The organism is Glycomyces sp. NPDC021274 (assembly GCF_040641195.1).
Taxonomy (GTDB): domain Bacteria; phylum Actinomycetota; class Actinomycetes; order Mycobacteriales; family Micromonosporaceae; genus Glycomyces.
Map to the genome: position 1 here is coordinate 443,231 of NZ_JBFADC010000003.1, position 109,937 is coordinate 553,167.

Here is a 109,937-nt window from a genome sequence, read left to right on the forward strand (position 1 = left end):
GGGTCGGGTCGGGTCGGGTCGGGTCGGGTCGGGTCGGGTCGGGTCGGGTCGGGTCGGGTCGGGTCGGGTCGGGTCGGGTCGGGTCGGGTCGGGTCGGGTCGGCGGCCACCATAAGCCGCAGTCCTCGCGCAAGCCCCGCGCCTGGCACCGCGTTACCGTGATCCGTGCCACTCGTCGGGCTTCGCTGTCACGTTCTCCCCGCGACGCGGTTCAACCGGATGTAAGCGTCCCCACGAACCGAACCGGAGCAGTCCCATGACCATCGCCCACATCATCGTCACCATCGCCGCCGCGCTCTGGGTGGGCTTCTCGGCCTACTCGATCTTCACCAAGGCCGCCTTCGTGGTCGAGCCCCTGCAGAGCTACGGCGTGCCGCAGTCGTGGTGGCCCTGGCTCGGCCTTGCCAAGGCGGCCGGAGCGATCGGCCTGATCGTCGGCCTCTTCATCCCGTTCATCGGCGTGGCCGCCGCCATCGGCATCATCCTCTACTTCCTCGGCGCGATCGTCACCGTGCTGCGGGCCCGCTCGTACGCCACGGTGCTCTACCCGGTCTTGTACCTGGTCCCGGCCGCCGCGGCGCTCATCCTCGGTGCCCTCGCCTGAACTCCAGGCCGAGTCGGGAACGAACCCCGGCCTGCTGCTTCCTCCTCCTCTCTCCCGTGGCCGATCCGGCCCTCGACACGGCCGGAGCCGCCGAGCTCAGGGCGCAGCAGCTGCCCCTCGAAGTTCTCGCCGCGGCTGCGCCGCGAATGCTCCGGCGGCAGCGGCGCGAACGCTCCACCCTGCGGCGGCAGTGCCGCGATCCACCGGCCGATCGGGCCCGCGCTAGGCGCGGGCCCGATCGCATTCGGGCTACTTCTGCCACTGCTCAGCGAAGGAGACGCCGACCTTCGGGTTTCCGATGAGCGCCAGCGGGATGAAGTACCCGATCTGGCCGAGCACGGCCGTGAGGACGGTGAGCTCCTTGTCGCTGAAGTGCTTCGCGGCCTCGTCGAACAGCTCGTCGCTGACGCGCTCGCCGGTCGGGTTCGGCGTGTGCACGGCCTCGGCGATGGCGAGCGCGGCCCGCTCGGCCTCAGTGAAGTACGGCGAGGTGCGCCAGGTGGCCACGGCTCCGAGCCGCTCGGGGGTGTCCTCTGCGTCGCCGAGCTGGCGGGCGGTGAAGTAGGAGCTGCCCACGAGCTGGCCGACGCGCAGGCCGACCAGGTTGACGAGGGTCTTCGGCAGCACGCCTTCCTCGTTCACGCGGTTGACGGCAGCGGCGATCTCGCCGATGACGGGCAGGTGCTGGACGGGGTTCTCGATGCGGGGGTAGGTGCTCATTGCGGTGTTCCTTTCGGGTCGGTCGATACACCACAAGGACGAATGCGGGACCGGGAGTGTGACCGCCGGGTCCCACGAAGGAGATGAGTCGCGCGTCACATCGAGGTGAGTTCGCGGACGACCTCGACGAAGCCGCGCACGAGCGGCGACTCATCGGTACTGCGCCAGGCAATGACGACCTGCAGGGGCTCCGCGTCGGTGAGCGGCACCCACACCAGGTCCGGCCGGGCGTAGTAGGCGGCCATGCTCTGCGGCGCGAAGCAGATCGCGGCACCCTCGGCGACCTGCTCGAGCATCTCCTCGACGTTGTCGTTCTGCGGTCCCCACCGCGGCTCCGAGCCGTCGGGCCGCGGGTTCACGGCCCACCAGTCGACCCACGCGCGAGGCGCCTTGTCCGTCCACATGAGCGGTTCGCCGTTGGTCTCGACCACGCTCACGCCCTCGCGTGCGGCGAGCCGGTGCCCCACCGGGAGGCCGACGACGCGCGGCTCGGTGTGGACCACGACGCTCCGGCAGCCGGTGAGATCCGCCGGGAGCCAGACGAAGGCGACGTCCACCTGACCCTCCCGCAGTGCCGCTGCCTCACCGCCCCAGTCGAACCGCTTGGGCGCCACGCGAACGTCCGGGTGGCGCCGCGCGAACTCGGCGCGGGCCCGCGTGGTCAGCTCGCCGGCGCCGCTCGCCTCGAAGCCGACCCGGAGCATCTGCCCGAGACGGTGCCGGTCCGCCACCGCCGCCACCCGATCGGCTGCCGCGACCGCTTCGGCGACCGCGTCCAGGACCTCGCGTCCGGCGTCGGTCGGGACGACACCCGCCGGGCCGCGGTCGAAGATCCGCAGGCCCAGTTCGGTCTCGAACCGCTTGAGCGCGTATGAGAGCGCAGGCTGGCTCACGTACAGCGCCTTCGCCGCCCGCCCGAGGTTCCCGTGCTCGGCGATGGCGGTCACGTACCGCAGCTGCCGCAACTCCATCCAGCGATCATAAACGCCGCTTATGACGTCTTCCGATTCCGGTATTGGACGCGCCCTCTCCTCCAGGGGGATAAAGGAACCGCACACGGCAACGGAAGGAACCCCCATGAGCGACAACCCCACCCGCACCGCCGAGGGCCGCGTCTGGCTCATCACCGGCACCTCGTCCGGCTTCGGCCGCGCTCTCGCCGAGGCGGCCCTCGCGGCCGGCGACACCGTGATCGCCACGGCCCGCAAGCCCGAGACCCTGGACGACCTGGCCGCCGCCTACCCCGGCCGGGCGATCCCCGTGGCGCTCGACGTCACCGACCCCGGCCGGATCAAGGCGGTCGTGGCCGAGGCCGTGCTCTGGTACGGCCGCATCGACGTCCTGGTCAACAATGCCGGGCGCGGGCACATCGGCGCGGTCGAGGAGACCACCGACGCCGAGCTCCGCTCCCTCATGGACCTGCACTTCTTCGGCCCGGCCGAACTGGTCCGGGCCGTCCTGCCGCACATGCGGACGCGAGGCAGCGGCGCGATCGTGCAGTTCAGCAGCATGGGCGGACGCATGTCCTTCCCCGGCGTGGGCGCGTATTCGGCCACCAAGCACGCGCTGGAAGGTTTGAGCGAAGCGCTCGTCGCGGAGGTCGCGCCGCACGGCATCGACGTGCTCGTGGTCGAACCGGGCGCGTTCCGGACCGGCCTGACCGGCGGCTCCCAGTCGACCTCGGCGCCGATCGAAGCGTACGACGCGACCGTGGGGCCCTTCAGGACCGCGTTCCCGGGCTCGAACGGCAAGGAGCCGGGCGACCCGGCGAAAGCCGCCGCCGCCGTCATCGAAGCCCTTGCGGCCGAACAGGTGCCACTGCGGCTGGTACTGGGCAACGACGCGGCCGACGCGATCCGCGCGGAGCTCAGGTCGCAGACCGAGGAGCTCGCGGCGTGGGAGCACGTCTCCCGCGGCACCGACTTCGACTAGTGGTCAGAGGACGGTCGTGATGCCGGCATCTTGGCAGTGAGCAACCAGCGCCAGCGCGGGAGCTCCGCGACGAGGCTCGCAGCGGTCAAGGCGCTCAAGGCAAGAGCGCCCCACCAGGGCCAGGCGATCCAGGCGGCGACGACGCCGCCGGCCATGGTCGCGGCGAGGATCGCGAGGGTCACCCAGCCGGGCACGGGGATGAGGGGCTGCGGTTTGTCGCCGGGGGTGGCGTACACGGTGGGGATGGCGACGGAGGCGAGCACGACGGCGATCGCGAGCGGCATGGAGATCTGGGCGAGGGCGATGCCGATGGCGGCCCAGTCGCCGACTTCGGTGGCGAAGCGCAGCAGGGCCGCGCGCCGCCGGGTCGGCGACGCCGCGCCGAGATCGTGAACGGGGGTCATGCGCCCATCTTGGCGCAGTGCACCGTGGACGCTCCGACCGGTGGCAGGCGAGGGGCCCGGCCGCTTTGCAGCGGCCGGGCCCGATCAGTGCACGGCTACCCGACGAGGGCGCCCACGCCGAGGATCGCCTTGAGGTCGGCCGAGAGCTCGACGGAGGGCCGCACCCGCCACTGGTCGCCCAGTGCGAGCAGGGTCGTCTTGGGCCCGTTCGCGAGCTGGACGCGCACCTGGGCTTCGCCGCGGTGGGTCTTGAACGTGTCGGAGAGCTTCTCGATGAGGTCCTGGTTCACCGCTGCGGCCCTGAGCGCCAAGGTGATCGGCGCCGAGTTGGCTTCGGGGCCGGTCGAGGTGTCGAGGACGGCGAGGTCCTGGGCGATGAGCTGGGCGGTGCCGTCGCGGCGGTCGAGCTTGCCCTTGACGCAGCACACGAGGTCGTCCGCGAGCGAATCCGAGACGAGCTCGTACGTGTTGGGGAAGAACCGGACCTCGATCGAACCGGCCAGGTCCTCCAGGGTGGCCGAGGCCCACAGCTTGCCCTGCTTGGTGACGCGCTTGGCGACGTTCTGGAGGATGCCCGCGACGCGCACGTTCGCGCCGTCGGCGATCTCCTCGCCGTGCAGCGCCGCGATCGGGCGGTCCGCATTGGACGAGAGCAGCCGCTCGAAGCCGTTGAGCGGGTGGTCGGAGACGTACAGGCCGAGCATCTCGCGCTCGAAGGCGAGCTTGTCGCGGCGATCCCATTCGTCGTCGGAGATGGTGAGGTCGACGCCGAGGGTCTCGGTCGTGTCCTCCATCATGCCGCCGAACAGGTCGAACTGGCCGCGCGCCTCCTCCTTCTTGATGGAGACCATCGCGTCGATCGCCTTCTCGTGCACCTCGGCGAGGCCGCGGCGGGCGTGGCCGAGCGAGTCGAACGCGCCCGCTTTGATGAGCGACTCGACGGTGCGCTTGTTGCAGACCGGTGCGGGCACCTTCTGCAGGAAGTCCTTGAAGTCGGCGTAGGCGCCCTTCTCCTCGCGGGCCTCGATGATCCCGGCGACGACGTTCGCACCGACGTTGCGGACCGCGCCCATGCCGTAGCGGATGTCCTTGCCGACCGGGTGGAACATGTGGCGCGACTCGTTGACGTCCGGCGGCATGACGGTGATGCCCATGCGGCGGCACTCGGAGAGGTAGACCGCGGCCTTGTCCTTGGAGTCGCCCACGGAGGTGAGCAGCGCGGACATGTACTCGGCCGGGTAGTTGGCCTTGAGGTAGGCGGTCCAGTACCCGACGAGGGCGTAGCCGGCGGCGTGCGACTTGTTGAACGCGTACCCGGCGAAGGGCAGCATGATGTCCCACAGGGTCTTGATCGAGTCCTTGGAGTAGCCGTTGCCGAGCATGCCGGCCTCGTAGTCGGCGTACATCTTCTCCAGGACGTCGATCTTCTTCTTGCCCATGGCCTTGCGGAGCATGTCCGCCTGGCCCATCGTGAAGCCCGCCAGCTTCTGGGCGATGCGCATGATCTGCTCCTGGTAGACGATCAGGCCGTACGTCTCCGAGAGGATGTCCTCCAGGGCCTCGCCGAGCTCGGGGTGGAGCGGGACGACCTCCTGGCGCTTGTTCTTGCGGTCGGCGTAGTTGTTGTGCGAGTTCGCGGCCATCGGGCCGGGGCGGTACAGGGCGTTGACGGCGATGATGTCGTTGAACTCGGTGGGCTGCATGCGCTTGAGGAGCTCGCGCATGGCCCCGCCGTCGAGCTGGAACACGCCGAGGCTGTCGCCGCGCGCGAGCAGTTCGTAGGCCTTCGGGTCGTCGGTGGCGAGCGTGTCCAGGTCGATCTCGACGCCCCGGTTGAGCTTGATCGCCTCGATCGCGTCGCCGATGACGGTGAGGTTCCGCAGGCCCAGGAAGTCCATCTTCAGGAGGCCGATGTCCTCGCAGGACGGGTAGTCCCAGCCGGTGATGATCGAACCGTCCGGCCTGGCCCACATGGGGATGCAGTCGATGAGCGGCTGCGAGGAGAGGATGACCGCGCAGGCGTGGACGCCGGCGTTGCGGATCAGGCCCTCGAGGCCGAGCGCGGTGTCGAAGATCTGCCGGACGTCGTTGTCGTTCTCGATGAGGGCCCGGACCTCGCCGGCCTCCTTGTACCGCGGGTGGCTCGAGTCGACGATGCCCGAGAGCGGGATGTCCTGGGCCGCGACGGGCGGCGGGAGGGCCTTGGTGATGCGCTCGGCGATGGAGAAGCCGGGCTGGCCGTGGTGGACGCGGGCGGCGTCCTTGATCGCGGCCTTGGTCTTGATGGTGCCGAAGGTGATGACCTGGGCGACGAACTCCTTGCCGTACTTTTCGGTGGCGTAGGTGATCATCTCGCCGCGGCGGCGGTCGTCGAAGTCGATGTCGATGTCGGGCATCGAGACGCGCTCGGGGTTGAGGAACCGCTCGAACAGGAGGCCGTGCTCGATCGGGTCGATGTTGGTGATCTTCATGGCGTACGCGACAAGGGAGCCGGCGGCCGAGCCGCGGCCGGGGCCGACGTAGATGCCGATGGAGCGGGCGTGGCTGATGAGGTCGGCGACGACGAGGAAGTACGAGGGGTACCCGGCGTTGATGATGACGTTCAGTTCGAGGTCGGCGCGCTCGAGGTAGTCGGCGGGGACCTCCTGGCCGGGGAAGCGCTCCTTGAGGCCTTCCATGACGAGCTGCCGCAGCCAGGAGCCCTGGTCGTGGCCTTCGGGGACCTCGATGACGGGCATCCGGTCCTGGACGGCGAAGATCTCGTCGTAGGACTCGACCATCTCGGCCACGAGGAGGGTGTTCGCGCAGCCCTCCTGCCACATCTCGTCGCTGCGGACGCCGTACATCTGCTCGGCGGAGCGCAGGAAGTAGCCCTGGCCGTCGAACTTGAAGCGCTTCGGGTCGTCCAGGGTGGTGCCGGACTGGACGCACAGGAGCGCGGCGTGCGTGTCCTTCTGGGCTTCGGTCACGAAGTGGGAGTCGTTCGTGACGAGCGGCGGGATGCCCATCTTCTTGCCGAGCTCGTACAGCTCGTTCTTGACGCGCTGCTCGATGTCGTTGCCGTGGTCCATGATCTCGAGGAAGAAGTTCTCGGCCCCGAAGATGTCCCGGTAGTCGGAGGCGGCCTGGTAGGCCTCGTCCATCTGGCCCAGGCGCATGCGCGTCTGCACCTCGCCCGAGGGGCAGCCGGTGGTGGCGACGATGCCCTGCGAGTGCTGCGCGATGAGTTCGCGGTCCATGCGCGGCTTGTAGTAGTAGCCCTCGAAGGAGGCGAGGCTGGACATGCGGAAGAGGTTGCGCAGGCCCGTGGAGTCCTTGGCGACCATGGTCATGTGGGTATAGGAGCCGGCGCCGGAGAGGTCGTCGCCGCGCTGGGAGGGCTGGCCCCACCAGACGGGCTTCTTGTGGAAGCGGTCGTGCGGCGCGAGGTAGGCCTCGATGCCGATGATCGGCTTCACGCCGGTCTTCTTCGCCTGCTGATAGAAGGCGTAGCCGCCGTACATGTTCCCGTGGTCGGTCATCGCGATCGCGGGCTGGCCCAGCCGCTCCGCCTCTGCGAACAGGGGTTTGAGTTTCGCAGCCCCGTCCAGCATCGAGTACTCGGTGTGCACATGCAGGTGGACGTACTGGTTCGACACGCTTCGCTCCCGCTTTGACCTGTGGTTTCGCCCGCTGCGGGCCCCTGCGCGGCTTGCCGTGGGCACCGGCGCGGGCGGCCCGGTTCAGACCTTCCACCCTATCGCCTCGCGCCGGACGGCCGCGCGGACTCCGGCCCCCGATGCCCTCCCTCTCAGCCCCTTGCGACCCCCTCCGGGAGCGCCCCGACACGCCGTTACCACGCCTCGCGAAAAGGACCAAACAATCCACAGGGCTGTTTCGGTTATCCACAGGAGAAAAAATAATTCTGGCCAGTACTGGGCAGAACACGGACAGTTGACGTATGCATACGACACAAGCGAGTATCCGGCTCAACGGCCCCACTGATCTCCTCACCACGGTTCCGCTCCTGCTCGGATTCCATCCCGACCACAGCCTTGTGGTCGTGGGGCTCCTCAACGGCGAACTCCAGTGCACCTTCCGCGTGGACCTGCCGGGTTCGGCCGACCATATGGAGCACCTGCGCGACCTCACCGGCCAGTTGAGCCTCAACGAGTGCGACGGCTCCGTGGTCATCGTCTACGGCGAGGCCGAGATCGCTGAAGCGGCCGCCAAATGGTCGGCGACGCGCCTCCACGCCGCCGGATTCGCACCGATCGACCTGCTGCGGGTGGCCGAGGGCCGCTGGTTCAGCCTCACCTGCGGCGGTGCCTGCTGCCCGCCTGAGGGCCTGCCGCTGCCGGAGACCTCGGCGGCCTCCTGCGAGGTGGCGGTCGCGGGCGGCTACGCGGAGGCCGACCGGAGCGCCATCGCCGCCCTGCTCGCCCCGGCCCCGGTGGGCCGGCGCGCGGCGGTGGCGCGGGCGGTAACGGCGGCGCTCGTCGAGGACGCCGAACTCGACTGGGCCGCGCAGCGCAACCTCGATCTCCAGGCGATCGACCAGTGGATGGACGCGAAATCCCTCCCCGAACCGGAGGCGATCGCCGCGGTGGGTCTGGCCCTCGGCGACCTGGACATCCGCGACTACGCGCTGCGGCGAATCAACTCGGGGCGGTTCGAAGGCAACCGGCTGGACCTGTGGATCTGGGTGACCAGGCATCTGGAGGACGACCTGGTGGCCCCGGCCGCAACGGTGGCCGGCTTCGCCGCCTACCGCTTCGGCAACGGCGTACTCGCCTTGGAGGCCTTCGAACTCGCATTGAAGGCGAGCCCGCACTACCGGCTCGCGCAGATGCTCATGGCCGCCCTCCAGGCGGGCATCCCGCCCGGCGCGCTGTCGAGGATCGGCAGCGGCGACCGGGAGGAAGCAGAGGTCAACGACTGAACAGCCCGACCGAAGCCGCGCAGCCCGCCGACCGCGAATGTACCGAGGAGGCCTACCCAGCGACGCACTTTCCGACCCGCCGGACCCACTGAACCCAAAGAGGGAGAACAAGAGTCCATGACCAACAGAGTCCGCAAGAAACCCAAGACGGGCGACCGCACTGCAGCACCCCGCCACCGCGGAGTCATCGCTACGCTGAGGGCATGGTTGAGCAGCTGGGCGGCTTTGCCGCGATCATCCTCATCGGCGGCAAGGCGCGGCGATTCGCCGGGTGCGCGAAGAGCGAGCTGGTCGTCGGCGGTACGACGATCCTGGAACGGATGCTCTCGGCCACCGAGGACGCGGTGTCCCGGGTCGTCGTGGGCACGCGGCCCCCCGATGCCGAGCCCCTCCCGGAGGGGGTGCTCCAGGTTCTGGAGGACCCGCCGAGTTCGGGCCCGGCGCGGGCGGTGCAGGCCGGCCTGGCGGCAGTGCCGGACGACTGCGACCGGGTGGCGATCCTCGGCGGGGACCTGCCGTTCCTGACCTCCGAGGCACTGGACCTGCTTCGCCGGCACGCGAGCGGGCCCGGGCCGGACGGTGACGCCCTGAAGCGGGGAGCGCTGTTCTGCGACAACGCGGGGCGAAGGCAGTGGCTGTGCGGCCTCTGGCCCATCGACCCGGTCCGCCGCAACGCGGCCGAGGTCGAACCGGGCGCCCCGGCGAGGCTCTTGTTCTCCGGCATCGAAGTCGAGACCGTCACCTGGGAGCACGCGAGTCCGCCCCCTTGGTTCGACTGCGACACGCCGGACGACCTCGCCCAGGCGCGAACCTGGGCCACCGAACTCAAATAGCGGCAGCACGCAAGCATCAGCACCGCGAGGACGGTCAACGACGACCGTCGGCCAGTCGCCCAAAGCGACGGCCCTCAACACCGTGCAGTCAACAACAACCGGGCGGGTGGGCGAGGGGGGTGGGGTGGGGGGGGAGGGGCCCCCAAAGGCCAATGCGAACGATCGCAGGGACGCACCGGGCACTCACCGGCCGGGCCGGAACTCGATCCGCTCGGCCAGTACGAGAAGTCCCGATCCGGAAACCCAAGAGCCCGAGCGCTGGGCGCTCGGGCGGCGACAACGCCGAGGCGGAGTCTTGGTTCGATGCTCGACCCCGCTTCGGACCGCCGCAAGCGGCGATCCGGGTCGGACGGTGTCGGACCGGTTGTCGACCACGCCCGTCTGGAAGAACATCGCGAAACCGGATCAGCTGATGTCGAACTGGCTGTCAGGCGCCCACCTGGAAGAGGGTGACCGCTGCAACCGGGTCAGACGACGTCGAACCGGTTGTCGAGCACGCCCGTCTGGAAGAACGTGATCGCGGCAAGCACCACCAGAAACAGCGCAAAGCCGACCCAGTGCAGGGCCCGCCGCTCGCGCGGCGTGAACGTCAGGATCGCGCCGCAGATCAGGCCGCCGACGAGACCACCCACATGCCCCGCGAAGCTGAAGCCCAGCATGAGCGTCAGCACCAGGTTGAGGCCCAGCAGCACGTAGATGCCCTGGTTGTCGCGACGAAGCTTGCGGTTGACCATGATCATCAGCCCGAACAGGCCGTACACGGCGCCAGAGGCCCCGGCGGTCAGCGCCCCGTAGGAGAACAGATAGACCAGGACCGATCCGGCAAGACCGGACAGCATGTAGGCCGTGAAGTACCGTGCAGGTCCGAGGTCGCGCTCGAGGACCCGCCCGAGCATCCACAGCACCACCATGTTGAACAGCAGGTGGATGACGCCGAAGTGGAGGAACATGGCGGTGACCATGCGGTAGTAGCCGCCGGCGGAAACCGTCGGCGAGACGAACTCGACGCCGAAGAGCTCGACCGGGATCTCGGGGACGGGCACGCCGAGTCTGCTGAAGCCGAGGCCGAGTTCAGCGAATGCCCGATGCATCTCCGTCGAACCCGAAGAGATGATCGCCCAGACGCCCGCCGAGAGCACGGTCACGATGAACACCGCGACGTTGGCGCCGATGAGCGCCTTGGTGACGGTGCCGGCGGCGCCCGCGCGGGCGCCGCCGCCGAACGAGTTGCGCGGTTGGCGCATCGTCCGGCGGCCGGCGGCCACGCAGTCAGGGCATTGGAACCCGACGGGAGCGTCGATCCGGCAGTCGGCGCAGATCGGCTTGTCGCAGCGCACGCACCGCAGGTACGTCTGGCGGTTCCGGTGGCGATAGCAGGTGGGGGCCGACTGCTCGTCGCTCATTGAGTGTCGTTACTTCTCGATGACGACGGACTCGATGACGACGTCGTTCACCGGGCGGTCCATGGCGCCGGTCGCGACCTTGCCGAGGCGGTCGACGACGGACTTGGACTCCTGGTCGGCGACCTTGCCGAAGATGGTGTGCTTGAAGTTCAGGTGCGGGGTCGGGCCCAGCGTGATGAAGAACTGCGAGCCGTTGGTGCCGGGCCCGGCGTTCGCCATGGCGAGCAGGTAGGGCTCGCCGAAGTGCAGGTCGGGGTGGAACTCGTCCGCAAACTGGTAGCCGGGTCCGCCGCGGCCGGTGCCGGTCGGGTCGCCGCCCTGGATCATGAAGCCGTCGATGATGCGGTGGAAGATCACACCGTCGTAGTACGGGCCCGAGCCCGGCTGGCCCGTCTCCGGGTCCTTGTACTCCTTGGTGCCCTCCGCGAGGCCCACGAAGTTCGCCACAGTCTTGGGCGCGTGGTTGTCGAGCAGCTCGATCGTGATGTCGCCTGCGTTGGTCTTGAGCGTCGCCTTCGTCATGGCGTCTATGGTGCCAGACCGCCGAGGTTCGTCCAACTTTCTCCCCCGTTTCCCTCGACGGGTGTCACACGCCGGGGCACGATGAGACCTACAGGCACCTAGAGGAGGCATTCACTATGGGCTTCAGCCGACACGCCACGACTCCTACCAAGGAGGCCGTGGACCATTTCACGCAAGGCGTGAACTCGCTGAAGGAAGCGAGTTTCGCTGCGGCCAGGGGAACGAAGGAGGCGGCAGCGCCGAAGGTCAACGTCGTCCTGACGAAGGTCGGGCTCAGGAAGCCGCCGGCCCCGAAGTGGCCGTGGGTCGTGGGGGCGATCGGCGCGGGGCTCGCGCTCGGGGGGGCCGCCGCGTACCTGTGGTACCGGCAGCGGACCGAGTCGATCGGGGAGGCGCTCCTCGCGGACGAGCTCCTGGACGACACCGAGCTCGACGACCGGGCGCTCACGGAGGAGCTCGTCGACAGCGTCACGCGCTGACGACCGCGCCATCGGGGGCATGAGGAATCGGGGGTTCGCGGCGACGCGGACCCCCGAAATCGTGTGTGAAAAAACGCCGGACCGGTGTCTCGCCTCGGGGGGAGTGGGCGAGTCCACCGATCCGGCGTCAATGGGGGCGGGATAACGACCGCTCCGCGGCGAACCGCGGTCACGCACCGATCTTCGCTCCCCGCATCCGTTCTGGGAAGGGCGTCGCGGTGGCGGTTATACGCCATGGCGCATAACCGCCATCCATTGTCGACGTAACGTCCGCGATCAATCACGGAGTGTGCGACTAGAGGCCCTTCGAGGCCGCGACGGCCTTCGCGAGGCGGCGCACGCCTTCGTCGATCCGGTCGGCCTTCACGGCCGAGTACGCCAGGCGGAGGCAGGTCTGGCCGCCTTCGAGCACGAAGTCGGTGCCCTTGACGACCTGGACGCCCTCGTCGGCGGCAGCGGCCGCGACCTTCGCGCAGTCCACGCCCTCGCCGAGGTCCACCCACAGGAAGTAGCCGCCGTCGGGGACGATGAACTCGGCGCCCGGCAGGTGCGCGCGCAGCGAGGCGGAGAGCTGGTCGACGCGCTCCTCGAGCGCGGCCTTGACCGTCGCGATCGAGCGGTCCAGCGCCCCGGAGGCCGCGAACTGGTAGATCGTGGCCTGCGCGAACATGTTCGGCGCGATGTAGGTGTTGGTCGCGGCGCCGGCGATCGTGGCGATGAGGTCGGCCGGGCCGACCAGGTAGCCGGTGCGCAGGCCCGGGCAGACGGTCTTGGAGAACGAGCACGCGTACACGACGCGGCCGGTCGCGTCCTGCTCGAGCATCGTCGGGAACTGCTCGCCGCGGAAGCGGATGTCGTAGTACGGGTCGTCCTCGAAGATCGTGAACTCGTACTCGTTCGCGAGCTGGAGCAGCCGCGTGCGCTTCTCGCCCGAGAGCGTCACGCCCGCCGGGTTCTGGAAGTTCGGGATGATGTGCGCGAGCGTCGGGCGGACGCCGCCCTTGAGGAGGCCCTCGAGCTCGTCGACGTCGAGGCCGTCGGCCTGGAGGCGCACCGGGTGCAGCTCGCCGCGGCGGTTGCGCAGGCCCAGGAGGGTCCGGTCGTACGTGGGGCGCTCGACGATCACCGGCGAGTCGGGCTTGACGAGCTCGTCGAAGAGGAACGCGTCGGCCTGCATGGAGCCGTTGGTGACCAGCACGTTCGCGGGAGTGACGCCGTGCTTGGCGGCGATCCACTCGCGCAGCGGGCCGTAGCCCACGGACGTGCCGTAGCCGGTGACCCCGGCCGGATCGGCTTCGAGCGCGGCCACGGCGGCGGCCTTGAGGCCCTCGGTGTCGACGATGTCGAGCGACGGGGCGCCCCGGGAGAAAGAGATGACGTCGGTGTTCGGCATGACACCAGCGTAAGCGGCCCGCAGGGTGGACGTCGAGCGGCATATGAGCCGCCGCGCCGCAGCTCACCGGCTGGCACGGCCGGTCAGGTTCGGGCACACCGGCGCACGTGGCGGCAGTCCGAGGCGTCACGGCGTCCACGATGCGGACGCCGCGTCCGGAGGACCGGACGGCGGGGCGGGGGCAGCGCGGGTTGCGCGAGTCGTGCGAGTCGTGCAGGTTGCGCGGGTCGCGCCGACCACCCAGGGCGCTCGTGCGGGTGGCATCCCGCTCTCCCGGCCCCGCTCGCGCACGCCCAGTGCGCAGTGCGCTCGTGCGGGCGTCCTGATCGCGATACGGTGCAGAGGCGGGGCCCGGCGCCCCGCGAGACCATCGACCATGTCGTTGCAACCGTGCTGTTGAAACCGTGGCCCCGCAAGCGAAAGCGGCTCCACCGCCCCGTGCGGGCGGGAAGGGCCGGCACCGCCGGCCGGGCCGAGAATCGAGGAGAACGATGACGTCGCTCGACCGCACCCGGGCCCCCTGGCCCTACGACTACCTGCCACCGCTCCCGTCCTTCACCGTCGTCTCGGACGACGTCGCCGACAAGTCCACGCTCGACGCCGCGCAGGTCGCCGGGAGCGACGTCTCCCCGCACCTGGCCTGGTCGGGCTTCCCGGCCGAGACGGCCGCGTTCGCCGTCACCTGCTTCGACCCGGACGCGCCCACCGGTTCGGGCTGGTGGCACTGGATGCTCCTCGGCCTCGACGCGTCCGTCACCGAACTGGCGTCCGGCGCGGCCGCCGCGCCGCCCGCGGGCACGGTGCAGCTGCGCAACGACTCCGGGACCATCGGCTATGCGGGCGCCGCGCCGCCGCACGGCGACCCCGAGCACCGCTACCTGTTCGCCGTGCACGCCCTGAAGGCGCCGGTCGAGGTCGACCCGGGCGCCTCGATGGCGGTGGGGGCCTTCCACCTGACGTTCAACGCGATCGCGCGGGCCGTCATCGCGCCGGTGTACCGCAATGCCTGAGGCCGTGATCCTCGCCGTCGCCCGCACGCCGCTGGGCCGGCGCGGCGGAGCGCTCGCTGACGTGCACGCCGTCGACCTCGCCGCCCACGCGATGAACGCCGCGCTCGAGCGCTCGGGCCTCGGCCCGGACGCGGTCGACGACGTGGTGCTCGGCTGCGTCTCGCAGGTGGGCGAGCAGTCCTGGAACGTCGCCCGCAACGCGGTCCTCGCCGCGGGCTGGCCCGACCGGATCCCGGGCACGACCGTTGACCGCCAGTGCGGTTCGAGCCAGCAGGCGGTCGCGTTCGCGGCTGCCGCGGTGCTCGCCGGGCACGCCGACGTGGTCGTGGCGGGCGGGGTCGAGTCGATGACCCGCGTCCCGATGGGGTCGAGCGTCGGCTCCGGCGCGGGCCTGCCGTACGGGCCGGTGGTGCGCGAACGGTATGCGGCGCACGTGGACCGGGAGGCGCCGGTGCTGTTCAACCAGGGTCTGGCCGCGGAGCTGGTGGCCGAGCGGTACGGGATCGGGCGGGAGGCGATGGACGCGTTCGCGCTCGCCAGCCACGAGAAGGCCGCGGCCGCGAGCGACGGCGGGCTGTTCGCCGACGAGATCGCGCCGGTGGCGGGCGTGGCGGTGGACGAGGGCATCCGGCGGGACACGAGTATGGCGAAGCTCGCCGGGTTGAAGCCGGTGTTCACCGTGGACGGTTCGGTGACGGCGGGGTCGGCCTCGCAGATCACGGACGGGGCGGCGGCGCTGGTGATCACGACGGACGAGCATGCGCGGCGGCTCGGCGTGCGGCCGCTGGCGCGGATCGCGGCGGCGTGCGCGGTCGGCTCGGACCCGGTGCTCATGCTGGACGGGCCGATTCCGGCGACGGCGAAGATCCTGGCGCGCGCGGGCCTGGACCTGGACGAGATCGACGTGTTCGAGGTGAACGAGGCGTTCGCCGCGATCCCCCTCGCCTGGCTGGCGGAGACGGGCGCGGACGAGGAGCGGCTCAACCCGCGGGGCGGCGCGATCGCGCTGGGGCACCCGCTGGGGGCGTCGGGGGCGCGGCTGGCCGCGACGATGCTGCACTACATGCGCGACACCGGTTCCCGGCGCGGGCTCCAGGTGATGTGCGAGGGCGGCGGCATGGCGAACGCGACCGTGTTCGAGCTGCTGTGAGCGGATGAATCAGGGCGTATCCGGAAATATCCTGATAAATCAGCCCTTAGGGACCCCTGGCACAAAAGTACGCCGGGGGTCCGACACGGTCCGGTTCGAACAGGAGACGAGGGGGCCTCGCCTTCAGCGATGCTGCGGGTCAGCGCCACTTCGAGAGGACGAGGAGGGCGGCCACCATGCAGGAGAAGCCGACCGCGAGGTTCCAGTAGCCCCAGGCCGCGACCGGGAACTGCATGCCGGAGAGGTAGAACAGGGTCAGCCAGCCGATGCCGATGACGATGAGGGCGACAGCGGTGATCGGCACCCACATCGGGCTCGGCTCGTAGCTCTCGCCCGAGGTCGAACTCGTACCCGCGCCGGAGCTCGAGTAGACCTTCTTCTTGCGCACACGTGACTTCGGCATCGACGACTCTCCAACTGAGGGACATGTCCGGCGTCCAGGGTACCGTCCGCCGGTGACGCGCCGTCCGCGCGGGATCGCGTAGCTCACACCCTGGGGCCCGGAGCCCGGGTCGAGGGGCCGAAGCGCTTGGAGCGCACCGCACCCGGACCACGACACGCGCGCGACTCGCCCGGTTCGGCGCCCGTTCCCGCAGGCCCGGCAGAGACCTGCCCGTTCGGTTGATATTCGGGTTCGTGACACAACCCTAGGATTGCCTCGCGCGTTATGGTTACGAGATCCCCTACGAAGAGAACACCGGCACTATGGAGGCGAAGTTCCAGGTGAGCGATCAGGACTGGTCCCCCTTCGCGAACGAGTCTCCGCCGACCCGGCGGCCCTCGCCGGGACCGCTGACGGGCACTCCTACGAGCCCCGGGCGCGCCAGCGTCCCGTCGCCTCCTCCCGCCCCGACCGCCGCCGACCCCGACCGGACCACCGCGCTCCGCCCGCCCGGCCTCGCGAAGCGGACCCAGCACGCGCCCCTCGTGCCCGAACCCGACGGCACCGCGATCCTGCCCGTGATCCCGCCCGACGAGACGCCCGCCCCGCCCGGCGCCGACAGCGAGGCCCGCAAGAAGCGCTCGGTCAAGCGCCACCGCAGCGACGGCGGCCTGCGCACCACCGTGCGCGGCCTGGGCGAAACGCTCGTCACGCTCGGCGCGATCGTCCTGCTGTACGCCGCCTACGAGGTCTTCGGCGTCTCGCAGGAGATCAACAACGAGCAGGAGACGCTCTCGGGCGACCTCGAGAACATCTGGGAGGCCGAGCCCGAAGGCGAAGGCGTCGACGGCGCGCCCGTGCCCGAACTGGGCGACGCGTTCGCGCGCATGTGGGCGCCCGACGTGCGGGCCGAGTCCTGGACGCTCGTCGAAGGCACCGAGCCGGCCGACATCGAGTACGCGCCCGGCCGCTACATGGACGGCGCCTACCCGGGCGAGCAGGGCAACTTCACGCTCGCCGGCCACAACGTGCCCGCGATCTTCTCCGAGATCCGCTCCCTCAAACCCGGGGACAAGGTCGTCATCGAGACGAAGGAGAACTTCTACGTCTACGAGGTCCAGGGGGACGAGGTCGTCAACGAGACCGAAATCGACATCACCGCGCCGGTCCCGGGCGAGCCCGGCGTCGAGCCCGGCGACGAGGACTACTGGCTGACCCTGTTCACCTGCCACCCGCGGTGGGACAACTACGAGCGCTACGTCGTCTACAGCCAGCTGGTGGAGACCATCCCGCGTGACGCCGAGGGCGACCTTCCCGACGCGGCGATCGACCCGGAGGCCTGACATGTACTCGTGGATCTGGGGGAAGCTCCCCGGCGGGCTACCGGGTAAACTGATCGGCTCGGTGGCTTTGAGCGTCGGCATGGTCGCGCTCCTGTGGTTCGTGGTGTTCCCCGCGGTGCGCCCGATGATGCCGTGGAGCAACGTCGACCCGGCCGGCGGCGTGAACGTCGAGAACGGCGACGAGACCGGCGCGCCCGCCGAGGACGCGACCTGCACGCCCGGGGTCGACTGCCCGGCGACCGGGTTCGACCCCGAGGACTGGCAGACCGCGGAGTCCCCCGAAGACGGGGAGTAGAGCAAGGACCGAACGCACTGGTGGGGGCGGTGATGCATGACCGTGACGGGTAGCGTGCTGGTCGTCGACTTCCGCGACTCGTTCGTCCACACCATCGTCTCCTACCTGCGGGCGCTGGGCGCCCGGGTGGAGGTGCGCCGCTCCGACCGGACCGATGTGGGCGAGGCCGTGAAGCTGCGCCCTGCCGGGCTCCTCCTCTCGCCCGGGCCGGGGCGTCCCGACGAGGCCCGGCTCGGCCACGAACTCCTCGACCGCTTCGCCGGCGAGGTGCCGGTCCTCGGCGTCTGCCTGGGCCATCAGGTGATCGCCGAGCACTGGGGCGCCGAGGTGACGCGCGCGGCCGAACTGCGGCACGGCGAGACCTCGCCGATCCGCCACGACGGCGAGGGCGTGTTCGCCGGCCTCGCGAATCCCTTCACCGCCACGAGGTACCACTCGCTCGCGGTCGAGCCCTCGAGCGTGCGCGACCCGCTCGCGGTGACCGCCAACAGCGACGACGGGACGGTCATGGGCCTGCGCCACCGCAGCCTCGACGTCGAGGGCGTCCAGTTCCACCCCGAGTCGATCCTCACCGAGGACGGCAGCGCGCTGCTCGGCAACTGGCTGCGCCGCTTGGAAAGGCCGGACGGCGACTAGGCGGAGCGGTCCCGGCGGGTCCGAGTCGGTGTCCGCGTCCGTTCGTCCGCGAGCTTCGCCGCAACCGCGACGGAGCCGCCGCATGCCGATGCCGCCTCCGGAGGTTTCCGCCGACGCGGCGAGCGGGCGAACGGGTCCGGCAGCGGCCGGCGGGGCTGCTCGAATGCCCCTTCAATACTCCAGAACGGACGCACGATCGCGGCTTGGCCGCAGTGCGGCCTGCGGCGAGCGTGGAAGCCGCGATCGGGACGCCGCGTCGCCTAAGCTGTGTGCGCAAGCGGCGTCCACGGCGCCGACCGCCGCCCCAGGGGATCCCGTATGACTCGAGAGGACTGGCTGCCTCGCCGCAGCGCTGGCGGCTCCGCGCTCGCCGGGGTCCTGCTGCTGCTCATGGGCGCCTGGCAGGTGGTCATCGGGTATGCGGTCGCGGGCGGCGACGTGTTCGTCTTCACCGGCGGCGGCTACTGGTACAGGGGCGACAACACCGGCTGGGGCTGGGTCAATCTCGCGATCGGCTTGGCGGCCATCGTGTTCGGGCTCGGCCAGCTCGGCATCTGGCGGCGCTTCGCGCGCTGGGGCGCGCACCCGGTGCCCGCGATGGTCGTCGCGGCGGTCTCGGCGGTCAACCAGGTCCTGCTCGCCCCGCAGTATCCACTCTGGACTTCGATCGTGATCGCACTGGACGTGTTCGTCATCTGGGGGCTGGCAACGCGCACGCGCGGCAGTTCTTGAAGTAGCAGCGCTTGAGATAGCAGCGCTTGAGACGGCCGAACCTGAGCACGCGTGCCGAGTTCGCGCGAACCGGCCCGTCCCCCGGCGAAGCCTGGCACGGTGGAGTCATGGGCGCCAGATCATTGGTCAAGGCCGCCAAGCAGTACGCCGGCGGCAGCCGCGGCGACACCGCCGCGGCCCTCACCTATTACTCCGTGATGTCGCTGTTCCCCGCGATCCTCGTGGGCGCCTCCATCATCGGCATGCTCGACGAGGACGCCACGACCGCGCTCCTCGACGGCATCAGACCACTCGTACCGGGCGATGGTTTCCAGATCATCGAGGACGCCGTGGCGCGCCTCCAGATGAACCCGTCCGCCGCGGGACTCCTGGCCCTGGTCGGCCTGGTCGCCGCCCTCTGGGCGGCATCGAACTACGTGGCCGCGTTCTCGCGGGCCCTCAACGCGGTCAACGGGACCGGCGAGACCCGCAAATGGTGGACGGTCCTCATCGTGCGCCTCGTCCTCACCCTGGTCGTGGGCGCGCTGACGGCGGTGTGCGGACTGGTGGCGGCCACGGGCGGGTCGGTGGCGCGCGCGATCGGCGAGGCCGTCAACGCGGACTCGGCCGCGGTCACCGTGTGGACCTGGGTGAAATGGCCCGCGGTGATCGTGCTCGTGATGGTCATCGTGGCGCTGCTGTACTGGCTCGCCCCCGCGAAGCGCTCGACCTTCCGGCGGCGCGCGCCGGGCGCGGCGCTGGCGGTGGTGCTGTGGATCGCGGCCTCGGTGGCGTTCGGGCTGTACGCGGCGAACTTCGGGAGCTACGACAAGACGTACGGGGCACTGGGCGGCGTGATCGTGTTCCTGGTGTGGCTGTGGATCACGAACGCGGCGTTGCTGTTCGGGGCGGAGTTCAACGCGACGGCGGAGCCGGAGACGGACACTGCGGGAACGGCCGCGGGGGAGGCGGGCGAGCCGAGCGCCGCCGAAGGCGATGCCGAGGGCGGCGCTGAAAGCGATGCCGATGCCAGGACCGAGGCCGATGTGCCTTCCGATGCGGATACCGACCGGTCTTGAGGCCGGCTCCGGCGCGTTATGGTGCGGCGGTGGAAGAACGATGGACCGCGTTCGTGGACGGGCGGCGGCTCGAGCGGGTGGTCGAGGTGGTGACCGTGGCCGCGTTCCTGGAGCCGACCTGCGCCTGCGGGAGCTTGTGCATGGGCCGGTACCGGTTCTGGTACGAGCGCGCGGGGTCGCTGTTCATGGTCGAGGTGGACCGGATCCGGTTGGGCTGGGCGCTCGACGAGCTGCTGGAGGCCGTGCCGCCGGGCGGGTACGCGGCACTGCCGCGGCTGGCCCGGGACTGGAACGAGGACACCGGCTGGTGCGGCCTCGGCGCGCACTTCGGGTCGGCCGTGACCGCTGACGAGGTCACCGCGTTCGCCGCCGCGCTCGAGCCGCACCTCGACGGTCCACATCAGAACGATCCACCTCACGACAGGCCACATCGCGGTGTTGGGTTCACCGCGGCGCTGCAGGACCTCGCCCGCGCCGCGGTGGCTGCGGGCGCGCCGATGTGGGCGATGGAGGACTGACCCCCGCCCAGGGACACCGAAATCCTATAGGATATATCCTATCGGGTTTTGCGCGTGGCGGCCGGTCAGACGGTGCCCTTGGGCTGCACCAGGCCCGACTCGTAAGCGAAGACCACGAGGCCCGCGCGGTCGCGTACGGCGAGTTTCATCATGGCGCGGTGCACGTGGGTCTTCGCGGTGGCCGGGCTGATGAAGAGGCGTTCGGCGATCTCGCCGTTGGTGAGCCCGCGCGCGACGAGCGCCACGATCTCGGTCTCACGCGAGGTGAGGCCCTCGACCTGCCCGGCGAGCCGCGACGGCGGGTGCGCGACGTACTCGGCGACGAGCTTCGCGGCGATCTGCGGGGACAGGAGCGTCTCCCCCGCTGCGGCGGCCCGCACGCAGCGCAGGAGCTCTTCGGGTTCGGTGTCCTTGACGAGGTAGCCGGCGGCGCCGGCGCGGAGGGCGTCGAAGACGTACGCGTCGAAGGAGTAGTTGGTGAGCATGACGACCCGCAGCGAGGCCAGCGATGCGTCGGCCGCGATCGCGCGGACGGCGCTGATGCCGTCGCCGCCGGGCATCTCGACGTCGAGCAGGGCCACGTCGGGCCGGTACTCGCCCGCGAGCCGCACGGCGGTGGGGCCGTCGGCGGCCTCGGCGACGACCGTCATGTCGTCCTCGGCGTCGATGAGGGCGCGGAAGCCGCCGCGCATGAGCGGCTGGTCGTCGGCGAGCAGGACCCGGATCATCGCGGACTCCCCGTCTCGGCGGCGGCCTGGACCGGGATGAGCGGTTCCGTGCTGGGCATCGGCAGGCGGGCGGTGACGTGGAAACCGTACTCGCCGGGTCCGACATCGAGGGTGCCGCCGAGGGCGTCCGCGCGTTCGCGCATGCCGGTGAGGCCGCGGCCGGGGGTGACGTCGCGGGCGCGGCCGTTGTCGGCGACCTCGACGACGAGGGCGTCGTCGCCGCGGTGCACGCGGACCCTGACGCGGTCGCCGTCGGAGTGGCGCACGGCGTTCGTCAAAGCCTCCTGGACGATCCGGTAGGCGGCGTGGTCGACCTCCTCGTCGAGCACGGCCGCCTCGTCGACCTCGCACTCGACGTCGATGGCGAAGCCGAGGCCCCGGTAGCGGTCGGCGAGGGGCTTGACGCGCGAGAGCCGGTGGCCTTCGTCGTCCCGGAGCATCGTGAGGGTCTCGCGCAGCTCCCGGGTGGCGTCCTTCGCGGCCTCCTCAACAGCGACGAGCGCCGGCGCCGGCTCCTCACCGCGCTTGCGCGCCAAGTGGAGCGCCACCCCGGCCTGGACGCGGATGACCGAGATGGAGTGGGTGAGCGAGTCGTGCAGTTCGCGGGCGATGCGGACGCGCTCGTCGGCGGCCTTGCGCTTGACCGCCTCCTCGCGGGTGTGCTCGGCCTCGGCCATGTAGGCGTCGCGCTGGCGGCGCGACTCGCCGGAGATGAGGGCGACGTGCAGCCAGCCGATGACGAGCATGGACTGCTCCATGACCGCGCCGGTGAACTGGAAGTCGGCGGCGCTCCAGTTCCCGAGCATCGTGACGGCCGAGACGACGCCGACGAGGCTGACGGTGAGCTTGCGGTGCCCCCGGTACATCGAGACGGCGATCGCCACCAGCGCCGGGACGGCCGCGAGCGGGCCGACGTGCAGGTGCCCGACCGCGACCAGGGCCCCGACCGTGACGAGCATGACCGCGCGCGGGTAGCGGCGCCACAGCGGGAACAGCAAGGGCCCCACGGCGAGCAGCGGCCAGCCGTACCAGGGCAGGCCGCCGTCGACGGCGACGGCCGCGCCCGAGATGAGCGTGTCGCCGAGGAGGACCACGGCCACGCACAGGTCGAGCCGCAGCCCGGAGAGGCGGCTTCCGGGGGGAGTGGACATGGTCCCCATCCTAGGGCGGGGCCCTCACCTCGGCATCGGCCCGCGGTGGAGGCGCCGCGTACGGCGCAGGGTGTACGCGGGGGCCGCGAATGCGGCGCTCGGCGCGGGGCGGAAAGCCAGCGCAGGGACGACGCGGCGGGGGCGTGCGGCGGGGAGGCTGGAGGCATGACGCGCCGGTGGTGAGAACCGTTCGGCGCGAAGCGAATCGAGGAGGACCCCATGCCCCAGATCAGATACGTGGACCCGGTCGACGCCAGACAGGCGGACGGCTTGGTCGCCGAGGTGTACGAGCAGGCGAAGCGCGAGCTCGGCGCGATCGGCGCGCCGTTCCAGATGCTCTCGCCCGCACCGGAGCTGCTCGCGGCGATGTGGTCGCTGCTGCGGGAGTCGCTGATGGTCGGCGGCCCGGAGGAGCGGCTCGCGAAGGAGGTCGTGGCGACCTCGATCGCGGTGCGCAACGGCTGCCGGTTCTGCACGGACGCGCACACGGTGCTGCTGCACGCGCTGGGCGAGTCGGTGCTGGCCGAGGGCCTGCGCGCCGGGAATCCGCCGAAGGCGTGGGCGCCGCTGGCCGAGTGGGCGCTCGACCCGGGCCCGGAGGGGCCTTTCAAGGCGTCGGCCGCGCCGCGGTTCATCGGGACGGTGCTGGTGTTCGAGTTCATCACGCGGCTGGTGCAGGTGCTGGCGCACAACGAGTCGCCGCACCCGGTGACGGCGACGAGGCTGGGCCGGTCGGTGGCGTCGCGGACGCTGCGGGCGGCCGTCATGGCCGACCTGGAGCCGGGCGCGAGCCTGGCGCTGCTGGAGGAGCGGCCGGGCTGGGCGCGGGGTCTGCGGGTGCGCGAGCCGGAGTGGGCGGCGGGCTCGCCCGTGGGGCTCGCGTACGGGACGCTGCGGGCGTACGCCTCGTCGGGTCCGGGCCTGCTCGGCGGTGATGCGGCCGAGGCCGTGGCGCGCACGGTCGGGGTGCGCGGCGATGCGGTCGGCGAGGGCCTGCCGGAGCTGGTGGGCGGTGAGGGGCTGGAGCCAGGGCCGGCGCTCGGGGCCCGGCTCGCGGTGGCGGCGGCGCTCGCGCCGGCCGCGGTGGACGAGACCCGGGTGGGGGCGTGGCGGGGCGAGAAGCACTCGGATCACTGCGTGGTCCACCTGCTGGCGTACGGCACGATGACGGGCGTCGACGCCCTCCAGGACGAGATCGAGAAGAGGAGTGTCAATGCTTAGGTTCTACCGGGTGTGGGTGATGCTCCTGCACATACTGATCGGCATCCAGTTCTTCCTGGCCGGGTACGGGTCGATCGGGACCGGTTCGCCGGACGAGTCGTTCTCGCTGCACATCATGAACGGCCGGGTCATCGCGGTGGTCGCGCTGCTGGGGATCCTGTTCGCGGCGCTGACGCGGTCGGGCGGCAAGCTGGTCGGCCTGGCGGCGGGCGTGTTCGGCCTGGTGGTGCTGCAGTCGCTGATCGCGCTGGTGAGTGTGGCGGGGACGACGCCGGGGCAGGTCATCTTCGGCTTCCACGCGATCAATGCGCTGATGATCATGGGTCTGGCGGAGGCTTCGGGGCGGTTGGCGAAGCAGCTGCTCGAGGACCGCAGGCCGGTCGAGACCGGGGCGGCGCCGGCCACCGCTTGAGCTAAAAAACCAGGAAACCGGGCCCGCGGCGACACCCCGCCGCGGGCCGTTCCGTGGCCGGCGGGGTGACACCGAGCGCTTCCCGTTGGCCGATGCGGGACCGACGCCGGATACTCGGACCATGACCACCCCAGAGGCCGAGGCGATCCGGCGCCGGTGCGCGCGGGTGCTGCTCGTGGACGAGGACGACCGGGTGCTGCTGTTCTACAGCCGCGACTACATGGGTCCGGGCGTCGAGTACTACGTGACGCCCGGCGGCGGGCTCGAGCCGGGCGAGACGCTCGCCGAGGGCGCGGCCCGGGAGGTGTTCGAGGAGACCGGGCTGCGGATCGACCCGGGCGTGCTCGGGCCGGTCGTCGCCGAGACCGAAGGGGACTGGTCGGACAGCCCGGAGCTGGTGATCCACTCCCGCGACTCGTACTTCTTCCTGCGGGTGCCGCATTTCGCGCCGGTGCGCGACGGGCTCGAGGACGTCGAGCGGGCCGAGTTCACGGCCGCGCGGTGGCTCGCCCCCGCCGAACTGGCGGCGGCCGACCCGCTGGTGTTCCCCGCTAGGCTCGCGGACCTGCTCAAGGGACTCCTGGCCGGCGCGACTCCCGTTGCGCCCGTGCAGATTCCATGGGGCGCTTGGACGTGGGACCCCGATAGAGGGTGGACGGCTACGGAGCGTGCCCCCATACTTGACCGGTGAGCGCGACGAACGAACCCATCCGAATCGACCGCTACGGCGCACGGTGCATCGTGATCGACGAACAGGACGCGGTCCTGTTCATCGGCCGGTCCGCGACCCCCGAACGCGCCGCCCGCTGGTTCCTGCCCGGCGGCGGCATCGACCCCGGCGAGACCCCGCTGGACGCGGCCGTGCGCGAGCTGTTCGAGGAGACCGGCCTGCACGCCGCCCCCGGCGACCTCGTGGGCCCGGTGGCGCGCCGGTCCTTCAGCCGCGCCCGCGACGGCGTGGTGTTCACCCAGGACAACTACCTGTTCTTCACCCGCGTCGAGCGCTTTACGCCGCGCGTCACCGGCGGCGACGCCTACGAGCAGGACCTCGAGTTCCGGTGGTTCACCGTCGACGACCTCGCCGGGGCGGGCTTCGACCAGCCGTTCGAGCCGCTGCTCCACCTCATCAAGCGCCTCCTCGGCGGCGATCTCCCCGCCTCCCCGGTCCGGCTCGAGGCCGCGGGCAGCCGCACCGCGGACACGTCGGTCCAGTGAGCATCGAAGCGGCGACCGGCGCCGCGTTCCGCACCTCCGCCCGCGTCGTCCTGCTCGCCCCCGACGACACCGTGCTCCACATGGGCGGCAACCGCTGCCGCGACGGCGTCGTGCGCTGGTACACGCCGGGCGGCGGCGTCGAAGCCGGCGAAGACCTCGCCGCGGCCGCGATCCGGGAGGTCTACGAGGAGACCGGGTACACGATCGACCGCACGGCCCTCCACGGCCCTGTCGCCTTCGGCGTGTACGTCTCCTTCCCGCACGACCGGCTGCTGGTGCAGCAGAACTGGTACTTCTTCCACCGCGTCGAGCGTTTCGCACCGCGCATGACCGCCGGTGCCGGGTACGAGCTGACCCTGGGCTTCGACTGGCTGCCGATCGACCGGTGCGGGTCCACCGACGGGATGCTCGAACCCGACCGGCTCGTGGCGCTGGTCAAGCGCCTGCGCGACGGCGACGTCCTGGCCGGGCCGGTCGACCTCGGCGGCTCCCAGGGCCCGGTGTTCCTCGACCCGGAGTGACCCGGCTCGGTCACCGGAAATGTACGGCTGCAGGAACATCCGCTCGTCTTCAGCGGTCGTCTCGACCAGTTCCCGCTCGCCGAACGGCAGCGAGTGCCGCAATCGAAACGGCGCCGCCCCCGCTCGCTTCGAGCGGGGGCGGCGCCGTCGAGCAACGAGCCTAGAGCTGGATCTCCGAACGGTCGCCCGACCAGTCGGTGTGGAACGTGCCCTCGCGGTCCACCCGCTTGTACGTGTGCGCCCCGAAGAAGTCCCGCTGGCCCTGGATCAGCGCCGCCGGCAGGCGGCGCGAACGCAGCCCGTCGTAGTACGCCAGCGCCGACGAGAAGCCCGGCGTCGGGATGCCCGCGAGCGCCGCCGTCGAGACGACCCGCCGCCATGCGTCCTGCGCGTCCGTCACGATCTTCGTGAACTCCGGCGCCGCCAGCAGCGTCGGCAGCTCCGGGTTCGAGCGCCAGGCCTCGGTGATGCGGTCGAGGAAGCGCGCCCGGATGATGCAGCCCGCGCGCCACAGGGCCGAGCACGAGCCGAGGTCGATGCCCCAGTCGTATTCGGCGCTGGCGGCGGCGATCTGGTCGAAGCCCTGCGCGTACGCGACGATCTTGGAGGCGTAGAGCGCCTGGCGGACGTCCTCGACGAAGTCCGCCGGGAAGTCCACTTTGGAGGTCGGGCCGGTGAGCACGTCGACGGCGCCTTCGCGCTGCTTGGTGCCGCTGGAGAGCGCGCGGGCGAAGGTGGCTTCGGCGATGCCGGTGACCGGGACGCCCAGGTCGAGGGCGATCTGGACGGTCCAGCGGCCGGTGCCCTTCTGGCCGGCCTGGTCGACGATGACGTCGACCAGGGGCTTGCCGGTGGCGGCGTCGACGTGGCCGAGGACTTCGGCGGTGACCTCGATGAGGTAGGAGTCGAGTTCGCCGGCGTTCCACTCGGAGAAGGTCTTGGCGAGGTCGGCCGGTTCGATGCCGACGCCGCGGCGGAGCAGGTCGTAGGCCTCGCCGATGAGCTGCATGTCGGAGTACTCGATGCCGTTGTGCACCATCTTGACGAAGTGGCCGGCGCCGTCGGGGCCGAGGCGGGAGCAGCACGGGGTGCCGTCGGGGGCCTTGGCGCTGATGGCCTCGAGGATCGGGCCGAGGGACTCGTAGGACTCCTCGGAGCCGCCCGGCATGATCGCCGGGCCCAGGAGTGCGCCCTCTTCGCCGCCGGAGACGCCGGTGCCGACGAAGTGGAGGCCCTTCTCGCGCAGGGCCGCCTCGCGGCGGCGGGTGTTCTCGAAGTGGGCGTTGCCGCCGTCGATGATCATGTCGCCGGGCTCCATGAGGGCGGCGAGCTGGTCGATGACGGCGTCGGTCGCGTTGCCGGCCTGGACCATGATCATGGCCTTGCGGGGGCGCTTGAGGGAGGCCACGAAGTCGGCGAGCGCTTCGGAGGGGACGAAGTCGCCTTCATCGCCGTGGGCCTCGATCAGCTCAGTGGTCTTGGCGTGCGTGCGGTTGTAGACGGCGACGGTGAATCCGTGGCGGGCAAAATTGCGTGCCAGGTTGGAACCCATAACGGCCAGCCCGACCACGCCGATGTCGGCGGTGCTCATGCCTTGTGTCTCCATTCAAATGCTGCGATACGACTCGGCCACAGTATCTGAGCCCGCCGTCACCGGCGAACAGTTCTCACCAGGTGCGATAGCACCCCGCGAGATTGACGATTCATCGACCTCGGCCCGCGCGAGCGCGGGTCTTGCGAGGTCTCCACGTCCGTTCGCTTCGCGTTGCGCGAAGCCAGTTTCCGAGCCATTCCCGGTACTGTGCGCTCGCCGATCGGCGAGTTTGGCGAGGTTGACCGCTGCGTTGCGGTCGCGGTCGATCTCTAGACAACATGCCTCACAATGGAAGACCCTGGCCCGCAGAGGAAGCTTGGCTTTCACCGCTCCGCAGGCGCTGCAGGTCTTCGACGAGGGGAACCATCGGTCGGCCACGACCAGTTCGGCCCCCGACCATCCGGTCTTGTAGGTGAGCATGCGCCGGAATGTTCCGAACGACGCGTCGCCGATGGCCTTGGCGAAGCTCCGGCGTTTCATCATGCCCGCGACGTTGAGGTCCTCGATCACCAAGGTGCCGTATTCCGTGGACAGACGCCGGGTGAGCTGGTGCAGTGCCGTCTCACGGGTGTTCGTCACCTTGTGCAGCGCGCGGTTCCTGGACTCGTTGGCCCGCCTCCAGCGGTTGGACGGGGGCTGACCCGTGCGCCGGTCAGGACCGCGACGGCGAGACGCCCGTCGAGAACGGAGTCTGAGCCGCCGCTCCGATTTCTTGAGGTGCTTCGGGTTCGGCACCGACTCGCCGGTGGAGAGGACCGCGAGCGCCTTGAGCCCCAGGTCCACACCGACGACCGCTGCGGGGTTCCGGACAGGTCGGAGTGCCCGTCTGATCTCGCATGAGAATGCGACCCTCCAACGGCCTCGGTGGTACGAGACCGTCGCCTCCAGGATCCTGCCGGTGCCCCGGTCGAGGTGCCGCGCGAGTTTGCGGGCGTTCTCGTGCAGCCGGATCGTGCCGAGCCGAGGCAAGGTGACATGTCGGCGGTCGGACTCGATCCGGATGACGCCGGTGGTGAATCGACATGAGAGACGACGTCGCTTCGAGTGGAGGCGAGGAAAGCGAACCTTCGGTCCGGCTCGCCTGACATCGCGACTCTCGCGCCAGTTCCGCAGGGCTGCAGCAGCATTCGCGATGCCGGAGGAGTATGCCTCCTTCGAGTTCTCCGCCCACCACGGCGCAGTCACGACCTTGACCCTGTTCCAGGAGCGGCGCAGGTCGTAGGCGCTCCATGAGAGCGATGCTGTCAGATCGGCTTCCGCGATGTCGTATGAGCGCTCGGCCTCGCGCTGGTTCAGGTTCGCTTTCGCCGCTGCTATCGCCCAGTTGTAGGCGAAGCGCTGCGCACCGCAGTGCGAGCGCAGCGACTTCGCCTGGGCTGGTGTCGGGTCGAGCGCGAAGACGAAGGCCTGGTTGACCTTGATCATCGCGGCGGTATCAGTCGAGCTCATCGAACCCGATCACCCGGCCGTCTTGGAGGTGGAGTTCGACTGGACCCCAGCGGGAGTAGAAGCGGAGGGCGCTGAAGGCGCTCTGGTGCTTGCCGAAGGTCCCTCCGGGTTCGGGGAAGACCGTGCCGGAGAAGGCCCCGTATCCGGCAGTGTCGTAACCCGCAGCGAGGACGCCGGGGCAGTGCGGCAGGTGGGCGCCGAGTTCGTCGGCGCACTCGGCGCAGCGGATCGTGAACGACTGCGGATCGGTCGGCGGCTCGAAGTTGGGTTCGTCGGCTGTTTGGGCGACAATGGGTCCAGACACGGTTGTACCTCCGATGTCTCAAGACCGGGGCGGGTGCAGGTTGGTAGCCAGGTTTCCCGCCCCGGTCGGCTCAACTGATGGACATGAAATGTCCGCCCCCGCGAACCCTGTCACCAGAATCCCGTGACCGACCTCTCATACCCGTTTGATATCCTTGCACACATCAAGCGAATGCACAAGTTTGTGCACTTGAAAGAGTGTCGATTCGGTCGGGAACCCGACAACGGGAGCAACCATGGCGAAGAGGCCCAAGCCCGAACCGAGCCTGCGCTCGCAGTGGCTCGGCAAGATCCTCCGTGATCTTCGAAAGACCAAAGGCTGCAACCTGTCAGAAGCAGCCGACTTCATCCAGCGCGACGGCACTGTCCTCAGCCGATATGAGAACGGCGAGTACACGATCCGCCGCAGCGACGTCATCGCGCTTCTGACCTTCTACGGCGTGTCCGATGAATCGTTCCGGGCCGGAGTGATGCAGCTTTGCGACGACATCTGGCGAACCGACTGGTGGGACACCCACCGAGACGATTTCGGCAAGGACTTCATCAATGTGCCCTGGCTCGAATCACGAGCAGTGCAGATCAACGAATATCAGGCGCTTGTCCTGCACGGTCTCCTTCAGACCACCGGCTATGCCGAGGCCGTCATCTACAACGCGGAGAAGGAGTCCGCGACCGCTGAGCAGATCGCCCGATGGCTCGACCTTCGCGTGGAACGTCAGCGGGTCCTGACCGGCGAGGGCCCGACACCCTTCTCGGCGGTGCTGGAGGAACATGTGCTTCACCGCCCTATGGGCAGCGCCAAAGTCATGCGGGAACAGCTCGAGCACCTGCTCGAAGTCGGCCAACGCGACCACGTCGAGCTACGCATCATGCCAACTGCTCACGGACCTCACTCCGGCCACCTCGGCAGCTTCACGCTGTTCTCCATGCCCTATGAGTTGTCAAGCGTCGCCTATGTCGAATCGCTGGGCGGAGGGCTTTACCTCGAAGCACCTCGGGTCGAGCGCTTCGAGCGCGCGTGGGAGGATTTGAAGAGAGCCGCGCTCACCCCAGAGCGATCAAATGCCCTGATCAAGGCAGTTTTGAAGGAGACCTAGCAATGACGACCGGCACCAGGCAGGAGCTTTCGAGCGAGGAACTGGCCGGTATCCGCTGGAAGGTCAGCACTCGCAGCACCAACAACGGCGGCCAGTGCGTTGAGGCCGGGCCGCTCGCTGATGGCTCCGGCCGGGTCGCGGTGCGCCACTCCCACCACCCCGAAGGCTCGGTCATCGTCTACACCCGCGCCGAATGGGAGGCGTTCCTCGCCGGAGCGAAAGACGGCGAGTTCGACTTCACCTCGTAGCGCACCTCCCCGGCCTGGGCTGCGACCCTCGCACACGCGACGGGCCTAGGCTGTGGGCATGCAGTACTACGAATCGGTCCTCGACCTCATCGGCAACACCCCGCTGGTGCGGCTCGGCTCCGTCACCGACGGCGTCGCCGCGACCGTGCTCGCGAAGGTCGAGTATCTGAATCCCGGCGGGTCCATCAAGGACCGCATCGCCCAGCGCATGATCGACGAGGCCGAGGCCTCCGGCGCGCTCAAGCCCGGCGGCACCATCGTAGAGCCGACCAGCGGCAACACCGGCGTGGGTTTGGCGATGGTGGCGCAGCAGCGCGGCTACAAGTGCGTGTTCGTGTGCCCTGACAAGGTCTCCGAGGACAAGCGGAACGTGCTCAAGGCGTACGGCGCGGAGGTCGTCGTGTGCCCGACCGCGGTCGACCCGGAGGACCCCCGCTCCTACTACAAGGTCTCCGACCGCCTGATCAACGAGATCGAGGGGGCTTGGAAGCCCGACCAGTACTCGAACCCGGCGAACCCGGCCTCGCACTACCACCAGACCGGGCCGGAGCTGTGGAAGCAGACGGACGGGCGGATCACGCACCTCGTCGCCGGGGTCGGCACGGGCGGCACGATCACCGGGATCGGCAAGTACCTCAAGGAGGTCTCGGGCGGGAAGGTGCAGGTCGTGGGCGCCGACCCGGAGGGCTCGGTGTACTCGGGCGGCACGGGGCGGCCGTACCTGGTCGAGGGCGTGGGCGAGGACTTCTGGCCCGCGAACTACGACCAGGGCCTGCCCGACCGGATCGTGGAGGTCACCGACGCCGAGTCGTTCGCGATGACGCGACGCCTGGCCCGCGAGGAGGGCCTGCTCGTGGGCGGGTCGGCGGGCATGGCCGTGGTCGGTGCGCTCGAGGTCGCCCGCGACGCGAAGCCCGAGGACGTGATCGTGGTGATCCTGCCCGACGGCGGGCGCGGGTACCTCTCGAAGATCTTCAACGACGCGTGGATGACCGAGTACGGGTTCATGGGCGGCTCGGGCGAGACCACTGTGGGCGAGGTGCTGGCGAGCAAGGGCGCGGAGATCCCCGAGCTGGTCCACGTGCACCCGCAGGACACGGTGCGCGAGGCGATCGACATCATGCGCCAGTTCGGGGTCAGCCAGATGCCGGTGCTCAAGGCGGAGCCGCCGGTGACCAGCGGCGAGGTGGCCGGGGCGGTCGCCGAGCGGGACCTCATGGACGCCCTGTTCTCGGGGCGGGCGACGCTGCACGACCCGCTCGAGAGGCACATCGGCGACCCGCTGCCGACGATCGGCTCGGGCGAGCAGGTCGAGCGGGCCGTCGCGGCCCTGCACGACCGGGACGCGCTCATGGTCTTCGCCGAGGGCAAGCCGGTCGGCGTGCTGACCCGGCAGGACCTGCTCAGCTACGTCGAGCACTGATTTTCGCGGTTCCGTTGACGAAACCGGTCGCGCCCTCCTAATATAAGTTGCAACTTATATTAGGAGGCGACATGTCCGACCCCAAAGACCCGATCGCGTCGGCCGGAATGGTGGCCCGCGAGATCCGCACCGGCGAGCGGAACGGCACCGCGACGAAGGTCCTCGTCGCGCGCCGCGCCTACCGCTCCACCCGGGCCGACGTCTGGGACGCGCTCACCAGCCGCGAACGGCTCCCGCGCTGGTTCCAGCCGGTCAGCGGCGACCTCGAAGTGGGCGGCCGGTACCAGTTCGAGGCGCAGGCAGGCGGATCGATCGAACGCTGCGACGCCCCCGAACTGCTCGCCGTCACCTGGGAGTTCGGCGGCGGCATGTCCTGGCTCGAGGTGCGCCTGAGCGAGGACGGCGGCGGCACCGTGCTCGAACTCGTCCACGAGGCCCCGGTCGACCCCGCCATGTGGGCCCAGTACGGGCCCGGCGCGGTCGGCATCGGCTGGGACGGGCTCCTGCACAGCTTCGGCTACTACCTCGAGACCGACGATTCACTCGACCCCGACGAGTGGGAGCAGTGGATGACCAGCCCCGAAGGCGCCGACTACGCGCGCCGCCTCGGCGACGCCTGGGGCGCGGCCGCGATCGCCGACGGCGACGACCCTGACGAGGCGAAGGCCGCCGTCGACGCCGTCGTCGCGTTCTACACGGTCCCGCCGCAGCCGGAAGCGTGAACGCACCGGGCACCGGCGGACCGGTCGAGGCCGCCTTCAACGCCCTCGGCGACCCGATGCGCCGCCGGATCATGGAACTCCTCGGCGAGGGCGAGCGCCCGGCCGGGGCGGTCGCCGAGATCGTCGGCACGGCGTTCGGGATCTCGCAGCCGGCGGTCTCCCAGCACTTGAAGGCGCTGCGCGAGGCCGGGCTCGTGACCGTCCGCGCCGAGGGCACCAGGCGCATCTACGGCGTCGACGCCGACGGCCTCGCGGCGGTCCGGGCCTGGCTGGACCGGTTCGCGGACGGCTTCGCCGGCCCGCTCGACGCCCTCGAGACGGAGCTGGCACGAGGCAGGCGCGAACGCCGCCTCGCCGAACGGCCCGCGCGGGAGCGCCGCCGAAGGGCCGCGTAGTCGTCGACATCCAAATAGGAAAGTATCCGACTTGTTCGATTGCGGGCCTTGCCAAGGGACCTCGCAAACCGGGCGAGTCGGATTTTTTCTGCCCCGGCCGTCTTGACAAGCGGCCCGCGCCCGGACACGATGAGGAACATATATTTAGGAATCTTTATATTTGGAGGTCCCTTGAGACGCAATCGAAGAGCAGTCATCGTTGCCGCCACCGCCCTCGCGGTGGCCGGCGCCGCCGTCCCCATGGCGCTCGCCGGCAGCGCATCCGCCCAAGTCGCCTGCGTCGGCGCGGCCTGGCAGTCCGACGCGATCTACGTCGGCGGCGACCAGGTCAGCCACGCCGGCCGCGAATACCGCGCCAAGTGGTGGACCACCGGCGAGACCCCCGGCACCACCGGCCAATGGGGCGTCTGGCAGGACCTCGGCGCCTGCGACGGCGGCGAACCGACCACCCCGCCCACCACCGGTACGCCCACCGACCCGCCCACCGACCCGCCCACCGGCGGCCCCGGCCAGGGCGACAACCTGCTCACCGGTTATTGGCACAACTTCGACAACGGCTCGGGCGTCATGGAGCTGAACGAGGTCCCCGCCGCGTACGACATCATCGCGGTGGCCTTCGCCGAGTCCACGGCCACGCCGGGCCAGGTCGACTTCGCACTCGACTCGAGCCTCACGAACGCCGGGTACACCGAGGCCGAGTTCAAAGCCGACATCGCCGCGATCAAAGCGCAGGGCCGCGACGTCATCATCTCGGTGGGCGGCGAACGGGGCACCGTCACCGTCAACGACGGCACCACCGCAGCGGCGTTCGCGAGCTCGATCGTCGGGCTCATGAACGAGTACGGCTTCAACGGCGTCGACATCGACCTCGAGCACGGCATCAACCCCGGGCCCATGGAGACGGCACTGCGCTCCATCAGCGCGTCGAAGCCGGGCTTCACGTACACGATGGCACCGCAGACGATCGACTTCCAGTCCGCCCAGGGCAGCTACGCGCGGCTCGCGGTCAACACCAAGGACATCCTGACGATCGTCAACATGCAGTACTACAACTCGGGCTCGATGCTCGGATGCGACGGCCAGGTGTACGCCCAAGGCGACATCGACTTCCTCACCGCGCTGGCCTGCATCCAACTGGAGGCCGGGCTCGACCCGGACCAGATCGGGCTCGGCCTGCCGGCCGTGCCGAGCGCCGCCGGGTCGGGGTACGTGAACCCGGCGATGGTCAGCGACGCGATCCGCTGCCTGGAGACCCTCCAGGGCTGCGGGAACTTCGTGCCCGACCAGGCCTACCCGGGCATCGGGGGCGCCATGACCTGGTCGATCAACTGGGACGCCACGAACGGCTACCACTTCGCCAACACTGTCGGATAAGAGCACTGTCGGATAGCGCCTTCGGGCCCTGAGCAAGTCCGCCCTCGCCGCGCTGCAGTGCGGCGAGGGCGGGCGCTGCGAACCGCCCCGTTTCAGGCGGTGACGGCCTCGCGGACGGTCTTCTCGAGCGTCCACGCCGACCCGTTCACATTGGAGAGGACTACGGTGTTGACGCCGAGCTCCGGATAGTGGCCGAGGTGCGCCTCGGCACCCGGGTCGCCGCCTTCGGAGCCGATCGCGCGGGTCGGCCCCTCGCCGCGCAGGTAGACGCCGAGACCCATGTGCTCGCCGTCGCCGATGCGGCCGTACGGGCGCAGCGCCTCGGCGAGCAGCGGCGGCTTCACGAGTTCACCCGCGGCGTACAGGGTGAGGAACCGGTCGAGGTCGGCGGCGGAGGCGAACGCGCCGCCGTCGGCGCCACCGACGATCGGGACGCTGAAGACGTTGGTCCGCCACGGCTCCCCCGGCTTGTCGGGCCGCAGGTAGCCGGTGGCGACGTCGGGGCGCACCTCGTCGGCGGCGAAGAAGCCGCTGCCGCTCATCCCGGCCGGAGCGAACACCCGCGCGTCCATCGCCTCGGCGTAGCCGGTCCCGGTCGCCTCCTCGATGACCAGGCCCAGCAGGATGTAGCCCGCGTTCGAGTACTGGAACCGCTCGCCGGGGGCGCGGTAGGGCGGGAGGTCCTTGAACATCGGCAGGTAGTCGGCCGGGCCGCGCACCAGGTAGACGGGGCGCTCGGTCCACAGCGCCGCGAACTCGGCGGCCCAGTCGTCGGTGGCGGTCGCCTCCTCGAAGTAGTCGGCGATGCCGGAGGTGTGCGCGAGCAGGTGGCGGACGGTCACGTCCTCGCGAAGGCTGGTGGGGCGCCGCTCAGGCGGCAGGATCGCGGCCACCGGGGCATCGAGTTCCAGCAGCCCCTCGGCGATGAGGGACAGGACCGCGACGGCGGTGAACAGCTTGGTCACCGACCCGGTCGCGAAGCGCGTCCGGGGGCCGACCGGGACGCCCGCCGCGCGGTCGGCCAGGCCGGCATGGGATTCGAGGACCGTGCGGCCCGCCCTGGTGATGAGCACGGTGCCGGAGAAGTCCCGCTCGGCGTGCAGCCGGGCGAGCTCGGCTTCGATGTAGTCGGTCCGCATCCCCGAAGTATCGGCTCGAGGAACGCGCACGGCAACGGGTTAAGGCGAGCGGCGGCGCGTCTCCGCGCTCGCACACCGGGCGGCCTGCGCCGCGTCAGCGGCTGTCGGTCGGCTGACGCAGCTGGCCCTCCAGTGAGGTCATACGGGCTTCGGTGCGCATCTCGGCGTCGGTGGGGACGATGACGACGGCGTAGACGAGGATCAGCATCACGATCGCGGTGAGCGTCGCCATCGGGAAGACGAGGTCCATCGAGTGGACGCCGTGGGCCTCCGCGGTCGATTCCCCGGCGGTGGCCACGCCGAACATCGCCGTGTAGTGCATGAGGTTCACTGCGAGGGCCATCACGACCGCGGCCAGCCAGATCGAGGCGGCGCGCTCGAGCCGCCACGAGAGCCACAGCGCGGTGGTGGCCGCGACGACGGCGATCGCGACGGCCGCGGCCACGTACCCGGGCCGGTGGGTGAGCACGACGTCGGCGCTGACCGCGGCCATCCCGAGGTAGTGCATGGCCGCGACGCCCGCGCCCGTGAACAGGCCGGCGACCGCGAGCTTCAGCGTCGAGTACCGGCCGAGGCCGATCACGAGGAGGCCGCAGGCGACGACCGCGACGGCGACCAGGGCGCTCAAGGCGGTCAGCGCGGGGTCGTAGCGCAGCTCCGCGTCCTCGACGGCGAATCCGAGCATTGCGACGAAGTGCATGACCCAGATGCCGGTGCCGCCGATCGCGAACGCGGCCACCGCGAGCCACAGGGCCCGGTGTCCGGGCCGCTCCTGCCTGCGGGCGTGCCGGGCCATGAGCAGGCCGAGGGCGGATCCGGTCATGGACACCAGGAACGCGATCGGGAGGGTGAGGTAGCCGTAGGAGAAGTGCTCGATCATGGGGATTCCAGAGATGAGGGGTGTTGTACTGACCAGTACGGTCTCGCGAATCCTAACCGGACCGAGGCGTCCTCAGTGGCCCCGCGATGCTCCCCGAATGCGGCTTAGCTGCGCTTTTGCCGCCCTGTGGGACCGTTCCCGCGCGCCGCCTCCCATTACCGAAAATGGACGAATCCCCGCAAGTCTCAACACTGCTCACAGCGCGGCGGACCGACCGGTGAGAAAAACCAGCCGCTCGCATCGATCCGGGCGAAACCCCCGTTTCGGACTCGGATCGATGCGTTGCTCACGAGTTGCGGATCTCCTCGTAGCGGCGGTAGGCGAACGACTCGGCCGGGTCCCACGGCCGCAGCAGCGCGCTCTCCAGCGTCCCGTTCGCGTAGGCGAGCAGGAACGCGACCGTGGTCAGCTCGAAGAACTCGCACTCGATCCCGTCGTGGCCCTGCAGGCCGATGAGCCACTCGGCGGGGTCGCGGTCGGGCTCGACGAGCCAGAACACGATGTGGGCGTCCTCGGTGCCGCCCCAGCGGACCGCAGTGGCCTCGCTCGCGCCCGCCCGCTGCGGCGCGAGCTCGGGCTGCAGGCGCCAATCGTCCTTGAAGTACTCGTCCCAGTCGTAGCCGTCGCCGAGCGGGTAGTGGGGATCGCCGGGCCCGTACAGGTCGAAGTAGTGGTCGAACGAGCCGACGCCGAAGCGGTCGACGAGCTCGCGGTAGTCGGCGGGCGGTTCGGCGCCCATCTCGGCGGCGACCTGCGCCCAGTCGATCCGGGCAGGCGGTTGCTCGCGCATCTCGGCGCGCTCGGCGAGGGCGCGCAGCCGCGGGTCGTTCATCGGGCGTTCCTGGCGGGGAGGGGAGTGCATCTCGTGGAGCCTACGGCTCCGATGCGAGACGTGCCCCCGGCCGCCGGTCGCCCAGCATGGTCCCCAGTCGCGACATGCTCCGCGCCAGGGCCCGCACGTAGGCGAGGACGAACACCCAGATCGCGAACGCGGTCCGGAACAGGCCGAGGACCCGCTGCGCGGACCACGGGACGGCTTCGCGGCCGACGGCCGCCAGCCGGTCGGCAAGACCGGCCACCGCTTCGCGCGCCGATCGCACCGCGCTCGCGGCACCCTCGATCGCGTGGCCCAGCACCGCGGCGGACGTCGCGACCGCCGTGATCCCGTTGACGTTGCGCGCCATCAGCTCCTGGTAGGCGACGTGGTCGGGGCCCCGCCATCCCTCGAGGTCCGCTTCGAGGCTCCACTCGAGGTCGGCGGCGATCTCCCGCAGCTCGGCCGCGATCAGCGCCCAGCGGCGTGCTGCGGCGGCAGCGGCCTCGCGGTCGACGTCCATCCGGTCGACGAGCGACCGGAGCGGGTCGGCCAGTGGCGACACCGGGTTCGCCCCGTCCCAGGACGGCGTGGCGGCGGGGCTCTTGACGGCGCCGTCGCCGCGCCGGGAGAGCCGGTCGTCGAGCCAGGTCCGCTCCCGGAACTTCAGGACCAGCGCGTCGAAATCACCGGTCCGGCCCGGTCGCGGCCCGGTGCCGGCCCCGGTGGCCTTGCGGCGCTTGCCGCGGCCGGCGGACGCCCAGTAGTCGGCGCGGCGTTCCCGGTTGCCGTTCCGCTTGCCGTCCGCCATGCGGTGGAGCTTGCGCGTCGCGGCCTCGAGGCTCTCGGGGAAGCGCGCGGTCAGCTCGTCCTGGTCGCGGTGCCGGTCTTCGATGAGCGCCGCGATCGGGGCGCACAGATCGCCGAACACGCTTTCTCGCACGGCCGCTTCAGCGCTCACGTATCCGACCGATTCGAGACGAGAGCCGAGAAGCTCCAGGTTGACGGCGTGGGTTCTGAGGATCCGCGGGTCCACAGGGGGTGGAGGGCCCATCGGCCTCACTGCTCCTCAAGGGACAGGCGGCAGAGAAGCTGCCGCACTGTACCTCCGAGTATACGCCGGTCGTGCCGCCGCTGGGCGGCACGACCGGGTCGCTACGCGACCGTCAGCTTGGGTTTGCGGCCGACCGTGAGCACGGGCTTGCGGGTCTCGGCGTAGAAGTCGTTGCCCTTGTCGTCCACGACGATGAACGCCGGGAAGTCCTCGACCTCGATCTTCCAGACCGCCTCCATGCCCAGCTCGGGGTATTCCAGGACCTCCATCGACTTGATGTTGTCCTGGGCGAGCTTCGCGGCGGGGCCGCCGATGGAGCCGAGGTAGAAGCCGCCGTGGGCCTTGCAGGCGTTCGTGACCTGGTCGGAGCGGTTGCCTTTGGCGAGCATGACGAACGAGCCGCCGGCGGCCTGGAACTGCTCGACGTAGGTGTCCATGCGCCCGGCGGTGGTCGGGCCGAAGGAGCCGGAGGCGTAGCCCTCGGGGGTCTTGGCCGGGCCCGCGTAGTAGACGGCGTGGTCGCGCAGGTACTGCGGCATGGGCTCGCCGGCGTCGAGGCGCTCCTTGATCTTGGCGTGGGCGATGTCGCGGGCGACCACGAGCGTGCCGGTGAGCGAGACGCGGGTCTTCACCGGGTGCTTGGAGAGTTCGGCGCGGATCTCGCTCATGGGCCGGTTCAGGTCGATGCGCACGACGTCCTCGGCGAGGTCGTCCTCCTGCACGTCGGGGACGTACCGGCTCGGGTCGGTCTCGAGCTGTTCGAGGAACACGCCTTCGGCGGTGATCTTGGCCATGGCCTGGCGGTCGGCCGAGCAGGAGACGCTGAGGGCCACGGGCAGCGAGGCGCCGTGGCGCGGGAGGCGGATGACGCGCACGTCGTGGCAGAAGTACTTGCCGCCGAACTGGGCGCCGATGCCGAACTGGCGGGTCAGTTCGAGGACCTGCTGCTCGAGTTCGACGTCGCGGAAGCCGTGGCCGAGGGGCGAGCCTTGCGTGGGCATCGTGTCGAGGTACTTCGTGGAGGCGTACTTCGCGGTCTTGACCGCGAACTCGGCGCTGGTGCCGCCGATGACGATCGCCAGGTGGTACGGGGGGCAGGCGGCGGTGCCGATGGCCCGCAGCTTCTCCTCGAGGAACCGCATCATGGCGTCGGGGTTGAGGATCGCCTTGGTCTCCTGGAACAGGAAGGACTTGTTGGCGCTGCCGCCGCCCTTGGCGATGAACATGAGCTTGTACGCGTCGTCGCCCTCGGCGTACAGCTCGATCTGCGCGGGCAGGTTCGAGCCGGTGTTCTTCTCGTCCCACATGGTCAGCGGCGCCATCTGGCTGTACCGGAGGTTGAGGTCGTGGTAGGCCTGCCAGACGCCGCGGGAGAGGTGCTCCTCGTCGCGGCCGTCGGTGAGGACGTGGCGTCCGCGCTTGCCCATGACGATGGCGGTGCCGGTGTCCTGGCACATCGGCAGGACCATGCCTGAGGCGATGTTGGCGTTCTTGAGCAGGTCCATCGCCACGAACCGGTCGTTGCCGCTGGCCTCGGGGTCGTCGAGGATGGAGCGGAGCTGCGCGAGGTGGGCGGGGCGCAGGTAGTGGGAGATGTCTTTGACAGCCTCAGTTGCCAGCTGCGTCAGGACCTCGGGCTCTACGGTGAGGAAGCGCCGCCCGGCGGCCTCGACCGTGTTCACCCCGTCCTTGGTGAGCAGGCGGTACTCGGTGGTGTCGGGGCCGACGGGAAGCAGGTCGGTGTAGCGGAACTCCGATGTCACGCGTTCCAACTTAGCGCGCACGGTGTCCGGTCCGTGTGTGAGGCGAAGCTCAGTCGGCGCCCGGGCCTGGATCCGCGCGGCGGTTCCGGTGTCGGCGGCCCGAATGTCGTACCCGGCCGGTAGCGTCACACCCAGGCGGCGCGCTGCAGGCGCACCGCCTGTAAGCAGGTACGATTGCCCGGTTGTCCGCACCGGCCCGGTTTCGGGAAGGCGCGGCACGCGCAAGTGATTCCTCCTGCTGCGGAGAGACCGCAGCCGTTTGAGACCAAAGGAGGTGGAGCTATCTTGCGGCATTACGAACTCATGGTGATCCTCGAACCGAACATCGAGGAAGCCCAGGTCAGCCCGACACTGGACAAGTTCCTGAAGGGCGTCAAGGACGCCGGGGGAACCGTCGACAAGATCGACGTCTGGGGCCGGCGCCGTCTCGCCTACGAGATCAACAAGAGCAACGAGGGCGTCTACGCCGTCATCGACCTGCAGTCCGAGCCCGGTCCCGTCGCTGAGATGGACCGTCAGCTGCGACTCAACGAGTCGGTGCTGCGTGCCAAGGTGCTGCGACCGGAGCTTCGGTAACCCGACCCTGTAACTGCGAGACCTTAGGGAGAAGAGGTCATGGCAGGAGAGACAGTCATCACGGTTATCGGCAACCTCGTCGACGACCCCGAACTGCGTTACACGCCGTCCGGTGCCGCCGTCGCGAAGTTCCGAATCGCATCGACCCCGCGCACGTTCGACAAGGAGTCGAACGCGTGGAAAGACGGTGAGGCCCTGTTCCTCACCTGCAGTGTGTGGCGCCAGTACGCCGAGAACGTCGCCGAGACCCTGTCGCGCGGTACCCGCGTGATCGTGCAGGGCAGGCTCAAGCAGCGCAGCTACGAGACCCGCGAGGGCGAGAAGCGCACTGTGTACGAGCTCGACGTCGAGGAAGTCGGCCCCTCGCTGCGTTTTTCCACAGCGAAGCTCAACAAGTCCGGCAGCGGTTCCGGCGGCGGTGGCGGTCGTTCCTTCGGGGGCGGCGGCAACACCGGTGGCGGCTCCGCACCTGACGACCCTTGGGCCTCAGCCGCCCCTGCCGGCGCTTCCGCCGGCGGTGGAGGCTTCGACGAGGACCCGCCGTTCTAATCGGCACTGCCCCGGCAGTCCGGTAACGATCTCGAGTAAGAGGCAAGACACAACATGGCCAACCCGAAATCGGCTCCCCTGCGGAAGCCGAAGAAGAAGCCGAACCCGATTGACAAAGAGGGTATCGAGTACATCGACTACAAGGACACGGCGCTGCTGCGGAAGTTCATCTCCGACCGCGGCAAGATCCGTGCCCGCCGGGTCACCGGCGTGACCACCCAGCAGCAGCGCCAGATCGCCGCGGCCGTCAAGAACGCCCGCGAAATGGCTCTGCTTCCGTACACCAGCCAGACCCGCTAAGGAAGGAGCGCAACATGAAGATCATCCTGACTCATGAGGTGCCCAACCTCGGCTCGGCCGGCGATGTGGTCGAGGTGAAGAACGGCTACGGCCGCAACTACCTCCTGCCGCAGGGCCTGGCGATCGCCTGGACCAAGGGCGGTCAGAAGGAAGTCGACGCGATCCAGCGCGCCCGTGCGGCCCGCCAGATCCACGACCTCGACCAGGCTCGCGCCGTGGCTGAGCAGCTGAAGAAGACCGACGCCCACATCGTCGCCCGCACGGGCGACGGGGACCGGCTCTTCGGTTCGATCTCCGCGGTCGACGTGGTGAAGGCCGTCGACGAGGCCGGGGGTCCGAAGATCGACCGCCGCCGCGTCGAGCTGCCCGCCGCGATCAAGTCGGTCGGCACCTACGACGTCGCGGTCAAGCTGCACCCGGAGGTGACCGCGAAGTTCAAGCTTCAGGTCACGCCGGCCAAGCGCCGCAAGAAGTAGGACCCGCAAGCAGCAAAGGCCCGCACCTGTTTCCGCAGGTGGCGGGCCTTTGTCGTACCCGTATGGGAGGGTGTCCTTTTCACTGGTAGTGGTGAAGGTGGGAACGGGCGGGTACCCGGGGCCACCCGTACGGCCTCGCGGCCGGCGGCCGCGCCGCGGCCCGCTCAGATCACCCAGCCGGCCGTTCGCAGCACCACCGTCACCAGGCCCGCGCCGAGGATCGCCGCCGCCGTGCCGGCCACGCCCGCGCGCCAGCCCGCGCGCGGCAGGCGCAGGAGCACCGCCACCAGCAGGCTCGCCGTGAGCGCCGAGAGCGTCCACGCCCAGCCGCCCGCGATCGCCGCCGAGAGCCGCCCGCCCACCGTGCACCCTTCCGCGGCGCACGTCGCGTCCACCGGCGGCTGCCAGAGCACCCAGGCCAGGTAGACCACCATCGGCACCGCGTACCAGGCGAGCGTCACGAGCAACGTCGGGGTGAACGCCCGCTCCCCCGGGCGGTCGTCGCCTTCGGAGTCGAGCCGGGGCCTGCGCTCGGGTTGCCGGGGGGCGTTCATGGGGGTCTCGCTCCTCTGATCCGTGCCGGGGTCGCCCCTCACCTTAGCCGCAAGTTGGCACGAACGAATCTCCATCCACAGGCGGTGGACAGCGTCGCCACAGGTGAACGCCGCGATTCGAGGCCCCGTCACGTTATTGTCCACAGGTTGTCCACAGGCCGGACGCGGTTATCCACAGGTTATCCACAGCTTTGTCCACAGGGTTGTCCACAGGCCCGTTTGCAACCGTGCCCGGCGCGACATAGCGTCGTTGACGCCGCCGATCTGTCGTATGCAGGCGGTACATTCTCCATGAACGCACGGTGACCGAGGGGGTGGACGGCATGACCGACGTGTCGGCGGAAGACGTCTACTCGCGGGGAGCGAACGGCTCCGGCAACTCCTATTTCGACACGCCGCCCGAAGACCCGTTCAGCGGCAACGGAGGCGGTGGCCGCGGTTCCGCCCGCGCCTTCGAGCGCACCCCGCCCCAGGACCACCAGGCCGAGATGTCGGTCCTCGGCGGCATGCTCATGAGCAAGGATGCGATCGCCGACGTCATCGAGGTGCTCGGCCCGGGCGACTTCTACCAGCCCAAGCACGGCATGGTCTTCGACGCGATCATCGACAAGTTCGGCAACGGCGAGCCCGCCGACGCCGTCACGATCGCCGCCGCCCTCGCCGACACCGGCGACCTCGCCAAGATCGGCGGCGGCCCCTACCTCCACGACCTGCTCAACGCCGTGCCCACGGCCGCGAACGCCGGGTACTACGCGAAGATCGTCAAGGAGAAGGCGATCCTGCGCCGCCTCATCGAGGCCGGCACCAAGGTCGTCCAGTACGGCTACGGCGGCGGCCAGGGCGGGCGCGACATCGACGACCTCGTCGACCTCGCCCAGCAGGCCGTCTACGAGGTCACCGACAACCGGCAGAGCGAGGACTTCGCGGTCCTCTCCGACCTCCTCCAGCCCGCGATGGACGAGATCGAGGCGATCGGCGCGAGCCAGGGCCTCATGACCGGCATCCCGACCGGCTTCGCCGACCTCGACCGGCTCCTCTCGGGCCTGCAGGCCGGCCAGCTCATCATCGTCGCCGGGCGTCCCGGCGCCGGAAAGTCAACGGCCGCAATGGACTTCATGCGGCACGCGTCGCTCCACCACCGGCATGCCGCGGCCCTGTTCAGCCTCGAAATGAGCAAGCTCGAGATCGTCATGCGCCTCCTGAGCGCGGAGACGCGGGTGCCGATGCACGTCCTGCGCTCGGGCGACCTGAGCGACGACGACTGGACGCGCCTGGCCAAGCGCATGGGCGACATCTCCGAAGCGCCGCTGTTCGTGGACGACACGGCCTCGATGACCATGATGGAGATCCGGGCCAAGGCCCGGCGGCTCAAGCAGCGCCACGACCTCAAGCTCATCGTGGTCGACTACCTGCAGCTCATGACCTCGCCGAAGAAGACCGAGTCGCGCCAGCAGGAGGTCTCGGAGATCAGCCGCGGGCTCAAGCTCCTGGCCAAGGAAGTGCAGTGCCCGGTGATCGCGGTCGCGCAGCTCAACCGCGGACCCGAGCAGCGCACCGACAAGCGCCCGCAGCTCTCCGACCTGCGTGAGTCCGGTTCGCTCGAGCAGGACGCCGACGTCGTGATCCTGCTGCACCGCGAGGACTACTACGACAAGGAGTCGCCGCGCGCGGGCGAAGCCGACTTCATCGTCGCCAAGCACCGCAACGGCGCGACGGACACGATCACCGTCGCGGCCCAGCTGCACCTCTCGCGCTTCGTCGACATGGCCGTGTAAGGCCCTAGTCGCCGAAGAGGATGCGCAGGAGCGTCCGGCGCTCGCGCACCTGCGGGGCCTCGCCGTTCGCGTACTGCGGCATCGGGGCCGTCGCAGCGCCCTCCTGGGCGCCGTTGACCCACTTCTCGGTGTCGATGAGGTGCTCGAGTTCGCCGCGGTCGAGCAGGACCGCGCGGCAGGCCGAGCACTGGTCGACGACGATGCCGTTGCGCTCGTACTGGCGCATGAGGGCAGCACACTTGGGGCAGGTGAGTTGCATGCCCGTCACCGTACACTCCGGCTCGGCCCCTTGCGGTTCCGCCGAAGAGCGGCCCCGCGGCACCGCCGCACCTCAGCGCCTTGAGAACGTCAGCGCCACCATTCGACCGCCATGGACGGGCCGAGGCCGGTCTCCTCCTCGAGTTCGTCGACCGCCTCGTCGTCCTGCGCCAGGCCCTGGAACAGCGTCCCGGTCACGGTGCCCGCCACGGCGTCGCGCAGCGGCAGCCACCACCCGAGCAGCACCACCGGGTACAGCAGGTACCCGAAACGGGTCGACGGCATGAGCAGGAACGCCGCCGAGAGCCCCGCCGCGCACCACAGCGCCGCCGACGCAGCCGTCACCGGCGGGCGCGTCCACAGCAGCCCCGCGATCACCAGCGCGGCGAGCCCGAGCAGCATCGGGGCGATGAGGTCGCCGCTCGGGACGTGCTGGGCGACAAGGAATCCCGGCAGCGGGGACTGCGCGGGCGAGGTGACCACGCCGTGGCCGAGGCCGAACGCGACCACGTTGTCGAAGAACCCGCGGGCGTCCACGGCCAGGACCGGGAGCATCGTGACCGCGACGGGGACGGCGAAGCCCGCGAGGTAACTGCGCATGTCTACGGCTCGCAAGCTTCGCCGAGACTGATCGACGCGGGTGCCGCTGTTGCGCAGCATCAGGAACGCGATCACGACGGCGGCGGGCCACGCGAAGAGTTTGAGCGCGGCGGCCGCGCCGATCGCCAGGCCCGCGGCGAGCGGGCGTTCGCGGTGGGCGAAGGCGAGCGCGAGGACGATGAGGGCGACGACGGGCATGTCGTCGCCGCCGGTCGCGAACGTCAAGGCGCACACAGGGAACACGAACGTGGCCTGCATGGCGCGCAGCAGCGGGCCCTTGCCGGCGCCCGTGGGGTTGAGGGCGCTGCCGGGGCCGCCGCGCAGGAGCCGGACCGCGCCGATCGCGCAAGCGACGGCGGCGAGCAGGAAGTAGATGCGGGCGTCGGTCCACCAGTGCTCGCCGAAGAGCGCGGCGGGGATGCCGAAGAAGGCCATGCCCGGCTGGTACGGGTTGTAGCCCAGGAGCGGCTCGGGGAGGGCGCTGATCGCGTCCGCGTGCAGGTAGGGGCTGCCGGTGTCGAGGAGGCGCGCGCCGGAGGCCTCGACGACGAGGACCTCTTCCTGCGCCCGGCCGCTGACTCCCGCGGCCCGGTCGATCGCCATGAACACCAAGGGGATCGCGGTGACGGCGAGGGCGGCGCCGACCGCGATGAAGGCCCGGCGGCGCCACACGGGACCGGGCTGGGCCAGCAGGATCACGGCGCAGATCGCCGCGGGCAGGTAGCCGCCGAACGCGATCGCGCCCCACTGGGCGTGCGAGTCGAGCGTCGTCCACAGCGCGGTGGCGCCCGCGAAGAGCGCGGCCACGCCGTAGAAGGCGAGGTCGATGAAGAGCGGACGGTTGGACACCCGGACAGCGTACGGGGGCGGGGCGAGCGCGCCTGGACGGCCGCCGCTACCGAAGTCGGCTGTGCTGTGGTGAGTGCGTTGCGGCGCGGGCCCCGGTCACAAGGGTGCCTTGCGGGTCCGACATCGCGGTTCGCGCCGTACGCGTTCAGCGCACCGGGATGCGGGCCCAGACCTCTTGGGTGCCGTCGCCGAGGGAGCGGGCGCCCCAGTCGGCGGACAGTTTGGACACGATGAACATGCCGCGGCCGTGGGCCGAGTCGAGGTTGACCGCGCACACGTGCGGGTGGGTGCGGGAGCCGCCGTCGATGACGCGGACCTCGACGTCGGACGGGCCGAGCTCGAAGCTCACGCACACGTCCCCGCCCGGAAGCGGGCGGGCGTGCCGGACGGCGTTGGAGACCAGTTCGGTCGCGCACACGAGGAGGTCGTCGCGGACCTCTTCGGGAAGATCGGGGAGCGCTTCGCGCAGCCACCGGCGGACCTGGCTCGCCGCCCCGGACTGGTGGGGGACGCGCAGCCGCTCTGGTGCCGGTATCGCAGCGGGCATCGCGGTCCCCTTCCTGCCTCCGTGCCGTGGGGGAGGCTATACAGCAACCTACCTGTTGCAAAGGCATGACGCCAGCATTACCGGCGGACCCTGAGTCCGTCGGGCAGGGGCGCTTCAGCCCGCGAGGGTCTGCCGAATCGCGGCCGGACGGTCGGTGAACATGACGTCGACCTCGAGTCCCGCCATGCGGTGTGCGGTGTCGGCGTCGTTGACCGTCCAGGTGTACACCTCGTAGCCGGCCGCGTGGCTGCGTTCGACGAATTCGGGGGTCGAATCGAGGTAGTCGACCCTTGAACTGAGCACCTGGACGCCTTCGGGCGGGCGCCGGAACGGGTACTCGAAGATCCAGACGAGCGGCGTGTCGGTGTCGAGGCCGCGCCAGGTCTTGAGGGCGGCGCGGGAGAAGGACATGACGGTGGCGTCGAGCCCGGGCCATCGCCGCAGCGTCTCCCACAGGCGCATCTCGAGGCGGGGCCCGAACTTCGAGGGGTGCTTGGCCTCGATGAACAGTTTGAGGTCTTTGCCGGAGTCGACGACGAGGCCGAAGAGCTCCTCGAGGGTCGGGATGCGCTCGGCCTCGGGGTTGCCGGCGCAGTCGGGGAACAGGTGGGCGAAGTTCAGCCCCCGCAACTGCTCGAGAGTGAGATCCGCCACGGCGCCCTTGGCGCCGGCGGTGCGTTTGACGGTGCGGTCGTGGTGGAGCACGAGCTGGCCGTCGGCGGTGAGGCGGATGTCGAACTCGAACCCGTCCGCGCCCTCGACGATCGCCTGCCGAAACGCGGCGATTGAGTGCTCCGGAAGGAACTCGTTCGCGCCTCGATGGGCGGCGATCAGCGGCTGGGACACCCCTTGACGATAGACGAGGGGCCCGACGCCGCGCCCGCTTCACGGTGTCCGGCTGGGGAGACGGTGATGAACGTCCCCGGTTCGGCGTGCCTTCGGTGAACGGCTGGGTGTCGGGGTGCCGGTCGGTGAGGGTCGCTGCCGCTGGACGGGCCGGGTTCCGGTGGGGGCCGTGGCCTTGGCGAACGCGGGATCCCGCGGCACCGGTCGGCGCGGGTCCCAGCGGTGGGACGGGCACCATTCCGGTGGCGGCGGGTGCGGCGCGGGAGGGAGGATGGACGCGTGCGACACGATCCAGAATCTACGGCTCCGCAAGCGTTCGCCGTGGGGCCAGAATCCACGGCTCCGCAAGCGTCCGCTGAAGGGCCTGCGTCCCCGGCCCCGAAGGCGTCCCCCGACGGCGGCGATCCCGCCTCAGCGCCTGCGTTCGCCCCGGTCGGCGAGGGCTACCGCGACCTCGGCTGGGCCAAGATCGACACCGGCCGCCCGGCCCGGACCGGCACCGCCGAGGCCGTGTACGCGGCGGGCAAGACGCCCGAGCAGGTCGTCGGGGCGCTCACCGCCCTGCGCGAAGCGCACCCGGGACGCGTCGCGGTGGCGACCCGCTGCGACGACGCGTGCGTCGCCGCGGTCCGGGAGGCCTTCGACGAGGACGTGCTGGTCGAGAGCGGAGTATGCGCGGTCGGCGACTTCCCCGACGCCGAGACCGGGCTGCTCGCGGTGGTGTGCGCCGGGACCTCCGACCTGCCGGTGGCGCTGGAAGCCCAGATCGTGGCCCGCGCCAACGGCATCGACACGCGGCTCGTCGCCGACGTGGGCGTCGCCGGGCTGCACCGGCTGCTCGACAAGGTCGGCGAGCTGCGGGAGGCGGCCTGCGTGATCGTGGTGGCGGGCATGGACGGCGCGCTGCCGTCAGTCGTGGCGGGCCTGGTGTCCGCGCCGGTGGTCGCGGTGCCGACCTCGGTCGGGTACGGGGCCGCGTTCGGCGGGCTCGCGCCGCTGCTGACGATGCTGAACTCCTGCTCGCCGGGGGTCACGGTGGTCAACATCGACAACGGGTTCGGCGCGGCGATGGCCGCGGCCCGGATGCTCGGCATGAAGGCGACGCAGTGAGGACAACACAGTGAAGCCGCACAAGGGAAGCGGGCCGGCGGTCGCATGGCTGGACTGCTCGGCGGGCGCGAGCGGCGACATGTTCCTGGGAGCGCTGGTCGACGCCGGAGTGGACCTGGCGGTCATGCAAGCGGCTGTGGACGCGCTCGGCACCGAACCGATCCGCTTGCGCGCCAACCGGGTGACGCGACACGGCCTGGTCGCCACGAAGGTCGACGTCGAAGCCCCCGAGGTCGCGACGGACCGCCGCTGGCGGTCGATCCGGGCGATGCTCGAAGGGGCGGCGACCGACGATGCCGTTCTCGACAGTTCCGCTCGCAACAATGCCATTCCCGAAAGTGCCGCTCTCACCAGTGCCGCCCGGAAGCTCGCGCTCGATGCGTTCGCGCGGCTGGCGGCGGCGGAGGCGGCCGCGCACGGGATCGACGAGGAGGACGTGCACTTCCACGAAGTGGGCGCGCTCGACTCGATCGCGGACATCGTGGGCGCTGCGGCGGGGCTGGCCGCCTTGGGGATCGAGCGGTTGACCGTCTCGACGGTGACCGTCGGCGGCGGCACGACGCGCGGCTCGCACGGGTCGATCCCGCTGCCCGCTCCGGCGGTGCTGCGGGTGCTGGCGGACGCGGGAGCACCGGTCGTCGGGGCCGTGCCGTACGAGGCGTGCACGCCGACGGGCGCGGCGATCATCGCCGCCGCTGCTGCGGAGTACGGGTCGATGCCGGAGATGGTGGTCGAGCGGATCGGCGTCGGCGCGGGCGGCCGCGACCCCGAGGAGCGCGCGAACCTGCTGCGCCTCGTCATCGGCCGCGAGCTCGCGCCGGTGCGCAGGATCGGTACGGCGCATGTGCACCGCAGTGGCGATGGCAGCGGGCACGGGCACGGGCACGGGCACGGGCAACACGACCACGCTGCCGGCCACGGTCACGACGCGGCCGAGGTGCACGGGCACGGCGATGCGGCACATGAACACGCATCGCCTGCGGCACGCCACAAGCCCAGCGTCTCCTCGCAGGGCGCGTCGCATCCGGCGCACCACGGCCACGAGCACGCCTCACCGCAGGAGCACGGATCTCCAGCGTCGCACCACCCCGGCCATGAGCACAGCGTCTCGTCGGCCCAGCCCGCATCTGCTGCGCCCCCAGAGCATCACGGCGCAGCGGCCCCCGCCGCCAAGCCCGTCGTCATCGAGACCAATGTGGACGACCTCGATCCGCGGCTCTGGCCCGCCGCACTCGCGGCGCTGCTCGCCGCCGGGGCCTCGGACGCCTGGTTGACGCCCATCCTCATGAAGAAGGGCCGCCCGGCGCACACGGTCCACGTGCTGTGCCGTCCCGACGCGATCGAGTCGGTGCGGTCCGCACTGGTCCGGCACACCACCACGATCGGCATGCGCTCCTATGAGATCGAGAAGTACGCGCTCGAACGCCGGTACACGCACGTCGATATGGACGGCCACGCGATCGGCGTGAAGCTCGCGCTGGAGCAGGGCGAGGTCGTGAACGCCTCGGTCGAGTACGAGGACGCGGCCGCCGCGGCCGCCGCCTTGGCACGACCACTCAAAGTGGTGATCGCGCAGGCCACTGCGCTTGCGGCCGAAGCGTATCGACCGGGCAGCGGCGGCGGGAGCTTACCGATATCCTGCCCGCATGATCGATTTCGAGAACGGTTCGGTTTTCAAGCTCCAACTCACTGACGACCCCGGCTTCCGCGACGAGGTCCAGCCCCTGCTGGCCGACGGCGAAGAGGTCGCCCTGGCGTTCGAGGGCGTGCGCGACTTCGTGATCTTCACGAACAAGCGCGTCATCGCCGTGAACGTCCAGGGCATCACCGGCCGCAAGAAGGACTACGCCTCCCTGCCCTACAACAAGATCCAGGCGTACTCGGTCGAGACCGACGGCCTGATGGACAACGACGGCGAACTCGACCTGTGGTTCAGCGGGCTCGGCAAGGTCCGGTTCGAGTTCAAGGAGAACGTGGACCTGCCCGCGATCGCCAAGCACATCGCCGACTGCACCCTCTGATGATCGACTTCGCGAACGGCTCGCTCTTCAAGCTCCAGCGGGTCGACCCGGCGGGCATCGCCGCCGAACTGCAGCCGCTGCTCGTGCCCGGCGAGCACCTGGTCTCGGCGTTCAAGGGCGTGCGCGACTCCGTGGTCTTCACCGACAAGCGGGTCATCGCCGTGAACGTGCAGGGCATCACCGGCAAGAAGCGCGACTACACCTCGCTGCCCTACAGCAAGATCCAGGCGTTCTCGGTGGAGACGGCCGGGACGCTCGACCTCGACGCCGAACTGGACCTGTGGTTCAGCGGCCTCGGCAAGGTCCGGTTCGAGTTCAAGGGCCGGGCCGATGTGAAGACCCTGGCCAACCTCATCGGCATGTACGTCCTCTAAGGATGGTGCGGCGCCGGACCGGTTCACGTGGTGCCTACGGATACCGGTCCGGCGCCGCTGCTGTCCCCGGGCCCTTGCGGCCCGGGGCGGCTCAGTGCCCGCCGTGGGAGTTCGCGGACGCGCTGGCGGGGACGGTGCCGATCTCCTCGTTCTCGCCGAGGACCACGAACTGGCCCATCATCCCCGAGTCCTCGTGGGCGAGGATGTGGCAGTGGAACATGTACGGCAGGTTCGGGTCGGTGTAGTCCGCGAAGTGCATCGCGAGCCGGTACTTGACCTGCGGCAGCAGCTGGACGGTGTCCTTCCAGCCGCGCAGGCGCGGCGGCGGCTCCCGGCCGTCGACGGTGAGCACCTGGTACTGCACGTCGTGGACGTGGAAGTTGTGCATGAAGCCGTCCGCGTTCTCGACCTCCCAGACCTCGACGGTGCCCTCGCGGACGCCGAAGTCGATGCGCATGGGGTCCATGGACTCGCCGTTGATCTGGCTGAACCCCGAGAGCGAGAACGAGCGCTCGGCGGCGACCTCGGCGTCGGCCAGGTCCGGTGCGGCGCCCATGGTCTCGGGGATCTCGGTGGCGTCGGCGAGGGTGCCGGCGGCCCGGAACTCGCAGATGTCGAGCCGGTCGTCGGCGCCGTTGAAGCGCCCGAGCGGGGCCTCGTAGCCCGCGTCGGCCGGGTTGGAGCGGAGCACCACTGTCTCGCCGGGCTCGAAGGCGACGACGATCTCGGCGCGCTCGCCCGGCGAGAGCTGGAGGCGGTCGGTCTCCCAGGCGGTCGGGAGGAGGCCGCCGTCGGTGGCGATCAGGGAGAACGGCCGGTCGTCGCTGAACCCGAAGTTGTACAGGCGCGAGACGGAGCCGTTGAGCAGGCGCAGGCGCACGAGGCGGGTGGTGACGTCGACGTACGGGCCGAGGGTGCCGTTGACCATGATCTCGTCGCCGAGGATGCCCTGCATGCTCATGAAGGAGGACTTGTCGTCGAACTGGTTGTCGTCGTTGAACTTGCGGTCCTGGACGATCATCGGCAGGTCGTCCACGCCGTACTCGGACGGGAGGTTCAGGCCCTCGGACTCGTCGTCGTCGACGATGAACATCCCGGCGAGGCCCCGGTAGACGTGGGCGCCGGTGCGGCCGTGGGGGTGCGGGTGGTACCAGAGGGTCGCGGCGGGCTGGTTCATAGTCCACTGGGGAGCCCAGACGCCGTCGGGCTCGACCTCCTGGTGGGGGCCGCCGTCCATGACCGCGGGCAGGTGCATGCCGTGCCAGTGGATCGAGGTGCCCTCGTCGAGGCCGTTGTGCACGGCGAAGGCGACCTCCTCGCCGCGCTTGGCGCGGATGGTCGGGCCGAGGAAGGGGCCGTTGACGCCCCAGGTCTCGGTCTCGCGGCCGTCCTTGAAGGCGACGGTGCCGGCCTGGATCTCGAGGTTGAAGACCCGCGCGCCCGACGCGTCCGGGGTCGACTCGGCGAGCGGGGGGACGGCCAGCGGGGTGTCGAAGTCGACCTCGCCGACGGTCTCGAGCTTCGACTTGTTCCAGACGTATCCGAGGGTCCCGGCCCCGCCGAGCACGACCGCCCCGACACCGCCCCCTACGCCGATGAGGGTCCACTTCAGTGCTTTGCGCCGCTTCATGGCTGCAATGGTCGTGCGGCGGCTCGCGCGTTACATCGGGCGGAGGAAGGCAATCCGCGTACCACCCGGGGACTACGCCGAGGGCTCGCGTCAACCTCCGGTAGCGGTGCAGGGCGAGCGCCGCTCGTCTTCGTTCACGCTTTCGCATGAACTCGTCGGCCCGCCTGCACCCGTTTTGCCCGGATTCGCCCGCACTGTTCGAACCCCTGCGACCGCATATGCGCAGCCGGCCGTCGCACCCGTCTGGGAGCCTGGCCTTTTTCACTGGTAGTGGTGAAGGTGGGAACGGGTGGGTACCCGGGGCCGCCCGTATGTGCGCGGAGCGCGCCGCGCCGCCACCATCGCCAGGACGAACAAGCGGGAATGATCGCAGGTGAAAGTGGTTGCAGGAGCGCCGAAGCCGCGCGGGGTCAGTCCTCGGTGAGGTAGCCGCGCAGGTGGGCGGCGTTCACCGCCGCGGCGCGGCCGGCGACCTCGAGTTTCGCCATCGCCCGCGAAAGGTGCACGCTGACGGTCTTCTCGGAGATGAACAGCTCGGCACCGATCTGCCGGTTCGTCAGCCCGCGCGCCACCTGCCGCAGCACCGCCAGCTCCCGCGGCGTCAACGGCGTCGTCGTCGGCACCGCCGCGTCGAGGCCCGCCCGCTCCGCGAGCGCGCACAGCTCCTGGGCCAGCGGGGCCGCGCCCAGCCGCAGCGCGGTCGCCTTCGCCTCAGTGAGCACCGCGAGGGCCTCCGTGCGCGCCTCGGCTGCGGGCACCGCCAGCAGCGCCTCCACGAGACGCCAGTGCGCGAGCGCCTGCCGGTACGGCTCGGCCCAGGTCCGGTCCTCCGGCGCGGCACCGTCGGCCCCGGCCTCGAACAGCGCCAAAGCCTCGGACGCGACCGGGTCGCGCAGCGCGAGCTCCAGCCGCGCCTGCTCGTCGAGGTGCACCGCGAATTCGGCCGTACTCGCAGTCGACTTCGACTGCGCCGCAAGCGATCCGGCGACGCCAGTGGCGTTGCGGTAGTCGAACGCCGCTGCTGCGGCGCGCCACAGGTCCGGGGCGCCGTCACCGTAGAGGCGGGACTCCTCGGCGTCGAGCTGGGCGACCCACGCCAGGCCCTCCGGGCCGAGCGTGCCGGACAGCGGGCGGCCGTGCTCCTTGAAGAACCGGGCCCGCTCGGCCAGGCGCTCCCCCGCCGAGACGGCGTCCTTCGCGCCGGCCACGTCGCCTTCGCGGCGGCGGCGCTGCGCGAGGTCCGCGGCGGCTCCCACGCCCGCAGCGCACACCGAGACCCCTGCGAGGTAGTAGCCGCGCATACGCGTCATCCGCTCCGTCGCGCGCTCCGCACGGCGCAGCGCGTCCTCGGGACGGCCGCGCCAGCGGTCGAGCTCGACGCCGCACAGCGACGCCAGCGCGAGCACCTGCCCGTCGAGCTGCCAGCGGTCGGCGAGGTAGTCGAGGCGCCGGTCGGCGGCGTCGAAGCGGCCGCGCGCGACGTCGACGAGGAGCACCGCGGCGGCGAGGCGGGTGAGCACGACGCCCGGCAGGACGCTGGAGGCCATCTCGCCGTTGACGTCGACCTCGTCCCACCGGCCGATCATGTAGTTGGAGATGACTTGGCGCACCGCGATCTCGAGGCCGTAGCCGCTCCATTTGTCGCCGGTGCTGCGGGCCAGTTCCATGCCGCGGTTGAAGTGGGTGAGGGCCTCGCCGATGCGGGCGGCCTCGACCATGACGAGGCCGTTGTTGAAGTGGGCGCGCAGTTCGACTTCGTGCCAGTTCTTGCCGCGCACGAGCGCGCGGGCCTCCTCGTTGCGGGCGACGGTCTCCTCGAGGGTCTGCCGGCCGCGGCGGAACGCGCCGATGTTGAGGGTGAGGATCGCGTCGGCCTTGGCGGCGAGGTGCCCGTCGTGCATCGTGTCGGGCTTGGCGGACCCGGTGTGGTCGGCGGCGGCGCCGGCCGCGGTGACCGCGTCGGCGGTGGCGATGGCGCGGGCGCACCATTCGGCGGCCTCGTCGTACTTGCGGCTGTGGTAGACGGTGCGCGCGACCACGGCCTGGGCCCAGGCCTTGATGGTGTGCGGCTCATCGTCTTTGACCAGTTCCCATGCCTCCCATGCGACCCGGTGGGCCTCCTGCTCGCCGCCTTCGATGGTGAGGAGGTGCTTGGCGTACTTGCGGCGGGTGTAGGCGCCTTGGAGGCGGTCGCCGGAGGCGTCTGCGAGTCGCACTGCGGCGGCCGAGTACGACTGGGCGCGTTTGATCTCGCCGGAGGCCTCGGCGTTGGAGGCGGCGCGGACGGTGAGGCGCAGTTCGGTGAGGCCTTCGGGCCGCTTCTCGGCGGGGACCTTCCCGAAGAGGGTGAGCGCCCGTTCGAGGTGGAGGAGGGCTTCGGCGGGGGCGGCGAGTTCGACGGCTTCGTCGGCGGCGCGCACGGACGCGGAGAGGGCGCAGGGGAGGTCGCCGGATTCGTGGGCGTGGTGGGCGAGCTCGGCCTCGGCGCCTTTGCCGTTGTCCTCGGCGAGGGATGCGGCGATCTTCTGGTGGTAGCGGATGCGTTCGCCCGGAAGGAGGTCGCTGTAGACGGCCTCGCCGAGGAGGGCATGGCGGAACGCGTAGGTGTCCGCGCTCTTCTGGACGATGATGCCGTGGGAGATCGCGGCGCGCAGAGCCTGGTCGAGTTCGCGTTCGTGGCGCAGGCCGTTCTCGTCGAGCATCGACCAGGCGGCGGCGTTGAGGCGCTGGTAGGTGAAGCGCCGGCCCATGACGGAGGCGAGCTGCACGACCTGCTTGGCCGCTTCGGGGAGGCGTTCGAGCCGGGCGAGGAGGACTTCGGCGAGCTCGAAGGTGACGGTGTGGGTCTCGGCGGCGGCGAGCTCTTCGGCGAGGAACGCGTTGCCCTCGGAGGCGGCGGCGATCTTGGAGACGGTCTCCTCGTCGAGGCCGGTGTTGAGCTCGCGCACGAAGTCGGCGGCGTGCTGGGCGTCGAACGGGTCGAGGTGGAGGCGCTGCACGGCGGGGAGGCGCACGAGCTCGGCGAGGAGGGGCCGGAGCGGGTGGCCGCGGTGGACGGCGTCGGCCCGGTAGGTTCCGAGGATGAGGACGCGCTGGCCGGTGAGGCGGGAGGTGAGGAAGGCGAGGAGGTCGCGGCTGGAGCGGTCGGCCCAGTGGAGGTCTTCGAGGGTGAGGACGAGCGGCTGCGCGGCGGAGAGGTCGGCGAGGGCGGCGTGGAAGGCCTCGAAGAGGCCGAGGCGGCCGAGGTCTCCTTCGGCGGGGGTGGGGTGGCCGGGGAGGAGGGGGCTGAGGCCGGGGTGGTTCGCGGCGAGGTCGGGGTTGTCGCGGGCGAGGGCGCCGACGATCTCGGCGAAGGGGAGGTAGGGGAGGGCGGAGTCGGCGGTGTCAAGGCAGTGGCCGGTGACGGTGAGGACACCGTCACCGGCGTTGTCGGTGAATTCGTGGAGGAGCCGGGTCTTCCCGACCCCTGCGTCGCCTGAGACGAGGACCGTCGCGGGGCGCCCGCCGCGGGCGGCGTCGAGCGTGTCTCGGAGTGAGGCGAGTTCGGCGTCGCGGGCGAACAGGGGGAGGTCGGAACCCAGGCGCGGCATGTCAGCAATCATGACACGGGCCTATGACGTTCCGCGCCTGTCATTTCGCCGGTTGAACGCGGGCGGAGCCCCGTCCTCCGGCGGATTCGCCGGACCGCTCGCCGCGGCCGAGGGCCTTGGCGACGCGGGCCGCGAGGCCCTGGTGGCGGACGTGGGTGCCGCTGCGGCGGGTGGCCTTGGCGGCGTTGACGAGCTCGCGGGCCCGGCGTTCGTTCTGGGCCTGCTGGATGAGCTCCTCGGAGCGGGCGTAGTGGAGGTAGTTGAGTTCGAAGTCGTTCATTCGATGTCCTTCGGTGTCGTCGGCCGGGTTTTCCGGCCTGACACCAATGCTCCGGCTGAGGCCGGGCTGGGGGCATCAGTCGTCCGCGTCGAGCGGGCCCTTACTCGCCTTACTTTCGGGCCTGAGACCCCCTCAGTCCCTTACTTTCGGCTGAGGGGCCTTACTCGGGGGAGCCGGGACTCAGGAGCGGGGCGGTTCGACCTCGACTTGGGCCTTGACGACACCGACGGGGCAGGAGAGGCCGTTGGGGCCGTGGTTGCAGTACCCGTTCGGGTTGTGGTGCAGGTACTGCTGGTGGTAGTCCTCGGCGAGCCAGTACGGCCCGGCGGGGAGGATCGCGGTCGTGATCGGGCCGAGGCCGGCGGCGCGCACGATCGGCTCGAACACGTCCTTGCTCGCCTCGGCGGCGGCCTGCTGCTCGGAGGTGGTGGTGTACAGGACCGACCGGTACTGGGTGCCCACGTCGTTGCCCTGGCGCATGCCCTGCGTCGGGTCGTGGTTCTCCCAGAAGACCTTGAGGAGCTGCTCGTAGGCGACCGCTTCGGGCTCCCAGACGACCTTCACGACCTCGGCGTGGCCGGTCAGGCCGGTGCAGACCTCCTCGTAGGAGGGCCGCTCGGTGTTGCCGCCCATGTAGCCCACGGAGGTCGTCCAGACGCCGGGGACGCGCCAGAAGAGGCGTTCGGCGCCCCAGAAGCAGCCCATGCCGAAGTACGCGGTCTCGGCGCCGGGGCCCGGGGAGCCTTCGATGGGGTGCTGCAGGATCGGGTGCGTCGTGCTCATCCGGCAAGTCTGTCACGCGCGAATAACGATCGCCAGCCGTCGGCGGGAGACGTTAGCGTATGCGCATGGTTGCAAAAATAGGACAAGTCACGTTCGACTGCCAGGACGGATACGCCCTCGCGAAGTTCTGGTCCGAGGTCACCGGCTACACCGAGCACCCGAAGTACGCGAACGCGCCCGACCACGAGGAGAACTTCATCGGGCCGGACGGCGGGAACCCGGGGCTGCTCTTCATCAACGTCCCCGACGGCCCCAAGCGCGTCAAGAACCGCCTCCACCTCGACCTCGTGCCCGACACGACCCGCGACGAGGAGGTCGAGCGGCTCCTCGGCCTCGGCGCGACCCTCCACGAGGACCACCGCAAGGAGGACGGCACGGGCTGGGTGACGATGCTCGACCCCGAGGGCAACGAGTTCTGCGTCGAACGCTCCGAAGCCGAACGCGGCGAAGATTAACCGGCAATTCAGGCTCCGGCCTTCAAAACGGACTCCGGCGGGCCCCCGATACTAAGGGTGACACTCAGGTCCGACATCGCGCCCGATACGGGCCGCAACGGCGACGCCGCGGACGCCCGCCGCAATGGCGCGGGCGTCCGCGGCGCGAAGTCTGACTGGTATGTCCCGCAGTGATGCAGCCTGCCGAAGAGCGGGGTCTTACTTCTCGGCCACGGCGTCCATCTCGCCGTCGCCGTCGGCGTCCACCACGGCCGCGTCGTACTTGCCGTCGCCGTCGTTGTCCAGCAGCACGTGGTCGATGACGCCGTCGCCGTCGGTGTCCACGGCCTTCATGTCCGCGGTGCCGTCGCCGTCGATGTCCACGTGGTACTCGACAGAGCCGTCCTCGTTGCGGCGCACGCCGACCGTCTCGTCGACGCCGTCACCGGTGATGTCCATCTTGTGTACTTCGTCGAAGCCCATGAGGCGCCCCTTAACTGAAGTCGGAAAGTGTTGTCTGCACGATAGCGTGCCTATCCATAGGCAGTGGTACTCGCGTCGGTTAGCGTAGGGACCATGCATGAGGGTCACGGGTTTTCCACACGAGCCATCCACGCCGGGCAGGAGCCCGACCCGCTCACCGGCGCGGTCGTCCCGCCCATCTACGCGACCTCGACCTACAAGCAGGACGGCGTCGGCGGCCTGCGCGGCGGCTACGAGTACTCCCGGTCGGGCAACCCGACCCGCACCGCGCTCGAGACCTGCCTGGCCTCCATCGAAGGCGGCACCCGCGGCTTCGCGTTCGCGTCCGGCCTCGCCGCCGAGGACACCATCCTCAGGGCCCTCCTCGCGCCCGGCGACCACGTCGTCATCCCCAACGACGCCTACGGCGGCACGTTCCGCCTCTTCGACAAGGTCGCCAAGCGCTGGGGCGTCGAGTACACGGCCGCCTCCATCACCGACGTCGACGCCGTCGCCTCGGCCATGAACGCGCGCACCAAGATGGTGTGGATCGAGACCCCCACCAACCCGCTGCTCAACATCGCCGACATCGAGCAGCTCGCCGACCTGGCGCACCGCGCCGGCGCGCTCGTCGTCGTCGACAACACCTTCGCCAGCCCTTACCTGCAGCAGCCGCTCGCGCTCGGCGCCGACCTCGTCGTGCACTCCACGACCAAGTACATCGGCGGCCACTCCGACGTCGTCGGCGGCGCGATCGTCGCGCAGGACGGCGAGATCGCCGACGCCATCGCGTTCCACCACAACTCGATGGGCGGCGTCGCCGGACCCTTCGACGCGTTCCTCACCCTGCGCGGCATCAAGACCCTCGGAGTGCGCATGGACCGCCACTGCGACAACGCCGAAGCCGTCGCCGAGTTCCTCGCCGGGCACGCCAAAGTCGCCGAGGTCCGCTACCCCGGCCTCTCCACGCACCCGGGGCACGACGTGGCGGGTAAGCAGATGAAGCGGTACGGCGGCATGATCGCCTTCCGCCACAAGGACGGCGAGCAGGCCGCCGTCGACCTCTGCTCCCGCACCGAGGTGTTCACGCTCGGCGAATCGCTCGGCGGCGTCGAATCCCTCATCGAGCACCCCGGACGCATGACCCACGCCTCGGCCGCCGGCAGCGCCCTCGAGGTCCCCGCGGACCTCGTGCGCCTGTCCGTCGGCATCGAGGACGCCGACGACCTCCTGGCCGACCTGCGCCAGGCACTGGGATAGACGGCCCGGCATACCGCCGTGCCGTTGAGAAGCGCAGCCCCCGCGAGAAAGAAGGACGTGCAGTGAGCTGGTCGGGAACCACCGCGCAGCAGATAGCCAAGGCAGTCCGGCGCGGCGACGCCGACGCCGCGATCGTCGTCGACCACCACCTCCGCCGCATCGAGGACCACCGCGAGGCCGAAGGCGCCCTCACCAGCGTCCGCAAGATCGAATCCCTGGCCGAAGCCGCGGCCGTCGACGAGATCGACAACCGCGACTCCCTGCCCGCCGCGGGCGTGCCCGTGGCCGTGTGCGAGCAGCTCGCCGTCACCGGACACGCCCCCAGGCTCGGCTCCAACGCCGCCGTCCTCCCGATCGCCGACACCGACCACCAAGCGGTGCAGCGCATCCGCGGGGCCGGCGCCGTGATCGTCGCCTTCGGGCGCTCCTCCGAGCTCGGGCTGTGGCCCGCCACCGACGACGACGGGAACGTCCCGGCCAACCCGTGGCGCCCCGACCGCGGCATCGGCGGCCCCAGCGGTGGCACCGCGCTCGCCGTCGCCACCGGCGCCGCGCCGATCGGCATCGGCCTCGACGGCCCCGGCTCGGCCGGCGGCGTGCGCACCGCCGCCGCCGCGTGCGGCATCGTCGCCTACAGCCCCGAGCACGTGCCCGCCGACATCAACACCGACCCCGAGCACTGGCTCGGCGCCCACACCGGGGTCATGGCCACCACCGTCGAGGACGCCGCCCTCGCCTACGCGGCCCTCACCCACCGCCACCCGCGCTCCACCGGAGACCCCGGACGGCTGCGGATCGCGGCCACCAACGTTGCGCCCCTCCTCGCCCGCGTCGACGAGGACGCCACGAAATGGCTGCTCAAAGCCGTGCGCTCCCTCACCGACCTCGGCCACGACACGTTCCGCGCGAAGCCCCGCTTCGGCGCCCGCCTGACCCCGGCCTCCTCCGGGGCCTGGACCTGCGCGGCGTACCTGCGCAGCCTCAAATGCGGCCCCGACGGCCTGCAGCGGCGCACCAAACGGCTCGTCTCCGTGGGCGAGAAGACCTACCTCCGCGGCCTCTTCGGCGGCGTCCTCGGCGACGGCAACCGCGTCCGCCGCCACCTCGAGGACTGGTTCGACCTCGAGGACTACGACCTGCTCATCACCCCGGGCCTCCCCGCGGCACCCCCGGCGGCCAAGGAATGGTCCACGGAGACCCTGCGCGCCAACGTGACCCACCTCGCCAGCGCCGCCGCGTTCACCGCCCCGTTCGGCCTCGCCGGCCTCCCGGCCCTGGTCGTCCCGGTCGGCATGCGCAGCGACGGCGCCCCCGCCACGGTCCAGCTCGTCGGCCCGCCCGGCTCCACCGGCCGCCTCTTCGACGTCGCGGCCCAACTCGTCGCCAAACTCCGCCCCCGCCGCTACGCCCCCGGCCTCAGCTGGGACTGACAAGCACCTCCAGGGCCCCTCGCACCGAGTGCGAGGGGCCCTTCTCCATGCCATGGAAACGCGCCTTCCAGCCCGCCCGACCAGCGCCGCAAACCCCCAGCTCACCAACGTGACCGCCGTCTCCAGCCCCTCCCTGGGGCGGCCCCCGAACACTGTGTAAACTAGTCCCGGTTCCAAGGTCTAGGCCTCTGGAACGCCAATCAAGGGGCTTTGGCGCAGTTGGTAGCGCGTTTCCATGGCATGGAAAAGGTCAGGGGTTCGAATCCCCTAAGCTCCACAGCTATGAACAGGCAAAACGGGCCGCAAGGGTTTCCCTTGTGGCCCGTTTGCTACCCAATTTGCTACCGATCGGTCAATGTATCCGCAGGTCAGAACTCGGATTTCTGATACCTAATGCTCCGAGCTGCCCGCTGTCGAACAGCTCGTCTAGCACCTCGGCACCTGTGGTGATGACCGGCCGTAGCTGATGCCGGTAGACAGTCCGCGTTGTTGAAGTTCGCTTGTGCCCGACCAGGTTCGCGATGAGCTCCTCCCGGACTCCGGCGTCGGACATGATCGAGACGAAGGTGTGCCGGAACTCCCGTGGTGTCCAGGTGCCTTCGAGCCTGGCCGCCTTAGTGGCCTTGCGGAGGTCGCGGCGGACGTTGGCCGCGTCGCGCACTGTGGCGGCCTCGGAGGCGAACACGTAGTGCTCAGGCCGGAGGGCCCGCCCGGCGTCCTCGGCGTCGATCTCGGCGGAGGCTCGGACGGCGGTCAGGATCGTGACCACGTGGCGCGGCAGTGCGATCGTGCGGCGGCTCTTCGGTGTCTTCGTGTCACCCTTGGTGCGGACCGAGCGCCACACTTCGACGTGCGGGGCCGTGGTCTCGCGGTGCCGCTCGCCGCAGGTGCAAGTTTGGTCGGCTACCGGGTTCAGATGGGTGTGCTTCCACTTCAGCGGCCGGGCCTCCTCGGTCCGGACACCGGTGAACACCGACAGCGCGATGTAGCCATGAAGCCAGGATCCACGGCTGATCTTGAGCATCGCGTGCGCCTGCTCGATCGTCATCGACTTCGACGGGCGGCCCGCTTGCCCCTCCGGCGGGTCGACCAGCTCGGCAACATTCCGCATGACCTTGCCGCGCGCCTCGGCAAACCGGATGATCCGTCGCAGCAGGCCAAGCAGTAGTGAGACTGTGGACGTGGCATGGTCCTTGGCGACCTGGGCGAGCCAGTGGTCTACGTCCTCAGCGCGGAGCTTCTTGAGCCGAGCGCGGCCGAGCAGCGGCACGATGTTCGCCCTGATGAGCGAGCGGTACTTGACCTTGGTCGGGTGGTCGTCGGGGCGCTTGAGCCCGTAGGACAACCACGCTTCGCAGGCCTCTGCGACGGTGTAGGAGACACCGCCCTCGACTCCGGCGGAGACCTCGGCCTTGAGCCCGTTGAGCCGGTCTTGTGCCTCAGAGGGCGTGTGCCCTTCGGCGACCCGGACATCGCGGGTGCCGTCCGGCCGGATGCCAGCCGAGACGCGAGCGACCCAGCGGCCACGCCGCTTGTCCCAGAAGACCGTGCCCTCGCCGTAGCGGCCCTTGCTCTTTGGTTTGCTCACTTGGACACCACCGTTCCGATGGTTGCAGATGGCCGGGCGGCGGCTCTGGCGCGGTTCGCTTGGTGCCGTTCGGCAATGGCAGCGGCAACGGTGTGCTCCTCGGCAGTGCGATAGCCGAAGCCGATGACTTGCCATTCGGCGTCTATGACGACATCGGGCAGGCCGTTCTCAAGCAGGTTCTTGGCGAGCACCCAGGCGGCGCGGCGGGCCCGCAGCTCGGCGAAGGTGGTCGAGAACGCCCGCGACTTGGTCAGGAAGTGCCCGCGGTAGCCGAGCATGTGGGCCCAGCGATCGAGCCGGAGGTCTGCGAGGTGTGGGACCTCGGCGAGCCGCAGTGCGGTGCGCATCATGGTCTTGGCGTGCGCCGTGGCTTCCAACGCGTCGATGTCCTCGAGCGTGACTTGCTGGTCAATGCCGCTCGTGACACCAGTCGACTTGGTCGCGTACTTGGCGATGTAGGCGGCGACCTTGCCCGCCTCGACCTGCGCGGGCCCGCCGGTCCCAGCATTCGCAGACCCGGTGTCGATGGCCTGGATGTCGAGCTGGGTTCCCCAGCGGAGCGCGAGCGGGCTCGCGTCGGCCCGCTCGGCGTCCACCTCGGTGGCGACGGCGGCGACGCGGACGGCATCGGCGAGCACTTCGGCCGTGGCCCAAGCCGGAGGCTCGGCACAGCAGCCGCCGGGCCCGTCGAGCCGGACGGCGGCGTGGAAGTGGACTTGCCCGCGCCGTTGGTACTCGGCGACCTTGGCGTAGGAGAGGCAGACGACCTCGCTTGCCTCGCGGACGGTCAATCCGCCGGCGTGGGCGAGGGCGCGGCGCAGGCGTCGGGTGAAGTCGGCCCACAGTGCCGAGGCGTGGTTGTTCCAGAGGACGGCGGCCTCGTAGTCGTAGGTGGTCGGGTCGACCGGGGAACCGAGCCGGGTGTCGGCCTCCATGTGCCAGGCACCGCAGACACAGGGCCGGTTGCCGGGCCGGTTGTGGACGGGCCCGAAGGATGGGGCGGTCAGGGTGACGAACGCCGTTGGCCGGGCCGCGACGGAGACAGGGACGCCCTTCTCTTCGTCGCCGGAGAGCCCGGCGCGCACGAGGTGGTAGGCGTCGGCCTCATATCGGGCCGAGCAGGCCGGGCAGGCCGCTTCCCGGCGGGTCCCGCAGCGAACCCACACGGACCGGTCCTCGCGGGACAGCACGAGGCCGGTCTTGGTGTCGACCTCGCGCAGCCGACCGAAGAGCTTGACGGGCCGGGCGCAGCCGCCGACCGATTCGACGCGGGCCTTCCAGTCTGGGAAGGATGACGACCCCACGAACGCCTTGAGCGAGGCTTCCGTGAGCGGGGGTGCATAGGTCTGAGCTGCTACCATTTGCGGACATCACTTTCTGTTAGAGGGGCCGCGCCGTGCAGGGCGAGGCCCCTTTGTCGTGCTTGGAATCGGTCGGGCCGGTCGTGCAGGACGGGCCCGGCGGTGTCAGCGGCGGTTCTTGTGGGCGCGACCCGGCCAGCCCCGGCGAATGGCGTGGCGTTCGCACAGCTCGGCCGTGTCCGTGCCGGTGGTCATCTGGACGCGGGCGGCTTCGCGACGGGCCGGGAGCCGTCCGGCGGCGTGGTCGGCGGCTTGTTGGTGCCAGCAGTCGACGCAGTCGGCGCGGCGGGAGATGAGCCGCCAAGCGGTGGTGCCCGGCATCGGCGGCTGTGCGGCGGGCGCGGTTGCAACGGCCTTGGGTTCGGCGAGGTCGAACAGGGCGGGCTGTTCAATGGCGGTGGACATGGCACTGGGTCCTCTCTGGTGGCGGGTTACTTGGTGCCGTCGCGGTACTCGCGGCGGATGGCTTCGTAGAGGCGGCGGCCGAGGCGCTTGCGGCGACCGCTGCCGTTGCAGGCGTTGCAGTAACCGGCGGCGTTGCGGCCGTCGGCCTTGCACCACCAGCAGCGGCCGAACGGGTGGGCCCAGCACACGAGGGCGTAGGCGATGAGCCATGAGAGGGCGGTAGCGGCGAGAGAGAGGGTCACGAGCGGTCCTTTCGAGCGGATTTTGGGTGAGGTCAGGGAGGGGTGCTATCTGCTAACACCCAGGTCAGTGATCGTTTTTGGTGCTAGCGGGCCCGCTATCGATAGCGCAGGGCCCGCTAGCGGTAGCGGCTCCTAGCGGCCCCCGGATCGGCCCTCGCGGGCCGTGTCGAGGTCGGCCTTCGCGAGGCCGCGCCGGTTGGTCAGCTCGCCGTCCAGGCGGCGTGAGACGCCCTTGGTCGACAGGCCGTAGGGCTTCACGGCGGCGGTCAGCGCCTCAGTCTTGGCCGCGTCCGCCAGATCGGTCCACTGTCCGTAGGCACCGGGTCGGAGCTCGGCGAGGCGATCGGCGAGCACCAGGTTCCACACGTTGGCCTCCCCGGCGGGCCACACGGCGTTGAGGTCGTCAAGGAGGTCGAAGGCGGGGGCGACGGTAGCGGCGACTTCCCCGGCGGCGTGGCCGGTGAGTGTGCCGCGCTCGATGCGCAGTGCGCGGGCGCGGGCGGCGATGGCTTCGCCCTTGGGTCCGTCCACGAACGCGCCCTTGACGATCAAGGGTTCGTCGGCGGCGCCGACCAGGTAGAACACGCCCCGGTCGCGCTTGGTGAACATGGTGGCGCGGATGCCGTTCTTGTAGGCGCTCGTGCCGAGGATCATGTCGTTCTCGACCTGGCCCATGACCCGCAGGCACGCCCTCGTACCCACGTTCGCGGACACGCCGGTAGGGAGCGAGTCCTTGTCGGGCCGCTGGGTGGCGAGGATGAGGATGACGCCGAGGGCGCGGCCGAGCTTGACGATCTTCTCGGCCAGGACGGCGGCCTCCTTCCCGAACTCGGGGTGGGAGAACAGCTCTTGGCACTCATCGATGGCGACCACGAGCGGGTGGAGGCCGAGCCCCTTGCGGGAGGCCAGTTCGGGCGTGACCTTGTTCTCTGGGCACATGTCCTTGGGCAGGTCTTTGATGATCCGGGCGCGCTTCTTGCATTCGTTCCGCAAGTCGCGCAAGGCGATGAGGGCGGCCTCGATCTCGTCGTCGTCAGCGCCGGAGGCGTAGCGGGTGGCGTACTGCTCGGCGAAGGCGAGGTCACCAGTGCCCTTGAGTTCGAAGACCTGGACCTCGGCGCGGGCGTCGAGCCCGGCGGCGAGCACGGGCAGCTTGACCAGGAACGTCTTGCCCATGCCCGGGATCGAGCCGACCAGCCAGTTCGTGAACATCAGCTCACCGGTGACGGCTTGGCCGCGCGGGTCAACGCCGAGCGGGAAGGGCGCGAACAGGTCGACGGTGCCGGACTTGGCGAGCGGCCAGGTAACGGCCTTGGCCTCGGCCAGGTCGGTGTCTCCAACCCAGAGCGCGAGGCGGCCCGGGTGCACTTCGGACTGGCCTTCGGGCCACACGCAGCCGAGCGGGCGAGCGAGGGCGGCGGCGAGCTTGTCGCGCTTGTCGATGACTTCAACGGCAGTCGTCCCGGCGGGCAGGTCGATGACGGCCCGCCAGCCCGCCCCGTCGCGGGTGATGGGGTCGGGGAAGTGCACGCCTTCCCCGCCCTTGGACATGGCCGAAAGGGCGGCGATGCCGATGCGGGACAGGGCTTTCTCGACCATGGGCGCGGTCAGCGGGCGCAGCTTCGCCTTGACCACGGCACGGGTGACGAGCGGCTTGTCGGCGGGCTTCCCGGCCAGTCCGAGGGCGGCGACGGTCGACCCCAGGGCGGTCCACGCGACGGGGTCGGGCGTGCCGAGGCCGACATACACGCCCGCGCCGGTAAGGCCGAGGGCGGCCGTGGTGGTGAGTGCGCCACGGAACCGGACGTGGCGGTCCCGCAGGCGAACCAAACCCTGATACGCGGCGTAGTCGTGCGCGGTGACTGCGTCGGAGCGGATGGGGCGTCCCTCGGCATCCGAGGCCCACCGCCAGACCGCGCCGACCACGCGGGCCGTACCGACCGGGGACCAGGCAGCCAGGCGCAGGCCGTAAACCGGGAGGCGCACGGCGTGGTAGCCGCACCGGTACGCCATGAGCTTCCCGAAGCGGGTCAGCTCGGCAGCCAGACCGGTACGGGACAGGACCCATGCCGGGAGGATCGGGGCCCGGCGGTCGGCTTCGGGTGCGTTCCACGCCCGGATCGCTTCGGCGCTGTCCACGGGGATCGTGGCGGCGTCGGTGTAGTCGTCGGCCGGTTCGATGGTCTCGATCTCGGGTGCGGCCTTGGCGGCGTTGAGCTCGGCCTCGCGGGCCTGCCAGTCGAAGTTCTCGATAGTCATTGTCATTGGCTCCCTTCAGGTTCGGAGAGGTGTGGGGCGGTACGGCGAGCAGCAGAGCCGCACCGCCCCGGGTGGACAGGTCAGTCGGTGGCCAGGGTCTCGGCCGGGAGGGTGTAAGCGGGGTCGGCGGCGAGGCCGACCAGGCGGGTGGCGCGGGGCGTACCGATGCGGAATTCGGTACGGGCTCGGTTAATCGAGACGGCCGTACCGGTCTCGGTGGCGAGGGCGCGGAGGCGGGCGACCAAGGCGGCGTCGTCGGCAGTGTTGGTGCGCTTGGTCTTGGCCGTACTGGTACGGGTCTGGCGCGCCTTCGGGGCCGGGGCCGGGGCCGGAGCGGTCGTGTCGGCGGTCGACGCGGTACGGGCCGGTGCCGTGGTGGTGCGTCCGGCGTTGAGGTCGGCGGCGATGTCGGTGACGGCTGCGGTGTGGTCGGCCTGCTCGCACAGCTCGGCGGCGATCCGGTCCAGGTCGTACTGGGCGACGTAGAGGGAGGCGCGGAGCTTGTCGCCGTTGAAGTCGGCCAAGGCCTTGCGGCGGAGCAGTCCGGCGATCTCGGCCCGGCGGGCCTCGGTGGCGATGGCGGCCTCGGCGGCGGCCAGCGACCCGTACAGGCCCAGGGTGGGGTCGGCGGCGGCGAGGGCCTTGGCGCGCTTGGTGATTGCCCGCTGAGTGATCCAACGGCCGAGGCCGTAGGCCGGGGTCGGGTGCGCGGCCTTCCCGGCGGCGCGGTCGGCTTGGCGGCGGCGGAACTCAGCGCGGATCGTGAAGGCGATGAACGCCAGGGCGGAGAACAGCCCGAAGACGGCCGCGCCGAACGCGTCGCCCATGACCAGGTGCCCGAAGATGTTGACGCCCACCGCGATCGCGGCCAGGACGTAGGAGAGGGCCTGGGGGACGATGGCGTGTTCCCCAGCAGCGCGGGCCACGGCGGCGTCGTAGGCGAACTTGACCCCGGCCAGCTCCAGCGCGCAAGCGAGCGTGAGGGCGAACCACAGGGCCAGGCCGAGGACGGCGGTCCCGACGAGGGACTGTCCGAAGACGGCGGCGATGAGGCAGACGGCGTAGAACACGCCGGTGATCGCGGCGTGCCCGGGCGTCTCACCAAGGACCAGCCACCAGGCCGCCTCGACGGTCGGGCGGGCGGTCACGCGGTCGGCGACCGGAGCCGCGGGTGCGGGCTCGGCGGCCAGGAAGGCCGGGGCCTCGGCGCGGGTCTCGATGAAGGTCGTCACGTTGTGCCCCTAGGAGAGTGAGAAGGTCGGGAGGCCGGGCGCGGTGGTGTCGCCGAGGACTCGGTCAATGTCGAAGGCCACGAACCGCTCCGGAGCAGGATCCGTGAGGTCGCGCTCGAGCTCGGCGAGGTCGGCCTCAATCCGGGGCCATTCGATCTCGATGGCGTCGAGGTCAGCGAACGTCGGCTCAGCGTCGAACCACTCCGGCCGGTCCGGCGTTGCGATTGAGGTCTTCATGCGGTTCTCCCTGGCGTCGAGGTGGGAAGCGGCCTTGATGCAATCCAGTAGACCATACGTCTAGACCACTAGTCAAGCACTCCAGCTCATCTAGGCTGTGAGACCTCTAGTGAGCTAGACTTCCGCCATGAGCGACGGCAACGACAGCAGGAACCCGACCTATCTGCGCATCGCGAATGAGCTGCGCAAACGCATCTTGAGCGGCAAGTACCCGATGGGGACCTACCTGCCGTCTCAGACGATCCTCGCGGACCAGGAGTTCAAGGCCGCGCGAATGACCGTGCGAGCCGCCATCGAGGTTCTGGAGAGCGAGGACCTTGTGAAGGCCATCCAGGGGCGCGGGACGCTCGTCCTCGAACGAGACGGCGTCCAAACGGACGCTCCGGCGGAGGTTGACGCGGGGGAAGCCATCCTTGCCCAGCTCGAAGAGCTTCAAGCCGAGATCACCGGTCTGTCGGACCGCGTTGCCCGGCTTGAGAATCAGCGGACTCAAGAGCAGTGACGCGCTTGTTGATGCCTCGCACCTGAACGCGCATTGCCTCGATTCGCTCAATAATCTCCGCTGCCTGGGTCCTTGAAATCTGTGCCATCATGGGACCAAGGTCCCAGGTGCGGCAGAAGTTGCCCAGACGTTCTAGGTTGCCTCGTTGACGTTGGCAACTAGGCAACCCCACGATGGAGGGATGAGGTCATTGTTCGCCGAGACGCTGCGCCGCCTCCTCCTCGAACGGGGCTGGTCACAGAACCGGCTTGCCGCCGCCATCCCGTGCAACAAGGGCCACCTATCGAAGCTCATCAACGGTCGCCAGAAGCCGTCCGAGGGCGTTGCCCAACGCTGTGACGAACTACTGAACGCCCGGGGCGACCTCATCGGAGCCGCGCACCTCGATATCGCCGCCGCCCGGGATCTTCGCCCCAACGAAACGGTGGAACTCCTAGAACGCATCCGCGCGACCGACACCAGCAGCACCACCATTGAAGCCCTCAGGTCCACGGTTGAAGACCTCTGTTGCCAGTACGCCACCACCGACCCGACCCAGCTCCGCGCGGAGGGACACAGGTGGCTTCGTGAAGTCGCTCGCTTGATGAAGCAACCTGTTGGGCTGCAAGCTCACAGGGAACTCTTGATCAACGCCGGATGGCTCGCGCTGCTCATTGGCTGCCTTGAGTACGACCTCGGTATGCGGGCCTCCGCCGAGGCAACCCGCATCATGGCATCGAACCTCGGCGTTGAGGCCGGAGCGCCTGAAATCCACGGTTGGGCGCTCGAAATGAAAGCGTGGATCGCCCTTACCCAGGGCCGCTATCCCGACGTCCTCAACGCGGTCGCCGAGGGCCGCCACCTTGCGGCAGGGCACAATGTTGCTGTCCAGCTCATCGGGCAGGAGGCCAAGGCGCTCGGTCGGCTCGGAGACGTTCAGGGCGTGCGCAGGGCACTCGACGAAGGGGCCGTGATCCTGGAGCGCTTCGAAGCACCCTCGCGCTCGGACAACCACTTCGCGATCGACCTTCCCAAGTGGCAGTTCTACGCCATGGACGCGTACTCGCAGGCACAGGACTACGACCTCGCGACCCAGTACGCGGGCGAAGTGATCAAGTTCGGGACGACGCCCAACGGCATCGAGATTTCGCCGATGAGGAACCAGGAGGCTCGCCTCGTCCTCGCGATCACGGCCGCCCGGAAGGGCGAACTTGACCAGGCCATCGAGCAGGCGGACCAGGTCTTCAAGTCCGAGCGGAAGTCTCTGCCATCTCTGCTCATGGTGGCAGGCGAACTATCCGGCGAACTCCAACAGCGATTCCCGGAAGAGAACGCCACCAGGGACTTCCAAGAGCGCCTTAGAGCACTAGCAGGATAATGCCCCTTGGGAAGATACATGGACCTCTAGGCGATTCAGTACCTTCTGACAGTAGTTAAGTCCGGCATGACACATCTCGACATAACTGGGAAGAGTGCGACTACGCTTTTTACGCGACCTCGGCAAGCGAACCGAGGAAGGAGTGAGGTCCATTTCATGCGCGATCTCGTTCCGAGCTTTAAAAAGCGCATTCAGGCTTTGCGATTCCTTATATAGCTCTTTTTCGGAATCAAGCCCCAACGCCGAAAGGACATTGACTACTTGAGTCTTGGACTGAAGGCTAGAGCCAGTGAGGTATTCGACGTACGCGGCCTGAAGATCTTCACCAGGAGTCTTGCTTACCAACAGGGCAGCTAGTTTACGAGGAGCTAGGTCTTGCCCATCCTTGAGATACCGCTCAATGAAATCTAGGTACTTCTCACTGGCGGTTTCTGAGTTCTCAATCCGAATCGAGACACAATGCCTGATTGCTTCCTTCAGCACAGCATCCACCCCGGCTCCCGCAAAAACCACAGCGGCTCTGAAAAGGTCCTGTTCCGGGTCCGTCAGCGCACCCCGGGTTCCGGTTCGCTGACCTCGCAGGGCCGGGTAGGTGGTTGCGATGAGGCTATCGACTGAGTCATAAGCCGCCGTAAGGAACTTTTGCGCCAAATACACCGGCGATTCGAGGGCGACTTCCGTCGGATCGAGGCCAGGAAGAGTGGTCAGAGCCATACTTACTTTTTACCCCACTGGTCGAGGGTTGTCATGCACTACTTCGGTTCCGCGTGTCCAAACTTTCTCTACTGAATCAAGGGCGCGCAAGCGCGCCTGGCGGTCGGCGCTCGGGACGGGCGTGCGGCTGGCGCCGGTCCCGCCCGACGCCGCCGCCGCCGAGAGCAGCGACCTGGGAAAGGTGAGCGCGGGGCGCTTGGGCGGCGACAGGGGACTCAGGGAACTCCGCTCCAAGATCGGCTTACCGCAGCGCTCATGTCGACGTAGCCCCGTTCACCATCGTGAGCGAGACCGAAATGGACGTAGTCCGCCGCCGTCGTGGCAGCGGACCGTGGCGGTCGGCGGCACCGCCGAAGGTGGGCCCCGCGGTACTCGGCGTCGACTCCGTCGCCGCCTTCGGCAAGGTGGCGAGTCCGTCGTGGACAACGCGCAAATATAGTGGTCTAGACGTCTAGTTCAATGGCATGGAAAAGGTCAGGGGTTCGAATCCCCTAAGCTCCACAAAAACTGACATATAGGGCATGAGGGATCATCACATTGATGATCCCTATTTCTTTTGTCCTGGATGTATGAAACAGGACATCAGCCGAGACGGTGACGATCCTGGTCGACTGTCTGGTCGCGGCCGAGTCGGTGGGCCGGGCCGCCGCGGTGATGCTGCCGCCGGTTGAAATGACCGCGCAGCAGGCTCCGGCGGCCCGGCTTTGGATCCTGGATCACCGCTGCGTTGTGAAGATCCTGGCGGCGGGTCCCGTCGGCAGCTCGATGACCGGTGTCTCGCCGTCGGTGCGGATCGTCCACTCCGGCAAGGCGACCGGGTAGACCTGTTTCAAGTCCTGCCCGCGCAGGCTTGGCAGCGCGACCTCGGCAGCCTCACCGCGCGACCACAGCGCCAGCAGCGACTCGGATCCGGCTTCGAGTTGCAGCGCGATCACGTCGTCCCCCCAGCCCGGAAGTCCCAGCGGCCACACCGGATGCGACCCGGCTATGCGATGCCGCCAGTCCTTATGCAGCGCAATGGCTTCGCGTACCAGCGCCGACTGCTCCGCGCTCAGCTCGTTGAGGAAACCGGAGAGGTAGAGCCGACCCATGACGCCCGCCGTCATAGCGAACGCCGTCTCCTCCAAGGTCATCGACGCGGCGGGGTACGCCCAGTTCCCCGCTTGCTCGGGAAGGACGCTCGCGGGAGCGGCCGCTGCGATCGGCGCGTACTTGCGGAAGTCCTCCTGGTCAGAGGTCGACTGCAGATGCGCCACCGAAAGGAGGTGGTAGTCCATGCGCATCGCGCCCGAACCGCAGTTCTCGAGCAGCACTCCCGGATGCCGGGCCTGCACGCCGAGCAGCCAGTCGCGGAAGGCACGGGTGTGGCCGAGCAGCCCGGCCCCTGGTGCGTCGGCGTCCACTTGGGTGCCGGCGCCTATGTTCCGGTTGTAGTCGAGCTTGAAGAACTCGAGCCCGAACTCGTCCACCAGCCGGTCGACCGTCTCGTCCAAGTGCGCGCGCGCTGCCGGATGCCGCAGGTCGAGCTGCAAGTTCCCCGACACGATCACCCGTTCGCCGAACCGCTGGAAGAACGCCTCGTCCGGCAGCCGCTTCGCCATCGGCGACTGGATCCCCACTGCTTCGGGTTCGAGCCACAGGCCTGGACGCATGCCGCTGGCGCGGATGGCGTCAATGACATGCAGCAGGCCGCCGGTGAACCGCTCGGGAGCTTCGAGCCACTCGCCTGCACTGGTCCACCAGCTGCCCTCGAGCGCGGCGAACCAGCCCGCGTCGATGCAGAAGTACTCCGCGCCGGCCTCGGCCGCCGAAGTGATGAGCGGCAGCAGCTTCTCCGTCGACGGCTCGCCCATGAGGGTGTTCATGTAGTCGTTGTAGACCACGGGCAGCCTTGCCTCGACCGGGCGCGCCTCGCGGATCGCGCGCCGGTAGCCGGTGAGGGCGGCGAAGGCCGCGTCCCGGCCGCCGTCGGTGACGCAGACGCCCGCGGGCACCGAGGTGAACGCCTCGCCCGGCGCCAGGCGCGCGGCGAACTGGTGGTGCCTGTCGGTCGCACCATGCACGCCCACGGTCACCGTGGCCCCGGTCTGCGCCACCTCCCAGTGCCAGCCCGCGCTGGTCTCGACCTGCCACGCGATCGAAGGGACGGTCTCGGCCGCGAGGATCCCGGTCGGCAGGAACGAACCGGTCGACCAGCTCCCGTGGCTGGTCAGCGAGAAGTGCCCGCGCGGGTGCTGGCCGCCGTGCATCGCCGGATCGATATCGGGCAGCAGCTCGCTCAACGGGCGCTGCCGCCAGCGCCCCTCCGCGCGCCATTCGCTCTCACCCCAGAGGAGGTCGTGCGCGCCGTCGGCGGGCACGGCCACGAGCGCCGAGCTCACCGAGAGCAGCACGAGACTCCGGTCGGCCGTGTTGCGCACGGTGTGCCGGATCTGGAGTCCTGGTCCCGCGGCGCGGAAGACGGAGACGACCTCGATGCCGAACTCCGGGGCGCGCTGGCGGATGCGCAGCTCGGTCTCGTCCGATTCGTGGCCCGCGTAGCGGAGCCGCTGCCCGGCACTCGAGTAGAGGAGGGCCTGGTCGTTGGAGGCGTCCTGCTCGACGCCGGCGGTGGTGACGTCGACGACCGCCCAGGGTGCGGCCGCTGAGGGCGCCTCTGGTGCGGTCGCGAGGCGCACCAGCCGCACGGGCCGGTCGTCGCGGTGGGCAAATTGCAGGTGGAGCCCGGGGAGAGCCCACTCGAAGGCCGGATCCTCGTCACGGTGCAACGGGGTTTGCGATGTCATTTACCAGTCCGCTCTCGATGGGAATATGTTGATGCGTCGACGCATCGGAGCCGGTGCTCAGGCTTGGGTCGAGCACTGAGAGCGGCGCGGGTCGTCCGCTGCCGTATTCGACTCGTTCGCTGCATGCAACCGTGAACCCGCCTCCGGGTGCGTGGGCACTCGCCCACGCACCCGGGTAGGTCGCTGTTTAAGCGTTGGTTCCGGTCACGGTCGTGCCGGTCTTGGTGATCGTGTAGTCGATCGTGCCGCCGCCCCAGAAGTGGAAGGTGAGGGTGACGGGCTCGTCGTCCCTGACCTCGTTGAGGAAGTCAGGGGTGAGGCTGATCGTGCCCGCGTCGTAGTCGGGCCGGTAGGTCCACCAGAACTCCTTGAAGGCGGTCCACGTGTGGGGCCCGGCATTGGTGCCGTCGGCGTACTTGGCCTCCATCGTGGAAAGCTCGTCGCCGTTGAACTCGGTCGGGATCGCGAAGCACGAGGCATTGCAGGCCTCCCACTGGGACCAAGGTACGGGCTCCGTGGTCCCGGTGAGGTCGGCGATCTGCGGCGCCTCGTAGGTGATGACGTTGATCCGCCACGGCACACCGCCCGAGAAGCGGGCTTCGATGGTGCTGTTCACGCCGTGCTCCCGGTCGCCGGAGAGGCGGGTGAGCGCGGCGGCCGTGAGGGTGAGCGTGTCGCCCTCGACCGTGTAGTCCTCGCCCTCGGCCAGCTCCGTGTCCCCCTGCCACAGGCCCCGGAACTCGAGGCCGTTGCGGTTGAGCGTGAGCGACTCGTCAGCGATGGTCCCGGCCTTCTCGAGGTAGATCGAGTCGAACGAGGCCGTGCCCGAACGCGTTGTCAGACCCGAGTCCATGTACGAGTACAGGTGCGGGTCGCGCCATTCGAGCGTGTGGCGGTTGAGGTACGAGCCGGCGTCCCACAGCATCAAAGTCAGGTGCTGCTCCCGGGCCTGGTACATGATGCCCTCGAAGAGCTTCAGGAGCTCGCCGTACTGCTGGGACTGGGGAGCGCCGGGGCGCGTGTAGTCGTAGCCGAGGACGCCCCACTCCCCGACGATGACCGGGATGTCGTTGTCGACGAACGTGTCGTTCACGCGCTGGAAGGTGTTCTCGAGGTCCTGCTGGGTCGCCTCGTCGTAGGTGGTGACCCCGGCGACGTTGACGCTGAAGGGGTAGAACCCGTAGAAGTGGACGGTCGCGGCGATCATGTCGTCGTCGAGCTCGTCGATGGTGGCCTTGAGCGCGTCCAGGTGCGGCTGCTCGGAGTTGGTGACCCATGTCGGCAGCACCAGGAGCCGGTCCGCGTTCTTCCCGCCGGTGGCGCGGACGACCTCGTGGAAGGCGACGTTGAGCGTGGCGGTGTGGGCGTCCTGGTTGGCCTCGTCAGTGGGGAACTGCGGTTCGTTGATGCTCTCGAACGACAGCTCGGACGGGTAGTCCTTGAACCGCTCGGCGATCTGGGTCCACATCGCGTTGAACTTCGCCAGCACGTTCTCGCGGTCGTCCGGCAGCTCCTTGGTGAACATCTGGTCGTGGATGTTGACCAGCACTTGGAGGTCGTTCGCGATCGCCCAGTCGACGACCTGCGCGACCCGCTCCATGCGCTCGGGGGCGATCGTGTAGTCCGGTCCCGGGCCGGTGTGCTCGTAGTCCCAGGCCACCGGGAGGCGGATCGAGTTGTAGCCCTCGGCTTTGATGGTCTGGAGGAGTTCCTCGGTGATCAGCGGGTTGCCCCAGGCGGTCTCACCGCCGGTACCGCCGAAGGCGTCGAGGGTGTTGCCGACGTTCCAGCCCGGCTGCATGGCCGCGACCTGCTCCATCGCCGTGACCGCATGGTCCGGCGGGGCGTGCGGCTCGCTCTTCGCTTGGGCGCTGGCGACGCCGAGCAGGCCCGCGGTCAGGGCGGTGACTGCGGCGACGGCGATCGCGCCGACGCGGATTCGTCTTCTATGGACAGTGCCTGTTGTTCTCACGGCTCTCCTTGGAAGAAGGTGGATTCCGTGAGGGTGCGGTGTTCGCCGCTGGAGGGGGGTCGATACTCCTAGTGCGCCACCAGACTAAGTTTGATGACCCAACTTTGTCAACAGGTCGATCTGCATTCCTCGATACCGTCGCGTCCCCTCCCGCGACGAGATGGCCGACGCAGGCGGCAGCTCGCGCTCCTCGAACCCGAACGCGATCCGTTGGGGCGCTCCGCAATGGACCGGCCCCGGCTCACAATGTCCAAGGGCCCGTTGATGGACGGATCACCAGTGGTGCAGGTGCCGTCAGTGGTTCGGCTCCGTCGGGTGTCAGACCTTGGAACAGGATCGCCAGGTAGCGGCACCAGCCGTCGCTGCCGGGATCCATGGTCCACAGTGTGCTGGTCAGCATCGCCATGATCCGGAGCAGGTCCTCGGGCACCAGGTCGGCGCGGAGGCGACCGGCGTCCTGCGCTTTTCGAGTCAGCAGTGTCATCGCGTCCCTGAACGGGGGATAGAACTCCGCGGTCAGGTCGGCGGCGCCGCGTGCCGCGGCCAAGGTGTTGAGCTCGCGGCTCGCCAGGCCCATGGCGGCCTCAGTCAGTGTGAGGAGGCCGCGCAGCGGGTCGTCGTCCTCCAGCGCCTGCTCGATCGCGGGTGTCAGGTCCTCGGTGACGGTCTGGCCCAGGGCGGCCCGGACCAGGTCCTCTTTGGTCGGGAAGTGGTTGTAGAGGGTCCGGATGCGCACGCCTGCACGCTGCGCGATCTCCTCGAGCGGCGCTTCGGGGCCGAGGTCGGCGAAGGCCGCGCGGGCGGCGCGCGCGAGGCGCTCGGCATTGCGCGCGGCGTCGGCGCGCAGTGGTCGCTCGGGTCCGCTGGGCATCCGACCAGGATAGCAACATGCAGCCAAATGCAAGATATGTTAGCATTTGCCCGCAAGTTGAACTTGCAGTTGAATGCAATATTCGACCAGGGTGGGGAGTTCAATGAGGCCTGACATCGGACTGTGCGAATACGGGACCGCAGCACGCGGCGCGTGGTTCGCTTCGGAAGCTGCGCAGAGATGGGACGGCGTCGCGATCTCGCCGATCGGGTCGGTCGGGTCGGTCGGGCAGGACGAGGGCGAACCGTCCAAGGCGGCCGTCGTCCATTCGGCCGCAGCATGAACCGGGTCGTGATCGTAGGCGCGTCAGCTGGTGGGCTGGCGACTGCGGTGGCGCTCCGTATCGAGGGGTACGACGGTGCCATCACGCTCGTCGGCGATGAAGCCGACGCACCGTACGACCGGCCGCCGCTGTCCAAGGGGTTCCTCTCGGAAGAGTGGGAACCCGACCGCCTGACACTGCTCACGGCCACCGACCTCGACACGCTCGACCTGGAACTGCGCCTCGGCACCCCCGCGACGGCGCTCAGCACCATCGATCGCGAGGTCACGCTGGCCGACGGCGCTCTCGTCCCCTACGACGCCCTCGTCGTCGCCACGGGCGTCCGCCCCCGAGTCCTGCCGGCTCGCCGGGACGGGGTGCATGTGCTGCGCACCGTCGCCGACGCGCTGCCTCTGCGGGAGCGGCTGGCACCGGGGCGCCGGCTGGTGATCGTCGGCGCCGGGTTCGTGGGCACCGAAGTCGCCGCGACCGCCCGCGCGCGGGGGGTCGAGGTGACGATGCTGGAGTCCGCGACGGCCCCACTGGCACACGAGATCGGCGAGGCGGCCGGGCACTTCCTGGCCGAGCTCCACCGCCAGCACGGCGTCGAAGTCCGCACTCACGCCGCGGTCACCGAGATCACGGCGGACGGCGTCCAGCTCGACGACGGGACCGCGGTGGAAGGCGACGACGTCCTCCTGGCGGTCGGATCCGAACCGAACACCGAGTGGCTGACCGCAGAGGACCTGAAAGTCCACAACGGACTCGTGTGCGACGAGTACTGCGCCGCCGCGCCCGACGTGTACGGCGTCGGCGATGTCGCCCGCTGGTACAACCCCCTGTTCGGTACGGAAATGCGGGTCGAGCACCGCAGGCACGCCTCCGAGCAGGCCGCCGCCGTCGCCCGGAACCTGCTCGAGCCCGACGACCGCGCCCCGTTCGCGCCGGTCCCGTACTTCTGGTCCGATCAGTACGACGTGCGGATCCAGGCTTACGGCCACCTGCGCGAGCACGACGACGCGGTCATCGTCTACGGCGACGTCGCGGCCCGCCGGCTCCTCGTCGCCTACCGCAACGGGGACCGCCTGACCGGGGTCCTCGCCGTGGGCCAGTCGCCGAGGGCCCTGCGCTCCTGGCGCGCCCTCATCGGCGCCCGATGCACCTGGCGCGCGGCACTCGCCATCGCCTGACGCCGTCAGCACCCACACAGACAACGACCCACCACCTCCGACAGAAAGGCTGTGACAGCAGCACATGGACCCGACCACCCTGCAGACGATCAACTCGATCGAAGCCCTCAAAGCCCGCTTCTTCCGCGCCCTCGACACCAAGGAGTGGGCCGAGTTCGAGTCCACCCTCGCCGACGACATCGAAGTCGACCACACCGCTCTGGACGGCCATCAGGCCACCGGCGCATCGAACTACGTGGCGCTCCTGCAAGAGGACTACGACGGCACGGTGACCGTGCACGACGCGCACATGCCCGAAATCGAACTCACCGCCGCAGACACCGCGGTCGGCACCTGGGCGATGCAGGTCCTGCTGGTCCGGCCGGACGGCCGGCGCGTCCTGGCGTTCGGACACCATCAGGACACCTACGGCCTGCAGGACGGCCGCTGGCTGATCACCACCTCCACGTCGACACGGCTGCAGGTGGACGAGACATGACGACCACGCAGCGAGGCCGCCGCACCGACTCGAGGACCACGCCGGAGACGAGCGGGCCGGCACGCACCGCGACATCAGATGCGTCCGTATCGAATGAGACCGTCGGCCGACCGCAGGCGCCGCTCTCGCACCGGGCCGGCCTCGCCCGCGGCTGGTGGTCGGCGCCGAAACGTCGGCGTCTCCTGCTCAGCGCCGGAGGCTTGGTAATCGGCGGCGGCGCGGCGTCGGCCCTGTGGCTGCACCAAGCGACAACGGCCGGCGCCGACCCCGAACCTCCGTCCGAGGGCGTCGAGCCTGCGGTCGCCGCGACGGCCGTCGCCGAAATCAAACAGGTCAAGGCCCGCTACTTCCGCGCGGTCGACACCAAGGACTGGGAGCTGCTCGAGGCACAGCTGACCGACGACGTGGTCGTCGACACGACCGGATCGGGCGGCCCCGTCCTCGTGGGATCGGACGCCTTCATCGCCTTCCTCCAATTGACGCTCAGTCCGGCCACGACCGTGCACCACGGGCACAGCCCTGAAATCGAGGTCACCTCGCCGACGACCGCGACCGGCGTGTGGGCGATGCAGGACCTCCTCGTCTACCCCGGCGAATCCCGGGTCCTCGGCTTCGGGCATTACCACGAGACCTACGAATCCGAAGGCGGCCCATGGCGGATCGCCAGCCTCAAGCTCACCCGAGTGCACATGGACCCGATCAGTCAACAGGAAACCTTCGGCATGTGAACCGCAATGTGGCGCAGGGCCGGGAGCCGCGCCTTTGACGAGGTTCTCGGCCCTACACCGCTTGAGGTTCAGGCGAGGACGACGACGTGCTTGCCCGGTGTCGTACCGGATTCCAGCTCGGTTCGGGCGTCGCGGACCTGCTCAAGGCCGCGGTAGACCCCGGCGACGGCGACGTGGAGTCGTCCGTCGGCGATCGCCCGCAGTTGATGGGCGAACACGTCGGCGGGCAGGTCCGCGGCAGCCGGCACCACCGCACGCGCGGTCATCGACGAGCGAAGGCTCCTGGAGGCCCGCCGCCTCCTCGGCACCGGCCGCACAGCCAAAGCGGTAGCCGCCCACCTCGGCTTTCCCGACACCGCGAACTTCGGACGGTTCTTCCGCAACCGCACCGGACTTCCCCCCGCGGCATACGCCGCGAGGCAGGCACATCAAGACACCGAATCCGGCCGCCCCGCCCCGCCTCGCGCTCACTCGGATGGGATCGCCCAGGTCAGTGATGCTCTCAACCGCCAATAGCGATAGTCCGGAGAAGGCTTGTCGGCGCCCTGGCGGGACCGGCCCGGTCGGCGTAGGAGCGAATGAGGACGGTAACTGTCACCGTTCCGAGGGAGGATCCGGGCATGTCCGATACGACCGGGCGCGCACTCGTGCTCCTCAATCTGCTGCAGTCACATCGCCATTGGTCCGCGCCCGAGCTCGCCCAGCGCCTCGGGGTCACGGTTCGGACCGTGCGGAGGGACGTGGAGCGGCTGCGCGAGCTGGGGTACAGGATCGACTCCACCGCGGGCGTGCACGGCGGCTACCGCCTCGCCGCGGGGGCGTCGCTGCCGCCGCTGCTGCTGTCCGATGAGGAGGCGGTCGCGATCGCGATCGGCCTGCGCCTGGTGGCGGCGGGCCGGGTGCGCCGCGGCGCCGAGTTCGCGCTGTCGGTCCTCGCCAAGCTCGAGCAGGTGCTTCCGGTGCGGCTGCGCCGCAGAGTGAGTGCGCTGGCTCCGACGCTGCCTCACGCGCCCGGGAGCAGCGGGGTCTCATCGGAGGTGCTCACCGATCTGGCGCTGGCGTGCCGCGACCGCGAGCGGGTGCGGCTCGGCTACGCGCCCGCCGGAGGCGAGCGGCAGGAGCGCCGCGTCGAGCCCCACTCGCTCGTCCCGGTCGGCGGGGACTGGTACCTCGTGTGCTGGGACCTCGATCGCGCCGACTGGCGGACCTTCCGCGTCGACCGCGTGCGGGACGTCGAGCCGCTGCGCGTCACGTTCGCGCCGCGCGCTCTGGCACCCGAGCGAGTGGAGGCGCTGGTCGCCGTCGCGCGGACCTGGGGGCCGCGCACGCAGGACGCGGCGGCGGTCCTGGACATGCCGATCGGGGCGTTCAAAGCCGCCTTCGGCGAGTGGTCGCAAGGCGCGAAGGCCGATGGCCCGGAGCGGACGCGCTGGCCGGTGGGGGGTGCGAGCGTGCGCGACATCGCCTACGGCCTCTCGTGGCTGCCGGCGGGGACCCCGTACCGGGTGGAACTCGCCGACGCCGACCGGGATGAGCTGCGGGAGCTGCTGCAGCACATGCTCACGGCGCTGGACCGGTGACCTTGCGAGGCCACCGGTCCAGCGTCGGCTAGCCGGCCTTCCGGGGGTCGGTGAGGCCGGTCAGGGCCTCGTCAAGGCTGGAGTGGATGTATTCGAGCTCAGGTGTGGTGAAGCTGCTCCAGTCCTCGGCCTCGTCCGTCTGCCACTCTGGTGCCGCCCCTTCCGTTTCCGGAGCCTGGGACCAGTCCTGGACGGCGTCCGGGTGGTGCCGGTACACCCACCAGAGGTTCGCCGCCGGGTCCTGGAACCGCGCGAGGGTGTCACCGAAGAAGTCGGTCGGGCGCGTGAGGGTCCTTCCGCCGAGTTGCTCTGCGCGCGCGAGCACCGCCTCCACGTCGTCGACGTAGACGCGGATGAGCGCTGGTGTGAACGGCCAGTGCGGTTTGCGGTCGGCGACGGTGAGCAGTGAATCGCCGATGCGCAGCTCGGCGTGCAGGATGAGGCCGTCGGTGTCGAGCGTGCGGGCTTCGGGGACGTCCTCTGCCGCGAAGACTTCGACGAGGAAATGGATGAGGGCGGCGGCGTCGTCGGCCAGGACGAACGGGTTCACGGTGTTCGATCCGGCCGGGACGGGAGGCGATCCGGTCATGGCGAGTCCTTTCAAACGAGTGTCTGGACATCCCATGATCATCGGCGACCAGGTCAGTTCCTGTCCGCATTCGCGGGCTCAGGGCGGCCCGGGGGCGATCGCCCCCGGGCCGCTTCCGCCGCTGCCTCAGGTGCGGGTCACGTGGTTCCCCGGGCCGGCTTCACACGGTCCGGTCGTGACGCTAGCGCAGGCCGTAGGAGCGGATCGTCTCGTGGGAGACGGTGTTGCCGGCCTCGTCGGCGGCGGTGAAGCGGACTGATACGAAGGCGGCGTCCTCGGGGAGGTCGAGGCTGGCGGTCGCGGTGTCGCCGTCACGGTCGAGCGCGACCTCGGTCCAGGACGCGCCGTCGTCATACGAGACCGCGAAGGTCATTGCGGCGCAGACCTGGTCGTCGGCCCCGGGCTGCTGCGCGAACTCGAGTGCGACGTCCTGGACGGTCCCCGCTTCGGCGTAGCCGTTCACGACCCCGGAGGCGGCGAACTCGACCACCGACACCGGCAGGACGGGGTTGCCTTCGGGGTCGTAGTCGAACGTCCACTCGGCTTCGGACCGGGTGCCCAGCGGCGTCCACGAGGCTTCGCGCTCGGTGGCCGCCGCAAGGGTCAGCCGGCCGGCCGCGACTTCGTCGATCCCCAGGCCGACCCCGATCTCGTCGTTCTGCGCCAGTATCTCGCCGTCCTGGAACAACGTGATCTTCCCGGGCAGGTACTCGCTTTGGACGCCCTCGCCGTTCGCCGACGAGGAGAACATCCACGGCCCGAAGTACAGCGACTCGTACCGGTCCCAGCGGACGAACGCGGCCGGGGGCCAGGGCTGGCCGTTGTTGTCGATGCCGACCGAGAGCGGCGCGTTGTTCCACGTCATGTCCTGCACCGAACCGGCCTCGAGCACCCCGCTGCGGTGGTGCACCAGGTCCCAGGCCGAGCCGGGCCCGCCCTCGTACGGGAAGTACGCGCGGTGCTCCCAGGTGAAGTCCTCGTCCGCAGTGAAGAACTCGGTGCGCGAGGACGGCAGTGCCACCTCGCCGGTGTTCGTGTAGAAGCCCGGCTCGTAGTCGGGGTGCCTGGGCAGGTCCTGCCTGGTGAACGCCCCCTTCGCGCCGAGGGTCTGGTAGTCGGCGTCGATCCGGGCCAGGTCCTCGTCGTGGACGGCCGGGGTCAGGTCGCCGCGGAAGCCGCGCGAGCCGTGCCGGAGCAGGCTGTAGCTGTAGGGGTCCGCGACCCCGCTGGGGCTCGTGAGCCCTTCGCGCACCACGTACCCCACGTCGTGGCCGCCGGTGAGCCTGCCCGTGGGCACCGCGTAGAGTTCGCCGCCGGGCGAAGCCCAGAACCCGAGGTAGGCGCCGTCGCCCTCTTGGACGTTCGGCGGGTAGCTGAAGACGTCGAGCTGGACGTTCCCCGACACGGCCTCGCGATCGAGGTCGAACCCGAGCGGCTTCGCCTTCTTGCCGTTGACGAGGAGCTCGACCGGTTTCGCGCCGACCCGGACCTCCTGGATCGACGCGATCACATCGGCCTCGTCGCCCTCGACTCCCTTGAGCATGAACGTGACCACGTGGTAGCGGCCGGGTTCGAGCGCGAACTGCGCCGTGCCGCCCTCGAAGTACTCGGGGCCGCCCTGCTCGGTCGTGCCCACCTTCGTCCAGGCCACGCCCGTCAGCTCCGGCGCGGACCCGTCCAGCCATGCGCCGGTGAGGGTCACGTTCGGTTCGGGCTCCGGTTCGGGTTCGGGCTCCTCGCCGCCGGGATCGTCCACATTGAACGCCTCGGCGTCGTACTCGCCGGCGGCCACCTCGTCGACTGCGTCCAGCGGTGTCAGGAGGCGCTCCCCGTCGGCGTTCTTCCCGACGCTGTAGGTGCCGCCGTCGATGTCCAGGACCCCGTCGGGCGCGATGCCCACGGCCTCCCCGGTCGGCAGCACCACCTCGGTCGTGCTCTCCTGCATTACCGTGGGAGCCGGTGCCTCCGGCTCCTCCGCCGCCGCGGCGCCGGGGACCAGCCCCGCACCCGCCAGCGCCGCAGCCGCGGCGATGAATCTCGTGCGCATCGAACCTCCAAAGCAGATGGCATCGCTGTCACGGTGCATACGCCCGGTCCGTCACCGCCCGTTGGCAGGACCGGCGTCCGGAAAGGTCCGACGCGGATCGACAACCGCGCCCCCCGCGCCGGAGTAATCAACGTGCCGGACCTCGCCCGCATCCACCGTCGACGGGCGAACCGGCCCCACACCCGCCACCCGAAAGAGGCCCTGTGAGCAAGAGGGAAAGGTACGAGGCCGAGTTCGAGACATTCGCGCTCGCACAACGCGACGGCCTCCAGCGATACGCGTACTACCTGTGCGGGGACTGGCACCAGGCCGACGACATCGTCCAGAAGGCGCTGGCCAAGCTGTTCGCGGCCTGGCCGCGCGTCGATCCGAACGGTGCGCCGGCGTATGTGCGCCGCATCGTCACCAACGTGTTCTTCTCGCACCGCCGCCTGGCATGGGTGCGGCGCGAGCAGACGGTCGAGACGATGCCGGTGCAGTCCCTCGGCCGCCCGCAGGAGGAGGTCGACCTGCGGCTCACCGTCGCCCGCGCGCTCGACCGCCTCACGCCCCGGGAGCGCGCCACGCTGGTGCTGCGCTACTGGGAGCAGCTGTCGGTCGACGAGACCGCCGCGGCCCTCGGGTGCTCCGCCGGAACCGTGAAGAGCCAGACCGCAAGGGCCATGGGCAAACTGCGCCACCAGCTGGATGACGTCGTCATCCTCGCCCGGGCATGATGAAAGGAAGCGATGCAATGAGCCCGCACCTCGACCCCGAGACCGCGTTCGCGGCTGCCCGGCCCGACGACCCGTCGCCGGGCAGCGCCGTCGACGTCAGGCAGGCCGTGCGCGAGGGGTACCGCGCCCGGCGCCGCCGCCGCGCCGTCCTCGGCGGCGCGACCGCGACCGGCGTGTGCGCCGTCGCCGCCGTGCTCGCCCTGTCCGTCACCGGCCTCCCCGCCGCCGAGCCGGAACCGCGGGAGTTCGCGGCGGGCGAGGAGTTCGGGTTCGACCCAGCGACCGCCGGCTACCCGGAAGCCGAATTCGGCCACGACTGGGCGGCGCCCCAGCCGGCGCTGCAGGAGGCCGCCGATGCGGTCTTCGGCCCCCTGGCGATCGAGGCCGGGATCCTCGAGGACGGCGATCTCGACTACGAGCTGCCGTCCGATGCGGCCATTCAGGACATGATGGACGAGCACGGCTTCGGCTACTTCGACGCGCTCTCCGAGATGGGGTACCAGCACCTGCCGCTCCACTTCGACGCCTGGTCGGTGCCGGCCGCCGACGGGCAGGTGTTCCTGCGCGGCTTCATGGCCGACGACGGGGAGGACACCGAGCATCCGGCGTTCACCGTCACGGCGCTCCAACCCGGCGGATGGACCATTGAGCCCGGCCCGACCGGCCCCGCCCTGTTCCCGCAGCACCTCATCAGCGACCAGGCGTCCTGGACCGAGGAGGCCCCCGAGTTCACCTCCGAGGACCTGGAGGACGGGCGCACGATCATGCTCGCCGACCACGGCTGCGCGCTGGAGGCCGCCGTCGTCTACCCCAACGGGTCCGCGCTCACGTCCACTTGGGACCTCGACTGCCATGGCCAGGGCCGGGAAATGACCGTCGAGCAGCTGCGCGAGGCGATGCTCGCGATGCCGCAGATCGAGTACGACACCAGTGAACTCGCGCCGGCCGAGGCGCTCCCGGACTTCCCGCCCGCATGGGCGTACGACGCGGACTGGGAGACCGAGGCGGCCGCTGACGCGCAGGCCAGCATCGACGCCGCCACCGCCACCCTCGACGCCGTCCACCCCGGAATGGAGGTGACCTCGTCGGGCCCCGCGCAGCTCGAGACGGCCTCCGACCAGGCGCAGCGGTCCTACTTCGCGTCCTACAACATGCCGTTCGAGGACGCCTCGGGATACCCGGTCCATGCCTCGGTCTGGTACCACCTGCCCGGCGGGTGGCTGGCCGGCCTGACGCCGGAGGGGTCCACCGCCGAGGTGTACCTCATCGGCTGCGAGAGCGAGAAGGACGACGTCTGCGAGGAGACCGAGGTCGACGGCCGCACCGTCGCCACCCGCACCTTCAGCATCGGCGCGACCACCTCGACCTGGGTGGCCGTCTTCGACCCCGCCGGGTGGGCGGTCGTGTTCGAGACGATGGCCGAGGGCCCGCTCGACGACTACGCCTACGACGACCTCGTCGCCCTCGCGCTCGCACTCCCGGCGCCCGTCTACGACGCCGAGGAGTACGACCGCTAGCGGCGCCCGACCGGACACCGTGCCGCGCAAGACGACAGGGGCCTTCTCGAGGAAGGCCCCTGTCGTCGTGCTCTCAGCGCCCGTGGCGCTCGGCGAGGCGTCGGACCTGCTCGGCGGCGATGTCGGTGGTCCATTCCCAGCCGGGCTTCGCCGTCGGCCCGACCCTCGGGTCGCGGGGGACGCGGCCCTCGCACAAGGCGAGGACGTACGCCCGGTCCCGCTCGATCCGGGCTCGCACCTCGTCCGCTCCGCCGACCGACCCGTGGCCGGGGATGACGGTACCGACCTGCGCGGCCACGTCCTGGAGGCGCTGCAGTCCGACGAGGTACTCCGCGATCGGGTCGTTGGCGTCGTTCAAGGTGTCGAGGTTCGGGACCAGGACGTCGGAGAGCATGTCGCCGGCGATGAGCACGCCGCACTCCCTGATGAGCAGCGCCGCATGGCCCGGTGCGTGCGCCGGATGCTCGATCACCTCGACTCGCGGTCCCTCCCATGGGATCTGCGTCGCCTCGGCAGGCAGGGCGGTGATGAGGCCGAACAGGTCCAGCGGGGTCTCCTCGGCGATCTCCGGAGGCAGTCCGGCGGCGGCGTGCGCCTTCCAGTCCGGGTCCGAACGGAACTCGCGCATGACCGCCGCGCACCGGGCCGTGCCGTAGCGGGGCGCGTCGCCGAGGTCCGGGTGCCAGAGCACGTGGTCCCAGTCGGGGTGCGTCGCGAAGCCCGCCGCGACGCCCTGGCCCAGTTCGCGAAGATCGCTTGCGAGGCAGGCCATCTCGGACTCGGTGAGCCCGGGGTCGACGACCAGCGCACCGGACGCGCCCTGCACCACGACGGCGTTGTTCTCGAGCAGCGCGCTCTGGTGGGTCAGCACCCCCTCCGCGACCTGTCTCAGCATGGGACGACCGCGACCGGGTGGGATCGAACGCCCGCCTGGGTGCAGGCTTCGTGCGGGTTCACGCGGGCGGCGCCTCTTGGAGGGCGCGCACCTCGACGCGGCTCTGCAGCGCCCGGGAGGCCTGCTTGGCCCATTCGATCGCATCGTCGTCGTTGTCGGCCTCGATCACCCAGAAGCCGCCGAGGTACTCCTTGGCCTCAGCGAAGGGGCCGGGGGTGAACTCCGGACCGCTGCCCGTGGCGTCCACTGTGGTCGCGGTCGACGGCGGCTGCAGGCCGCCCGCGAACACGAAGGCGCCGGTCTCCTGGAGCGCCGTGTTGAAGGCCCCCACCTGCGCCATGACCTCCTCCAGCTCCGCGGGGTCCATGGTCGCCATCGTCGGCTCCTCGGCGGAGTCGTGGGGGAGGCTGAGGAAGTACTGGGTCATGACCTGCTCCTTGATCGCTGCTGCTCGGTCGTTCCGAGTGCTGTCGCAGACGTTACGGAGGAGGCCCCTGACGGCGCATCAGTCATCGTGACCGGCTTCGGGTGGCGGACTACCGGCGTCGGGCGAGGGGCTCAGGCCTCGGCGACGAGGCCGGCCAGCTCGCTGCGGGCCGTCACGCCGAGCTTCGGGTAGGCCTTGTAGAGGTGGTGGCCGACGGTGCGCGGACTGAGGTAGAGCTGCGCGGCGATCTGCTTGTTGGTGTGCCCGGCCGCGGCCAGTTGCACCACCTGCAACTCCTGCGGGGTGAGCAGGGCGAGGGGGCCGGTGGCGCGATGCTCGGTGCTGGTCCCGCCGAAGGCGGCGAGCTCGCCGCGGGCGCGTTCGGCCCACAGGCTCGCGCCGATGCGCTCGAACCCGGCGACCGCCGCCTCGAGGTGGGCCCGGGCCTCGGTGCGCCTGCGGTGCCGGCGCAGCCATTCGCCGTAGACCAGCCGGGTGCGCGCGTGGTCGTACGGGCCGCCGTACCGCTCGTGCAGCCGCAGGCCTTCGATATAGCGCGCTTCGGTCTCGTCGTCGTCGGTCAGGAGCGCGCGGCAGCGCAGCGCGAGCCCGGAGGTGACCGGCCGGTCGACGTGCTCGGCCCAATGCGCGAACGCCGCCAGCGCTTCCTGTGCCCGGTCCGGCTCGCCGCTGCGCGCGGCCGCCTCCACCAGGTCGGGTACCGCGCGCATCAGCACGTCGCGGCGGGCGGGGCCGCGCCAGACCCGCTCGAGACCTTCGAGCGCCGGCGCGAACCGTCTCGCGGAGAGGTCGAGCACCGCCAGGCCCCATGCCCCGATCTCCGCGTTCACGCGGTGCCTGCTCTGGGCGTCGGGCAGCACTTCGGCGGCCAGGTCGCGGCAGCGGGACTCCTCGCCGGACACGGCGTGGAGCCACACCTCGATGGACTGGTGGGCGAGCCGCTCGGTCGCGTTGCCGAACTCCTCGCTGACTGCCGCGCCTTCCGCGACATGCGTGCGGGCGTCGGCGAACTCGCCGCGGAGCAGCCGCGCCACGGCGAGCACGTTGAGGAGGTAGGGGACCCAGCCCAGCGCTCCGGTCGCCCGCGCTTGGGCGAGCATGGCCTCGGTCACGTCGACGACGTCGTCGTCCGCGGCGATGAGGAGCCCGCCGACAGCCGCGGTCATCCGATGCGTCAGTTCGAGGTCGCCGCTGCGTGCGTCAGCCAGAAGCTCGCGCATAGGGGCGACGGCCGGCTTCGGGCTTCCGGAGAACAGCTCCTCCCACGCGAGGAGCGCGGCGACCACGGCCGCCCAGTGCTGGGGCGGCGTGAACTCGCGCAGCAGGCCTGCGGCGCGTTGCAGGAGGTCGTGGGCCGCCCCGTGCCGGGCGGCGTGCACGGCTTCGTAGAGCGCGAGCGCGGCGTGTTCGGGGTCGCTGTCGCGCACCAGCGCGCCGGCTTCGATCGTCAGTTCCGCGTCGAGCCGCGGCGAGGTGCGCTCGTAGGCCACGGCGCCTTGGGCGTAGATGGCCTCGGCCCGGACGCCGGGGTCGTCGGTCAGTGACAGCGCTTCGGCCGCCAGCCGGGCGGCCCGGTCGGGCTTGCCCGCGTCGAACGCGGCCTGGGCGGCCCTGGCGATGCGGCGGGCTTTCGGCTGCGGGTCCGTGCTGAGTCGACCGGCGCGTTCGTAGGCGACGGACACGGCCATCGCGCCGCCGCGGTCCCGGGCGCGCTCGGCGGCGCCTTCGAGCTCGGCCGCCACCGCCTCGTCGGGGGCGGTCGCGGCGGCGGCGAGGTGCCAGGCGCGGCGGTCGGCATCCGCGTCGGCGGTCAGCGCGTCGGCGTACGCGCGGTGCACCTCGACCCGTCGATGCAGCGGCTCGCCGCGGTAGGCGGCCGCGCGCACCAGCGGATGCCGGAACGCGAGGCGGGTGTCGATCCGGACCAGGGTGGCGCGTTCCGCGGGGGCCAGGTCGGCGGCGGCACCGCCGAGCGCCTCGACCACGCGCAGGATCGCCTCGAGCGGTGCCGTGGAGTCCGCCGCGGCGACCAGGAGCGCTCGTCGTGTCGCGTCGGGAAGCTCCGCGATCTGCCGTCGGAACACCTCCTGGATGCGGACGGGCACCGGCAGGGTGCCGACCATTCCGGCCGGGTCGGCGGCGTCGGCGTCCTCGGTCTCACGGCGGATCGATCCGAACTCGATGAGCGCCAAGGGGTTGCCGGCGGATTCGGCGAGCACGCGGGCCCGCAGCGGGTCCGCCAGTTCGGGCGCGTGGTCGTCGAGCATCCGGGCGGCGTCCCGCGCCGTGAGGCCGGGCAGCTGCATCACCTCGATGCCGGGGGTCTCGAACGGCATCGACGTCTCGCGCACCGCGAACAGCATCGCGATCGGGTCGGCCGCGAAACGACGGGCCGCGAAGAGCAGCGCCTCCGCGGAGCCCTGGTCGAACCACTGCAGATCGTCGACGACGCAGAGCAGCGGGGCCTCCTCGGCCGCGTCCGCGAGCAGCGCCAGGGTGCCGGCGGCGATCAGGAACCGGTTCGCCTCACCGCTCTCCAGCCCGAAGGCGCCGCGCAAGGCCGCGGCCTGCGGTGCGGGCAGCGCCTCCAGCCGGTCCAGCTGCGGGTACAGCAGCTGGTGCAGGCCCCCGTACGCCAGCTTGGAGTCGGATTCGACCCCGGTCCCGCGAACCACCTGGAAGCCTTCGGATGCCGCCGCCGACGCCGCGCGGTCGAGCAGGACCGACTTGCCGATGCCCGCCTCGCCCCGCACCACGAGCGCACCGCTGCGCTCGGCACGCGCCTCCGCCAGGAGCCGTTCGATCCGCCTGAGCTCGTCGTCTCTTCCCACCAGCGACATGCGGTCACGATAACCCGTTCCGTGAGCTTCAGTCAGGTCCCGCTCGGGTTCGAGGGGAGGCGAGGGTGCCGGGGCCGACCGCGGCGGACGCGATGAGAGTACGACCATAATTTTATTTTCGCCGAACCATTGCCGCAGGCCATGTCCACGATCTATGGTAGTACGATCGTAATCCAATTATTGGCGGGAGCCGCAACATGACTACGACCCAACCGGTAGCCCTCGTGACGGGCGCTTCTTCGGGCATCGGCAGGGACGCCGCGCTGGCGCTCACCGCCGCGGGATTCCAGGTCGCCGGCACCAGCCGCAAGGCCGTCGGCGTCACCGAGCGCGACGGCTTCACGCTCCTGGCCCTCGACGTGGCCGACGACGCATCGGTCGCCGCGGCCGTCGACCAGGTCATGGCACGCTTCGGCAGGCTCGACGTCCTGGTCAACAACGCCGGCGTCGGCACTGCGGGGGCCGCGGAGGAACGCTCGATCGCCGAGGACCAGGCCGTCTTCGACACCAACTTCTTCGGCCTCATCCGCGTGACCAAGGCGGTGCTGCCGCACATGCGCGCCCAAGGCAGCGGACGCGTCATCAACGTCTCGTCCGTGCTCGGGATCGCGCCCGCGCCCTACCAGGCGATCTACTCCGCGTCGAAGCACGCCGTCGAGGGCTACACCGAGTCCCTGGACCACGAGGTCCGCGAGTTCGGCGTTCGAGCGCTGCTCGTCGAACCCGCCATCACCAACACTGCGTTCGAGGCGAACCTCCTCCAGCCCTCGGCCTCGCTCCCGGCCTATGCCGAGCGGCGAAAGGCCTACGCCGCGGTGCTCGCCACCGAGATCGCGCGCGGCGACGACCCGTCGATCGTCGCGGCGGCGATCGTGGCGGCGGCCACGGACGCGAAGCCGAAGCTGCGGTACACCGCCGGCCCCATGGCCCGGCGTATGAGCAGGCTGCGCCGGTTCGCCCCGGCCAGTGCCTTCGACCAGGGCATCCGCAAGTTCAACCGCCTGCCTTCCTAGCGCGCGGAACATCGAATGATGGTCGTACTCTGAATCGGGTGGCGGCCGAGGGCCGACAGGGTTGGAGGATCACGTGGTGCGGTACGGCAAAGAGCACAAGCAGGCGACGCGGCAGCGGATCATCGAGGCCGCCGGCCGCCGGCTCAAGAGCGACGGCATCGACGGCTCGGGGGTCGCCGTGCTGATGAAGGACGCGGGACTCACCAACGGCGCCTTCTACGCCCACTTCGAGTCCAAGGACGACCTGGTCGCGCAGGCCGTGGCGCACGAGCTCAGCATGCAGCGGGAGCACCTGGGCGAGCTGCCGCCCGGCCGCGCCGGGCTGGAGCACCTCGTGCGCCAGTACCTCTCGGTCGAGCACCGCGACCATCCCGAGGACGGCTGCCCGTCCGCCGCTCTGCTGGACGAGATCAGTCGCGGCACGGACGCCACCAAGCAGGCGTACACCGAGGGCGTGCTGGCCTTCATCGACGAGTTCGCCGTCCGCCTGGCTCCGGACGATCCGCAGTCGGCGCTCGCGAAGGTGCTCAGCGTGTACGCCGGAATGATCGGGACGCTGCAGTTCTCCCGGGCGCTGTCGGACCGGCGGCTCGCCGACGAGGTCCTGGAACAGGGCATCCGCAACGCCCTCGCGCTGTTCGAGGCGGACGTGCGGTAGCTCGGTTCGCCGCCGGGGCAGAAATCGGTATCTGCCACCGGCGTTCCGAGAACTTCGGGCGACTCGGACCGCCTGCCGCAGGGGCAACGGGTTGCGGAGGGCCGATCAGCATCGCCTTAGGTATTGAAATATGTGAGTATTTTAGGATACCGTTCTCTAAGTCGGACGACGCTCTCCCCGCGACGGCCGACCGCAGAACGCGGTGACGTTTCCCCGGCGTCGCACCGCATGGCGCAAAGGAGCACCATGCCCGACCAGCACCAGACCCGAACTCGCCGCGGCCCGAGCCTCGGGCGGCGGAACCTCCTCCGAGGAGCGATCCTCGCGGGCGGCCTCGCCGCCGCCGGAGCAGGCGGCTTCGGCACCGCCCAAGCCCAGTCCTTCTCGCACCCGGGGCTGCTGCTCCAGAACGACGAGTTCGACCGGATGCGCAGCGCCGTCCAGGGCAACCGGGAGCCGTGGCTCTCCGGCTGGAACCGGCTCACCGCCAACCCGCACTCCGCCTCCACCTGGAACCCGCGGCCGGTCGAGCGGATCATCCGCGGCGACAACGGCACCGACCCCGAGAACTACACGCTGCTCATGAACGACATGCACGCGGCCTACCAGAACGGGCTGCGCTGGAAGGTCAGCGGCGGCACCGCCCACCGGGACGCGGCGATCAGGATCCTCAACGCCTGGTCGGGGACCCTGAAGGAGATCGGCGGGTGGACCGAGGCCTCCCTGGCGGCCGGGATCTACGGCTACCAGGCGGCCAACGCCGCCGAACTCGTGCGAAACGAGCCCGGTTTCGACCGGGCCCGGTTCAAGACCATGCTCGACCAGGTCTTCTACCCGCTCAACAAGGACTTCCTGGTCCGCCGCCACGGCACCTGCGACGGCCACTACTGGGCGAACTGGGACCTGTGCAACATGGCCGCGATCCTGGCCATCGGCATCTTCGGCGACGACCGGGCCAAGGTCGACGAGGCGGTCGAGTACTTCTGGAACGGCAAGGGCCAGGGCTCGATCCAGCACGTGATCCCCCATATCCACGGCGACCTGGCGCAGTGGCAGGAGTCGGGCCGCGACCAGGCCCACACGATCATGGGCGTCGGCCTGATGGCCGAGTTCATGGAGATGGCCTGGAACCAGGGCGTCGACCTCTACTCCGCCCGCGACCACGCCTTCGCGAAAGCCGCCGAATACGTGGCCCGCTACAACAACGGGCACAGCGTGCCCTTCACCAAGTTCGTCTGGCACAACGGCCACAACTGCGCCTACAACGAGCACACCGAGATCTCCGCGCACTCGCGGGGCCAAGCGCGGCCGGTGTGGGAGCTGGTGTACTCCCACTACTACGGCAGGCTCGGCCGCGCCATGCCGAACGTGCGGGAGATGCTCGGCAAGATCCGGCCCGAGGGCGGCGGGGGCGACTACGGCCCGAACTCCGGCGGCTTCGACTCGCTCGGATGGGGGACCCTCGCGTACTACCGGGAACGGACCCCGACCGCCCTCAACCGGCTCCAGTCGTACAACGTCACCGACCGGTACGTGCGCCACGTCAACTACGACGTCCGCCTGGACGCCGCGATCAGCCCGGCCGCGGACGCGCAGTTCCGGCTCGTGCCGGGCCTGGCCGATTCGGCCGGGGTCTCGTTCGAGTCGGCGAACGTGCCCGGCCACTACCTGCGCCACTACAACTACGACTTCCGGCTGGACCCGAACTACGGCTCCGCGACGTTCAAAGCCGACGCCACCTTCCACCGCGTGGCCGGCCTGGCCGACGGCGCGTGGACCTCCTTCCGGTCCCACAGCCACCCCGACCGGTACCTCCGCCACTACGACTACCTGCTGCGGCTCGACCCGATCAGCACCGCGATCGGCCGCGCCGACGCGACCTTCCGCATCACCACCTGACACGGGACGGTCGGGTCCGGTGCTCACCGGGCCCGACCGTAGAAACCGCTATCTGTTAGCTTGATTCGTCGGCTCCCCCGTCCGCCTCCGAAATCGAGGAACCCGTGTCCACCGAACCCGCTTACTCCGGCTACCTCTACGTCCACTTCAAACGCGAGGACGAGGACGGCGAGCAGATCTACTTCGCCCTGAGCGAGGGCGACGACCCCCTGCACTTCGACGACCTCAACGACGGCGAGCCGGTCCTGCGCTCGTCACTCGGGGAAGGCGGGGTCCGCGACCCGCATATCGTCCGCTCCCCGGAAGGCGACCGGTTCGCTATGGTCGCGACCGACCTGCGCCTGTTCGCGAGCTCGGACTGGGACCGGCACCAGCGCTGGGGCAGCCGCTCCATCATGGTCTGGGAGTCCGACGACCTCGTGGACTGGGGCGAAGGGCGACTCGTCGAGGTGGCGCCACCGGAGGCCGGCAACACGTGGGCGCCCGAATCGGTGTGGGACCCCGAGCAGGAGGCCTACCTCGTCCACTGGTCCTCCAAGCTCTACGACGGCCCCGAGCACGAGGGCGAGACCCACAACCGGATCATGTACGCGACCACCCGCGACTTCCGCGAGTTCACCGAGCCGCAGGTGTGGATCGACCGGGGCTGGCACACGATCGACGCCACCGTCATCGAGCACGACGGCGTCTACTACCGCTATCTGAAGGACGAGCGCAGCCGCGAGCAGGGCGTGCCGCACGGCAAGACGATCTTCTCCGAGACCGCGACTTCGCTGACGGGCGAATGGAAGCCGCTGGCCGAGGGCATCGGCCTCGGGCCGCTCAGCCGCGGGGAGGGACCGCTCGTCTACAAATCGATCACCGAGGACAAGTGGTACCTGTGGATCGACGAGTTCACCGCGGAACGCCGCTACGTGCCCTTCGAGACCACCGACCTCGCGGGCGGCGCATGGACGCCCGCCGAGGACTTCCGCCTGCCGCGCGACCCGTGCCACGGCGTCGTGCTCCCGGTGACCGCCGCCGAGTACGAACGACTCAGGGCCGCTTGGGGTTAGCGAACGGCCGGCTCAGTAGCAGTTGCCGCGTCCGCCCTCGACCCCGTACCAGACGGTGCCGTCGGCTCGGGTCGGCTCGGGGATCGACATCGCCCACTCGCCCATGGCGTCGAGGACGGGCCGCAGGCCTTCACCGAGGTCGGTGAGCCGGTACTCGACGCGGGGCGGGATCTCCGGGAATGAGGTCCGGGTGACCAGGCCGTAGGTCTCGAACTGGCGCAGCCGCCGCGTCAGCGTGTGCGGGCTGATGCCCGGGAGCGCGGCACGCAGCTGCGTGAACCGCATGGGGCCCTGGAGCAGTTCGCGCACGATGAGCGTGGCCCACGGGCCTTCGAGCAGGGTCAGGAACCGCGCGATGCCGCACTGGGGCAGGACCGGCGCGGCGGCCGGATCCGGCTGGGTGTCGGTGGCCACATTCTCCTCCAGATCCCATTAGTGCAGTGGATGTAACCAGTGCATCGATTGTACCAATGGGGTCATGACCTATGTAGTGCACGGCGCCACCGGCGCCCAGGGAAGTCCAGTCGTCGCCGCCCTCGCCGCCGCGGGCAGGTCGGTCACCGCGCTGGCGCGCCGCCCGGAGTCGCTCCCGGAGGGCGTGCGGTCCCTCTCGATCGATGCGGGCTCGGCGGAGCAGCTCACCGCGGCCTACCGGGATGCGGCGGGCGTGTTCCTCCACTTCCCGGTGACCGGCCCCGAGCTGCGCGCCGCCCACGTCGCGGCCGTCGCGGCGGCGCTGCGCGACGCCCGGCCCGCGCGGGTGGTGTACTCCACCAGCGGCGGCCCGGCCGAGGACGAGGTCGTGAAGGCGCTCGACGAGGCCGGCGTCCCGTACGCGGTCGTCGCGCCCCGCTACTACTTCGAGAACCTGCTCATGCCCCTGGTGCAAGACGGCATCAGGAGGGAAGGCGTGCTGCGGTACCCGCTCAAGGACGGTTACGCGGCCTCGTGGTCCTCGCACCTCGACATCGCCGACGTCGCGCTCGCCCTCTTCGACCGGACCGCGATCGGCGGCACCGTCGAGGTCGGCCAGTACCCGGCGATCACGGGCGACGACCTGGCCGCGGCGTTCGCCGCCGCGTACGGCCGAGCGGTGGCGTTCCAGGCGCAGTCGCCCGCGGACATGGGCGCGCAGCTCGCCCCGGTGATGGGCGAGGACGCCGCGGCCGTGGTCCAGGGCGGCTACGAGTACGCGGCCACCCTCCCGCACAACGAGATCGACGAGTCCCGCTCCGCACAGCGGCTGCTGGGCCTCACCCCGCGCACCGCCGTCCAGTGGCTGTCAGACCTGGGTCTCGCCAAGGTTTGACGGAACAGGGCCGGGCGGTCCAGGGGCACCCGCATTCATCGCCCGGCCCCCTCTTCGTGCTTCCGCGGGGCGCGGCCGAGCATGTGTTCGATCAGGATGATGACCGCCGCCAGCGCGGTGAGGGCGGCGAGCACGGTGAACATCTGCGGGGTGCCGCCGGCCCAGTTCGCGAGGTGCGCCCCGGCCCAGGGGCTGAGGGCGATGGCGATCGTGGCGGGGGCGCTGAGGATGCCGTGGAGGGTGCCGTAACCGTGCGGCCCCCAGCGGTCGGTGATGGCGGTGGCGTCGAGCAGGGTGAAGGCGCCGCGGGCGGCGCCGAGGAGGATGACGGCGGCGAAGACCAGGCCGAGGGGGCCGGCGATGAGCGCGGTCGCGAGGGTGGTCGCCGCGCCGACGGCGAGGATGGCGACGGCGCGGGTGGTGGGACCGGTGCGGATCGCGATGGGCGCGTAGGCGATGCGGCCGAGGAGCTGGCCCGCGCCGCAGATGCCGAGGGCCCAGGCGGCGGCGGTGGTGTCCATGCCGCGCCCGGTCATGAGCGGGACGAGGTAGAGGTTCGAGGTGCTCATCGCGAACGCGGCCAAGGCGATCGCCAGGGCCAGGGCGATGAACGCCGGTGAGGCGATGATCGCCCGCCGGTCCGATGCGGGCGCGGTCCCGCCGCCGCTCGCTTCGACGCGGGCGGCGGGCCAGGGCGGGTTCAGGGCGATGGCGTGCGCCGGGATCGTGAGGACGGCGAGGATCGCGGCGAGCACGAGGTAGGTGCCGCGCCAGTCGAGGTGGTCGGCGAGGTAGGCGGTGAGCGGCGCGTAGACGGTGCTGGCGAGGCCCCCGGCGAGGGTGAGGATGGTCAGCGCTTTGACGCGCTCGGGCCCGTACCAGGTGGTGATCGCGGCGAACGCGGGCTTGTAGAGGACGGCGGCCTGGGCTGTGCCGGCGAGGATCCACGCGGCGGTGAACACCCACAGGTTCGGCGCGGCCGCAACGCCGACGAGCGAGACCGCGGCGAGCGTCGAGCCCGCGGTCATGACGAGGCGGGGCCCGCGGCGGTCGAGGAGGTGGCCGACGGCGATGCCGGCGAGGGCGGAGGCGGCGAGCCCGGCGGAGAACGCGCCCATGACGGCGGCCGTCGACCAGCCGGTGTCGGCGGTGAGGTCGCCGAGCAGGACCGGGAGGGCGTAGAAGAGAACGCCCCAGCTGGTGATCTGCGTGGCGCACAAGGCGATGAGCACGCGGCGCGGGACGGGCGTGTGGGCGTCCGCCCGGGTCTCCGCGGCGTCGAGGGCTGGCATTGGTCAGGTTTATCCGATTTCGCGGCGGACGTCCAAGTCGCGGGACCGGCGCCGCCCCCCGCTTACGCCTCGGTCGCTCCTCCCGCGGCGACGGGCGTGACGCGTCCTTCAAGGACGGCCTCACCAAGCGCATGGGCGGGCATCGCGCTCATCGCGGCGGGCGTGCTCCTCATCGAGCTGGGCGCCGCGCACTGACCGCTAGCGGGGCTCGGCTTCGACGAGGGCCGCGAGCTGGGCGGCGACGGTGCCCCAGCCTTCGGCAAAGCCGAGCTGCTCGTGCAGGTCGCGCGCGGCCTTGTCGCCGTGGCGGACGCGGATGCGGTAGTCGGTGCCTTCGGGGTGGTCGGCGAACCTGATCTCGGCGGTCATGGCGACCGGTTCGGGTTGCGCAGGGCGCCAATCGCTGTCGAGGCCGTTGGTGAAGACGAGCCGCAGGCGGTCCTCGACGAGGAGGAAGCAGCCGTCGAGGTGGGGCGTGAAGGTGGCGCCGTCCTCGCTCATGCGGGTGACGAGCGCCCCGCCGGGCCGGGCCTCCAGGCGGTCGACGCGGCATTGGAGCGGCGCCGGGATCCACCACTTCGCGAAGCGGTCCGGGTCGGTCCAGGCGCGCCAGACGACCTCGCGCGGGGCGCGGATGACGCGCTCGAGGCCCAGGTCGAGGGCCGGGTTGAAGGTGGCGTCGCTGACGAATGTCGCGTCGGGTTCGGGATTCATTGCTGCTCCTCCGGTTCGGTGACGAGGCGTTCGAGCCTGTCGGTGCGGTCGTCCCAGATCCGGCGCTGCTCGGCGAGCCAGCCGTCCACGAGGGCGAGGCGCTCGCGCCGGAGCGCGCAGGTGCGCACCCGGCCGGACTTGGTGGTGCGGATGAGGCCGTTGGCCTCGAGTGTGCGCACGTGCTTCATGAACGAGGGCAGGGTGATCGGGAAGGCGCGGGCGAGGTCGCCGACGCTCTGGGGACCGCGGCCGAGGCGTCGTACGACCTCGCGCCGGGTGGGGTCGGCAAGGGCGACGAACAGTCCGTCGAGCTCCTCCGAATACTGTGCCATGAGGCTAAGTATTGCGCAGATCGAAGGTGAGCGCAAGGGCAACGTGTGCCCGTTCTGCTCAGGGCGAAACGTCCTGGTCCGGCGGCCCCCGCGGACTTACGATGAGGCATGGCCGAGACTGCTGCACCGGATCACCTGCCGAACCAGACCGCCCCCGCGTCGAACGACGGTGAGCCGCTGTGGCGCGACGCCCTCGGCGAATGCCTCCGCGACCTGCGCCACGACCGCGGCGAGAAGCTCACCGACACCGCCGGCCGCGCCGGCATCTCCCCCCAGTACCTCTCCGAGATCGAACGCGGCATGAAGGACCCCTCGAGCGAGATGATCGCCGCCGTCGCCGGGGCCCTCGAACTCACACTCACCGACCTGACGGTGGCCGTCGCCGAGCGGCTGCAGGCGGTCCGGTTCTCCGCGTCCGTGGCCGCCTACGTGCACAACTCGGCGTACATGCTGGCCGCCTAGCGCTCCTCCATCACATGGTCGATGAGGCCGTAGTCCTTCGCGGCCCCGGCGGTGAAGACCCGGTCCCGGTCGGTGTCGGCGCGCAGCGTCTCGGCGCTCTGGCCCGTGTGGCGCGAGAGGATCGCCTCGATGTCGGCCCGCACCCGCACGATCTCGTCCGCGGCCAGGATGAGGTCCGGGATCGTCCCGCGCCCCTGGGCCGCGGGCTGGTGGAGCACGACGCGGGCGTGCGGCAGCGCGGCCCGCATCCCCTCGGCCCCCGCCGCGAGCAGCACCGCGCCCACGGCCACCGCCTGGCCGACGCACGTGGTCGCGACCTTCGCCTTGATGTACCGCATCGTGTCGTAGATGCCGAGCATCGCGCTCGGGTCGCCGCCCTCGCAGTTGATGAACAGGTTGATGGCGCGCTCGGAGTTCTCCGCGTCGAGGTGGAGGAGCTGCGCGACGAGCGCGTTCGCCACCCCCGCGTCGATGCCCGTGCCCAGGTAGATGATGCGCTCGGACAAGAGGTACGAGTAGACGTCCATGATCCGCTCGCCGCGGTCGTTCTTGGTGATCACATTCGGGATCGAGTACGTGCTCATGCGGAGGCTCCTTCGCGATTGATGCCCAGGCCGATGCCGCGGCGCGTGTGCGGGGCGATCTCGTCGAACGCGGTGACGACGGCGTCGATGAAGCCGTAGTCGAGCGCTTCGGCGGCGGTGTACCAGCGGTCGTGGAGGGAGTCCTCGAAGATCCGCTCCACGCTCTGCCCGGTGTCCTCGGCGATGAGGCTGAGCACGGTGTCGCGCGTGTGGCGCAGGTCGTTGGCCTGCAGCTCGATGTCGACGGCGGCGCCGGCGATCCCGGCCGAGCCCTGGTGCATCAGGACGCGCGCGTGCGGCAGGGCCCGGCGCTTGCCCTTCGTCCCGGAGGAGAGCAGGAACTGGCCCGCGCTGCACGCCAGCCCGACCGCCAATGTGGACACATCACAGGGGATGAGCCGCATGACGTCGCGGATCGCGAGCATCGACGGCACCGACCCGCCCGGGGAGTGGATCCACAATGCGATGTCGGCGTTGGCGTTCTCACCTGCGAGGGAGAGCATCTGCGTGGCCAGCAGCATCCCGTTGTCGTCGTCCAGCGCGCCGTCGAGGACGAGCACGCGCTGCTGGTACAGCTCGCGCCTGGCCCGGTCGTCGAACAGCGGCGGTGTTCCGTTTTCGCTCATGCCTCCACGATGCGTGCGCCCGCACCTGGGCCGCAACCGAATCTGCCCGGAGCGGATCCGCCCTGAGCAGCGCGGCCGAAATCCCGCGGACCGGCCCCCGCGCTGCCTAGGCTCCACGCATGACCAGATGGATACGACACCAGCGCGCGTGCGCCGCCGCGGCGGCCGCGTTCGCCCTGCTTGGGGCCGCCGCGTGCGGCGACTCCGACGGCGACTCCGGCTCGCCTTACGGCGCCGACCCGACCACTGCGGAAACCTCGGCGTCGCCGACCCCGACGGAGACGGCCACCGCCGAGGCCCCGGCCTCGCTCGGCACGGCCACCGACGACGACCACGGCGAGTTCCTCGTCGACAACGACGGCTTCGCCCTCTACCTCTTCACCACGGACACGCCGAACACGCCGACCTGCTACGACACCTGCGCGACCGCGTGGCCGCCGCTGCTCACCGACACCGCCGACGTGACCGCGGCCGGCGCGGTGGACGCCGCGCTCATCGGCACGGCCGAGCGCACGGACGGCACCCTGCAGGTCACCTACAACGGCTGGCCGCTCTACTACTACACCGAGGACGACGAGCCGGGCGAGACGGAAGGCCAAGGCGTGCAGAACGTCTGGTACCTGGTCGGCCCCAACGGGGACGCGAACACCACCGACACCTAGGAGCGGCCTAGGCCTGCGGGCCGTCCGCGCGGCGCCAGCGGTAGCGGCGCTCCGGGCGGCCCCGCCCCGCGTACTTCAGCGCGACCTCGGCCCGGCCGGTCTCGGCCAGCTGCTCGAGGTAGCGGCGGGCGCTCACCCGCGACACGCCGATCCGCTCGGCGCACTCGGCCGCCGAGAGCGAACTCGCCGCCTCGCGCAGCGCCCCTTCCACGAGCTTCGCGGTCTCGGAGCTGAACCCCTTGGGCAGCACCGCGACCGGCCCGGTCGCGGGCCGGTCGAAGGCCCGGTCGATGTCGGCCTGGTCGCGCACGGCCGCGGCGGCGAGCCCGGCCCGCCGGTTCGCGTACTGCTCGAGGCGCTCGGCGAAGTCGTCGTAGCTGAAGGGTTTGAGCAGGTAGGAGACGACGCCGAGGCGCACGGCCGCGCGCACCGCCTCCGCCTCGCGGGCCGCCGAGATCACCATGACGTCGCATTCGTGGCCCTCGGCGCGCATGCGCGGCAGCAGGTCGAGCCCGAACACGTCCGGCAGGTACAGGTCGAGGAGCACCAGGTCGGGCCGGTGCTCGGCGAGCGCCGCCAAGGCCTCCTCGCCGGAGCGGGCGCTGGCGACGGCGCGGAAGCCGGGGGTGCGCTCGACGAAGCCGCGGTGGATGTTGACCAGCCGGAAGTCGTCGTCGACGACCAGCACATCGATCATGGCGGTTCCTTCACCGGGCGGACGTGGTTGGAGCGGGTTCGTGGAGGAGCGGCAGGACCGCGGTGAAGCGGGCGCCCTGCTCGGTGTGCTCCAGGGCCACCGAGCCGCCGTGATGCTCGCACACGAGCTTCGTGAGCGCAAGTCCGATGCCGTGCTCCCCAGCTGCGGCTTTGGTCGTGTAGCCGTGCGCGAAGACCTCCCCGGCGGTCTCGGGCGGCACCCCGGGACCGGAGTCGTGCACGCTGATCCGCACGGCCCCTTCGTGCTCACTGATCGCGACCGCCACCCACGCATCGGTGTCACTGCGGCGCGGGAGCGGCGCGTCCCGGGCGTGCCCGGCGGCGGCCTCGACCGCGTTGTCGACGAGGTTGCCCAGGACGGTGCCCACGTCGGCGGAGTCCTCGGGGTCCAGCGGCGCGAGCGCGCTCTCGGCGACGATGTCGAGCCGCACCCGCCGCTCGGCGGCCTGCGCGGACTTCGCCATGAGCAGCGCGGCGATCGCCTTGTCGCGGATCGGCTCGGCGATGTGCAGCTCGAGGGACTGCCGGTGCCGGTTGAGCGCGTCGATGTACTTGACGACCTCGTCCTGCTCCCCGATCTGGATGAGCCCGGAGATCGTGTGCAGCTTGTTGTCGAACTCGTGGGCCTGCGCCCGCAGCGCCTCGGCGGTCGACCGGAACGAGCCGAGGTCGCGTTCGAGCTGCGCGAGCTCGGTGCGGTCGCGCAGCGTGGCGACCGAACCTAGCGCCCGCCCGTCCTTCGCGACGGGCATCCGGTTGACGACGAGCACGCGGTTGCCCTGCAGCACGACCTGGTCGGCCCCCGCCGCGGCCCCGGTGAGCACGTCGCGCAGGCGCGCGGTGAGCCCGAGCTCGTCGACGAGCGCGCCCACGGCGGTCTCGGGCAGGTCGAGCAGGCGGCGGGCCACGTCGTTGACGAGGGTGATCCGGTGCTGCGGGTCGAGGGCCACGACCCCTTCGGCGATGCCGTAGAGCATCGCTTCGCGGTGCTCGGCGAGCCCTGCGATCTCGCGCGGCTCCATGCCGAACGTCTGGCGTTTGATGCGCCGCGCGAGCAGCCAGGACCCGGCGATGCCCAACGCGGAGGCGATCCCGAGGTACAGCAGCAGGTCAGGACTGTCACCGGCGAGCAGCGCCGCCGGGGAGGGCACCGCCTGGCCGACGACGGCGACGCCGAGCTGCACGATCGGGACGTCCTCGCCCTCCTCCCAGTCGCCGTCGGCGGGGCCGAGCACGGGGGCCTGGCCGACCAGCTCGGTGCGCCCGCCCAGTTCGATCTCGCCCCGCCAGCCGCGCCCGTCGAGCACGCCCGGCCCCAGTGGCAGTTCGGTGCCGATGAGCAGCGGGTTCGTGGAGGCGACCACTTCACCGTCCGCGTCGGTGATCGTCACGGACGACACCAGCCAGCGCTCCAGGCTCGACTGGATCTCCGGCGCGAGGGTCTGCGCGGGCGCCGGCGCGGGCAGGCGGCCGCGCACCAGGTCGGAGGCGGCGAGGCTCTCGGCGAGCTGCGTGACCCGCCGGCCCTGCTCGATCGCGAACACCGCCTGCGACTGCGCGAGCGAGACCCCGGCGACGGCGGCGAGCACGAGGAGGATCACCGTCAGCTGGGAGGCGAGCAGCTGACCGGCGAGCGTAGGGCGCTTCCTGAACACAATGAACTCAATGATCGTTACGGACACAAGGCTGACGCCGGGGCCGCGTCAGGGTGACCATCGTCTCTCACAGCACCCTCGAAATGAAAGAGCAACGACGATGAAATTTCACCGGAGGGCCTTCCTCAGCGCCGCGGCGGCCGTCCCCCTCGCTGCCACGGCTTCGGCCTGCGGCATGACCGCCGACGACGGCGGCAGCGACGGCGGCCCCCTCACCGGTCTGCGGATCATGGTGCCCAACAGCCCCGGCGGCGGCTACGACACGACCGCCCGCTCCATCGCCCGGATCATGGAGGACGAGCAGATCGCCAAGGCCGTCGAGGTGTTCAACCTCGAAGGCGCCGGCGGCACGGTCGGCCTCCAGCGGACGGTGAGCGAATCCGGCAACGGCGACCTCGCCATGCAGATGGGCCTGGGCGTCGTCGGCGCCTCGTACACGCAGAACTCCGAGGCCAAGCTGACCGGCACCACGCCGCTCGCGAAGCTCGTCGAGGAGTCCGGCGCCATCGTCGTGCCCGCCGCGTCCCCGTTCCAGACCATGGACGACCTGGTCGCGGCCTGGTCGGGCGACCTCTCCGGCGTCACGGTCGGCGGCGGCTCCTCGCCCGGCGGCCCCGACCACCTGCTGCCGATGCAGCTGGCCATGGCCGTCGGCATCGACCCCACCCAGGTCAACTACGTCTCCTACGACGGCGGCGGCGAGCTCCTGCCCGCGCTCCTGGGCGAGAAGATCGCGTTCGGCGCCAGCGGCGTCGGCGAGTTCATCGACCAGATCGACGCCGGGCAGCTGCGCGTCCTCGCGGTCTCGGGGGCCGCGCGCGTCGACGTCGTGCCCGACGCCCCCACGTTCGCCGAATCCGGCATCGAGCTCGAGTTCACCAACTGGCGCGGCTGGGTCGCGCCCCCCGGCATCGAGGACGCCGACCGCGACAAGTGGCTCGACGCGCTCACCGCGATGCACGACTCCGCGGCCTGGCAGGACGAGCTGGCGAAGCAGGGCTGGACCGACGCGTTCATCACCGGCGACGACTTCGCGGACTTCCTCACCGAGCAGGACGCCACGGTCGCGGCGACGCTGCAGGAGCTGGGCCTGGCATGACCGTCTCCGAGAACGGCGCCGCCGAAGCGACCGAGGCGACCCTCGCCGAGGCGGACGCCGCACCGAAGCGCGACCTCGCCCAGCTGTGGGTCTGCGGCTTCCTGGCGCTCCTCGGCGTCCTGGTGATCGTGGACGCCTCCCGCCTCGGCGGCTTCACCGCCTCCAACGACCCGATCGGCCCCAAGCCGGTGCCGATCATCCTCGGCGTCCTCCTGCTGGTCCTCGCGGCGTTCTACGCGCTCAACGTGCTGCGCGGCGGCCGCGGCGAGGCCGAGAACGGCGAGGACGACGGGAACTTCGACTGGGTCACCCTCGGGCTGCTGTGCGCGGTGTTCATCGCGAACGCGCTGCTCATCGACTGGCTCGGCTGGGTGATCTCCGGCGCGCTCCTGTTCTGGGGCAGCGCGGTCGTCCTCGGCTCCCGCCGCTACCTCGTCGCGCTCGCGGCCGCCGTGGCGCTGTCGCTGGCGACGTTCTACGGGTTCGCCATCGGGCTCGGCGTCGGCCTCCCGGCCGGCGTCCTCCAGGGAATCCTCTAGGAAGGCCCGGCCATGGACAACCTCAACTCCCTGATGGACGGGTTCGCGGCGATCCTGACCCCCGGGAACCTGCTCATCGCGCTCATCGGCGTCACCATCGGCACGGCGGTCGGCGTGCTGCCCGGCCTCGGCACGGCGATGGCGGTCGCACTGCTGCTGCCGATCACGTACGGCATGGAGCCGACCCAGGCGTTCATCATGTTCGGCGGCATCTTCTACGGCGGCATGTACGGCGGTTCGACCACGTCGATCCTGCTCAACACCCCCGGCCAGTCGTCCTCGGTGGTGACGGTCCTCGAGGGCTTCAAGATGGCGAAGAACGGCCGGGGCGGGCAGGCCCTGGCGACGGCCGCGATCGGCTCGTTCGTGGCCGGGACCATCGCGACCCTGGCGCTGGTGTTCGTCACGCCGATCACCGTGCAGTTCGCGATCACCCTGGGCGCACCGGACTACTTCGCGATCATGGTGCTGGCGCTCATGGCGACCGCCTCGGTGCTCGGCTCCTCCCGGATCCGCGGATTCGCCGCGCTCCTGGTCGGCCTCGTCATCGGCACCATCGGCATCGACGCGGTGACCGGCCAGCAGCGGCTCACGTACGGCGTGCCGGAACTGGCCAGCGGCGTCGACGTCATCATCGTCGCGGTCGGCATCTTCGCCGTCGGCGAGGCACTGTGGACGGCCGCGCGGCTCAAGGCCGCCTCCGCGGAGGTCATCCCGGTCGGCAAGGTGTGGATGGGGAAGTCGGACTGGAAGCGGTCGTGGGGGCCCTGGCTGCGCGGCTCGGCGCTCGGCTTCCCGTTCGGGGCGGTGCCGGCCGGCGGTGCGGAGCTGCCGACGTTCCTGTCGTACATCCTCGAACGGCGCTTCTCGAAGCACAAGCACGAGTTCGGGAACGGCGCGATCGAAGGCGTCGCGGGGCCGGAGGCCGCCAACAACGCGTCGGCGGCGGGCACGATGGTGCCGATGCTGGCGCTGGGCCTGCCGGTGAACGCGACGGCCGCGGTGATGCTGGCGGCGTTCCAGAACTACGGGATCCAGCCGGGCCCGCTCCTGTTCGCGAAGGAGTCGGCGCTGGTGTGGACGCTCATCGCGAGCCTGTTCGTGGGCAACATAATGCTGCTGGTGCTGAACCTGCCGCTGATCCCGGTGTGGGTGAAGCTGCTGCGCATCCCGAAGCCGTACCTGTACGCGGGCATCCTGTTCTTCGCCTCGATGGGCGCGTACGCGGTGAACGCGCAGCCGTTCGACCTGTTCCTGCTGCTCACGCTCGGGTTGATCGGGCTCGCCATGCGCCGCTTCGGGCTCCCGGTGCTGCCGCTGATCGTCGGCCTCATCCTGGGGCCGATGGCCGAGCGGCAGGCGCGCATGTCGCTGCAGCTCTCGGGCGGCGACCTGTCGGGCCTGATCGGCGGGCCGGTGTCGTGGACGGTGTACGGGGTGCTGGCGGTGATCGTCCTGTGGCCGCTGGTGTCGCTGCTGCGCCGCCGCGCGGTGAGGGAGCGCGAGACCGTCGCGGCTTGATGCAAGAGGGGGAGGTGCGGGCCGGTCGTCGACCGGCCCGCACCTGTGTTCGCCTCCTAGCGGATGACGGCCTTCTGCAGCATCTCGGCGGGGCCGGTGCTGAAGCGGCGCAGCCAGAGGCGCGATCCGATGAGCAGGACCGCGCTGATCGCGGCCCAGAGGCCGACGACGAACCACGGGTTCGCGCCGTACCGTGCGGCGAGGCCGAGCCCCCAGCCGTAGCAGATCACCGACGCGAGCAGGTTCTGGAGGATGTAGCCGCTCAGCGCGGTGCGGCCGAGGCTTTCGAAGGCGGACATGACGATCCCGCGCCGCGCCTTCTCCACGATCAACCCGACGAGCCCGATGTAGCCGAGCATGACCACCGGCCCGACCGCGTACCGCTCGACGAAGAACAGCTCGTCGGGGCCGAACACGAGCGCGGTGTTGAGCGGGAGGCCGATGCCGAGGCCCCATCCGAGGAGGCGGCGGCGGATCCGGCCGCCCGCCTCGTCGCCGCCGAACGCTCCCGCGCGGAAGAGCTTGACGCCCAGCATGAACAGGAAGATCAGGAGCGGGAGGGTGACGACCGGTTCGATGCGGAAGGCCAGGGCGTTGCCGAGGCGCACCTGGACCTGCTCGATCCAGGTGCCGGAGGCGTAGAGCGCCTCGATCTCCGGATCGGCTTCGGTCGCGAGTTCCGGGCCGGTGAGCAGCACGGCGGTGATGAGGCCCATGAGGGCGAGGTGCAGGCCGAGCATGGTCCACATGACCGCGTTCTGCGCGCGGTGCGAGCGTTTCAGCAGCCAGGCCACGAGGATCGCGGTGACGGCGTACCCCATGAGCACGTCCCAGGCGAACAGCAGGACGAAGTGGACGGTGCCTTCGGCGAAGAGGAACAGGGCCCGCCAGTGGTAGCGGCCGGGCCAGCGGCGGCCCTGCTTCTCCGCGGAGCGGTACTGGATCGCGAGGCCGACGCCGAAGAGGACGGTGAGCATCGACAGGAACTTGCCGTTGGCGAGCAGCTGGAGCAGGTTGCCCGCGATGCTGCCGTCGGTGATGTCGGCGCTGATCAGCGGGCCAGCTTCGCCGTACTTCGAGGTGAAGAGCCAGATGTTGGTGCCGAGCGTGCCGAGGATCGCGACGCCGCGGAGCACGTCGAGCAGCGGCAGGCGGTCTTTTCGAGGGCGCTGTGATACCGGTGCGGTTTCGACGGCCTGGGCCGCCGCGGTGGAGGTGTGCATGTACTCAGGTTCGCGCGCCGCGGGCCCGAAAGAATCCTTCCCCGGCATGGACTTTCATGCTTGAACGGGGCGACCGGGGGTGCAGGTCCGGCCGCCCCGAAAGTCGCAGGCTCAGGCGCCGACTGCGACTTTGGTGGCAGGCCCGGTGCGCTTGACGCCCGGTTTCCGGGGGCGCCGCGGCTTCCGGTCGAGCCACCACTGGGCGAGCATGAGGTTGACGATCCAGCTCGTCCAGATCGAGGCGATGGCCGCGTCCAGGATGAGCGGCTCCATCTCGCCGCCGTAGTAGCCGTCCAGGAACGGCATGAGGCCGACGATGAACAGCGCCATCCACACCCGGTTGAGCACAATGGAGGTGCAGAGCGCGAAGCTGCGGATCATCCAGCGGCGGTGCTCCTGGAACCTCCGGCGCCGGGCCGCCACGAACCCCATGAAGGTGAAGCCGAGCCACAGCGACGCGCCCAGGAGGTTCCCGATCTTCCCGGCCGGGCCGATCACCGACATGACGGCGACGATCATCGCGAACACGCCGGAGGGCAGGACGCCGGCGAAGACGTACAGGCGGCCGGAGATCCGGTGCACCTTCGGGTGGTGCTGCCGCAGCCACGGCCAGACCTGCATCGAGCAGGTGATGATCGCGATGGAGCCGAACAGGATGTGCCCGGTGAGCATCAGGTAGTGCGTCTCGGGGAAGGCCGCTTGGAGCTCCACGAGCGAGTCGCCGGTGTCGAAGGTGAGGTAGCTGGGCAGGCGCGCGGCCACGAACAGGCCCACGATCAGGAACAGCGGCACGATCCAAGGGCGGCGGTACCACTTCGGTCCCGCCTCGGCGGGCGGGGCCGCGGGTGTCTGCGGCGGTTCGGCGAGGAGGGTGGGCTCGGCCATGGGGTGTCTCCGATCTCGCGGTCCGATCGCTGCGTATGCGATACGCTAATTAGCGTACCTCATACGCAGGACCGATGGTCGCCCCCGCATCCGGCCGCGACGTAGGCTGCGGTGCACGAGGCGAGAGCGGAAGGGACGCACCAGTGGGCACAGGCGACTACGAACTGCTCTGGGGCGAGGCGGACCGCCCCGCCCGCGGACGCCCGGCGGGCCTCAGCCGCGAGCGCATCGTCGCCGAAGCCGTCGCCATCGCCGACACCGAAGGCCTGCAGAAGGTCTCGATGAAGCACCTGGCCGAGCGGCTCGGCAGCGGCGTCATGTCCCTCTACCGCCACGTCCCCGGCAAGGACGAGCTCGTCCTGCTCATGTACGACTCCCTCATGGCGGGGCCGCTGCCGCTCCCCGATGCCGACACCTGGCGGGAGACGCTGCGGCTCTGGGGTTTCGGGGTGCGCGAGCTCTTCACGACCCACCCGTGGGCCATCGTCGTCGGGACCGCCGAACGGCCCATGGGCCCGGGCGAGGCCGGCTGGGTCGACGCCGTCATCGGCCGCCTCACCGCCGTCGGCATGCCCCCCGAACTCGCCCTCGTCTCCGTGCTCACGGTCGACTGCTTCGTGCTCGGCGCGGTCCGCCCCGAACTGGGCGGCGGCGGCGAAGCCGATCTCTTCCAGTTCCTCGCCGACCCCGCGATGCGCGCGCGCTTCCCCAACCTCGCGCCGCTCGCCTCCTCCGAGTCGGACGCCGCCATGGGCGACTACTTCGCGTTCGGCCTCGAACGCGTCCTCGACGGCCTCGAGCATCACATCGAGACGAGCGCATAGAAAACGGGGACCGGCCCCGAAGGGCCGGCCCCCGCCATTTCAGGAGAGAACAAAGCTGAAATCCTATAGGATATATCCTATGGGTTTTTCGACCCGGGCCCCGAATCCTATAGGATATATCGTATAGGGCTACGCGGGTTGAAGCGCAGGATCACCGCGGCGCGGCGACTCGCCCGAACCCCGGTCCTCAGCGGCACCGCCGAACGACGCCTCGACGTCCAGCGGCACCGGGGCCGCGTCGTACACCTCGCGGTCGAGGATCTTCTCCGACTTCGCCACGATCACCGGCACCACCATCTGCCCGGTCACGTTCGTGGCCGTGCGGATCATGTCCATGATCGGGTCGATCGCCAGCAGCAGGCCCACGCCCTCGAGCGGCAGGCCCAGCGTCGAGAGCGTCAGGGTCAGCATCACCGTCGCGCCGGTCAGGCCCGCCGTCGCCGCCGAGCCGATCACCGACACGAACGCGATGAGCAGGTAGTCCTGCACGCCCAGCGGCACCCCGTACACCTGCGCCACGAAGATCGCGGCGATGGCCGGGTAGATCGCGGCGCAACCGTCCATCTTCGTCGTCGCCCCGAACGGCGACGCGAACGACGCGTAATCGCGCGCCACGCCCAAGCGCTCGGTCACGATCCGCTGCGCCAGCGGCAGCGTGCCCACCGAGGAGCGCGACACGAACGCGAACTGGATCGCCGGCCACGCCTTGCGGAAGAACTGCACCGGCGACACCTTCGCGACGAAGCGCAGCAGCACCGGGTAGACCACGAGCATCACGATGAGCGCGCCCGCGTAGATGTCGATGCTGAACACCGCGAGCGGCTCCAGCAGGTCCCACCCGTACGCGAACACCGAGTTGCCGATGAGCGCCGCAGTGCCGATGGGCGCCAAGCGGATCACCCACCACAGAGCCTTCTGGATCAGGGCCAGCGCCGACTCGTTGAACTTCAGGAACGGCTCGGCCTTGTCGCCGAGCTTCGCCGCCGCCGCGCCGACGACGATCGCGAGGAACACGATCTGCAGCACGTTCACGTTCACGAACGCATCGACGACATTGGTGGGGATGATCCCGGTCAGGAAGTCCGTCCAGGAGCCGGTTGTTTCAGGAGCCCCGGCGGAGCTCGTCAGGGTCACACCCTCGCCCGGGTTCGTGGTCAGGCCGATGGCGAGGCCGATCGCGACGGCGATGGCCGAGGTGAGCGCGAACCAGCCGAGGGTCTTGGCGACCAGGCGGCCCGCGTTCGCGAGGTTGCGCAGGTTCGCGATCGAGGCGACGATCGCGGTGAACACCAGGAACGGCACGATCAGGAACAGGAGCTGCACGAACAGCGTCCCGATCGTCTCGAGCGTGGTGCCGAGCCAGGCGACGGTCCATTCACGGGCGACGTACCCGAGGACGAGGCCGAGCGCGAGGCCGATCAGGAGCTGCCACGCGAACGGGATCTTGAAGCGCTTGCGCTGCGCGGTGTCGTTTGCTGCCGCGGATGCGGACATGGTGAACCTCTTGGATT

At 70.3% G+C, this 109,937-nt stretch carries 111 protein-coding genes, 1 tRNA gene and 2 pseudogenes; 58 read left to right on the forward strand and 56 right to left on the reverse strand.

Going from position 1 to position 109,937, the window contains the following annotated elements; genetic code table 11:
* Positions 1-255 precede the first annotated feature (255 nt).
* Positions 256-603 carry a DoxX family protein gene (locus AB0I03_RS09630; RefSeq protein ID WP_360409254.1) on the forward strand — a complete coding sequence of 116 codons (348 nt, stop codon included), beginning with the start codon at positions 256-258 and terminating at the stop codon, positions 601-603.
* Between the two features lie 249 nt (positions 604-852).
* Here AB0I03_RS09630 and AB0I03_RS09635 read toward each other — a convergent pair whose 3' ends face one another.
* Positions 853-1,323 carry a carboxymuconolactone decarboxylase family protein gene (locus AB0I03_RS09635; protein WP_289960002.1) on the reverse strand — a complete coding sequence of 157 codons (471 nt, stop codon included), beginning with the start codon at positions 1,321-1,323 and terminating at the stop codon, positions 853-855.
* A gap of 95 nt (positions 1,324-1,418) precedes the next feature.
* The gene (locus AB0I03_RS09640; protein ID WP_360409257.1) at positions 1,419-2,294 is read right to left on the reverse strand and encodes a LysR family transcriptional regulator; all 876 of its coding nucleotides are present in this window, start codon (positions 2,292-2,294) and stop codon (positions 1,419-1,421) included.
* 106 nt (positions 2,295-2,400) lie between these two features.
* Between AB0I03_RS09640 and AB0I03_RS09645 the strand changes: the two genes are divergently transcribed.
* Positions 2,401-3,255, forward strand: a complete 855-nt coding sequence (locus AB0I03_RS09645) for an oxidoreductase (protein ID WP_360409260.1) — start codon at positions 2,401-2,403, stop codon at positions 3,253-3,255.
* Here the strand turns inward: AB0I03_RS09645 and AB0I03_RS09650 are convergent.
* Together AB0I03_RS09650 and dnaE are read right to left on the reverse strand one after the other, a co-directional pair.
* Positions 3,252-3,659, reverse strand: coding sequence for a hypothetical protein (locus AB0I03_RS09650; protein ID WP_360409263.1), 408 nt, complete (start codon positions 3,657-3,659; stop codon positions 3,252-3,254). The two genes, AB0I03_RS09645 and AB0I03_RS09650, sit on opposite strands and share 4 nt — an antisense overlap.
* A 95-nt stretch (positions 3,660-3,754) precedes the next feature.
* A complete protein-coding gene (gene dnaE, locus AB0I03_RS09655) occupies positions 3,755-7,297 on the reverse strand; it encodes a DNA polymerase III subunit alpha (RefSeq protein WP_360409266.1) in 3,543 nt (1,180 codons plus the stop codon).
* Positions 7,298-7,599: 302 nt separating this feature from the next.
* Between dnaE and AB0I03_RS09660 the strand changes: the two genes are divergently transcribed.
* Positions 7,600-8,580 carry a DUF4192 domain-containing protein gene (locus AB0I03_RS09660; protein WP_360409269.1) on the forward strand — a complete coding sequence of 327 codons (981 nt, stop codon included), beginning with the start codon at positions 7,600-7,602 and terminating at the stop codon, positions 8,578-8,580.
* A 203-nt stretch (positions 8,581-8,783) separates the two neighbouring features.
* On the forward strand, positions 8,784-9,413 hold the full coding sequence (locus AB0I03_RS09665; protein ID WP_360409272.1) for a molybdenum cofactor guanylyltransferase: 630 nt from the start codon (positions 8,784-8,786) through the stop codon (positions 9,411-9,413).
* A 467-nt stretch (positions 9,414-9,880) separates the two neighbouring features.
* Here AB0I03_RS09665 and AB0I03_RS09670 read toward each other — a convergent pair whose 3' ends face one another.
* Positions 9,881-10,816, reverse strand: a complete 936-nt coding sequence (locus AB0I03_RS09670; protein ID WP_360409275.1) for a rhomboid family intramembrane serine protease — start codon at positions 10,814-10,816, stop codon at positions 9,881-9,883.
* A gap of 9 nt (positions 10,817-10,825) precedes the next feature.
* The gene (locus AB0I03_RS09675) at positions 10,826-11,338 is read right to left on the reverse strand and encodes a peptidylprolyl isomerase (protein WP_360409277.1); all 513 of its coding nucleotides are present in this window, start codon (positions 11,336-11,338) and stop codon (positions 10,826-10,828) included.
* Positions 11,339-11,454: 116 nt separating this feature from the next.
* Here AB0I03_RS09675 and AB0I03_RS09680 point away from each other — a divergent pair, with 116 nt between their 5' ends.
* A complete protein-coding gene (locus AB0I03_RS09680) occupies positions 11,455-11,817 on the forward strand; it encodes a hypothetical protein (RefSeq protein WP_360409280.1) in 363 nt (120 codons plus the stop codon).
* Positions 11,818-12,112: 295 nt separating this feature from the next.
* Here the strand turns inward: AB0I03_RS09680 and AB0I03_RS09685 are convergent, their stop codons facing one another.
* A complete protein-coding gene (locus AB0I03_RS09685; protein ID WP_360409969.1) occupies positions 12,113-13,234 on the reverse strand; it encodes a PLP-dependent aminotransferase family protein in 1,122 nt (373 codons plus the stop codon).
* 467 nt (positions 13,235-13,701) lie between these two features.
* Here AB0I03_RS09685 and AB0I03_RS09690 point away from each other — a divergent pair, with 467 nt between their 5' ends.
* Together AB0I03_RS09690 and AB0I03_RS09695 are read left to right on the forward strand one after the other, a co-directional pair.
* Positions 13,702-14,220: a YbhB/YbcL family Raf kinase inhibitor-like protein gene (locus AB0I03_RS09690; RefSeq protein WP_360409283.1), complete on the forward strand. Its 519-nt coding sequence runs from the start codon at positions 13,702-13,704 to the stop codon at positions 14,218-14,220.
* The gene (locus AB0I03_RS09695; protein ID WP_360409286.1) at positions 14,213-15,370 is read left to right on the forward strand and encodes a thiolase family protein; all 1,158 of its coding nucleotides are present in this window, start codon (positions 14,213-14,215) and stop codon (positions 15,368-15,370) included. Before AB0I03_RS09690 ends, AB0I03_RS09695 begins: the two co-directional genes overlap by 8 nt.
* Positions 15,371-15,509: 139 nt before the next feature.
* Here the strand turns inward: AB0I03_RS09695 and AB0I03_RS09700 are convergent, their stop codons facing one another.
* On the reverse strand, positions 15,510-15,773 hold the full coding sequence (locus AB0I03_RS09700) for a cell division protein CrgA (protein ID WP_360409289.1): 264 nt from the start codon (positions 15,771-15,773) through the stop codon (positions 15,510-15,512).
* A gap of 320 nt (positions 15,774-16,093) precedes the next feature.
* On the opposite strand from AB0I03_RS09700, the gene AB0I03_RS09705 reads away from it, so the two are divergent.
* The 6 genes from AB0I03_RS09705 (at position 16,094) to AB0I03_RS09730 (ending at position 20,334) form a co-directional block, all read left to right on the forward strand.
* On the forward strand, positions 16,094-17,095 hold the full coding sequence (locus tag AB0I03_RS09705; protein ID WP_360409292.1) for a class E sortase: 1,002 nt from the start codon (positions 16,094-16,096) through the stop codon (positions 17,093-17,095).
* Between the two features lies 1 nt (position 17,096).
* Positions 17,097-17,390 carry a hypothetical protein gene (locus AB0I03_RS09710; protein WP_360409294.1) on the forward strand — a complete coding sequence of 98 codons (294 nt, stop codon included), beginning with the start codon at positions 17,097-17,099 and terminating at the stop codon, positions 17,388-17,390.
* Positions 17,391-17,426: 36 nt separating this feature from the next.
* Complete coding sequence (locus AB0I03_RS09715) at positions 17,427-18,026, forward strand: aminodeoxychorismate/anthranilate synthase component II (protein WP_360409296.1); 600 nt, start codon at positions 17,427-17,429, stop codon at positions 18,024-18,026.
* Positions 18,027-18,344: 318 nt separating this feature from the next.
* A complete protein-coding gene (locus AB0I03_RS09720) occupies positions 18,345-18,758 on the forward strand; it encodes a hypothetical protein (RefSeq protein ID WP_360409299.1) in 414 nt (137 codons plus the stop codon).
* Positions 18,759-18,865: 107 nt separating this feature from the next.
* Positions 18,866-19,816 carry a YihY/virulence factor BrkB family protein gene (locus AB0I03_RS09725; RefSeq protein ID WP_360409302.1) on the forward strand — a complete coding sequence of 317 codons (951 nt, stop codon included), beginning with the start codon at positions 18,866-18,868 and terminating at the stop codon, positions 19,814-19,816.
* Positions 19,817-19,845: 29 nt separating this feature from the next.
* Entirely contained in the window at positions 19,846-20,334 is a 489-nt protein-coding gene (locus AB0I03_RS09730) for a hypothetical protein (RefSeq protein WP_360409305.1), read from the forward strand.
* 65 nt (positions 20,335-20,399) lie between these two features.
* Here AB0I03_RS09730 and AB0I03_RS09735 read toward each other — a convergent pair whose 3' ends face one another.
* Positions 20,400-21,062, reverse strand: a complete 663-nt coding sequence (locus tag AB0I03_RS09735; protein ID WP_360409308.1) for a response regulator transcription factor — start codon at positions 21,060-21,062, stop codon at positions 20,400-20,402.
* Positions 21,059-22,213: a sensor histidine kinase gene (locus tag AB0I03_RS09740; RefSeq protein WP_360409311.1), complete on the reverse strand. Its 1,155-nt coding sequence runs from the start codon at positions 22,211-22,213 to the stop codon at positions 21,059-21,061. The genes AB0I03_RS09735 and AB0I03_RS09740 overlap by 4 nt, the downstream gene beginning before the upstream one ends.
* A 219-nt stretch (positions 22,214-22,432) precedes the next feature.
* Here AB0I03_RS09740 and AB0I03_RS09745 point away from each other — a divergent pair, with 219 nt between their 5' ends.
* The 5 genes from AB0I03_RS09745 (at position 22,433) to AB0I03_RS09765 (ending at position 25,582) form a co-directional block, all read left to right on the forward strand.
* The gene (locus AB0I03_RS09745) at positions 22,433-23,434 is read left to right on the forward strand and encodes a DNA-binding protein (protein WP_360409314.1); all 1,002 of its coding nucleotides are present in this window, start codon (positions 22,433-22,435) and stop codon (positions 23,432-23,434) included.
* Between the two features lie 19 nt (positions 23,435-23,453).
* On the forward strand, positions 23,454-23,846 hold the full coding sequence (locus AB0I03_RS09750; RefSeq protein ID WP_360409972.1) for a DUF6220 domain-containing protein: 393 nt from the start codon (positions 23,454-23,456) through the stop codon (positions 23,844-23,846).
* Between the two features lie 121 nt (positions 23,847-23,967).
* Complete coding sequence (locus AB0I03_RS09755; RefSeq protein ID WP_360409317.1) at positions 23,968-24,537, forward strand: NUDIX domain-containing protein; 570 nt, start codon at positions 23,968-23,970, stop codon at positions 24,535-24,537.
* Positions 24,534-25,061, forward strand: coding sequence for an NUDIX domain-containing protein (locus AB0I03_RS09760; RefSeq protein ID WP_360409320.1), 528 nt, complete (start codon positions 24,534-24,536; stop codon positions 25,059-25,061). The genes AB0I03_RS09755 and AB0I03_RS09760 overlap by 4 nt, the downstream gene beginning before the upstream one ends.
* On the forward strand, positions 25,058-25,582 hold the full coding sequence (locus tag AB0I03_RS09765) for an NUDIX domain-containing protein (protein WP_360409323.1): 525 nt from the start codon (positions 25,058-25,060) through the stop codon (positions 25,580-25,582). Before AB0I03_RS09760 ends, AB0I03_RS09765 begins: the two co-directional genes overlap by 4 nt.
* A gap of 160 nt (positions 25,583-25,742) precedes the next feature.
* Here the strand turns inward: AB0I03_RS09765 and gndA are convergent, their stop codons facing one another.
* From gndA to AB0I03_RS09780, 3 genes are read right to left on the reverse strand one after another with little or no spacing between them, the layout of a single operon-like run.
* The gene (gene gndA, locus AB0I03_RS09770; protein ID WP_360409326.1) at positions 25,743-27,173 is read right to left on the reverse strand and encodes an NADP-dependent phosphogluconate dehydrogenase; all 1,431 of its coding nucleotides are present in this window, start codon (positions 27,171-27,173) and stop codon (positions 25,743-25,745) included.
* Between the two features lie 15 nt (positions 27,174-27,188).
* Positions 27,189-28,601, reverse strand: coding sequence for an IS607 family element RNA-guided endonuclease TnpB (tnpB, locus tag AB0I03_RS09775; protein ID WP_360409329.1), 1,413 nt, complete (start codon positions 28,599-28,601; stop codon positions 27,189-27,191).
* A 10-nt stretch (positions 28,602-28,611) separates the two neighbouring features.
* Complete coding sequence (locus AB0I03_RS09780) at positions 28,612-28,929, reverse strand: hypothetical protein (protein ID WP_360409332.1); 318 nt, start codon at positions 28,927-28,929, stop codon at positions 28,612-28,614.
* A 235-nt stretch (positions 28,930-29,164) separates the two neighbouring features.
* Between AB0I03_RS09780 and AB0I03_RS09785 the strand changes: the two genes are divergently transcribed.
* The 6 genes from AB0I03_RS09785 (at position 29,165) to AB0I03_RS09810 (ending at position 34,187) form a co-directional block, all read left to right on the forward strand.
* The gene (locus tag AB0I03_RS09785) at positions 29,165-30,025 is read left to right on the forward strand and encodes a helix-turn-helix transcriptional regulator (protein ID WP_360409335.1); all 861 of its coding nucleotides are present in this window, start codon (positions 29,165-29,167) and stop codon (positions 30,023-30,025) included.
* Positions 30,026-30,027: 2 nt separating this feature from the next.
* Positions 30,028-30,273: a DUF397 domain-containing protein gene (locus AB0I03_RS09790; RefSeq protein ID WP_360409338.1), complete on the forward strand. Its 246-nt coding sequence runs from the start codon at positions 30,028-30,030 to the stop codon at positions 30,271-30,273.
* 58 nt (positions 30,274-30,331) lie between these two features.
* The gene (locus AB0I03_RS09795) at positions 30,332-31,696 is read left to right on the forward strand and encodes a cystathionine beta-synthase (protein WP_360409341.1); all 1,365 of its coding nucleotides are present in this window, start codon (positions 30,332-30,334) and stop codon (positions 31,694-31,696) included.
* A 71-nt stretch (positions 31,697-31,767) separates the two neighbouring features.
* Positions 31,768-32,418 (forward strand): SRPBCC family protein, encoded by a 651-nt coding sequence (locus AB0I03_RS09800; RefSeq protein WP_360409344.1) that lies wholly within the window; start codon positions 31,768-31,770, stop codon positions 32,416-32,418.
* Positions 32,419-32,474: 56 nt separating this feature from the next.
* Complete coding sequence (locus AB0I03_RS09805; RefSeq protein ID WP_360409975.1) at positions 32,475-32,813, forward strand: metalloregulator ArsR/SmtB family transcription factor; 339 nt, start codon at positions 32,475-32,477, stop codon at positions 32,811-32,813.
* Between the two features lie 171 nt (positions 32,814-32,984).
* Positions 32,985-34,187: a glycosyl hydrolase family 18 protein gene (locus AB0I03_RS09810; RefSeq protein ID WP_360409347.1), complete on the forward strand. Its 1,203-nt coding sequence runs from the start codon at positions 32,985-32,987 to the stop codon at positions 34,185-34,187.
* A gap of 92 nt (positions 34,188-34,279) precedes the next feature.
* Here AB0I03_RS09810 and AB0I03_RS09815 read toward each other — a convergent pair whose 3' ends face one another.
* From AB0I03_RS09815 to AB0I03_RS09835, 5 genes are all read right to left on the reverse strand, one after another.
* Complete coding sequence (locus AB0I03_RS09815; RefSeq protein WP_360409350.1) at positions 34,280-35,326, reverse strand: serine hydrolase domain-containing protein; 1,047 nt, start codon at positions 35,324-35,326, stop codon at positions 34,280-34,282.
* Between the two features lie 94 nt (positions 35,327-35,420).
* Entirely contained in the window at positions 35,421-36,206 is a 786-nt protein-coding gene (locus AB0I03_RS09820; protein WP_360409353.1) for an MHYT domain-containing protein, read from the reverse strand.
* Positions 36,207-36,492: 286 nt separating this feature from the next.
* Positions 36,493-37,038 (reverse strand): hypothetical protein, encoded by a 546-nt coding sequence (locus AB0I03_RS09825; RefSeq protein ID WP_360409356.1) that lies wholly within the window; start codon positions 37,036-37,038, stop codon positions 36,493-36,495.
* A gap of 40 nt (positions 37,039-37,078) precedes the next feature.
* The gene (locus AB0I03_RS09830; protein ID WP_360409359.1) at positions 37,079-38,074 is read right to left on the reverse strand and encodes a hypothetical protein; all 996 of its coding nucleotides are present in this window, start codon (positions 38,072-38,074) and stop codon (positions 37,079-37,081) included.
* A gap of 101 nt (positions 38,075-38,175) precedes the next feature.
* The gene (locus AB0I03_RS09835) at positions 38,176-39,837 is read right to left on the reverse strand and encodes a fumarate hydratase (protein WP_360409362.1); all 1,662 of its coding nucleotides are present in this window, start codon (positions 39,835-39,837) and stop codon (positions 38,176-38,178) included.
* A gap of 285 nt (positions 39,838-40,122) precedes the next feature.
* Between AB0I03_RS09835 and rpsF the strand changes: the two genes are divergently transcribed.
* Genes rpsF through rplI form a run of 4 tightly spaced genes read left to right on the forward strand, consistent with a single transcriptional unit; the run spans position 40,123 to position 41,738 of the window.
* Positions 40,123-40,413, forward strand: a complete 291-nt coding sequence (gene rpsF, locus AB0I03_RS09840; protein WP_270116453.1) for a 30S ribosomal protein S6 — start codon at positions 40,123-40,125, stop codon at positions 40,411-40,413.
* Positions 40,414-40,452: 39 nt separating this feature from the next.
* Positions 40,453-40,962 carry a single-stranded DNA-binding protein gene (locus AB0I03_RS09845; RefSeq protein WP_360409365.1) on the forward strand — a complete coding sequence of 170 codons (510 nt, stop codon included), beginning with the start codon at positions 40,453-40,455 and terminating at the stop codon, positions 40,960-40,962.
* Between the two features lie 54 nt (positions 40,963-41,016).
* The gene (gene rpsR, locus AB0I03_RS09850; RefSeq protein ID WP_270116456.1) at positions 41,017-41,262 is read left to right on the forward strand and encodes a 30S ribosomal protein S18; all 246 of its coding nucleotides are present in this window, start codon (positions 41,017-41,019) and stop codon (positions 41,260-41,262) included.
* Between the two features lie 14 nt (positions 41,263-41,276).
* A complete protein-coding gene (gene rplI / locus AB0I03_RS09855; RefSeq protein WP_360409368.1) occupies positions 41,277-41,738 on the forward strand; it encodes a 50S ribosomal protein L9 in 462 nt (153 codons plus the stop codon).
* A 164-nt stretch (positions 41,739-41,902) separates the two neighbouring features.
* On the opposite strand, the gene AB0I03_RS09860 is transcribed toward rplI, so the two are convergent.
* On the reverse strand, positions 41,903-42,292 hold the full coding sequence (locus AB0I03_RS09860) for a hypothetical protein (RefSeq protein ID WP_360409371.1): 390 nt from the start codon (positions 42,290-42,292) through the stop codon (positions 41,903-41,905).
* A gap of 323 nt (positions 42,293-42,615) precedes the next feature.
* Here AB0I03_RS09860 and dnaB point away from each other — a divergent pair, with 323 nt between their 5' ends.
* Entirely contained in the window at positions 42,616-44,067 is a 1,452-nt protein-coding gene (gene dnaB, locus AB0I03_RS09865) for a replicative DNA helicase (RefSeq protein ID WP_360409374.1), read from the forward strand.
* Positions 44,068-44,191: 124 nt separating this feature from the next.
* On the opposite strand, the pseudogene AB0I03_RS09870 reads toward dnaB, so the two are convergent.
* From AB0I03_RS09870 to AB0I03_RS09885, 4 genes and pseudogenes are all read right to left on the reverse strand, one after another.
* A pseudogene (locus tag AB0I03_RS09870) lies at positions 44,192-44,326 on the reverse strand (zf-TFIIB domain-containing protein); the annotation flags it as partial.
* Between the two features lie 89 nt (positions 44,327-44,415).
* A complete protein-coding gene (locus AB0I03_RS09875; protein ID WP_360409377.1) occupies positions 44,416-45,774 on the reverse strand; it encodes a glycosyltransferase 87 family protein in 1,359 nt (452 codons plus the stop codon).
* Positions 45,775-45,919: 145 nt separating this feature from the next.
* Complete coding sequence (locus AB0I03_RS09880) at positions 45,920-46,321, reverse strand: ATP-binding protein (protein ID WP_360409380.1); 402 nt, start codon at positions 46,319-46,321, stop codon at positions 45,920-45,922.
* A gap of 114 nt (positions 46,322-46,435) precedes the next feature.
* Positions 46,436-47,167 (reverse strand): glycerophosphodiester phosphodiesterase family protein, encoded by a 732-nt coding sequence (locus AB0I03_RS09885; protein WP_360409383.1) that lies wholly within the window; start codon positions 47,165-47,167, stop codon positions 46,436-46,438.
* A gap of 279 nt (positions 47,168-47,446) precedes the next feature.
* Here AB0I03_RS09885 and larB point away from each other — a divergent pair, with 279 nt between their 5' ends.
* From larB to AB0I03_RS09905, 4 genes are read left to right on the forward strand one after another with little or no spacing between them, the layout of a single operon-like run.
* Positions 47,447-48,277, forward strand: a complete 831-nt coding sequence (gene larB, locus AB0I03_RS09890) for a nickel pincer cofactor biosynthesis protein LarB (RefSeq protein ID WP_360409386.1) — start codon at positions 47,447-47,449, stop codon at positions 48,275-48,277.
* 10 nt (positions 48,278-48,287) lie between these two features.
* Positions 48,288-49,970: a nickel insertion protein gene (gene larC, locus AB0I03_RS09895; protein ID WP_360409389.1), complete on the forward strand. Its 1,683-nt coding sequence runs from the start codon at positions 48,288-48,290 to the stop codon at positions 49,968-49,970.
* A complete protein-coding gene (locus AB0I03_RS09900) occupies positions 49,924-50,298 on the forward strand; it encodes a PH domain-containing protein (protein WP_360409392.1) in 375 nt (124 codons plus the stop codon). Before larC ends, AB0I03_RS09900 begins: the two co-directional genes overlap by 47 nt.
* Complete coding sequence (locus AB0I03_RS09905; protein ID WP_360409395.1) at positions 50,298-50,672, forward strand: PH domain-containing protein; 375 nt, start codon at positions 50,298-50,300, stop codon at positions 50,670-50,672. Before AB0I03_RS09900 ends, AB0I03_RS09905 begins: the two co-directional genes overlap by 1 nt.
* 91 nt (positions 50,673-50,763) lie before the next feature.
* Here the strand turns inward: AB0I03_RS09905 and AB0I03_RS09910 are convergent, their stop codons facing one another.
* From AB0I03_RS09910 to msrA, 4 genes are all read right to left on the reverse strand, one after another.
* The gene (locus AB0I03_RS09910; RefSeq protein ID WP_360409398.1) at positions 50,764-52,302 is read right to left on the reverse strand and encodes a multicopper oxidase domain-containing protein; all 1,539 of its coding nucleotides are present in this window, start codon (positions 52,300-52,302) and stop codon (positions 50,764-50,766) included.
* A gap of 410 nt (positions 52,303-52,712) precedes the next feature.
* Positions 52,713-55,892 (reverse strand): AAA family ATPase, encoded by a 3,180-nt coding sequence (locus tag AB0I03_RS09915; protein WP_360409400.1) that lies wholly within the window; start codon positions 55,890-55,892, stop codon positions 52,713-52,715.
* Positions 55,893-55,932: 40 nt separating this feature from the next.
* On the reverse strand, positions 55,933-56,172 hold the full coding sequence (locus AB0I03_RS09920; protein WP_360409403.1) for a hypothetical protein: 240 nt from the start codon (positions 56,170-56,172) through the stop codon (positions 55,933-55,935).
* A gap of 180 nt (positions 56,173-56,352) precedes the next feature.
* A complete protein-coding gene (msrA, locus tag AB0I03_RS09925; RefSeq protein ID WP_360409406.1) occupies positions 56,353-56,955 on the reverse strand; it encodes a peptide-methionine (S)-S-oxide reductase MsrA in 603 nt (200 codons plus the stop codon).
* A gap of 65 nt (positions 56,956-57,020) precedes the next feature.
* Between msrA and AB0I03_RS09930 the strand changes: the two genes are divergently transcribed.
* Positions 57,021-57,410, forward strand: coding sequence for a VOC family protein (locus AB0I03_RS09930; RefSeq protein ID WP_360409409.1), 390 nt, complete (start codon positions 57,021-57,023; stop codon positions 57,408-57,410).
* A gap of 198 nt (positions 57,411-57,608) precedes the next feature.
* On the opposite strand, the gene AB0I03_RS09935 is transcribed toward AB0I03_RS09930, so the two are convergent.
* The gene (locus tag AB0I03_RS09935; protein ID WP_360409412.1) at positions 57,609-57,872 is read right to left on the reverse strand and encodes a hypothetical protein; all 264 of its coding nucleotides are present in this window, start codon (positions 57,870-57,872) and stop codon (positions 57,609-57,611) included.
* 93 nt (positions 57,873-57,965) lie between these two features.
* Between AB0I03_RS09935 and AB0I03_RS09940 the strand changes: the two genes are divergently transcribed.
* The 3 genes from AB0I03_RS09940 (at position 57,966) to AB0I03_RS09950 (ending at position 60,818) form a co-directional block, all read left to right on the forward strand.
* Positions 57,966-59,111: a cystathionine gamma-synthase gene (locus AB0I03_RS09940; RefSeq protein WP_360409415.1), complete on the forward strand. Its 1,146-nt coding sequence runs from the start codon at positions 57,966-57,968 to the stop codon at positions 59,109-59,111.
* Between the two features lie 62 nt (positions 59,112-59,173).
* Positions 59,174-60,541 (forward strand): amidase family protein, encoded by a 1,368-nt coding sequence (locus AB0I03_RS09945; protein ID WP_360409418.1) that lies wholly within the window; start codon positions 59,174-59,176, stop codon positions 60,539-60,541.
* A 204-nt stretch (positions 60,542-60,745) separates the two neighbouring features.
* Positions 60,746-60,818 (forward strand) — tRNA-Ala (locus AB0I03_RS09950).
* 75 nt (positions 60,819-60,893) lie between these two features.
* Here the strand turns inward: AB0I03_RS09950 and AB0I03_RS09955 are convergent.
* From AB0I03_RS09955 to AB0I03_RS09985, 7 genes are all read right to left on the reverse strand, one after another.
* Positions 60,894-62,129, reverse strand: a complete 1,236-nt coding sequence (locus AB0I03_RS09955) for a tyrosine-type recombinase/integrase (protein ID WP_360409421.1) — start codon at positions 62,127-62,129, stop codon at positions 60,894-60,896.
* Positions 62,126-63,490 (reverse strand): replication initiator, encoded by a 1,365-nt coding sequence (locus AB0I03_RS09960; RefSeq protein WP_360409424.1) that lies wholly within the window; start codon positions 63,488-63,490, stop codon positions 62,126-62,128. Before AB0I03_RS09960 ends, AB0I03_RS09955 begins: the two co-directional genes overlap by 4 nt.
* 105 nt (positions 63,491-63,595) lie before the next feature.
* On the reverse strand, positions 63,596-63,895 hold the full coding sequence (locus tag AB0I03_RS09965) for a hypothetical protein (protein ID WP_360409427.1): 300 nt from the start codon (positions 63,893-63,895) through the stop codon (positions 63,596-63,598).
* Between the two features lie 26 nt (positions 63,896-63,921).
* On the reverse strand, positions 63,922-64,137 hold the full coding sequence (locus AB0I03_RS09970) for a hypothetical protein (protein WP_289957774.1): 216 nt from the start codon (positions 64,135-64,137) through the stop codon (positions 63,922-63,924).
* A gap of 132 nt (positions 64,138-64,269) precedes the next feature.
* Positions 64,270-66,396: a cell division protein FtsK gene (locus AB0I03_RS09975; protein ID WP_360409430.1), complete on the reverse strand. Its 2,127-nt coding sequence runs from the start codon at positions 66,394-66,396 to the stop codon at positions 64,270-64,272.
* A gap of 80 nt (positions 66,397-66,476) precedes the next feature.
* Positions 66,477-67,628 carry a hypothetical protein gene (locus tag AB0I03_RS09980; RefSeq protein ID WP_360409433.1) on the reverse strand — a complete coding sequence of 384 codons (1,152 nt, stop codon included), beginning with the start codon at positions 67,626-67,628 and terminating at the stop codon, positions 66,477-66,479.
* Positions 67,629-67,637: 9 nt separating this feature from the next.
* The gene (locus AB0I03_RS09985) at positions 67,638-67,865 is read right to left on the reverse strand and encodes a hypothetical protein (RefSeq protein WP_360409436.1); all 228 of its coding nucleotides are present in this window, start codon (positions 67,863-67,865) and stop codon (positions 67,638-67,640) included.
* A gap of 127 nt (positions 67,866-67,992) precedes the next feature.
* On the opposite strand from AB0I03_RS09985, the gene AB0I03_RS09990 reads away from it, so the two are divergent.
* Entirely contained in the window at positions 67,993-68,367 is a 375-nt protein-coding gene (locus AB0I03_RS09990) for a GntR family transcriptional regulator (RefSeq protein WP_360409439.1), read from the forward strand.
* A 190-nt stretch (positions 68,368-68,557) separates the two neighbouring features.
* A complete protein-coding gene (locus AB0I03_RS09995) occupies positions 68,558-69,724 on the forward strand; it encodes a helix-turn-helix transcriptional regulator (RefSeq protein WP_360409442.1) in 1,167 nt (388 codons plus the stop codon).
* On the opposite strand, the gene AB0I03_RS10000 is transcribed toward AB0I03_RS09995, so the two are convergent.
* The 4 genes from AB0I03_RS10000 to AB0I03_RS10015 all read right to left on the reverse strand — a co-directional run bounded on the left by AB0I03_RS10000 (position 69,713) and on the right by AB0I03_RS10015 (position 76,067).
* Positions 69,713-70,438, reverse strand: coding sequence for a HEPN domain-containing protein (locus tag AB0I03_RS10000; RefSeq protein ID WP_360409445.1), 726 nt, complete (start codon positions 70,436-70,438; stop codon positions 69,713-69,715). The two genes, AB0I03_RS09995 and AB0I03_RS10000, sit on opposite strands and share 12 nt — an antisense overlap.
* 716 nt (positions 70,439-71,154) lie before the next feature.
* Positions 71,155-73,224, reverse strand: a complete 2,070-nt coding sequence (locus AB0I03_RS10005; RefSeq protein WP_360409448.1) for a glycoside hydrolase family 36 protein — start codon at positions 73,222-73,224, stop codon at positions 71,155-71,157.
* Positions 73,225-73,411: 187 nt separating this feature from the next.
* Positions 73,412-75,196: a cellulase family glycosylhydrolase gene (locus AB0I03_RS10010; protein WP_360409451.1), complete on the reverse strand. Its 1,785-nt coding sequence runs from the start codon at positions 75,194-75,196 to the stop codon at positions 73,412-73,414.
* 241 nt (positions 75,197-75,437) lie between these two features.
* The gene (locus AB0I03_RS10015) at positions 75,438-76,067 is read right to left on the reverse strand and encodes a TetR/AcrR family transcriptional regulator (protein WP_360409454.1); all 630 of its coding nucleotides are present in this window, start codon (positions 76,065-76,067) and stop codon (positions 75,438-75,440) included.
* A 103-nt stretch (positions 76,068-76,170) separates the two neighbouring features.
* Between AB0I03_RS10015 and AB0I03_RS10020 the strand changes: the two genes are divergently transcribed.
* From AB0I03_RS10020 to AB0I03_RS10035, 4 genes are all read left to right on the forward strand, one after another.
* On the forward strand, positions 76,171-76,350 hold the full coding sequence (locus AB0I03_RS10020; RefSeq protein WP_360409457.1) for a hypothetical protein: 180 nt from the start codon (positions 76,171-76,173) through the stop codon (positions 76,348-76,350).
* Positions 76,347-77,519 (forward strand): FAD-dependent oxidoreductase, encoded by a 1,173-nt coding sequence (locus AB0I03_RS10025; RefSeq protein ID WP_360409460.1) that lies wholly within the window; start codon positions 76,347-76,349, stop codon positions 77,517-77,519. The genes AB0I03_RS10020 and AB0I03_RS10025 overlap by 4 nt, the downstream gene beginning before the upstream one ends.
* 64 nt (positions 77,520-77,583) lie before the next feature.
* Positions 77,584-77,997, forward strand: coding sequence for a nuclear transport factor 2 family protein (locus AB0I03_RS10030; protein WP_360409462.1), 414 nt, complete (start codon positions 77,584-77,586; stop codon positions 77,995-77,997).
* A complete protein-coding gene (locus AB0I03_RS10035; protein ID WP_360409465.1) occupies positions 77,994-78,725 on the forward strand; it encodes a nuclear transport factor 2 family protein in 732 nt (243 codons plus the stop codon). The genes AB0I03_RS10030 and AB0I03_RS10035 overlap by 4 nt, the downstream gene beginning before the upstream one ends.
* Positions 78,726-78,793: 68 nt before the next feature.
* Here the strand turns inward: AB0I03_RS10035 and AB0I03_RS10040 are convergent, their stop codons facing one another.
* The gene (locus tag AB0I03_RS10040) at positions 78,794-79,042 is read right to left on the reverse strand and encodes a zinc-binding dehydrogenase (protein WP_360409468.1); all 249 of its coding nucleotides are present in this window, start codon (positions 79,040-79,042) and stop codon (positions 78,794-78,796) included.
* Between AB0I03_RS10040 and AB0I03_RS10045 the strand changes: the two are divergent.
* Together AB0I03_RS10045 and AB0I03_RS10050 are read left to right on the forward strand one after the other, a co-directional pair.
* Positions 78,981-79,151: pseudogene (locus tag AB0I03_RS10045) on the forward strand (helix-turn-helix domain-containing protein); the annotation flags it as partial. The gene AB0I03_RS10040 and the pseudogene AB0I03_RS10045 overlap by 62 nt on opposite strands.
* A gap of 194 nt (positions 79,152-79,345) precedes the next feature.
* Entirely contained in the window at positions 79,346-80,305 is a 960-nt protein-coding gene (locus AB0I03_RS10050; RefSeq protein WP_360409471.1) for a transcriptional regulator, read from the forward strand.
* A 28-nt stretch (positions 80,306-80,333) separates the two neighbouring features.
* Here AB0I03_RS10050 and AB0I03_RS10055 read toward each other — a convergent pair whose 3' ends face one another.
* Positions 80,334-80,894 (reverse strand): VOC family protein, encoded by a 561-nt coding sequence (locus AB0I03_RS10055; protein ID WP_360409474.1) that lies wholly within the window; start codon positions 80,892-80,894, stop codon positions 80,334-80,336.
* Between the two features lie 181 nt (positions 80,895-81,075).
* A complete protein-coding gene (locus AB0I03_RS10060) occupies positions 81,076-82,941 on the reverse strand; it encodes a hypothetical protein (RefSeq protein ID WP_360409477.1) in 1,866 nt (621 codons plus the stop codon).
* A 203-nt stretch (positions 82,942-83,144) separates the two neighbouring features.
* Between AB0I03_RS10060 and AB0I03_RS10065 the strand changes: the two genes are divergently transcribed.
* Together AB0I03_RS10065 and AB0I03_RS10070 are read left to right on the forward strand one after the other, a co-directional pair.
* The gene (locus AB0I03_RS10065) at positions 83,145-83,657 is read left to right on the forward strand and encodes a SigE family RNA polymerase sigma factor (RefSeq protein ID WP_360409480.1); all 513 of its coding nucleotides are present in this window, start codon (positions 83,145-83,147) and stop codon (positions 83,655-83,657) included.
* Between the two features lie 17 nt (positions 83,658-83,674).
* A complete protein-coding gene (locus AB0I03_RS10070) occupies positions 83,675-85,174 on the forward strand; it encodes a hypothetical protein (protein WP_360409483.1) in 1,500 nt (499 codons plus the stop codon).
* Between the two features lie 73 nt (positions 85,175-85,247).
* On the opposite strand, the gene AB0I03_RS10075 is transcribed toward AB0I03_RS10070, so the two are convergent.
* From AB0I03_RS10075 to AB0I03_RS10085, 3 genes are all read right to left on the reverse strand, one after another.
* Positions 85,248-86,069 (reverse strand): MBL fold metallo-hydrolase, encoded by an 822-nt coding sequence (locus AB0I03_RS10075; RefSeq protein WP_360409486.1) that lies wholly within the window; start codon positions 86,067-86,069, stop codon positions 85,248-85,250.
* A 58-nt stretch (positions 86,070-86,127) separates the two neighbouring features.
* Positions 86,128-86,496 carry a YciI family protein gene (locus AB0I03_RS10080; protein WP_360409489.1) on the reverse strand — a complete coding sequence of 123 codons (369 nt, stop codon included), beginning with the start codon at positions 86,494-86,496 and terminating at the stop codon, positions 86,128-86,130.
* A gap of 131 nt (positions 86,497-86,627) precedes the next feature.
* Positions 86,628-89,357: an AAA family ATPase gene (locus AB0I03_RS10085; RefSeq protein ID WP_360409492.1), complete on the reverse strand. Its 2,730-nt coding sequence runs from the start codon at positions 89,355-89,357 to the stop codon at positions 86,628-86,630.
* Between the two features lie 197 nt (positions 89,358-89,554).
* Here AB0I03_RS10085 and AB0I03_RS10090 point away from each other — a divergent pair, with 197 nt between their 5' ends.
* From AB0I03_RS10090 to AB0I03_RS10105, 4 genes are all read left to right on the forward strand, one after another.
* The gene (locus AB0I03_RS10090; RefSeq protein WP_360409495.1) at positions 89,555-90,370 is read left to right on the forward strand and encodes an oxidoreductase; all 816 of its coding nucleotides are present in this window, start codon (positions 89,555-89,557) and stop codon (positions 90,368-90,370) included.
* A 73-nt stretch (positions 90,371-90,443) separates the two neighbouring features.
* Positions 90,444-91,028, forward strand: coding sequence for a TetR/AcrR family transcriptional regulator (locus AB0I03_RS10095; protein WP_360409498.1), 585 nt, complete (start codon positions 90,444-90,446; stop codon positions 91,026-91,028).
* Positions 91,029-91,274: 246 nt separating this feature from the next.
* A complete protein-coding gene (locus tag AB0I03_RS10100) occupies positions 91,275-92,927 on the forward strand; it encodes an AbfB domain-containing protein (RefSeq protein WP_360409501.1) in 1,653 nt (550 codons plus the stop codon).
* A gap of 104 nt (positions 92,928-93,031) precedes the next feature.
* A complete protein-coding gene (locus AB0I03_RS10105; protein WP_360409504.1) occupies positions 93,032-93,982 on the forward strand; it encodes a glycoside hydrolase family 43 protein in 951 nt (316 codons plus the stop codon).
* 12 nt (positions 93,983-93,994) lie between these two features.
* On the opposite strand, the gene AB0I03_RS10110 is transcribed toward AB0I03_RS10105, so the two are convergent.
* Positions 93,995-94,396, reverse strand: coding sequence for a helix-turn-helix domain-containing protein (locus tag AB0I03_RS10110; protein ID WP_360409507.1), 402 nt, complete (start codon positions 94,394-94,396; stop codon positions 93,995-93,997).
* Positions 94,397-94,460: 64 nt separating this feature from the next.
* Here AB0I03_RS10110 and AB0I03_RS10115 point away from each other — a divergent pair, with 64 nt between their 5' ends.
* Positions 94,461-95,291: an NmrA family NAD(P)-binding protein gene (locus AB0I03_RS10115; RefSeq protein ID WP_360409510.1), complete on the forward strand. Its 831-nt coding sequence runs from the start codon at positions 94,461-94,463 to the stop codon at positions 95,289-95,291.
* Positions 95,292-95,326: 35 nt separating this feature from the next.
* Here the strand turns inward: AB0I03_RS10115 and AB0I03_RS10120 are convergent, their stop codons facing one another.
* The 3 genes from AB0I03_RS10120 to AB0I03_RS10130 form a co-directional block, all read right to left on the reverse strand.
* On the reverse strand, positions 95,327-96,583 hold the full coding sequence (locus AB0I03_RS10120; protein ID WP_360409513.1) for an MFS transporter: 1,257 nt from the start codon (positions 96,581-96,583) through the stop codon (positions 95,327-95,329).
* A 198-nt stretch (positions 96,584-96,781) separates the two neighbouring features.
* A complete protein-coding gene (locus AB0I03_RS10125; protein ID WP_360409516.1) occupies positions 96,782-97,297 on the reverse strand; it encodes an SRPBCC domain-containing protein in 516 nt (171 codons plus the stop codon).
* A complete protein-coding gene (locus AB0I03_RS10130; protein ID WP_360409519.1) occupies positions 97,294-97,629 on the reverse strand; it encodes a metalloregulator ArsR/SmtB family transcription factor in 336 nt (111 codons plus the stop codon). The genes AB0I03_RS10125 and AB0I03_RS10130 overlap by 4 nt, the downstream gene beginning before the upstream one ends.
* Positions 97,630-97,737: 108 nt before the next feature.
* Between AB0I03_RS10130 and AB0I03_RS10135 the strand changes: the two genes are divergently transcribed.
* The gene (locus tag AB0I03_RS10135; protein ID WP_360409522.1) at positions 97,738-98,091 is read left to right on the forward strand and encodes a helix-turn-helix transcriptional regulator; all 354 of its coding nucleotides are present in this window, start codon (positions 97,738-97,740) and stop codon (positions 98,089-98,091) included.
* On the opposite strand, the gene AB0I03_RS10140 is transcribed toward AB0I03_RS10135, so the two are convergent.
* Together AB0I03_RS10140 and AB0I03_RS10145 are read right to left on the reverse strand one after the other, a co-directional pair.
* The gene (locus AB0I03_RS10140) at positions 98,088-98,675 is read right to left on the reverse strand and encodes an ATP-dependent Clp protease proteolytic subunit (protein WP_360409525.1); all 588 of its coding nucleotides are present in this window, start codon (positions 98,673-98,675) and stop codon (positions 98,088-98,090) included. The genes AB0I03_RS10135 and AB0I03_RS10140 overlap by 4 nt on opposite strands.
* Positions 98,672-99,301, reverse strand: a complete 630-nt coding sequence (locus tag AB0I03_RS10145) for an ATP-dependent Clp protease proteolytic subunit (protein ID WP_360409528.1) — start codon at positions 99,299-99,301, stop codon at positions 98,672-98,674. The genes AB0I03_RS10140 and AB0I03_RS10145 overlap by 4 nt, the downstream gene beginning before the upstream one ends.
* 119 nt (positions 99,302-99,420) lie before the next feature.
* On the opposite strand from AB0I03_RS10145, the gene AB0I03_RS10150 reads away from it, so the two are divergent.
* Positions 99,421-99,963: a hypothetical protein gene (locus tag AB0I03_RS10150; RefSeq protein ID WP_360409531.1), complete on the forward strand. Its 543-nt coding sequence runs from the start codon at positions 99,421-99,423 to the stop codon at positions 99,961-99,963.
* Between the two features lie 7 nt (positions 99,964-99,970).
* Here the strand turns inward: AB0I03_RS10150 and AB0I03_RS10155 are convergent, their stop codons facing one another.
* Positions 99,971-100,660, reverse strand: a complete 690-nt coding sequence (locus AB0I03_RS10155) for a response regulator (RefSeq protein ID WP_360409534.1) — start codon at positions 100,658-100,660, stop codon at positions 99,971-99,973.
* Positions 100,661-100,670: 10 nt separating this feature from the next.
* Entirely contained in the window at positions 100,671-102,335 is a 1,665-nt protein-coding gene (locus tag AB0I03_RS10160) for an ATP-binding protein (protein WP_360409537.1), read from the reverse strand.
* A gap of 100 nt (positions 102,336-102,435) precedes the next feature.
* Here AB0I03_RS10160 and AB0I03_RS10165 point away from each other — a divergent pair, with 100 nt between their 5' ends.
* From AB0I03_RS10165 to AB0I03_RS10175, 3 genes are read left to right on the forward strand one after another with little or no spacing between them, the layout of a single operon-like run.
* Positions 102,436-103,434 (forward strand): tripartite tricarboxylate transporter substrate binding protein, encoded by a 999-nt coding sequence (locus tag AB0I03_RS10165; protein WP_360409540.1) that lies wholly within the window; start codon positions 102,436-102,438, stop codon positions 103,432-103,434.
* Positions 103,431-103,973, forward strand: a complete 543-nt coding sequence (locus AB0I03_RS10170) for a tripartite tricarboxylate transporter TctB family protein (protein ID WP_360409543.1) — start codon at positions 103,431-103,433, stop codon at positions 103,971-103,973. Before AB0I03_RS10165 ends, AB0I03_RS10170 begins: the two co-directional genes overlap by 4 nt.
* Positions 103,974-103,985: 12 nt before the next feature.
* Positions 103,986-105,494: a tripartite tricarboxylate transporter permease gene (locus tag AB0I03_RS10175; RefSeq protein ID WP_360409546.1), complete on the forward strand. Its 1,509-nt coding sequence runs from the start codon at positions 103,986-103,988 to the stop codon at positions 105,492-105,494.
* Between the two features lie 56 nt (positions 105,495-105,550).
* On the opposite strand, the gene AB0I03_RS10180 is transcribed toward AB0I03_RS10175, so the two are convergent.
* Together AB0I03_RS10180 and AB0I03_RS10185 are read right to left on the reverse strand one after the other, a co-directional pair.
* Positions 105,551-106,717 carry a DUF418 domain-containing protein gene (locus tag AB0I03_RS10180; RefSeq protein WP_360409549.1) on the reverse strand — a complete coding sequence of 389 codons (1,167 nt, stop codon included), beginning with the start codon at positions 106,715-106,717 and terminating at the stop codon, positions 105,551-105,553.
* 111 nt (positions 106,718-106,828) lie between these two features.
* On the reverse strand, positions 106,829-107,602 hold the full coding sequence (locus AB0I03_RS10185; RefSeq protein WP_360409552.1) for a DUF2306 domain-containing protein: 774 nt from the start codon (positions 107,600-107,602) through the stop codon (positions 106,829-106,831).
* 143 nt (positions 107,603-107,745) lie between these two features.
* On the opposite strand from AB0I03_RS10185, the gene AB0I03_RS10190 reads away from it, so the two are divergent.
* Positions 107,746-108,426 carry a TetR/AcrR family transcriptional regulator gene (locus AB0I03_RS10190; RefSeq protein ID WP_360409554.1) on the forward strand — a complete coding sequence of 227 codons (681 nt, stop codon included), beginning with the start codon at positions 107,746-107,748 and terminating at the stop codon, positions 108,424-108,426.
* A gap of 129 nt (positions 108,427-108,555) precedes the next feature.
* On the opposite strand, the gene AB0I03_RS10195 is transcribed toward AB0I03_RS10190, so the two are convergent.
* The gene (locus AB0I03_RS10195; protein WP_360409556.1) at positions 108,556-109,920 is read right to left on the reverse strand and encodes a dicarboxylate/amino acid:cation symporter; all 1,365 of its coding nucleotides are present in this window, start codon (positions 109,918-109,920) and stop codon (positions 108,556-108,558) included.
* Positions 109,921-109,937 lie beyond the last annotated feature (17 nt).

What these genes read in the sequence shown, in the direction of transcription:
- AB0I03_RS09735 (WP_360409308.1), bottom strand. Translation starts at nt 21,062, where the DNA reads ATGATCCGGGTCCTGCTCGCCGACGACCAGCCGCTCATGCGCGGCGGC.
- AB0I03_RS09690 (WP_360409283.1), top strand. Translation starts at nt 13,702, where the DNA reads ATGACGTCGCTCGACCGCACCCGGGCCCCCTGGCCCTACGACTACCTG.
- AB0I03_RS09920 (WP_360409403.1), bottom strand. Translation starts at nt 56,172, where the DNA reads ATGAACGACTTCGAACTCAACTACCTCCACTACGCCCGCTCCGAGGAG.
- AB0I03_RS10185 (WP_360409552.1), bottom strand. Translation starts at nt 107,602, where the DNA reads ATGGCCGAGCCCACCCTCCTCGCCGAACCGCCGCAGACACCCGCGGCC.
- AB0I03_RS10135 (WP_360409522.1), top strand. Translation starts at nt 97,738, where the DNA reads ATGGCCGAGACTGCTGCACCGGATCACCTGCCGAACCAGACCGCCCCC.
- AB0I03_RS09915 (WP_360409400.1), bottom strand. Translation starts at nt 55,892, where the DNA reads ATGCCGCGCCTGGGTTCCGACCTCCCCCTGTTCGCCCGCGACGCCGAA.
- AB0I03_RS09805 (WP_360409975.1), top strand. Translation starts at nt 32,475, where the DNA reads ATGCGCCGCCGGATCATGGAACTCCTCGGCGAGGGCGAGCGCCCGGCC.
- AB0I03_RS10025 (WP_360409460.1), top strand. Translation starts at nt 76,347, where the DNA reads ATGAACCGGGTCGTGATCGTAGGCGCGTCAGCTGGTGGGCTGGCGACT.
- AB0I03_RS09675 (WP_360409277.1), bottom strand. Translation starts at nt 11,338, where the DNA reads ATGACGAAGGCGACGCTCAAGACCAACGCAGGCGACATCACGATCGAG.
- AB0I03_RS09725 (WP_360409302.1), top strand. Translation starts at nt 18,866, where the DNA reads ATGGGCGCCAGATCATTGGTCAAGGCCGCCAAGCAGTACGCCGGCGGC.
- AB0I03_RS09880 (WP_360409380.1), bottom strand. Translation starts at nt 46,321, where the DNA reads ATGCCCGCTGCGATACCGGCACCAGAGCGGCTGCGCGTCCCCCACCAG.
- AB0I03_RS09930 (WP_360409409.1), top strand. Translation starts at nt 57,021, where the DNA reads ATGGTTGCAAAAATAGGACAAGTCACGTTCGACTGCCAGGACGGATAC.
- AB0I03_RS09740 (WP_360409311.1), bottom strand. Translation starts at nt 22,213, where the DNA reads ATGTCCACTCCCCCCGGAAGCCGCCTCTCCGGGCTGCGGCTCGACCTG.
- AB0I03_RS09900 (WP_360409392.1), top strand. Translation starts at nt 49,924, where the DNA reads ATGATCGATTTCGAGAACGGTTCGGTTTTCAAGCTCCAACTCACTGAC.
- AB0I03_RS09720 (WP_360409299.1), top strand. Translation starts at nt 18,345, where the DNA reads ATGACTCGAGAGGACTGGCTGCCTCGCCGCAGCGCTGGCGGCTCCGCG.
- AB0I03_RS10100 (WP_360409501.1), top strand. Translation starts at nt 91,275, where the DNA reads ATGCCCGACCAGCACCAGACCCGAACTCGCCGCGGCCCGAGCCTCGGG.
- AB0I03_RS10180 (WP_360409549.1), bottom strand. Translation starts at nt 106,717, where the DNA reads ATGCACACCTCCACCGCGGCGGCCCAGGCCGTCGAAACCGCACCGGTA.
- AB0I03_RS09860 (WP_360409371.1), bottom strand. Translation starts at nt 42,292, where the DNA reads ATGAACGCCCCCCGGCAACCCGAGCGCAGGCCCCGGCTCGACTCCGAA.
- AB0I03_RS10125 (WP_360409516.1), bottom strand. Translation starts at nt 97,297, where the DNA reads ATGAATCCCGAACCCGACGCGACATTCGTCAGCGACGCCACCTTCAAC.
- AB0I03_RS10050 (WP_360409471.1), top strand. Translation starts at nt 79,346, where the DNA reads ATGTCCGATACGACCGGGCGCGCACTCGTGCTCCTCAATCTGCTGCAG.
- AB0I03_RS10140 (WP_360409525.1), bottom strand. Translation starts at nt 98,675, where the DNA reads ATGAGCACGTACTCGATCCCGAATGTGATCACCAAGAACGACCGCGGC.
- AB0I03_RS10005 (WP_360409448.1), bottom strand. Translation starts at nt 73,224, where the DNA reads ATGACATCGCAAACCCCGTTGCACCGTGACGAGGATCCGGCCTTCGAG.
- AB0I03_RS09910 (WP_360409398.1), bottom strand. Translation starts at nt 52,302, where the DNA reads ATGAAGCGGCGCAAAGCACTGAAGTGGACCCTCATCGGCGTAGGGGGC.
- AB0I03_RS10120 (WP_360409513.1), bottom strand. Translation starts at nt 96,583, where the DNA reads ATGCCAGCCCTCGACGCCGCGGAGACCCGGGCGGACGCCCACACGCCC.
- AB0I03_RS09745 (WP_360409314.1), top strand. Translation starts at nt 22,433, where the DNA reads ATGCCCCAGATCAGATACGTGGACCCGGTCGACGCCAGACAGGCGGAC.
- AB0I03_RS10070 (WP_360409483.1), top strand. Translation starts at nt 83,675, where the DNA reads ATGAGCCCGCACCTCGACCCCGAGACCGCGTTCGCGGCTGCCCGGCCC.
- AB0I03_RS09830 (WP_360409359.1), bottom strand. Translation starts at nt 38,074, where the DNA reads ATGGGCCCTCCACCCCCTGTGGACCCGCGGATCCTCAGAACCCACGCC.
- AB0I03_RS09935 (WP_360409412.1), bottom strand. Translation starts at nt 57,872, where the DNA reads ATGGGCTTCGACGAAGTACACAAGATGGACATCACCGGTGACGGCGTC.
- AB0I03_RS09640 (WP_360409257.1), bottom strand. Translation starts at nt 2,294, where the DNA reads ATGGAGTTGCGGCAGCTGCGGTACGTGACCGCCATCGCCGAGCACGGG.
- AB0I03_RS10060 (WP_360409477.1), bottom strand. Translation starts at nt 82,941, where the DNA reads ATGCGCACGAGATTCATCGCCGCGGCTGCGGCGCTGGCGGGTGCGGGG.
- AB0I03_RS10085 (WP_360409492.1), bottom strand. Translation starts at nt 89,357, where the DNA reads ATGTCGCTGGTGGGAAGAGACGACGAGCTCAGGCGGATCGAACGGCTC.
- AB0I03_RS09670 (WP_360409275.1), bottom strand. Translation starts at nt 10,816, where the DNA reads ATGAGCGACGAGCAGTCGGCCCCCACCTGCTATCGCCACCGGAACCGC.
- AB0I03_RS10020 (WP_360409457.1), top strand. Translation starts at nt 76,171, where the DNA reads ATGAGGCCTGACATCGGACTGTGCGAATACGGGACCGCAGCACGCGGC.
- AB0I03_RS09710 (WP_360409294.1), top strand. Translation starts at nt 17,097, where the DNA reads ATGTACTCGTGGATCTGGGGGAAGCTCCCCGGCGGGCTACCGGGTAAA.
- AB0I03_RS09960 (WP_360409424.1), bottom strand. Translation starts at nt 63,490, where the DNA reads ATGGTAGCAGCTCAGACCTATGCACCCCCGCTCACGGAAGCCTCGCTC.
- AB0I03_RS10090 (WP_360409495.1), top strand. Translation starts at nt 89,555, where the DNA reads ATGACTACGACCCAACCGGTAGCCCTCGTGACGGGCGCTTCTTCGGGC.
- AB0I03_RS09800 (WP_360409344.1), top strand. Translation starts at nt 31,768, where the DNA reads ATGTCCGACCCCAAAGACCCGATCGCGTCGGCCGGAATGGTGGCCCGC.
- AB0I03_RS10055 (WP_360409474.1), bottom strand. Translation starts at nt 80,894, where the DNA reads ATGACCGGATCGCCTCCCGTCCCGGCCGGATCGAACACCGTGAACCCG.
- AB0I03_RS10080 (WP_360409489.1), bottom strand. Translation starts at nt 86,496, where the DNA reads ATGACCCAGTACTTCCTCAGCCTCCCCCACGACTCCGCCGAGGAGCCG.
- dnaB (WP_360409374.1), top strand. Translation starts at nt 42,616, where the DNA reads ATGACCGACGTGTCGGCGGAAGACGTCTACTCGCGGGGAGCGAACGGC.
- AB0I03_RS09795 (WP_360409341.1), top strand. Translation starts at nt 30,332, where the DNA reads ATGCAGTACTACGAATCGGTCCTCGACCTCATCGGCAACACCCCGCTG.
- AB0I03_RS09790 (WP_360409338.1), top strand. Translation starts at nt 30,028, where the DNA reads ATGACGACCGGCACCAGGCAGGAGCTTTCGAGCGAGGAACTGGCCGGT.
- AB0I03_RS09635 (WP_289960002.1), bottom strand. Translation starts at nt 1,323, where the DNA reads ATGAGCACCTACCCCCGCATCGAGAACCCCGTCCAGCACCTGCCCGTC.
- AB0I03_RS09845 (WP_360409365.1), top strand. Translation starts at nt 40,453, where the DNA reads ATGGCAGGAGAGACAGTCATCACGGTTATCGGCAACCTCGTCGACGAC.
- AB0I03_RS09660 (WP_360409269.1), top strand. Translation starts at nt 7,600, where the DNA reads ATGCATACGACACAAGCGAGTATCCGGCTCAACGGCCCCACTGATCTC.
- AB0I03_RS10175 (WP_360409546.1), top strand. Translation starts at nt 103,986, where the DNA reads ATGGACAACCTCAACTCCCTGATGGACGGGTTCGCGGCGATCCTGACC.
- AB0I03_RS09650 (WP_360409263.1), bottom strand. Translation starts at nt 3,659, where the DNA reads ATGACCCCCGTTCACGATCTCGGCGCGGCGTCGCCGACCCGGCGGCGC.
- AB0I03_RS09940 (WP_360409415.1), top strand. Translation starts at nt 57,966, where the DNA reads ATGCATGAGGGTCACGGGTTTTCCACACGAGCCATCCACGCCGGGCAG.
- AB0I03_RS10195 (WP_360409556.1), bottom strand. Translation starts at nt 109,920, where the DNA reads ATGTCCGCATCCGCGGCAGCAAACGACACCGCGCAGCGCAAGCGCTTC.
- rpsR (WP_270116456.1), top strand. Translation starts at nt 41,017, where the DNA reads ATGGCCAACCCGAAATCGGCTCCCCTGCGGAAGCCGAAGAAGAAGCCG.
- AB0I03_RS10165 (WP_360409540.1), top strand. Translation starts at nt 102,436, where the DNA reads ATGAAATTTCACCGGAGGGCCTTCCTCAGCGCCGCGGCGGCCGTCCCC.
- AB0I03_RS09680 (WP_360409280.1), top strand. Translation starts at nt 11,455, where the DNA reads ATGGGCTTCAGCCGACACGCCACGACTCCTACCAAGGAGGCCGTGGAC.
- AB0I03_RS09695 (WP_360409286.1), top strand. Translation starts at nt 14,213, where the DNA reads ATGCCTGAGGCCGTGATCCTCGCCGTCGCCCGCACGCCGCTGGGCCGG.
- AB0I03_RS09820 (WP_360409353.1), bottom strand. Translation starts at nt 36,206, where the DNA reads ATGATCGAGCACTTCTCCTACGGCTACCTCACCCTCCCGATCGCGTTC.
- AB0I03_RS10030 (WP_360409462.1), top strand. Translation starts at nt 77,584, where the DNA reads ATGGACCCGACCACCCTGCAGACGATCAACTCGATCGAAGCCCTCAAA.
- tnpB (WP_360409329.1), bottom strand. Translation starts at nt 28,601, where the DNA reads ATGATCAAGGTCAACCAGGCCTTCGTCTTCGCGCTCGACCCGACACCA.
- AB0I03_RS09825 (WP_360409356.1), bottom strand. Translation starts at nt 37,038, where the DNA reads ATGAACGACCCGCGGCTGCGCGCCCTCGCCGAGCGCGCCGAGATGCGC.
- AB0I03_RS09965 (WP_360409427.1), bottom strand. Translation starts at nt 63,895, where the DNA reads ATGTCCACCGCCATTGAACAGCCCGCCCTGTTCGACCTCGCCGAACCC.
- AB0I03_RS09715 (WP_360409296.1), top strand. Translation starts at nt 17,427, where the DNA reads ATGACCGTGACGGGTAGCGTGCTGGTCGTCGACTTCCGCGACTCGTTC.
- AB0I03_RS10015 (WP_360409454.1), bottom strand. Translation starts at nt 76,067, where the DNA reads ATGCCCAGCGGACCCGAGCGACCACTGCGCGCCGACGCCGCGCGCAAT.
- AB0I03_RS09785 (WP_360409335.1), top strand. Translation starts at nt 29,165, where the DNA reads ATGGCGAAGAGGCCCAAGCCCGAACCGAGCCTGCGCTCGCAGTGGCTC.
- AB0I03_RS09755 (WP_360409317.1), top strand. Translation starts at nt 23,968, where the DNA reads ATGACCACCCCAGAGGCCGAGGCGATCCGGCGCCGGTGCGCGCGGGTG.
- AB0I03_RS09665 (WP_360409272.1), top strand. Translation starts at nt 8,784, where the DNA reads ATGGTTGAGCAGCTGGGCGGCTTTGCCGCGATCATCCTCATCGGCGGC.
- AB0I03_RS10155 (WP_360409534.1), bottom strand. Translation starts at nt 100,660, where the DNA reads ATGATCGATGTGCTGGTCGTCGACGACGACTTCCGGCTGGTCAACATC.
- AB0I03_RS09905 (WP_360409395.1), top strand. Translation starts at nt 50,298, where the DNA reads ATGATCGACTTCGCGAACGGCTCGCTCTTCAAGCTCCAGCGGGTCGAC.
- AB0I03_RS10130 (WP_360409519.1), bottom strand. Translation starts at nt 97,629, where the DNA reads ATGGCACAGTATTCGGAGGAGCTCGACGGACTGTTCGTCGCCCTTGCC.
- AB0I03_RS10150 (WP_360409531.1), top strand. Translation starts at nt 99,421, where the DNA reads ATGACCAGATGGATACGACACCAGCGCGCGTGCGCCGCCGCGGCGGCC.
- AB0I03_RS09750 (WP_360409972.1), top strand. Translation starts at nt 23,454, where the DNA reads ATGCTCCTGCACATACTGATCGGCATCCAGTTCTTCCTGGCCGGGTAC.
- AB0I03_RS09815 (WP_360409350.1), bottom strand. Translation starts at nt 35,326, where the DNA reads ATGCGGACCGACTACATCGAAGCCGAGCTCGCCCGGCTGCACGCCGAG.
- AB0I03_RS09985 (WP_360409436.1), bottom strand. Translation starts at nt 67,865, where the DNA reads ATGAAGACCTCAATCGCAACGCCGGACCGGCCGGAGTGGTTCGACGCT.
- AB0I03_RS09645 (WP_360409260.1), top strand. Translation starts at nt 2,401, where the DNA reads ATGAGCGACAACCCCACCCGCACCGCCGAGGGCCGCGTCTGGCTCATC.
- AB0I03_RS10000 (WP_360409445.1), bottom strand. Translation starts at nt 70,438, where the DNA reads ATGGCTCTGACCACTCTTCCTGGCCTCGATCCGACGGAAGTCGCCCTC.
- AB0I03_RS10145 (WP_360409528.1), bottom strand. Translation starts at nt 99,301, where the DNA reads ATGAGCGAAAACGGAACACCGCCGCTGTTCGACGACCGGGCCAGGCGC.
- AB0I03_RS10170 (WP_360409543.1), top strand. Translation starts at nt 103,431, where the DNA reads ATGACCGTCTCCGAGAACGGCGCCGCCGAAGCGACCGAGGCGACCCTC.
- AB0I03_RS09990 (WP_360409439.1), top strand. Translation starts at nt 67,993, where the DNA reads ATGAGCGACGGCAACGACAGCAGGAACCCGACCTATCTGCGCATCGCG.
- AB0I03_RS09630 (WP_360409254.1), top strand. Translation starts at nt 256, where the DNA reads ATGACCATCGCCCACATCATCGTCACCATCGCCGCCGCGCTCTGGGTG.
- AB0I03_RS10115 (WP_360409510.1), top strand. Translation starts at nt 94,461, where the DNA reads ATGACCTATGTAGTGCACGGCGCCACCGGCGCCCAGGGAAGTCCAGTC.
- gndA (WP_360409326.1), bottom strand. Translation starts at nt 27,173, where the DNA reads ATGAGCACCGCCGACATCGGCGTGGTCGGGCTGGCCGTTATGGGTTCC.
- msrA (WP_360409406.1), bottom strand. Translation starts at nt 56,955, where the DNA reads ATGAGCACGACGCACCCGATCCTGCAGCACCCCATCGAAGGCTCCCCG.
- AB0I03_RS10035 (WP_360409465.1), top strand. Translation starts at nt 77,994, where the DNA reads ATGACGACCACGCAGCGAGGCCGCCGCACCGACTCGAGGACCACGCCG.
- AB0I03_RS09700 (WP_360409289.1), bottom strand. Translation starts at nt 15,773, where the DNA reads ATGCCGAAGTCACGTGTGCGCAAGAAGAAGGTCTACTCGAGCTCCGGC.
- AB0I03_RS09975 (WP_360409430.1), bottom strand. Translation starts at nt 66,396, where the DNA reads ATGACTATCGAGAACTTCGACTGGCAGGCCCGCGAGGCCGAGCTCAAC.
- AB0I03_RS10075 (WP_360409486.1), bottom strand. Translation starts at nt 86,069, where the DNA reads ATGCTGAGACAGGTCGCGGAGGGGGTGCTGACCCACCAGAGCGCGCTG.
- rplI (WP_360409368.1), top strand. Translation starts at nt 41,277, where the DNA reads ATGAAGATCATCCTGACTCATGAGGTGCCCAACCTCGGCTCGGCCGGC.